Source organism: Streptosporangium sp. LJ11 (assembly GCF_051918945.1).
Lineage (GTDB): Bacteria > Actinomycetota > Actinomycetes > Streptosporangiales > Streptosporangiaceae > Streptosporangium.
This window is the reverse complement of record NZ_JBPXMB010000018.1, coordinates 1-115,343: the sequence shown is the minus strand read 5'-3', so window position 1 is coordinate 115,343 and position 115,343 is coordinate 1. Positions and strand designations below refer to the sequence as shown.

At 68.2% G+C, this 115,343-nt stretch carries 100 protein-coding genes and 7 pseudogenes; 50 read left to right on the top strand and 57 right to left on the bottom strand.

The annotated features are described in order from the left end of the window. Positions 1–296: 296 nt before the first annotated feature. Positions 297–671 carry an integrase core domain-containing protein gene (locus tag ACTOQ3_RS25875; protein ID WP_440085943.1) on the top strand — a complete coding sequence of 125 codons (375 nt, stop codon included), beginning with the start codon at positions 297–299 and terminating at the stop codon, positions 669–671. A 369-nt stretch (positions 672–1,040) separates the two neighbouring features. On the opposite strand, the gene ACTOQ3_RS25870 is transcribed toward ACTOQ3_RS25875, so the two are convergent. Further along, on the bottom strand, positions 1,041–3,695 hold the full coding sequence (locus ACTOQ3_RS25870) for an RICIN domain-containing protein (RefSeq protein ID WP_440085942.1): 2,655 nt from the start codon (positions 3,693–3,695) through the stop codon (positions 1,041–1,043). Positions 3,696–5,107: 1,412 nt separating this feature from the next. Further along, the gene (locus ACTOQ3_RS25865; RefSeq protein WP_440085941.1) at positions 5,108–7,291 is read right to left on the bottom strand and encodes an MMPL family transporter; all 2,184 of its coding nucleotides are present in this window, start codon (positions 7,289–7,291) and stop codon (positions 5,108–5,110) included. Positions 7,292–7,366: 75 nt separating this feature from the next. On the opposite strand from ACTOQ3_RS25865, the gene ACTOQ3_RS25860 reads away from it, so the two are divergent. Beyond that, a complete protein-coding gene (locus tag ACTOQ3_RS25860) occupies positions 7,367–8,035 on the top strand; it encodes a response regulator transcription factor (RefSeq protein WP_440085940.1) in 669 nt (222 codons plus the stop codon). Further along, positions 8,032–9,435 (top strand): sensor histidine kinase, encoded by a 1,404-nt coding sequence (locus ACTOQ3_RS25855; protein ID WP_440085939.1) that lies wholly within the window; start codon positions 8,032–8,034, stop codon positions 9,433–9,435. Before ACTOQ3_RS25860 ends, ACTOQ3_RS25855 begins: the two co-directional genes overlap by 4 nt. Positions 9,436–9,748: 313 nt before the next feature. On the opposite strand, the gene ACTOQ3_RS25850 is transcribed toward ACTOQ3_RS25855, so the two are convergent. Beyond that, complete coding sequence (locus tag ACTOQ3_RS25850; RefSeq protein ID WP_440085938.1) at positions 9,749–10,117, bottom strand: winged helix-turn-helix transcriptional regulator; 369 nt, start codon at positions 10,115–10,117, stop codon at positions 9,749–9,751. Here ACTOQ3_RS25850 and ACTOQ3_RS25845 point away from each other — a divergent pair. Continuing rightward, a complete protein-coding gene (locus tag ACTOQ3_RS25845; protein WP_440085936.1) occupies positions 10,005–11,045 on the top strand; it encodes an NmrA family NAD(P)-binding protein in 1,041 nt (346 codons plus the stop codon). The two genes, ACTOQ3_RS25850 and ACTOQ3_RS25845, sit on opposite strands and share 113 nt — an antisense overlap. Positions 11,046–11,307: 262 nt before the next feature. Here the strand turns inward: ACTOQ3_RS25845 and ACTOQ3_RS25840 are convergent, their stop codons facing one another. Both ACTOQ3_RS25840 and ACTOQ3_RS25835 read right to left on the bottom strand, forming a co-directional pair. After that, positions 11,308–13,020 (bottom strand): alpha/beta fold hydrolase, encoded by a 1,713-nt coding sequence (locus tag ACTOQ3_RS25840; RefSeq protein ID WP_440085935.1) that lies wholly within the window; start codon positions 13,018–13,020, stop codon positions 11,308–11,310. 136 nt (positions 13,021–13,156) lie between these two features. Beyond that, positions 13,157–13,330 (bottom strand): cellulose binding domain-containing protein, encoded by a 174-nt coding sequence (locus ACTOQ3_RS25835; RefSeq protein WP_440085934.1) that lies wholly within the window; start codon positions 13,328–13,330, stop codon positions 13,157–13,159. Between the two features lie 500 nt (positions 13,331–13,830). Between ACTOQ3_RS25835 and ACTOQ3_RS25830 the strand changes: the two genes are divergently transcribed. The 4 genes from ACTOQ3_RS25830 to ACTOQ3_RS25815 all read left to right on the top strand — a co-directional run bounded on the left by ACTOQ3_RS25830 (position 13,831) and on the right by ACTOQ3_RS25815 (position 16,790). After that, positions 13,831–14,307 (top strand): transposase family protein, encoded by a 477-nt coding sequence (locus ACTOQ3_RS25830; RefSeq protein WP_440086065.1) that lies wholly within the window; start codon positions 13,831–13,833, stop codon positions 14,305–14,307. A 39-nt stretch (positions 14,308–14,346) separates the two neighbouring features. Further along, positions 14,347–14,739 carry a hypothetical protein gene (locus ACTOQ3_RS25825; RefSeq protein ID WP_440085933.1) on the top strand — a complete coding sequence of 131 codons (393 nt, stop codon included), beginning with the start codon at positions 14,347–14,349 and terminating at the stop codon, positions 14,737–14,739. A gap of 628 nt (positions 14,740–15,367) precedes the next feature. Continuing rightward, on the top strand, positions 15,368–16,201 hold the full coding sequence (locus tag ACTOQ3_RS25820; protein ID WP_440085932.1) for an alpha/beta fold hydrolase: 834 nt from the start codon (positions 15,368–15,370) through the stop codon (positions 16,199–16,201). After that, the gene (locus ACTOQ3_RS25815; RefSeq protein ID WP_440085931.1) at positions 16,194–16,790 is read left to right on the top strand and encodes a TetR/AcrR family transcriptional regulator; all 597 of its coding nucleotides are present in this window, start codon (positions 16,194–16,196) and stop codon (positions 16,788–16,790) included. The genes ACTOQ3_RS25820 and ACTOQ3_RS25815 overlap by 8 nt, the downstream gene beginning before the upstream one ends. A 263-nt stretch (positions 16,791–17,053) precedes the next feature. On the opposite strand, the gene ACTOQ3_RS25810 is transcribed toward ACTOQ3_RS25815, so the two are convergent. The 7 genes and pseudogenes from ACTOQ3_RS25810 to ACTOQ3_RS25780 form a co-directional block, all read right to left on the bottom strand. Beyond that, positions 17,054–17,773 carry a hypothetical protein gene (locus ACTOQ3_RS25810; RefSeq protein ID WP_440085930.1) on the bottom strand — a complete coding sequence of 240 codons (720 nt, stop codon included), beginning with the start codon at positions 17,771–17,773 and terminating at the stop codon, positions 17,054–17,056. Positions 17,774–17,875: 102 nt separating this feature from the next. Next, on the bottom strand, positions 17,876–18,181 hold the full coding sequence (locus ACTOQ3_RS25805; protein ID WP_440085929.1) for a hypothetical protein: 306 nt from the start codon (positions 18,179–18,181) through the stop codon (positions 17,876–17,878). Continuing rightward, complete coding sequence (locus tag ACTOQ3_RS25800; RefSeq protein WP_440085928.1) at positions 18,178–18,759, bottom strand: dihydrofolate reductase family protein; 582 nt, start codon at positions 18,757–18,759, stop codon at positions 18,178–18,180. The genes ACTOQ3_RS25805 and ACTOQ3_RS25800 overlap by 4 nt, the downstream gene beginning before the upstream one ends. 65 nt (positions 18,760–18,824) lie before the next feature. After that, on the bottom strand, positions 18,825–19,655 hold the full coding sequence (locus tag ACTOQ3_RS25795; protein ID WP_440086064.1) for a helix-turn-helix domain-containing protein: 831 nt from the start codon (positions 19,653–19,655) through the stop codon (positions 18,825–18,827). A 93-nt stretch (positions 19,656–19,748) separates the two neighbouring features. Further along, the gene (locus ACTOQ3_RS25790) at positions 19,749–19,871 is read right to left on the bottom strand and encodes a hypothetical protein (RefSeq protein ID WP_440086075.1); all 123 of its coding nucleotides are present in this window, start codon (positions 19,869–19,871) and stop codon (positions 19,749–19,751) included. Positions 19,872–19,885: 14 nt separating this feature from the next. After that, on the bottom strand, positions 19,886–20,227 hold the full coding sequence (locus ACTOQ3_RS25785) for a WecB/TagA/CpsF family glycosyltransferase (protein WP_440086063.1): 342 nt from the start codon (positions 20,225–20,227) through the stop codon (positions 19,886–19,888). Between the two features lie 169 nt (positions 20,228–20,396). Beyond that, positions 20,397–21,293 (bottom strand): annotated as a pseudogene (locus ACTOQ3_RS25780) (transposase). On the opposite strand from ACTOQ3_RS25780, the gene ACTOQ3_RS25775 reads away from it, so the two are divergent. Both ACTOQ3_RS25775 and ACTOQ3_RS25770 read left to right on the top strand, forming a co-directional pair. Further along, positions 21,186–21,617, top strand: a complete 432-nt coding sequence (locus ACTOQ3_RS25775; protein WP_440086074.1) for a hypothetical protein — start codon at positions 21,186–21,188, stop codon at positions 21,615–21,617. The pseudogene ACTOQ3_RS25780 and the gene ACTOQ3_RS25775 overlap by 108 nt on opposite strands. Positions 21,618–21,934: 317 nt before the next feature. Then, entirely contained in the window at positions 21,935–22,867 is a 933-nt protein-coding gene (locus tag ACTOQ3_RS25770; protein ID WP_440085927.1) for a PLP-dependent cysteine synthase family protein, read from the top strand. 775 nt (positions 22,868–23,642) lie between these two features. Here the strand turns inward: ACTOQ3_RS25770 and ACTOQ3_RS25765 are convergent. Beyond that, entirely contained in the window at positions 23,643–24,071 is a 429-nt protein-coding gene (locus ACTOQ3_RS25765; protein ID WP_440085926.1) for a hypothetical protein, read from the bottom strand. A 360-nt stretch (positions 24,072–24,431) separates the two neighbouring features. On the opposite strand from ACTOQ3_RS25765, the gene ACTOQ3_RS25760 reads away from it, so the two are divergent. Continuing rightward, positions 24,432–24,908 (top strand): winged helix-turn-helix transcriptional regulator, encoded by a 477-nt coding sequence (locus tag ACTOQ3_RS25760; protein ID WP_440085925.1) that lies wholly within the window; start codon positions 24,432–24,434, stop codon positions 24,906–24,908. Between the two features lie 131 nt (positions 24,909–25,039). Here the strand turns inward: ACTOQ3_RS25760 and ACTOQ3_RS25755 are convergent. Both ACTOQ3_RS25755 and ACTOQ3_RS25750 read right to left on the bottom strand, forming a co-directional pair. Next, positions 25,040–25,298 (bottom strand): annotated as a pseudogene (locus ACTOQ3_RS25755) (transposase); the annotation flags it as partial. A gap of 91 nt (positions 25,299–25,389) precedes the next feature. Beyond that, positions 25,390–26,172 carry an SDR family NAD(P)-dependent oxidoreductase gene (locus tag ACTOQ3_RS25750; RefSeq protein ID WP_440085924.1) on the bottom strand — a complete coding sequence of 261 codons (783 nt, stop codon included), beginning with the start codon at positions 26,170–26,172 and terminating at the stop codon, positions 25,390–25,392. 86 nt (positions 26,173–26,258) lie between these two features. Between ACTOQ3_RS25750 and ACTOQ3_RS25745 the strand changes: the two genes are divergently transcribed. Next, positions 26,259–27,116 (top strand): helix-turn-helix transcriptional regulator, encoded by an 858-nt coding sequence (locus ACTOQ3_RS25745; RefSeq protein ID WP_440085923.1) that lies wholly within the window; start codon positions 26,259–26,261, stop codon positions 27,114–27,116. Between the two features lie 62 nt (positions 27,117–27,178). On the opposite strand, the pseudogene ACTOQ3_RS25740 reads toward ACTOQ3_RS25745, so the two are convergent. Further along, positions 27,179–27,499, bottom strand: a pseudogene (locus ACTOQ3_RS25740) (helix-turn-helix transcriptional regulator); the annotation flags it as partial. Positions 27,500–27,527: 28 nt separating this feature from the next. Between ACTOQ3_RS25740 and ACTOQ3_RS25735 the strand changes: the two are divergent. Next, positions 27,528–27,812, top strand: a complete 285-nt coding sequence (locus tag ACTOQ3_RS25735; RefSeq protein ID WP_440085922.1) for a zinc-binding dehydrogenase — start codon at positions 27,528–27,530, stop codon at positions 27,810–27,812. A gap of 268 nt (positions 27,813–28,080) precedes the next feature. Next, positions 28,081–28,836 carry a DinB family protein gene (locus tag ACTOQ3_RS25730; RefSeq protein ID WP_440085921.1) on the top strand — a complete coding sequence of 252 codons (756 nt, stop codon included), beginning with the start codon at positions 28,081–28,083 and terminating at the stop codon, positions 28,834–28,836. Positions 28,837–29,620: 784 nt separating this feature from the next. On the opposite strand, the gene ACTOQ3_RS25725 is transcribed toward ACTOQ3_RS25730, so the two are convergent. Continuing rightward, complete coding sequence (locus ACTOQ3_RS25725; RefSeq protein ID WP_440085919.1) at positions 29,621–30,817, bottom strand: ROK family transcriptional regulator; 1,197 nt, start codon at positions 30,815–30,817, stop codon at positions 29,621–29,623. Between the two features lie 206 nt (positions 30,818–31,023). Here ACTOQ3_RS25725 and ACTOQ3_RS25720 point away from each other — a divergent pair, with 206 nt between their 5' ends. The 3 genes from ACTOQ3_RS25720 (at position 31,024) to ACTOQ3_RS25710 (ending at position 33,678) form a co-directional block, all read left to right on the top strand. Next, positions 31,024–31,248 carry a hypothetical protein gene (locus ACTOQ3_RS25720; RefSeq protein ID WP_440085918.1) on the top strand — a complete coding sequence of 75 codons (225 nt, stop codon included), beginning with the start codon at positions 31,024–31,026 and terminating at the stop codon, positions 31,246–31,248. Between the two features lie 107 nt (positions 31,249–31,355). After that, positions 31,356–32,516, top strand: a complete 1,161-nt coding sequence (locus ACTOQ3_RS25715; RefSeq protein ID WP_440085917.1) for an epoxide hydrolase family protein — start codon at positions 31,356–31,358, stop codon at positions 32,514–32,516. 115 nt (positions 32,517–32,631) lie between these two features. Further along, entirely contained in the window at positions 32,632–33,678 is a 1,047-nt protein-coding gene (locus ACTOQ3_RS25710) for a zinc-dependent alcohol dehydrogenase family protein (protein ID WP_440085916.1), read from the top strand. A gap of 5 nt (positions 33,679–33,683) precedes the next feature. On the opposite strand, the gene ACTOQ3_RS25705 is transcribed toward ACTOQ3_RS25710, so the two are convergent. Further along, positions 33,684–33,860 (bottom strand): hypothetical protein, encoded by a 177-nt coding sequence (locus tag ACTOQ3_RS25705; protein ID WP_440085915.1) that lies wholly within the window; start codon positions 33,858–33,860, stop codon positions 33,684–33,686. 124 nt (positions 33,861–33,984) lie between these two features. Between ACTOQ3_RS25705 and ACTOQ3_RS25700 the strand changes: the two genes are divergently transcribed. Both ACTOQ3_RS25700 and ACTOQ3_RS25695 read left to right on the top strand, forming a co-directional pair. Next, positions 33,985–34,476 (top strand): MarR family winged helix-turn-helix transcriptional regulator, encoded by a 492-nt coding sequence (locus tag ACTOQ3_RS25700; protein WP_440085914.1) that lies wholly within the window; start codon positions 33,985–33,987, stop codon positions 34,474–34,476. Beyond that, positions 34,473–35,513 (top strand): alpha/beta fold hydrolase, encoded by a 1,041-nt coding sequence (locus tag ACTOQ3_RS25695; RefSeq protein WP_440085913.1) that lies wholly within the window; start codon positions 34,473–34,475, stop codon positions 35,511–35,513. Before ACTOQ3_RS25700 ends, ACTOQ3_RS25695 begins: the two co-directional genes overlap by 4 nt. Positions 35,514–35,561: 48 nt before the next feature. Here the strand turns inward: ACTOQ3_RS25695 and ACTOQ3_RS25690 are convergent, their stop codons facing one another. The 6 genes from ACTOQ3_RS25690 to ACTOQ3_RS25665 all read right to left on the bottom strand — a co-directional run bounded on the left by ACTOQ3_RS25690 (position 35,562) and on the right by ACTOQ3_RS25665 (position 41,697). Next, positions 35,562–36,554 carry an Acg family FMN-binding oxidoreductase gene (locus tag ACTOQ3_RS25690; RefSeq protein WP_440085912.1) on the bottom strand — a complete coding sequence of 331 codons (993 nt, stop codon included), beginning with the start codon at positions 36,552–36,554 and terminating at the stop codon, positions 35,562–35,564. Positions 36,555–36,567: 13 nt separating this feature from the next. Then, positions 36,568–37,230, bottom strand: a complete 663-nt coding sequence (locus ACTOQ3_RS25685; protein WP_440085911.1) for a CBS domain-containing protein — start codon at positions 37,228–37,230, stop codon at positions 36,568–36,570. Positions 37,231–37,384: 154 nt separating this feature from the next. After that, positions 37,385–37,867 carry a CBS domain-containing protein gene (locus tag ACTOQ3_RS25680; protein WP_440085910.1) on the bottom strand — a complete coding sequence of 161 codons (483 nt, stop codon included), beginning with the start codon at positions 37,865–37,867 and terminating at the stop codon, positions 37,385–37,387. Then, the gene (locus ACTOQ3_RS25675) at positions 37,867–38,733 is read right to left on the bottom strand and encodes a universal stress protein (RefSeq protein WP_440085909.1); all 867 of its coding nucleotides are present in this window, start codon (positions 38,731–38,733) and stop codon (positions 37,867–37,869) included. Before ACTOQ3_RS25675 ends, ACTOQ3_RS25680 begins: the two co-directional genes overlap by 1 nt. A gap of 184 nt (positions 38,734–38,917) precedes the next feature. Further along, positions 38,918–39,814, bottom strand: a complete 897-nt coding sequence (locus ACTOQ3_RS25670) for a universal stress protein (protein ID WP_440085908.1) — start codon at positions 39,812–39,814, stop codon at positions 38,918–38,920. A 560-nt stretch (positions 39,815–40,374) separates the two neighbouring features. Further along, positions 40,375–41,697: a phosphoribosyltransferase family protein gene (locus ACTOQ3_RS25665; RefSeq protein ID WP_440085907.1), complete on the bottom strand. Its 1,323-nt coding sequence runs from the start codon at positions 41,695–41,697 to the stop codon at positions 40,375–40,377. Here ACTOQ3_RS25665 and ACTOQ3_RS25660 point away from each other — a divergent pair. From ACTOQ3_RS25660 to ACTOQ3_RS25650, 3 genes are all read left to right on the top strand, one after another. Continuing rightward, a complete protein-coding gene (locus ACTOQ3_RS25660) occupies positions 41,680–42,060 on the top strand; it encodes a hypothetical protein (protein ID WP_440085906.1) in 381 nt (126 codons plus the stop codon). The two genes, ACTOQ3_RS25665 and ACTOQ3_RS25660, sit on opposite strands and share 18 nt — an antisense overlap. A gap of 246 nt (positions 42,061–42,306) precedes the next feature. Further along, positions 42,307–42,981: a pyridoxamine 5'-phosphate oxidase family protein gene (locus ACTOQ3_RS25655; RefSeq protein ID WP_440085905.1), complete on the top strand. Its 675-nt coding sequence runs from the start codon at positions 42,307–42,309 to the stop codon at positions 42,979–42,981. A gap of 224 nt (positions 42,982–43,205) precedes the next feature. Next, positions 43,206–43,928, top strand: coding sequence for a CBS domain-containing protein (locus tag ACTOQ3_RS25650; protein WP_440085904.1), 723 nt, complete (start codon positions 43,206–43,208; stop codon positions 43,926–43,928). 200 nt (positions 43,929–44,128) lie between these two features. Here the strand turns inward: ACTOQ3_RS25650 and ACTOQ3_RS25645 are convergent, their stop codons facing one another. Then, entirely contained in the window at positions 44,129–44,797 is a 669-nt protein-coding gene (locus ACTOQ3_RS25645; RefSeq protein ID WP_440085902.1) for a CBS domain-containing protein, read from the bottom strand. 38 nt (positions 44,798–44,835) lie between these two features. Beyond that, positions 44,836–45,738, bottom strand: coding sequence for a universal stress protein (locus ACTOQ3_RS25640; RefSeq protein ID WP_440085901.1), 903 nt, complete (start codon positions 45,736–45,738; stop codon positions 44,836–44,838). Between the two features lie 339 nt (positions 45,739–46,077). Between ACTOQ3_RS25640 and ACTOQ3_RS25635 the strand changes: the two genes are divergently transcribed. Further along, entirely contained in the window at positions 46,078–46,947 is an 870-nt protein-coding gene (locus ACTOQ3_RS25635) for a universal stress protein (RefSeq protein ID WP_440085900.1), read from the top strand. 671 nt (positions 46,948–47,618) lie between these two features. Here the strand turns inward: ACTOQ3_RS25635 and ACTOQ3_RS25630 are convergent. From ACTOQ3_RS25630 to ACTOQ3_RS25595, 8 genes and pseudogenes are all read right to left on the bottom strand, one after another. Continuing rightward, positions 47,619–50,516 (bottom strand): phospholipase D-like domain-containing protein, encoded by a 2,898-nt coding sequence (locus tag ACTOQ3_RS25630; RefSeq protein ID WP_440085899.1) that lies wholly within the window; start codon positions 50,514–50,516, stop codon positions 47,619–47,621. A 65-nt stretch (positions 50,517–50,581) separates the two neighbouring features. Further along, positions 50,582–51,625 carry a hypothetical protein gene (locus ACTOQ3_RS25625; RefSeq protein WP_440085898.1) on the bottom strand — a complete coding sequence of 348 codons (1,044 nt, stop codon included), beginning with the start codon at positions 51,623–51,625 and terminating at the stop codon, positions 50,582–50,584. Positions 51,626–53,031: 1,406 nt separating this feature from the next. Next, positions 53,032–53,601, bottom strand: a complete 570-nt coding sequence (locus ACTOQ3_RS25620; protein ID WP_440086062.1) for a transposase — start codon at positions 53,599–53,601, stop codon at positions 53,032–53,034. Beyond that, a pseudogene (locus ACTOQ3_RS25615) lies at positions 53,510–54,436 on the bottom strand (transposase); the annotation flags it as partial. The gene ACTOQ3_RS25620 and the pseudogene ACTOQ3_RS25615, both read right to left, overlap by 92 nt. A gap of 413 nt (positions 54,437–54,849) precedes the next feature. Beyond that, complete coding sequence (locus ACTOQ3_RS25610; RefSeq protein ID WP_440085897.1) at positions 54,850–56,082, bottom strand: serine hydrolase domain-containing protein; 1,233 nt, start codon at positions 56,080–56,082, stop codon at positions 54,850–54,852. 145 nt (positions 56,083–56,227) lie between these two features. Next, the gene (locus ACTOQ3_RS25605; protein WP_440085896.1) at positions 56,228–57,766 is read right to left on the bottom strand and encodes a serine hydrolase domain-containing protein; all 1,539 of its coding nucleotides are present in this window, start codon (positions 57,764–57,766) and stop codon (positions 56,228–56,230) included. A 76-nt stretch (positions 57,767–57,842) separates the two neighbouring features. Continuing rightward, positions 57,843–58,037: a hypothetical protein gene (locus tag ACTOQ3_RS25600; protein WP_440085895.1), complete on the bottom strand. Its 195-nt coding sequence runs from the start codon at positions 58,035–58,037 to the stop codon at positions 57,843–57,845. Between the two features lie 2 nt (positions 58,038–58,039). Further along, positions 58,040–59,179 (bottom strand): FAD-dependent monooxygenase, encoded by a 1,140-nt coding sequence (locus ACTOQ3_RS25595; protein WP_440085894.1) that lies wholly within the window; start codon positions 59,177–59,179, stop codon positions 58,040–58,042. Positions 59,180–59,298: 119 nt separating this feature from the next. On the opposite strand from ACTOQ3_RS25595, the gene ACTOQ3_RS25590 reads away from it, so the two are divergent. From ACTOQ3_RS25590 to ACTOQ3_RS25555, 8 genes and pseudogenes are all read left to right on the top strand, one after another. Then, positions 59,299–60,192: a LysR family transcriptional regulator gene (locus ACTOQ3_RS25590; RefSeq protein ID WP_440085893.1), complete on the top strand. Its 894-nt coding sequence runs from the start codon at positions 59,299–59,301 to the stop codon at positions 60,190–60,192. A 944-nt stretch (positions 60,193–61,136) separates the two neighbouring features. After that, positions 61,137–61,715: a helix-turn-helix domain-containing protein gene (locus ACTOQ3_RS25585; RefSeq protein ID WP_440085892.1), complete on the top strand. Its 579-nt coding sequence runs from the start codon at positions 61,137–61,139 to the stop codon at positions 61,713–61,715. Between the two features lie 2 nt (positions 61,716–61,717). After that, positions 61,718–61,918, top strand: a complete 201-nt coding sequence (locus ACTOQ3_RS25580; protein ID WP_440085891.1) for a hypothetical protein — start codon at positions 61,718–61,720, stop codon at positions 61,916–61,918. Between the two features lie 130 nt (positions 61,919–62,048). Then, entirely contained in the window at positions 62,049–62,273 is a 225-nt protein-coding gene (locus ACTOQ3_RS25575; protein WP_440086073.1) for a hypothetical protein, read from the top strand. Between the two features lie 13 nt (positions 62,274–62,286). After that, positions 62,287–62,872: pseudogene (locus tag ACTOQ3_RS25570) on the top strand (transposase family protein); the annotation flags it as partial. A 396-nt stretch (positions 62,873–63,268) separates the two neighbouring features. Continuing rightward, on the top strand, positions 63,269–63,727 hold the full coding sequence (locus ACTOQ3_RS25565) for a nuclear transport factor 2 family protein (protein ID WP_440085890.1): 459 nt from the start codon (positions 63,269–63,271) through the stop codon (positions 63,725–63,727). Between the two features lie 136 nt (positions 63,728–63,863). Further along, on the top strand, positions 63,864–65,096 hold the full coding sequence (locus ACTOQ3_RS25560) for an epoxide hydrolase family protein (protein WP_440085888.1): 1,233 nt from the start codon (positions 63,864–63,866) through the stop codon (positions 65,094–65,096). A gap of 177 nt (positions 65,097–65,273) precedes the next feature. After that, positions 65,274–66,806 (top strand): ISL3 family transposase, encoded by a 1,533-nt coding sequence (locus ACTOQ3_RS25555; protein ID WP_440085887.1) that lies wholly within the window; start codon positions 65,274–65,276, stop codon positions 66,804–66,806. A 348-nt stretch (positions 66,807–67,154) separates the two neighbouring features. Here the strand turns inward: ACTOQ3_RS25555 and ACTOQ3_RS25550 are convergent, their stop codons facing one another. Then, entirely contained in the window at positions 67,155–67,529 is a 375-nt protein-coding gene (locus tag ACTOQ3_RS25550) for a cupin domain-containing protein (protein ID WP_440085886.1), read from the bottom strand. Continuing rightward, positions 67,451–69,220: a DUF4158 domain-containing protein gene (locus tag ACTOQ3_RS25545; protein WP_440085885.1), complete on the bottom strand. Its 1,770-nt coding sequence runs from the start codon at positions 69,218–69,220 to the stop codon at positions 67,451–67,453. The genes ACTOQ3_RS25550 and ACTOQ3_RS25545 overlap by 79 nt, the downstream gene beginning before the upstream one ends. A gap of 121 nt (positions 69,221–69,341) precedes the next feature. On the opposite strand from ACTOQ3_RS25545, the gene ACTOQ3_RS25540 reads away from it, so the two are divergent. Both ACTOQ3_RS25540 and istB read left to right on the top strand, forming a co-directional pair. Further along, entirely contained in the window at positions 69,342–70,421 is a 1,080-nt protein-coding gene (locus ACTOQ3_RS25540) for a Mu transposase domain-containing protein (RefSeq protein ID WP_440085884.1), read from the top strand. Next, complete coding sequence (gene istB / locus ACTOQ3_RS25535; RefSeq protein WP_440085883.1) at positions 70,418–71,419, top strand: IS21-like element helper ATPase IstB; 1,002 nt, start codon at positions 70,418–70,420, stop codon at positions 71,417–71,419. The genes ACTOQ3_RS25540 and istB overlap by 4 nt, the downstream gene beginning before the upstream one ends. Here the strand turns inward: istB and ACTOQ3_RS25530 are convergent. Both ACTOQ3_RS25530 and ACTOQ3_RS25525 read right to left on the bottom strand, forming a co-directional pair. Further along, positions 71,304–71,726, bottom strand: a complete 423-nt coding sequence (locus tag ACTOQ3_RS25530) for a DUF6924 domain-containing protein (protein WP_440085882.1) — start codon at positions 71,724–71,726, stop codon at positions 71,304–71,306. The genes istB and ACTOQ3_RS25530 overlap by 116 nt on opposite strands. Positions 71,727–71,840: 114 nt before the next feature. Next, on the bottom strand, positions 71,841–72,581 hold the full coding sequence (locus ACTOQ3_RS25525; RefSeq protein WP_440085881.1) for a DUF6461 domain-containing protein: 741 nt from the start codon (positions 72,579–72,581) through the stop codon (positions 71,841–71,843). Positions 72,582–73,025: 444 nt separating this feature from the next. Between ACTOQ3_RS25525 and ACTOQ3_RS25520 the strand changes: the two genes are divergently transcribed. Beyond that, on the top strand, positions 73,026–73,565 hold the full coding sequence (locus ACTOQ3_RS25520; RefSeq protein ID WP_440085880.1) for a type VII secretion system-associated protein: 540 nt from the start codon (positions 73,026–73,028) through the stop codon (positions 73,563–73,565). Positions 73,566–73,571: 6 nt separating this feature from the next. After that, the gene (locus tag ACTOQ3_RS25515) at positions 73,572–74,639 is read left to right on the top strand and encodes a scabin-related ADP-ribosyltransferase (RefSeq protein WP_440085878.1); all 1,068 of its coding nucleotides are present in this window, start codon (positions 73,572–73,574) and stop codon (positions 74,637–74,639) included. Here the strand turns inward: ACTOQ3_RS25515 and ACTOQ3_RS25510 are convergent. The 4 genes and pseudogenes from ACTOQ3_RS25510 to ACTOQ3_RS25495 form a co-directional block, all read right to left on the bottom strand. Beyond that, positions 74,551–74,922: a hypothetical protein gene (locus tag ACTOQ3_RS25510; protein WP_440085877.1), complete on the bottom strand. Its 372-nt coding sequence runs from the start codon at positions 74,920–74,922 to the stop codon at positions 74,551–74,553. The genes ACTOQ3_RS25515 and ACTOQ3_RS25510 overlap by 89 nt on opposite strands. Then, a complete protein-coding gene (locus tag ACTOQ3_RS25505) occupies positions 74,919–75,326 on the bottom strand; it encodes a YbaB/EbfC family nucleoid-associated protein (protein WP_440085876.1) in 408 nt (135 codons plus the stop codon). Before ACTOQ3_RS25505 ends, ACTOQ3_RS25510 begins: the two co-directional genes overlap by 4 nt. A 96-nt stretch (positions 75,327–75,422) precedes the next feature. Beyond that, a pseudogene (locus tag ACTOQ3_RS25500) lies at positions 75,423–75,885 on the bottom strand (IS5 family transposase); the annotation flags it as partial. A gap of 106 nt (positions 75,886–75,991) precedes the next feature. Further along, entirely contained in the window at positions 75,992–76,117 is a 126-nt protein-coding gene (locus tag ACTOQ3_RS25495; RefSeq protein ID WP_440085875.1) for a hypothetical protein, read from the bottom strand. 197 nt (positions 76,118–76,314) lie between these two features. On the opposite strand from ACTOQ3_RS25495, the gene ACTOQ3_RS25490 reads away from it, so the two are divergent. Beyond that, positions 76,315–79,149: a tetratricopeptide repeat protein gene (locus ACTOQ3_RS25490; protein WP_440085874.1), complete on the top strand. Its 2,835-nt coding sequence runs from the start codon at positions 76,315–76,317 to the stop codon at positions 79,147–79,149. Positions 79,150–79,570: 421 nt separating this feature from the next. On the opposite strand, the pseudogene ACTOQ3_RS25485 reads toward ACTOQ3_RS25490, so the two are convergent. Then, positions 79,571–79,732, bottom strand: a pseudogene (locus tag ACTOQ3_RS25485) (IS701 family transposase); the annotation flags it as partial. Between the two features lie 487 nt (positions 79,733–80,219). Here ACTOQ3_RS25485 and ACTOQ3_RS25480 point away from each other — a divergent pair. The 5 genes from ACTOQ3_RS25480 (at position 80,220) to ACTOQ3_RS25460 (ending at position 90,709) form a co-directional block, all read left to right on the top strand. Further along, positions 80,220–81,239, top strand: a complete 1,020-nt coding sequence (locus tag ACTOQ3_RS25480) for a methyltransferase (protein ID WP_440085873.1) — start codon at positions 80,220–80,222, stop codon at positions 81,237–81,239. A 1,272-nt stretch (positions 81,240–82,511) separates the two neighbouring features. Further along, a complete protein-coding gene (locus tag ACTOQ3_RS25475) occupies positions 82,512–83,000 on the top strand; it encodes a hypothetical protein (RefSeq protein WP_440085872.1) in 489 nt (162 codons plus the stop codon). Positions 83,001–83,073: 73 nt separating this feature from the next. Continuing rightward, positions 83,074–85,443 carry a LamG-like jellyroll fold domain-containing protein gene (locus ACTOQ3_RS25470; RefSeq protein WP_440085871.1) on the top strand — a complete coding sequence of 790 codons (2,370 nt, stop codon included), beginning with the start codon at positions 83,074–83,076 and terminating at the stop codon, positions 85,441–85,443. Continuing rightward, entirely contained in the window at positions 85,440–90,401 is a 4,962-nt protein-coding gene (locus tag ACTOQ3_RS25465) for a TreTu family toxin (RefSeq protein ID WP_440085870.1), read from the top strand. Before ACTOQ3_RS25470 ends, ACTOQ3_RS25465 begins: the two co-directional genes overlap by 4 nt. After that, a complete protein-coding gene (locus ACTOQ3_RS25460) occupies positions 90,395–90,709 on the top strand; it encodes an immunity protein TriTu family protein (protein WP_440085869.1) in 315 nt (104 codons plus the stop codon). The genes ACTOQ3_RS25465 and ACTOQ3_RS25460 overlap by 7 nt, the downstream gene beginning before the upstream one ends. Positions 90,710–90,973: 264 nt before the next feature. Here ACTOQ3_RS25460 and ACTOQ3_RS25455 read toward each other — a convergent pair whose 3' ends face one another. From ACTOQ3_RS25455 to ACTOQ3_RS25435, 5 genes are all read right to left on the bottom strand, one after another. Next, a complete protein-coding gene (locus tag ACTOQ3_RS25455; protein WP_440085868.1) occupies positions 90,974–91,180 on the bottom strand; it encodes a hypothetical protein in 207 nt (68 codons plus the stop codon). 104 nt (positions 91,181–91,284) lie between these two features. Next, complete coding sequence (locus ACTOQ3_RS25450) at positions 91,285–91,725, bottom strand: DUF1772 domain-containing protein (RefSeq protein WP_279784616.1); 441 nt, start codon at positions 91,723–91,725, stop codon at positions 91,285–91,287. Then, entirely contained in the window at positions 91,722–92,360 is a 639-nt protein-coding gene (locus tag ACTOQ3_RS25445; RefSeq protein ID WP_440085867.1) for a TetR/AcrR family transcriptional regulator, read from the bottom strand. The genes ACTOQ3_RS25450 and ACTOQ3_RS25445 overlap by 4 nt, the downstream gene beginning before the upstream one ends. Then, positions 92,357–92,806, bottom strand: coding sequence for a nitroreductase/quinone reductase family protein (locus ACTOQ3_RS25440; RefSeq protein WP_440085866.1), 450 nt, complete (start codon positions 92,804–92,806; stop codon positions 92,357–92,359). The genes ACTOQ3_RS25445 and ACTOQ3_RS25440 overlap by 4 nt, the downstream gene beginning before the upstream one ends. Then, entirely contained in the window at positions 92,806–93,204 is a 399-nt protein-coding gene (locus tag ACTOQ3_RS25435; RefSeq protein WP_440085865.1) for a hypothetical protein, read from the bottom strand. Before ACTOQ3_RS25435 ends, ACTOQ3_RS25440 begins: the two co-directional genes overlap by 1 nt. Positions 93,205–93,893: 689 nt before the next feature. Between ACTOQ3_RS25435 and ACTOQ3_RS25430 the strand changes: the two genes are divergently transcribed. From ACTOQ3_RS25430 to ACTOQ3_RS25420, 3 genes are read left to right on the top strand one after another with little or no spacing between them, the layout of a single operon-like run. Continuing rightward, complete coding sequence (locus tag ACTOQ3_RS25430; RefSeq protein ID WP_440085864.1) at positions 93,894–94,154, top strand: hypothetical protein; 261 nt, start codon at positions 93,894–93,896, stop codon at positions 94,152–94,154. A 14-nt stretch (positions 94,155–94,168) separates the two neighbouring features. Continuing rightward, positions 94,169–94,675: a hypothetical protein gene (locus ACTOQ3_RS25425; protein WP_440085863.1), complete on the top strand. Its 507-nt coding sequence runs from the start codon at positions 94,169–94,171 to the stop codon at positions 94,673–94,675. Then, positions 94,630–95,091, top strand: a complete 462-nt coding sequence (locus ACTOQ3_RS25420) for a helix-turn-helix domain-containing protein (protein WP_440085862.1) — start codon at positions 94,630–94,632, stop codon at positions 95,089–95,091. The genes ACTOQ3_RS25425 and ACTOQ3_RS25420 overlap by 46 nt, the downstream gene beginning before the upstream one ends. Before the next feature lie 815 nt (positions 95,092–95,906). Here the strand turns inward: ACTOQ3_RS25420 and ACTOQ3_RS25415 are convergent. Next, positions 95,907–96,518, bottom strand: a complete 612-nt coding sequence (locus tag ACTOQ3_RS25415) for a tyrosine-type recombinase/integrase (RefSeq protein WP_440086061.1) — start codon at positions 96,516–96,518, stop codon at positions 95,907–95,909. Positions 96,519–97,089: 571 nt separating this feature from the next. Here ACTOQ3_RS25415 and ACTOQ3_RS25410 point away from each other — a divergent pair. Beyond that, positions 97,090–98,154 (top strand): glycine-rich domain-containing protein, encoded by a 1,065-nt coding sequence (locus tag ACTOQ3_RS25410; protein WP_440085861.1) that lies wholly within the window; start codon positions 97,090–97,092, stop codon positions 98,152–98,154. Positions 98,155–98,502: 348 nt separating this feature from the next. Here ACTOQ3_RS25410 and ACTOQ3_RS25405 read toward each other — a convergent pair whose 3' ends face one another. Further along, a complete protein-coding gene (locus tag ACTOQ3_RS25405; protein ID WP_440085860.1) occupies positions 98,503–98,664 on the bottom strand; it encodes a hypothetical protein in 162 nt (53 codons plus the stop codon). A gap of 1,436 nt (positions 98,665–100,100) precedes the next feature. On the opposite strand from ACTOQ3_RS25405, the gene ACTOQ3_RS25400 reads away from it, so the two are divergent. Then, positions 100,101–100,631, top strand: coding sequence for a hypothetical protein (locus tag ACTOQ3_RS25400; RefSeq protein WP_440085858.1), 531 nt, complete (start codon positions 100,101–100,103; stop codon positions 100,629–100,631). A 45-nt stretch (positions 100,632–100,676) separates the two neighbouring features. On the opposite strand, the gene ACTOQ3_RS25395 is transcribed toward ACTOQ3_RS25400, so the two are convergent. Next, complete coding sequence (locus ACTOQ3_RS25395; RefSeq protein ID WP_440085857.1) at positions 100,677–104,711, bottom strand: DNRLRE domain-containing protein; 4,035 nt, start codon at positions 104,709–104,711, stop codon at positions 100,677–100,679. Positions 104,712–105,496: 785 nt separating this feature from the next. Here ACTOQ3_RS25395 and ACTOQ3_RS25390 point away from each other — a divergent pair. Beyond that, complete coding sequence (locus tag ACTOQ3_RS25390) at positions 105,497–106,456, top strand: alpha/beta hydrolase (RefSeq protein ID WP_440085856.1); 960 nt, start codon at positions 105,497–105,499, stop codon at positions 106,454–106,456. 321 nt (positions 106,457–106,777) lie between these two features. Here ACTOQ3_RS25390 and ACTOQ3_RS25385 read toward each other — a convergent pair whose 3' ends face one another. The 5 genes from ACTOQ3_RS25385 to ACTOQ3_RS25365 all read right to left on the bottom strand — a co-directional run bounded on the left by ACTOQ3_RS25385 (position 106,778) and on the right by ACTOQ3_RS25365 (position 110,671). After that, the gene (locus ACTOQ3_RS25385; RefSeq protein ID WP_440085855.1) at positions 106,778–106,966 is read right to left on the bottom strand and encodes a hypothetical protein; all 189 of its coding nucleotides are present in this window, start codon (positions 106,964–106,966) and stop codon (positions 106,778–106,780) included. Positions 106,967–107,009: 43 nt separating this feature from the next. Next, complete coding sequence (locus ACTOQ3_RS25380; RefSeq protein WP_440085854.1) at positions 107,010–107,378, bottom strand: hypothetical protein; 369 nt, start codon at positions 107,376–107,378, stop codon at positions 107,010–107,012. Between the two features lie 67 nt (positions 107,379–107,445). Beyond that, positions 107,446–108,273, bottom strand: coding sequence for an IS5 family transposase (locus ACTOQ3_RS25375; protein WP_440085853.1), 828 nt, complete (start codon positions 108,271–108,273; stop codon positions 107,446–107,448). A gap of 43 nt (positions 108,274–108,316) precedes the next feature. After that, positions 108,317–109,573, bottom strand: a complete 1,257-nt coding sequence (locus tag ACTOQ3_RS25370; protein WP_440085852.1) for a DNRLRE domain-containing protein — start codon at positions 109,571–109,573, stop codon at positions 108,317–108,319. Positions 109,574–110,335: 762 nt separating this feature from the next. Continuing rightward, positions 110,336–110,671 (bottom strand): hypothetical protein, encoded by a 336-nt coding sequence (locus ACTOQ3_RS25365; RefSeq protein ID WP_440085851.1) that lies wholly within the window; start codon positions 110,669–110,671, stop codon positions 110,336–110,338. A 234-nt stretch (positions 110,672–110,905) separates the two neighbouring features. Here ACTOQ3_RS25365 and ACTOQ3_RS25360 point away from each other — a divergent pair, with 234 nt between their 5' ends. Beyond that, positions 110,906–111,706 (top strand): hypothetical protein, encoded by an 801-nt coding sequence (locus tag ACTOQ3_RS25360; protein WP_440085850.1) that lies wholly within the window; start codon positions 110,906–110,908, stop codon positions 111,704–111,706. A 217-nt stretch (positions 111,707–111,923) separates the two neighbouring features. Here ACTOQ3_RS25360 and ACTOQ3_RS25355 read toward each other — a convergent pair whose 3' ends face one another. Further along, positions 111,924–112,496: a TetR family transcriptional regulator gene (locus tag ACTOQ3_RS25355; protein WP_440085849.1), complete on the bottom strand. Its 573-nt coding sequence runs from the start codon at positions 112,494–112,496 to the stop codon at positions 111,924–111,926. Positions 112,497–112,673: 177 nt separating this feature from the next. On the opposite strand from ACTOQ3_RS25355, the gene ACTOQ3_RS25350 reads away from it, so the two are divergent. Beyond that, on the top strand, positions 112,674–113,036 hold the full coding sequence (locus ACTOQ3_RS25350) for an ester cyclase (RefSeq protein WP_440085848.1): 363 nt from the start codon (positions 112,674–112,676) through the stop codon (positions 113,034–113,036). Between the two features lie 490 nt (positions 113,037–113,526). Continuing rightward, on the top strand, positions 113,527–115,071 hold the full coding sequence (rox, locus tag ACTOQ3_RS25345; protein WP_440085847.1) for a rifampin monooxygenase: 1,545 nt from the start codon (positions 113,527–113,529) through the stop codon (positions 115,069–115,071). Positions 115,072–115,343: the final 272 nt, after the last annotated feature.

Genomic DNA, 115,343 nt, shown 5'->3' with positions numbered 1-115,343 from the left:
TACAGCAACCTGGGGAGCCTACCGGGCACAGCAGCGCCCGGCCGGTCTGTTCGACGAGCCCACCGGGCAGGGGTTACCACCCCTGGGACGGGAGTGTGGCGCAGTCGGCCGCGACTGGACCGGCTGGGAGAGGTGAGTGGACATCTCCCGGCCCGGTTGGCGGCCCAGTCCCCGACCGGGCCGACGAGCGCGTCATGGGCGTCGCTGGGGAGCCTCCCGCCGCAGCGCGGCACCGCGAAAGGGGCACGGCCGGAATACGACGGAAACACACCGCGGTCTGACGACTGATCGTTAGGGTGGACTTCGTCTTGTTGATGATGGTCTGGAGGTTGCTGGTGACCTCGATCGACCGGACCGCCTATCCACGCTTCGCCCGAGTGGTCTCGGGCCGGGAGCTGGTGGAGAGCTTCTCGCCGACCGACGCCGAGGTGAGCTGGGCGCGAGTCGGCTCCGCTCTCGACAACGCCGCCGCCGAGGCCTTCAACTCCACCATCAAGGTCGAGTACATCCACCGGCACCGCTTCGCCACCCGCCACGAAGCCCGACTGAAGATCTCCACCTGGATCGTCGACTTCTACAACCTGCGTCGCAGGCACAGCGCCTGCGACGGCATGTCACCCATCGACTACGAACGCTTCATGGCCGAAGCCAGGATGACTCAAGCCGCATAACGGAGCCCTCCACGATTTCGGGGGATTGACAGGCCCCTGAGCTGTGCGAACAAGCTCCTCATGGTTGTAGGAGCTGGCCGATGGTTGCGGAACCTCCATCAGCGTGGGGGTCCATTGAGCCGTCATTGATCGAACCCCCCATGGGGGTTCGATCAATGACGAGTGCCTACCACTCGCGAGCAAGGCGGTTCGATGCGTTCACTGCGGTGGTCTGCCGGCCCGTACCGATGGGAGCGGAGACAAGGTGCTCGGTGGTGGTCGCTTGCCGACGTTCGGAGTTGACATCTCGCCGCCGCCCCTGGCCGCAGGGCCGAGCGGCCAGGGGTAGCGGTCAACGCCGCGGCAGCAGGCGAGAACCGGGTTGTCCGGTCAGGCCGGGTTCAGTTGCCATTGCTGGTTGGCCCCGCCGTTGGCGGCCCACTGCACGACCTGCGCCCCGTCGTTCGTCGCCGCACCGGAGACGTCCGCCACCAGTCCGCTGCTGTGGCTGACGATGGTGTAGTAGCCGTTGCCGGTGGATCGCAGATACCACCTCTGGTTGGCGCCGCCGTTGGCCGTCCACTGCTGCAGTTGCAGCCCGGCCGTGCTGCTGCCGGCGTTGACGTCGAGCATCTTTCCACTCGGGACGTACTTGAGGGTGTAGGAGCCGTCGGAGGCCGTGGCGATGGTCCAGGTGGCGGTGCCGCTCTGCTGGATCACCTTGGCACCGTCCGCGGTGGAGTTGCCCGCGACAGCGAGCGGCTTGCCGCTGTTGCGGTTGACGATGCGGTAGTTGCCCGGTGCGGGTCCGCTTGCGCCGAGGTTGAAGTACTCCACCGCGTCGCTGAACGTCGTGGCGCCCGACTTGGTGGTCGTCAGTACCAGGTACACCCGTGAGCCGCTCGCCGGTGCGGTGAAGGTGACCGGCTGGGTGACCCGCGAGCCGAGCGGGACGGTCAGGGTCGTGCTTCCGGACGCGACGACCGCGCCGTCCGGCGCGTCGAGCCGCGCCGTCCAGGTGAAGCCCACCGAAGTGTCGGCGAAGTCGTCGTTGAAGACGGTGATGTTGCGGGTGACCGTGGCGTTCCGGGCGTAGGTGGGCACGGCCTGCGGCAGCGGGAAGGTGCCGTTCGCGTCCGAGACGCCGGAGGCCGACCAGTACGGCAGGTCGACCGCTGCCACCGGGTTGAACGCCGCCTGCACGCGCTGGAACTGCGGGTTGCTCCAGGGGTTCGGGAGGTTGTCCGCGCCGTAGACAGGGCGACCGCCCTCCTCCGGGACGAAGTCGGTGGTCCGCACTCCGGGCACGACGCTGGCCCAGGCGGACAGCAGCGTGTACGGACGCAGGTCGGAGGCGTCCTTGCCGCGCTTGGCCAAGGTTGCCGTGGCGAACCACTCGAAGCCCTGCTTGGTGTTGCATGCCGGCCAGATGTACTCGCCCTCGCCGTCGGGCCGCCCGTTCACGGTGATCAGGCGCTCCCCGTACCTGGCGAAGCCGTCGACGTAGTGCGGGATCACCGCGAAGTTGGCGTACGTCATCCCGGGATAGCCGTTGACATTCCCGTTGACGCCCACCTCGGTGATGATCGGCCGGGTGCCGTCGGCGCCGTTCATCGCCGTGTACAGGTCCTTCTCGAACTGTTCGGAATCCTGGCCGCTCTGGTTCGGCTCGTTGGACTGACTCCAGCGGATGATCGCGGGGTGGTTGCGGTCGCGCAGGACCAGCGCACGGGCGTGGTTGACCATGTTGTCGTGCCCGGCGATCCAATCCTGCTTGCCGGAGGAGCCGCGAATCGCGGTCTCACCGATGATCATCAGGCCCATCTCGTCGGCGACATCCAACATGTACGGGCTGGCGGGCTCCTGGTGGATGCGCACCACGTTGAAGTTCAGCCGCTGGTAGTTGTCCACCGCCTGCGGCCAGCCGCCGTTGCCCGACGAAGGCGGAAGGAATCCGGGCAGCGTGTCGTAGGCGTCGCCCTTGCCGCCGTTGTTGACCCGGTCGTAGTCGGCACCCTGGAGGTTGTCGCCGCGGAAGTTCACGCGCACGCCGTTGAGGTAGTAGTACTCACCGTTCTGGGTGGCCTCCCGGAACCCGAACCGGTACGTGGCGTCGCTGGTGTGCCCGTCATCGGTGGCGGCATTCACCGCCAGCCGGTGCAGCTGCGCCCGGTACCCCGACCGGTACGGCACGTTGGGCCACCAGTACGAGGTGCTGTCGAGGTTCCACGCGACCGGCCCGACGGTCACGGTCGCGGTCGAGCGGGCCGCCACGGTGACCGTTCGGCTGGGCAGTTGCGGGTAGCTGAAAGCCGTTCCGTTGTCGGACGACAGCGACCCGGTCAACGTCACCGACCGGGAACTGCCCGACGTGTTACGCACCGACACGTCGTAGCTCAACGTCTTGTTCGCCACCGACGTCCGCACGAATGTGTCGCTGACGTACACCTCCGGGTACACCCGCAAGAACGCCGACCGGAAGATCCCCTGGGGGACCGCCTCGGACCAGTCGGCGGCGTCGGGCACCAGGTACCGGCCGTTGGACGCCTTCAACGCGTCGCGGCCCTTCACATCGACGCTGATCGTATGAGTGGTGCCCGGGGCGGCGTAGGCGCTGATGTCGAACTTCGAGGGAGTGAAGGCCGTGGTCTGCGTCGCGACCACCCGGCCGTCCACCGACAAGGTCGCCTGGTGGTTCACGGCGCCGAACTCGATCCACGCCGACTGCGGCTGCCCTGAGTCCGGCACCGTCACCGTACGCGAGTACACCGCTTGGGACACATCGGTGAAACCCTGCTTGTACCAGCCACCTCCGGGCACCTTGATCGACGTCGTCGACCGGCCCGCCGGAGTGAAGCTCCACGTCCCGGCCAGATCGACCGAGGCGACCGCGGCATTGCCCGCGGTGAAGCCGTCGAGGTCTCCAGCGGCGGCGGCGACCGACGCGGTGGACTCCGACGCGGTGGACTCCGACGACGCGGACCGCTGTGCCGCCACAGCCGGCTGAGGCCCGATCAACGGGACCAGCAGCAAGGCCGCCACCACAGCCGGCCACCTCCTCGCCCTACGTCGAGGACGAAAGGAGGGATCGCTCCGCTTCATCGGTAATCCTTTCGGGTGAATCCCGTTCGTGAGGCACTTCCCGGGGCCGGCCGCCCCTCCGCGGGCGCCACCGCCCGGCCGTTCAGGCCGTCGCCGTTCGCCGGCGAAAGCCGACGGCTTGAGGGGGGCATCCTGTCTCCTCGCAATGGGAGCGTCGTATCGGTTCGACGGCATGGCCGAACATCACAGATAAGGCCCAAACCCCTACCTGTCAATGATCAGGGTTCCACAGAGATCGGACACTTCGGCCGTCTGGTTCCCATCAGGCCCGATGAGATCACGCGGTCCCAGACGTCGTGTAATTTTCATGCTGCGTTGGACCTCGAACATGGTTCCAAGATCGAATCGGCATGCTCAGGACCATCCAGACCGGTGTCGAACTTTCACAGTTAAACGAATCGATTCGATGCCGTCGGGCGCCTGGTAGGGGAATGGGCCCACCTACGGCCCTACGCCGGCAATGACGAACGCACCGATGTCCTCGGAGACTTCCTGCACCGCTACAACAGCGGCGACAGCGGTTGCGTCTTCACCGCCGAACTCGGGCGACCGTTGCGTCCACAACACGTCGGCGACCAGTTTTCCTGCTCGCCTGCCAGGCAGGGCTCCCGCCTACGGCATGCGGAGTTCGACCGCACGCCGGGCTATGCCGGTGAGGGACCGCCGAAGACGAGTTCGCCACCAAACTGGCTGTACAGCTCCAGCTGGTCGTAGTAGATCCGATGAGTGATGATCTTGTCGTTGCCGACGGAGCAGATGCTGGGACGCGGGTGCCATCGTCGGCGACGGCCCTACCTTCTCCCCCGCTAGCCTTGCCGCCCCCGGCCGTCACGGTGACGGTGACCATGGCCCACCGAATGACATCCACTGACATCCGATGACGAACTGCTGCGATAAAGCAGACATCCACAGGCCTTGACCAGCAGGTTCGTCACTTCATGTCAACAGAAATCGTCACTGTATGTCAGGAAGAGCTCGACGAAGCTTTTGATCATCGTCCGAAACGATCTTCATTAAGGATCGAAATAGCCTCTGAGCTGGGCATTGACACGAAGTGACGATTTTACACTGACACTTTTGTGACGACTCCCACTCACTTCCTTGCCGCTTTTGCCTAGGGCGGCCTCGTGCAGCTGGAGGCGGATCAGCTCGGTGGCGCGGGTCTCAGCGTGCTGCCGGGCGGCCTCCAGATCGGCGCGCAGACGCTGGGTCTGCTCGTCGTGGCGCTGGCGCACTCTTTCCAGGTCGGCGTGGGTGGCCAGGGTCTCGCGCGCTGTAGCGGCCTCAGCTGGATCTTGCTGACACCAGGTCCTGCCGTACGGACCGCAGGCGACGCCCGGCACCGCGCCGCCGGCCTACTCGTGGATCCGTCGACCTTGCCCCGCGGGATCGGACTCAGGCCGCGGTCCAGGCATACGAACCGGGACCGGAATGTCCGGCCGCCGACCGGCGAGCACCCGTACGAGCAGGGCCGGGCGGCCGGGCAGCCACCAGTTCCATCGGCCCATCACCGCGACGAACGCCGGCAACAGCAGCGCCCTGATCACGGTCGCGTCCAGCAGCACGCCCAGCCCGAGCCCCGTCGCGAACATCTTGATCTCCGGCTGCGGGGCCGCCGCCAGTGACCCGAACGCCAGGAACAGAATCAGCGCCGCGCTGGTGACCAGCCGTCCGGTCCGCCCCAGGCCCTCGACGACCGCCTCGTCGGTGGAGCCGGTCCGGTCATACGCCTCCCGCATCCTGGCCAGGATGAACACCTCGTAGTCCATCGACAGCCCGTACAGGAACGCGAAGATCATGACCGGGATGAACTCGGCGATGGAGCCCGTGCCGGCCAGCCCCCAGATCGGCTCGGAGCCGTAGCCGTACTGCCAGACGAGCACCACCGCGCCCATGGTGGCGCCGAGGGAGAGCACGTTGAGCACGATCGCCTTGACCGCCAGCAGCAGCGAGCGGAAAGCCCGCACGAGCAGCAGGAACGTCAGGACGGAGATGAGTGCGAGCACAGCGGGGAAGCCGCCGTAGACCGCGGCCACGAAGTCGAGGCTCTGCGGCCCCTCGCCCGAGACCTGGGCGCCCGCGGGCACGGCCGCGCGGACCCGGGCGATCGTGGCCCGGCCCGCCTCCGTGCCCGTCTCGTCCGAGGGGATGACCGTGATCAGCGACGTTCCGCCACTCCGCCAGCCGTGCGGGGCCACCGCCGTGCGCACGCCGGGCAGCTCCGCCAGGCGCGCCGCCCGCACGGCGGGATCGTCGCCGGGGGGAAGGATCACGTCGAGCGGGGTGAGCACCCCGGAGGGAATGCCCGCCCGCCGCAGCTCGGACAGCCCCTCGTAGGCGGGGCCGGTGCGGGGCAGGGAGTCGCTTACCGGCTGACCGAGCTGAAGCGAGAACGCCGCGCAGCCGAGCGCCGCGAGCAGCGCGCCGGAGGCGGCCAGCCCGGCCCAGCGGAACCGGACCACGCCCCGTGCCCAGGCCTGCCACCGGCCGGTTTCGGCGGGGAGCCGACGGCGGGGCCAGTCGAGTCGCGCCCCGCCCTTGGCCAGCAGGACGGGCAGCAGGGTCAGTACGGCCGGCACGCTGACGAGCGGCACCAGGATGCCGCCGTACCCGACGCTGCGCAGGAACGGCACCGGGATGACCACCATGGCCAGCAGGCCGATGCCCACGGTGACCCCGCTGACCACCACGGAGCGGCCCGCCGTCGTCATGGCGCGCTCGACGGCCGCCTCGCCCTCGTACCCGAGCGCGCGCTCCTCCCGCCAGCGGGTGATGAGCAGCAGCGAGTAGTCGATGGCCACGCCCAGCCCCACGAGGGAGACGATGAATTGCACGATCGTGTGCACGTCCGTCACGCCGGTCAGGCCGTACACCGCCAGGAAGGTGACGGGGATCGACACGGCCGCCACCAGGAGGGGCACCAGCGCGAGCACCGAGCCGAACACGAATGCGAGCACGACCAGCGCCCCCAGCCCGCCGATGAGCGTCTCGGCGAGCACGTCGATGCCCTTCGCCTCGGCTTCGGCCAAGGCCTCCATACCGGTGACGCGCAGCGTCGCGCCCGGCATCAACGCCGGCTGTAACGCCTTCTCGAGCGGCTCGCTCAGGTCGGCGTTCATGCCGCGCGTGGGTTCGGTGAACACCAGCCCGTACGTGGTCCGCCCGTCGTCGCCGACGAATCGCGGGTCGGCCGTGTCGGCGTACGACACGACGCGCACGCCCATGGCCGAGACGGCGGCCGAGAACAGTCTGCCGATCTCCGCGCGCTGCCGTGCCGCCGTGCCGCCCTCCGGCAACGTGACGACGACGACGAGGGGCGGGTCGTCGCCGCCGGTTCCGTAGAGCCGGTGCATGGCCTGGTTGGCCTCGTACCCGGGTCGTCCGGGCTGGGCGAAGTCCTCCGTCAGCCGGTCGCCCACGGCGACGGTCGCGAACACTCCCGCTACCGTGACCGTCAGCCAGGCCAGCACCACCACCAGTTTGTGCCGCAGCACGAACCGTCCGAGCCGCGCGGTGAACCGGTCGTCTAGATGATTCATGCGCCCAGTGCAGCAGCGCACTCTTCAGTTCCGCTGTGACAGAGTTCCTTGAGAACTCCACGGCAGACTGGCCGGATGAGCGCTCGCATCCTTGTCGTGGACGACGACCCCCATCTCGCCGACCTCGTGGTCATGGCCATGCGTCACGAGGGCTTCGAGGCGGAGGCCGCGGGATCGGGGGGCGAGGCGGTCTCCCGGGTGGCCGGAAACGCGCCGGACCTGCTCGTCCTGGACATCGGACTGCCCGACGGCTCCGGGCTGGACACCTGCCGGCGGCTGCGGCGGCTGGGACACCGGTTCCCGATCATCTTCCTGACCGCGATGGGCCGCACCGAGGACAGGATCGCCGGTCTCAGGTCGGGTGGGGACGACTACCTGACCAAGCCGTTCAGTCTGGAGGAGCTGATCGTGCGGACCCATGTCGTCCTGCGCCGCACGATGTCCGCCGACCGGCTCTCCTACGCGGGCCTGGAGATCGACGACGGCCCCCGTGAGGTACGCCGCGAGGGCCGCCTGATCGGGCTGAGTCCGAAGGAGTACACGCTGCTGCGCTACCTGCTGGTCAACGCCGGGCGGGTGCTCACCAAACAGCAGATACTCGACCACGTCTGGGAGTCCGAGAGCGGCGGCAGCGAGGGCCTCGTCCACACATACGTGAGCTACCTGCGCAGGAAGATCGGCGACCCGCCGCTCATTCACAACGTCCCGCGCGTCGGCTACATGCTGCGCCTGCCGCGGTCGTGATCCGCACGCGGTCGCTACGGGCGCGCCTGACCCTCACCGTGCTCGCCCTGCTGACGACGGGGCTCGTCGGCGTGCCTCTGGTGACGTGGGGCATCACCAGGGACGCCGGCGCGGAACGCGCCCGCGACCGGCTCGACCGCTTCGCCGCGGCCGTCACTCCGTTCCTCGCCGAGGGCCGCTCGCCGGACGAGGAGACGGCCCGGTTGTTCTCCGCCGCGGCGACCCCGGTTCTTCTCCAGGTGCGGGACACCCGCGGCAACGTGATCAGGACTGTTCTCTCCGCCGACGTGCACATCGGCGCCACCTCGCCCCGCCGCCCGACCACCGCCGACCCGGACGGGGCCGTCTACGTACGCGAGGACGCCGCCCCCGACCTGGGCGGCCCTTTCGCGAGCGAGGACCAGTGGTGGCTTCGCCACTCCTGGCTGCCGGACGGCCGGATCCTGGTCAGCGGGATCCGCACGGCCGAGTACGACACCGTCACGAAGCGGCTGACCGGCGTCTTCGCGGCCATCACGCTGCTCGTGCTCTGCGTGCTCGCCCTTGTCGCCTTTCGAGCGATCCGCCACGCGCTGCGCCCCCTGGACGACATCTCCGAGACCGCCCAGGCCATCGGCGGCGGCGATCTCACGCGGCGGGTCGAGCCGGCCGAGCCGCATACCGAGGCGGGCAGGCTCGGGCTGGCACTGAACGCGATGCTCGGCCAGATCGAGGCCGCCTTCCGCGAGCGCACCGCCTCGGAGGAACGGCTGCGCCGCTTCATCGCCGACGCCTCGCATGAGCTGCGCACGCCCGTGGCCTCCGTACGGGGGTACGCGGAGCTGTTCCGGCGGGGCGCCGCGAACCGCCCCGGTGACCTGGCCAAGACCATGGCCAGGATCGAGGCCGAGGCCGAGCACATGGGCGTCCTCGTGCACGAGCTCCTCCTGCTGGCCGAGCTCGACGAGCGGCGCCCGCTGGAACGCGAGCCGGTCGACCTCGCGGATCTCGCCGCCGAGGCCGTCGCCGCCTCCGCGGCCGTGGACCTCGGCCGTCCTCTCGCCCTCCGGGCGACCGGACCCGTCCTCATCCGCGGCGACCGCACGCGCCTGCGCCAGGCCCTGGACAACCTGCTGGTCAATGTACGTACGCACACCCCGGCGGGCACGGCGGCGACGGTGACCGTCCGGGCGGAGGGCGACGACGCGGTCGTCGAGGTGCGCGACGAAGGTCCGGGGCTGAGCGCCGTGCAGGCGGTGCGCGCCTTCGAGCGTTTCTACCGCGCCGACCCCACCCGCCGCTCCGGCACCGGCCTGGGGCTCGCCATCGTCGCGGCTGTCGCCGCCGCGCACCATGGGCACGCCCGAGCCCTGCCGTCCGACTCGGGCGCCGCGTTCGAACTCCGGCTCCCGCGCGGGTGACCACCAAACCGGGTCGACTCCGCTGCCCCTGTCCCGTGGCCGCCCGTGGGAGCACCGGAACCAGGTCACGTCCAGCGAGAAGCAGCGCGAAGCGAGCTGTCGCCGGGCGGTGGGACGCGGGGGCGCGTCCCGTCGCCCTGCCGAAGATCGTGAAGGTCGTCAGGGAGGAGTCTCACATCCGTTGACGGGATCGCCGCGAGCAGGGGTGTCACCGGGCACGACAGCCGTGTTTCCGGAAGCTCTGCGCGGGTTCTGCGCCATGCCTTCGAGCGCTTTCCAGAAGCCGTTGGCTGATCTGCTTCCGGAACCGGGATCACGGTCGTTGCGGCTCCCCGGCGAGCGGGTGCTCTTCGCCCCACGCGAGCATGGCGTACAGGATGCCGCTGAGGCTCCGGCCCTGCTCGGTGAGCTCGTAGACGACCCGCGGCGGCACCTCCGCGTGCACCGTGCGGGTGAGGATCTCCTGGTTCTCCAGGGTGCGGAGCCGGTCGGTGAGCGTCTTGGCGCTGGGGTCACCCAAAGCGGTACGCAGCTTCCCGAACCGCTTTGGGCCGCTGAGCAGCTCCCGGATGATCAGCGTCGACCACTTGCCGTCGAGGACCCTGAGCGTCCGCTCCACGCCGCAGCCGCGCGGCGACGCCGTCGCCAGGCGGGAGGCCACGTCCCCGCCGTTGGTTTCCATGCGGACACTATATTTCCTTCTAGGTACTACTTCACAATGGAAACTAATGTGCCGTTCCATGAACAGATCAACTGTTGTCGTTCATGGAGCGACCGGCGCCCAAGGGCGCCCCGTGGTCCGGCGCCTGCTCGCTGCGGGTCACCGCGTGCGCGCCGCCGTGCGCGACACCGCCGCGCCCGGCCTGCCCGCAGGTGCCGAGCCGGTCTTGGCGAACCTGTCCCTTCCCGCGTCCCTGGCCGACGCCTACGCCGGGGCCGACGCGGTCGTCGTGCAGCTGCCGCTGGTCTTCGCCGCCGAGGCGGCGGTGCCGCAGGCCGAGGCGGTGCTTGGCGCGCTCAAGGGCGCGGGGGTGCCGCGGGTGGTGTTCAACACCGGCGGCCCGCCCGTCGCCGAGCCCGTCGGGGTGCCGTTCGTGGACGCGCGGGCGCTGCTGGCCGCCGAGCTGCCGGGCGTCGTCGGCGCCGCCACCGTCGTCGGTCCGGCGTTCACGTACATGGAGAACCTGACCGCCCCCTGGTCACTGGCGCGCGTGGCCGCAGGGGAGGTGGCCTACCCGCTGCCCGCGGAGCTGCCGGTGCCCTGGCTCGCGCTCGACGACCTGGCCGCCGCCATCGCCGCGCTGGTCACCGAGCCGCAACCGCCGTCCCTGCAGATCATGGCCGGTCCCCAGGCGATGACGGGCGACCAGGTCGCCGCCGAGCTCGCCGCCGCGCTGGGGCGCGAGGTGCGGTGGCGAAGCGTCGAGCCGGGTGAGTACGAGCGGATGCTGGCCCCGTACGTCGGAGCCGAGGCCGCCGCGGGCGTCGCCGCCGCCTACACCCCACCCCCGCCGGGAACGCCACCCCCTCCGGCCCCGGACCCCACGGTGATCAGGACCGGACCGACGGGCTTGCACGCCTGGGCCATGCGCCAGGACTGGCGGACCTGAAGATGGCGGCGTGCTCGGCGGCCCGGGTGCCGGTTTCCCGCCGCCGGGCCGTCGCGTGCTTCCGTCCCTCCGGCCCGCGTCCGGGTGGCGGGCGGTGGCGACGGGACGGTAGCCCCTGACGTGGTCGACCGTGAACCGCTTGGGATAGGCGTGCCCGGGCCTCGGCGACCCGTCCGGCTCGGGGAACTCGATCGCCTTGGCCCGCATCTCGATCAGCCCGTACCTCGGGGTGTGGAGCCGGACGTTGCGCTGGGCGGCGGGGTCAGCAGGCGGTGTCGGTGGCCGGCAGTTCACCGGTGGTGAGGTAGTGGGTGACCGTGGCGTTGAGGCAAGCGTTCCCGTAGTGCGGGAACGGGGCGTGGGTGTGGGCGTCGATCGTGACCAGGCGTGACCCGCGGATGCGCGCGGCCACGGCTCTGCTCACAGAAGGCGGCACCGCCACGTCCCGCAGGGCCGCGACGACCAGGGCGGCCGGCGCGCGGTTGCCGTCGAGCCGCACCGGTTCGTCCTTGGCGGGCGGCCAGAACGCGCAGGGGTTGATGTTGGCGTTGACCGGGCCGAACAGCGGGTGGCGGTCCCGCTGGGAGGCGATGTCGCGCAGGTAGACGCGTGGGTCGCGCGGCCAGGGGGCATCGGCGCAGCGGTAGGCGATGTTGGTGGCGGTGTGGTGGTCGCCGGGCACGCCGGGCACGCCCTCGGGCCGCGGAGGGCGGATGGGGAATGGCAGGGACGGCTCACGTCCGGCCGCGACGGCGGCGAAGGCCGCGGCGACGACGCCGAAGGCGCGCTCGTCGTAGATCCCGGCCACCAGCAGGGCACCCAGCTCGCCGACGGTCCAGGCGTGACCGCCGATGACGATGGGCGCTCGGGTGGCCCGGTCGAGGATCCCGGTGAGCGTGGCGTGCACCTGTGCGGAGGTCTCCCCCAGACCGTATTCGGAGTGCCGCCCGGCGACCCAGGCGGCGAGGGCCACTGTTCCCTCCTCGAACGCAGGGGTGCGGCCCATCTCGTAGGGCCGCCAGATCGTATCGGCGTTCACCGGGCTGTCCAGTACGAACCGGTCCACGCGGTGCGGGAACAGCGTGCCGTAGACGGTGCCGAGCAGTCCCGCGTACGAGCCGCCCAGGTAGGAGATCTTCTCCTCGCCGAGGGCCGCGCGGATGAGGTCCATGTCGCGGGCGGCGTTCGCGGTGGTGGCGTGCGGCAGGGCCCAGCCGGAGGCCCGTACGCAGTCTTCGGCGTACCGCCGGGCCTCGGCGGCTTCGGCGGGGAAGCGTCCGGGGGTCGCGGGGCGTACCCAGAACCCGCCGGGCTCCTCCTCGGGCTGCCCGCAGCCGATGGGCGTGCTGCGCTCGACGAATCTCATGTCGAACCCGACCAGGTCATACCGGGCGCGGACCTCGGCGGACAGCGCCGGGGCGAGGCTCACGGGCAGCGGGACGCCCGGCCCACCGGGTCCGCCGCCGGTGGTGAGCAAAACACCCCGGCGCCGCGCCGGGTCGGTGGCGGGCAGCCGGGAGATGACGACGGAGATGGTGCGGCCGCGCGGGCGGCGGTGGTCGAGGGGGACGGTGACCCGTGCGCATCGCAGGTCCGGCGTGCTCACCCCGGCGCACGCCTCCCACCGCAGTCCCTTGCCCCCGGTGGCGGTACCGGGTGCGGCGACCGCGGGGGCGGCCAGGGCCAAGGCGGCGACCGGTGCGAGCGCGGTGGCCGTCACGGCACGGACGAGGCGTCCGGACCGGCCCCGCCCGCGTGCCGGGGCGGCCGGGACCGCGCTCGTGCCGTTCCCTCCCGCGTCGCGCGGCACGTCCGGAGCACGGCCCGCGCTCCCCTGCCCGCGGCGGTGTGCCACCGAAGCCGCGGCCGCGGCGCCCCGTTCCCGGGAGGCGGGGGCCTGGGCCGCGTGGTCCGAGAGCCGTGTCACCCGGGGCAGGCGAGTGCCGTCTGGGGAGCCGCCCGTGGTGTCCGTCATGTCGTCACTCTCCGTCCTTCGTGCGTGCACGTCCGCCGGTCGGCCCCTCCCACGGCGGCGCCCGCGACGCGGGCATCGCCGTCCCGTTGCCCTGCTCCGGCCCGGCGCCGGGGCGCCGGACGACGGACCGGGGGTGCTATTGGGTGGTGCAGATGGTGCCGTTGATCCGGAAGACCGCGGGCGAGGGGTAGGCGCCCTCGTCGACACCGACGAAGCCGGCCGTGACCGAGCCGCCCGCCGGGATGGTCGCGTTCTCCGCGGCCGGAATGACTCCACGTCCTGGGAGCCGGTCGTCCAGGTGCCGCCCCACCCGCTGCCGGCCCGATCGCCACGGCGACGGCGAGCGCCGCCGGCAAGGCGAGGGGGGCTTTCCGTACGGGCATGGGTCTCCCTGCCGTGGAGGGCGGTTCGCGAGTGACCCGGGAAGGCCGGGCCCTGACGATCACCTGGCGCGCGGGCCGTGTCAAGCCGGCAGCGCCGGTCCGATCATGTCGGCCTGGTCAGGCGGATCGCCGCCCATGATCGTTTTCATGGTGTTTTCATGGCGCCCCCCGGTGGGCGGCCCGGCAGTGTCGGCGACGCCGTGCACGCCGGTCGTGTGCTTGTGACCGGCTGCACCATGCGTAGGCGGCGGGTCGTCCGCAGAGCATCCAAGGGATATCTGATCATGGAGCTCTTTTCAGCCTGACGGCCCTGGCCACGACGAACTGCGCAGAGCAGTGGCGGGCGAGAGGAGGCTCCCGGTAAGACAGCAGTCGACCAAGATCCGATGCCCCAGCCGGGAGCCTCGTTGCTGTCTTACCCGCCGCGATTCCGCTGTCCAACCGCACCCTGGTCCGCCTGGCCGAACTGACCCGCGCGCAGCGGACCGAACGCCGCTGCCGGTGGCGGCGGTTGGACCCGGCTCGGCAGGCGCCGCTGGTCCTGGCCGCTCCTGACGGCATCCTCCTGTGGACCTCCGGCTCCTTGCCCGGCTCGGTGCACGACCTCAAAGCCGCCCGGATCTGGGGCATCCTGCGCCGCCTGCAGACCGCCGACCTGGTCACCCTGCCTGATAGGAGGTACGTCGACGCCGGTGAGCACGTGCACGTGCCCTACAAGGGCCGCAACAAGCCCGCCTCGCAGAAGGCCGCCAACGCCGCCCACGCCAAGCTCCGCGGACCCGGCGAGCGCGCCAACGCACAACTGAAAACCTGGCGCATCCTGCGCAAACTCCGATGCTGCCCACTTCTCGCAGGTCAGCTCGTCAAAGCGATCCTCGTTCTTCAGGTCCGCGAAGCGGGATGAAAACATTCGGCGGCGTCATCCAACCTTTATGATCTCGCGGTGGAGATCTGGACGGAGCGCCCGACCAAGACCGACGTCGAAGCGGTCGTTCGCCGCTACTTCAGCCTGCTCCGAGCAGGGAAGATCCCTGAGGCCGAACAGCTCGTCGATCACTCATCGGTCCGGCATGTGCTCAAGTCGCTATGGGCCGGCTCGGTTGGAGCGAGCGCCGATGCGGACGAGGCGAGCTGCAACCTTGCTACCGACGGGTGGGAGCAGGATCTGTCTTGGCTCTGCGAACTCGATCTCGGGGGCTTCGACTGGGGCCACACTGGCAGCCATTTCTACGTCGAGGTCACCTACCGCGCGCAGATGATCGAGGTGTCATTGGGCTTTTGGGTCAAGCCTACCGACGCCGGCTGGGTCGTCGCGGGACCGTCCACCCTCTGGTAGGACACACGAAAGAGCAGCACGATCCGAGTGTCGGCTGGATCTCCCGCTGCGACGGCCCTACCTGCTCCCCCGCTAGCCTTGCCGCCCCCGGCCGTCACGGTGGCGGTGACCATGGCCCGCCGAATGACATCCACCGACATCCGATGACGAACTGCTGCGATAAAGCAGACATCCATAGGCTTTGACCAGCAGGTTCGCCACTTCATGTCAGCAGAAACCGTCACTGTACGTCAGGAAGAGCTCGACGAAGCTTTTCGTCATTCGAAACGATCTTCATTAAGGGTCGAAATAGCCTCTGAGCTGGACATTGACACGAAGCGACGATTTTGCAATGACACTTTTGTGACGACTCCCACGTATCGCGGCCTGCTCGAACCCGGCCCGATGTCCAACGATCTGATCGACCGCCTACTTGACACCGCGGGCACGTGGACCAGACGACCCCATCCACCTTCGAGAGAAGGACGCCCAACCAGATCTTTGTGGGACCGGGTGCGTCCAGGGCTTGGAGGCATCCCCCACCTCTGCCGTCAACGGCGCGTGCTCCAGGGGTTGACTCGCCAGCTAAAGCAGATAGCTTTTAGCTAATGTGATTAGCTAGGCGTTGACGAACCACCTGGAGGTAGTCATGACCGAGTTCCTGAACGTCGACGGCGGGACCATCGCTTACGAGGTGACCGGCACCGCCGGCCCGCTGGTGGTGCTCGCCCACGGCATGGGCGACAGCCGCGAGGCCTACCGGTTCCTCACCCCCGCCCTTGTGGAGGCCGGGTACCGGGTCGCCGCGGTGGACCTGCGCGGCCACGGTGAGTCCAGCGTCGGGTGGGCCTCCTGCACCCGCACCGCCCTCGCCGGTGACCTGATCGCCCTGATGCGCCACCTCGGCGGGCCGGCGGTGCTCGTCGGGCACTCCATCGCCGGCGGTGCGGCCACGATCGCCGCGGCCAAGGCCCCAGAACTGGTCACCGCGCTGGTCGAGCTCGCACCCTTCACCCGCAAGCAGCAGGTCCGGCTCGGTGACCTGCGGGTGTCCGCCTACCGCCGGGGTGCGACCCATCTGATGGGCACCACCATCTTGGGCAGCACCCGGCAGTGGGCCAAGTACCTGGACCTCGCCTACCCCGGCGTCAAGCCGGCCGACTGGGACGTGCGCATGAAACAGATCACCGCGATGCTGCAGGAGCCGGGCCGGATGAAGGTCCTGCAGGCGATGGGCAAGACCTCACCCGCCGACGCCGGTGAACAGCTGGGCAACGTCACCTGCCCGACGCTCATCGTCCAGGGCAGCCTCGACCCCGACTGGGCCTCACCTCGCGCCGAGGGCGAGGCGATCGTCGCCGGCCTGCCGACCGGACTGGGCCGGCTGGAGATGATCGACGGCGCCGGCCACTACCCGCACGTCCAACACCCCCGGCAGACCCTCGCCGCGATCCTGCGCTTTTTGGGCGGCGTCCGTGCCTAGGGCAGGCCTGAACGCGGCCACGATCGCCGCGGCCGGCGCCGCGCTCGCCGACGAGATCGGCTTCACCGAGCTGACCATGGGCCGGCTGGCCGAGCGGGTCGGAGTACGCACCCCGTCGCTGTACAAGCACATCGCCAGCCAGGCCGAGCTCAACCGGCAGATCGCGGCGCTCACCCTCGCCGAGGCCGCTGATGCGATCGGCACGGCCACCCAGGGCCGCGCCGGGCGTGACGCCCTGACCGCCGCGGCCCGCGCGCTGCGTGACTTCGTCCTCGCCCACCCCGGCCGTTACGCGGCCACCATCGGCATCACCTCGACCGGCCCAGACGACCCGATCACGGTCGCCGAGAGGCGAGGACTCGGCCCCTTCGAGGCGGTACTGCGGGGATACGACATCGCCCCGCAGGAGATACCCCACGCGCTACGCGCGCTACGCAGCGCCTTCCACGGCTTCGCCACCCTGCAGGCCGCCAACGGATTCCAATGGTCGGCCGACATCGACGAAAGCTTCGAATGGCTCATCGACTTCGTCGACCGCGGCCTGCGCGCCACCCCAGAGCCCGACCCCGGCCCTGCCGATCACCCATAGGCCACCCGCGCGGCCGACCCCTCACCCCCTCTCCTTCGCGTGAGCCAGAAGTGGAAACCACCATGAAACCCACCCTCACCTCCCTCATCGACATCAACCGCGCTCGCCCGACAGCGGCCGCCGCCCCAGGCCGTGGCCGAACTTCGGCTCGTCATCGCTCATAGCCTCACGGCAAGCGGCCGCCGGCCGCGGTCCGGGGCTGGTGAGGTCGCCGTGCGCCACGTGAATCCACTCCGCCCAAGTCGCACATCACAGCCCCCAGCTCACCGCAAGGCGAACGCGTCGCGGGTCACCAGGCGGGTCACCAACCCTTTGTTGTTCACCCAGAGCCGCCAGGTGATTTTTCCCTGCTTGTCCTTGCCGCCCCGTCCGAAGGAGGTCATCTCGCGGTAGGAGCGGGAGGCCGTGCGGAGTTGCGCCGGAGTGATCGTGCCCCGGTACTGGGTGCCGCCCTGATCAGGCAGGCGGTGGGTCGAGGCGCGCAGCAGAAGCGCCAAGGTGGCCGGCTCGAACACGTTGATGGATTGATCGCCGAAGACGGTGCCCCATTTCTGTGAGGGCCTGTCGACGCCGGCGCGTTCCCATGTCTTGCCGGCGGGAAGGTAGGTGCTGGCCGGAGCGACGTCGCAGTGGTAGTGCTTCCCATCGACGTCGATCATGTGCTGTACGTAGACGGCAGTGTCCGCACCATCAGGCCGGTTGGAGGTGGCGCGCCGCACGACGTCCGCGGCGACGACACCGGAGGGGCCGAACTGCAGCGTGCCCTTGCGGCGCACGGTCGTTGCGTTTTTCTTCCAGTCGAGACGGACGGTCTCGATGAGCCGCACGCCGTACCCGGTGCGGAACTGCTGTTTGAGCGCGTTCACCGGATTGACCACGGCGAAGGAGACGGTGGCCGCCTGGGCGGGTGCGGTCGTGGGGGAAGCGGGCAGGGCCACGACGGCGGTCGCGACGCCGGTGAGCCCGGCGATGAAGCGCTTCACGTGAATGCTTACGAGGATGCCCTCACCCCGTGTGAGAGGAATGAAGGCATTCTCGCAGAGCAAGATCGCGAAGGGTGTCGGTGTTGGTGAAGATATGTCGCATTAATTGGGGATGTTGCGTGCAGAAACCGTATGACGGCTGGCGGTGCGATGAGCGACACTTCTCGAACCGTTGGCCGCCTCCCACCGCCCGCCGCGGCGGTTGAGGAACGACGCCGGGGTGTCGGCGCCGGGCCAGGAGGCGCGGTCGGTGCGCCACTCGGTGATGGAGGTCCGCGCGGTGCCGTCCGGGAGCGGGATCTCGCGGGAGGTATCGCCCTTGCCGGAGCGGACGATGACCTTGCCCTTGCGCGCCGAGAGCGGGACGTCGTCGTCCAGGGCGACGAGCTCGGCGATCCGGTCGGTCAACGGCGCACCCGATAGCGCAGGTGAAGCACCCGGTTGCCCTGAATCACCACGTCAGGATCCTCCAACAGGTGCTGCGCGTCGACCGACCCGAAGTAGCGCTTGCCGGACCCGAACACCACGGGTACGACGTCCATGCGCACCTCGTCGACCAGACCCGCGGCAAGCAGCTGGCCACCGACGTCGCCGGCGGCGACCTCGACCAAGCGGTCACCCGCGAGCTCCTGCGCCTTGGCCACGGCTGCCTCGACGCCGTCGACGAAGTGAAACGGCGCCTCGGGGTCCCAGCCCTCGGGCATCGGCCGGTGCGACACGACGACCACGTGGTCGATCCCGCCCGGCGGCTTGCCGCCCCAGCCGTCCGTCATGTCGAAGACGTGGCGGCCGACGATCGTGACTCCGATCTGGTCCCAGTACGCCCGGGTGTAGTCGTGGGACGTCTGCGACACCTTCAGCTCACCGCTCTCGTCCAACGGGACGTCACCGCTGGACAACCAGTCGAACAGCGGTCCGGGCTGGTCATTCTCGTCCGCGACGAAGCCGTCCACCGACACCGAGCTGTACATGACCACCTTGCCCACGGGGCTCTCCTCTACTTTGGGGTGCCCCAAATTAGCGTGTCGTGAGCTGTCGCTCTTGTAAGAAATCAATCGGCCGGCAGCGGCCAGCCGTTCATCACGTGGCCGGGATGTTCGCGCAGGAACCGCCGCCGGACTTCGACGTACCGGGTCGGTGTGAGCCCGGTGAACGCCCGGAACTCGTGGCCGAAGTGGGCTTGGTCGAAGTAGCCTGCGCCACCGGCGAGGTCGCCCCAGTCGATCGGTCCGGCGGGGTTGATCGCGAACACGGTGGCGGCGAAGCGGTAGGTGCGGGCCAGCCGCTTCGGCGTGACACCGATGAGCTCCTTGAACCGCTGTGCCAGATGAGTGCTGCTGACACCGGCCGCCACGCTCAGGTCGCCGATCGCCACCGCCCCGCTGGCCGCCGCGATGACGCTGCTCGTATGGCGGACCAGCCCCAGGCCGGCGGTCTCGCACAGCCGTCGCATCAGCTCCTCCTCGAGCAGCGTCAGCATCTCGTGCGGTCCGTCCGCCGTGGCCAGCCGGTCTCGCAGCTCAGCAACGGCGGGCCGGCCCCAAACCTGCTCCACCGTCACCGGCCGGTCACACAGCTCGGCCGCGGGCATCGGCAGGAACGGCGCCAGCCCCCACGGCTTGACGTGCACGCCGACGGACCGGGTCCCCGGCGGATAGCCGAACTCGAAGGCGCGGGTGGGCATGGTGACCACGCAGCCGTCGGCGTACTCGGCCGTCTCGATGTCGGTGCCGGCGCGGATGCGGAACGGCGCCCCGAGGTTGACGATGAGCAACGCCGACGGACTCGGCGGCAGCGTCAGCCGGGCGTACGGCGGCGCACCCTCCAGGTAGTAAAGGTCGTCGATCAGCCCGTCCAGCGGCGGTCGCGGCACTCTGGACATGTACTCCACGCCCACAGTATCGCCGACGCCCCGCCGGCATCGAGCGCCGGGATGTCCAGCCGCGCTGCCGCCGGAACGGGCGAGCGTCCGGCGTTACGCAGTCGGCAGGTCGGTGAGGTCCAGGCGCCGGTCGGTGCGCAGCCGGATCTCACCGTAGGGGGTCATGTTGGTGTGGAACGGTGAACCCGGGTTGGTGTCACATCTGTTGACGCTCAAAGCATGATCGCCGGTCACGAAGGTGTCGTCAGCACGTCAGGTGCTACTTCCGGAATCACTCGATTCCGGAAGTGGATCAGCCACCGGCTTCTGGAAACGCGCCTGAAGGCATGGCGCAGAACCCGCGGAGAGCTTCCGGCCTGGGTGCCGACGACGCTGACCTGCCATTCGTCCTTCAGCCGCTGCTCCACGACGGCGACCACCTCCGGGCAGGCGCCGAGCGGGAACACCGGCACCTGGTCGCGGCCGGCGTGCCGCATCAGGGCGTGCCACAGGTCGATGCCGGCGATGCGCTCCAGCCGGGCGCCGTACTTGCGGCGGATCGACCACACCACGCTGATGCCGTCGGCGTAGATGTGGCGGGGGTGCGGGCGGCGGCCGCGGCCGCGCTGCTGGCCCGCCTCGACACGGCGTGATGGTGCTGGCAGCGGGCGCGGGCGGTGATCAGAAGTCGTCGTCGAGCTGGCGGCGTGGTTGGCCTCCTGCTCCCGAACGTGTCCCTAGACATCCGAGCACGTTGTGGTGTCAAGCGATGGCTGATAGGCGAGGTGAAAACGCGACGGACTCGTCGTAGGTTCGGCGCTTTTGGAGGCAGTGATAAAGGCAGCCGATCAGGCGGTTGAACAGGTGCCGTAGAGCTGCGGTATGGGCGTCGTTGGCTGCTTTGCGATGGTCGTAGTGCGCCCGCGCCCCTGGTGAGGGCCGTAGTGCGGCGAACGCCCAGATGTAGCCAGTGGCGGCCAGGCGGTCGTTCTTCACCTTGCGGGTCATGATGTGCCGCGACGTGCCGCTGGCTCGGGTGACCGGCGCCGAGCCGGCATACGCCTTCAAGCCGCGAGCATCGGCGAAGCGGGTCCGGTCGTCACCGATCTCGGCCAGGATGCGGGCACCGATCAGCGGGCCGGCCCCCGGGAAACAGTGATGATTTCGGCGTCGGGGTGCCGGGTGGAGGCCTCCTCCACGAGGGTGGCCAGGTTCTGCTCGGCTGTGCAGGCCGCTTCGAGCTGGTTGAGCAGCGCGGTGAGCTGGTGACCCATGGCCTGCTTGACCAGATCAGGTAGACGCATGTGTTCGGCGCGGAAGATCGCGTGAAGTCGTTCGACGCCTTGGTCGACGTGGCGAACTCGCCCGGCCCGTTCGAGCGCGGCCCGCAGTTGCCCGCGGGTGAGGACGGCGGCGCGGGCGGGAGTGGGTGCCGGCGCGAGGATGACCCGGGCCTCGGCCCTGGTGACGCCGCCGTTGCGCAGGTGCGCAAACGCCTCCAGGGCGGCGGAGAAGTAGTCGTGCAACAGCGACCGGATCCGCTGGCCGAGAATGGTCGCCGACGCCGGCCAGCAGCTCCAGCAGCGCGCGCAGGCCTGCGGCGTCGTTGCTGATGCGGGTCTCGGCGACCCTGCCGCCGGTGCCATCGACGAGGGCGATGTCGTGGTGGTGTTCGGCCCAGTCGATCCCGCAAAACAGCTTCGCCAGTGCTCCTCCAAAGACAAGCAGCCGATCATCGGTGCAGCTCAAAACCGCAGCGAAGACGCGCGGCCCGCTAATCGAAGGACTCGCCGGTCCGACATCCGATCAGCCGTTCGCGACCCCAGCGATCCACGGGGCCTCCTGTTGCAAGAGCTCACCAGCTCGGCCGCGTTTAGGAGGTCGACCCCGCAGACGGGCTCGAACCACGAACACCACGCTCGTCGAAAAGCCGTAGTCGTGGCGGGCGAACGCCAGGAGGGCCGGTCTGGGGTCAGGTCTTGAAGACCCTCCCAAAGTCAGGCTCATCAGCCCGGCATCCATCGATCACAACGGCGGCGGATCACCCGATGAGCAGACACCGGCCCCGGCCGGTCTGGGGATAGGCATCCAATCCCCAGACCCCTGCCCGTGACGGCCAGGAGCAGGCAGCCCGTCACAGTGGGAGACCTGGGGCGATAGGGCTTAGCGTTACTTTTCGTACCGATGTTCCTCAACCCCCGATGCGACGTTCGCAGCGGTTCAAAATTTGAACTGGATGCGGCGTGCGATCGGCCAGACGATCGAAGCGCAGCACGGACATCGAAAGGAAATAATGGATCATGGACAGTGACAACAGCGTACTGACGGCGATTGGAAACACGCCGCTGGTGAGACTGCGCAGGGTCGTACCGGCCGGATGCGCGGAGATCTTCGTCAAGGTGGAGGGCCAGAACCCGACTGGGAGCATGAAGGACCGAATGGCCCAGTCAATGATCACGAGAGCCGAGGGCGATGGGCGGTTAAGGCCCGGTGACACCGTCGTCGAGTACACGGGGGGCAGTACCGGTGCCTCCCTCGCTCTGGTGTGCGCGGCCAAGGGCTACCGTCTGCGGATTGTCAGCTCGGATGCCTTCAGTGAGGACAAGCTGATCCAAATGGCGGCGCTCGGCGCGGAGCTCACCCTCGTGCCCAGCGAGAACGGGCTGATCACCAAGGCCCTCATCCAGAGCATGATCGAAACCGCCCGGGAGTTCAGCCGGCAACCGCGCACGTACTGGACCGATCAGCTGAACAATGCTGACAGCATCGTCGGCTACCACCCCATGGGCGAGGAGATTTGGCAGCAGACAGGGGGACGAGTCGATGCATTCGTCCACTCGATCGGGACGACGGCCTCACTTCGCGGAGCGATGACTCCCCTCAAGCGTCACAATCCAGCGCTTCGAGTCGTCGCGGTAGAACCAGCGGAGTCCGCCGTGCTCTCCGGCGGCCAGCCCGGCGCACACCGCATCGAAGGCATTGGCATCGGCTACCTTCCGCCGATGTGGGATCCCACCCTTCCGGATGACATCGTTCCCATCTCCACCGCCGACGCCGAGGAGATGGCCAGGCGTCTGGCTCGGGAAGAGGGATTATTCGCCGGGACGTCGTCCGGAGCAAATGTCCTCGCCGCCATCCAGCTCGGGCAGCGGCTGGGGCCGCAGGCCAGGGTCGCGACCCTGCTGGTCGACTCGGGGCTGAAGTACCTCAGCACCAAGGTGTACCAACGCTGATCGAGGCTCTTCCTGCGGTTGCCTCCACGGAGGTGGTGTACGAGTTTCCCAGGTAGAGGGCGTGGTGCCGTGAAATGAGGACGGCCATCGCGTGATCCTTCAGGTTGCGGGGGTTGAGGAACATCGGAACGAAAAGTAACGCTAAGCCCCATTATCCCAGGTCAGGTCCCCCGCTGCGGGCTGCCTGCCCCTGGCCGTCACAGGCAGAGGTCTCGGGCTTGAACGTCACGAGATCAGGTCCGGCATCTCGCGCCGCGGTAACGACCGGGGTCCTGTTCCTGCAGGTCGTGATGCTCCCTACGTACCTTTTTGCCACCCTGTCCAGCTGGGAGCCCAGCACAGCGGAACGGCCGGTCACGATAAGAACCATGATCACGTTCCCTTGGCGCCACTTTTCGTTCCGATGTTCCTCAACCCCCAAACACGGCTGTCGTGCCTGGTGACACACCGGCTCGCGGCGATCCTGTCAACGGATGTGACACCAGCCCGGGTTCACCGTTCGCTCCTACCGGACCCCCAGATGAATCCTGATCATCCGACCGCGGCGGGTCTGTCCCTCTGGCGGCTGTCCTTGGTCCTCCTGGTTGTACGAAGGAGTGTCGCAGCGGCGGAACACCGAACTCTTCGACGCCTTTGACCAGCGTCCCGATTCACCCACGGGAGGAGCGACCCGGGGGGCGGGCGACGGGTGGCCCGCCCCCCCACTCTCCGGCCGCTGTCATTCGGCGCGCGACATGACCGTCGGGCTCGCGTCCGATGACTCCTTCGGGCTTGCCTAGAAGGACTTCGGCTCAAGGAACGAGCCCCATGTGTATTGGCCAGAGCTGTTGATTTGCCACGTGACCTGGCCGACCACCGTCTCCCAGCTGGGGTTGTCGGGGTCCAGCGAAGTGGTGTGGTCGTAGTAGTTGTTCCTGGGATCCAAACAGTCGATCCAGGTGTACCAGCCGGCGCCCAGGTAGAAATTCGTCCGCAGCGGCGTCACAGCGTGGCTCCAGGACTGCTCCCAGTCATAGTTGCCGGCGGCCAGGTAGATCCGACGGTCCACGCACGAGGTGTCCCAGTTGTCTATCGGCCATTGGGAAAGGTACTGGGTCTTGGAGTTGTACGCGGTCGTTCCCGCATCAGCGGCGACAGGTGCCGAAACGGACGCGGTCAGGACGAGGAATCCGCCTACGAGAAGGAGAAGTTTCTTTCGGTTCATCGTTGTCCTTCGATGCTCGGGTGTGGCCGATTCGAGCCAGGCACGCAGGCCGCCGAGGCCTCACTACGGAGAAGAGCGTCGCGCCGGGCGAACGCCCCGCGTCTACGTGCGCCTCGTCCAATGACCCCAGAAACAATGCGCTTCCGGCCATTACGGACTCCTTGTCGCTCGACGCTGGTGAAAGGTGGAACGGGGGACTCTTTGGGCGGCTTGCCACGTCAGCGGCGCGTTGTCCCGATCGGTATGGGATTCGCATGCGTCGGCGTACACCCGCTGGAGAGGCCGGGAGCAACTTGCGTGATGAAAGTCATGCTAACCAAGCAACTTTCATGACGCAAGCATGTGGGTAGACTGTGACGCATGCTGGGGAAGACCTACGACTCAGAGGTGTGTTCGATCGCACGCGCCCTCGAGTTGATCGGCGAACGCTGGAGCCTGCTGATCATCCGCGACGCCCTGTTCGCGGGAGCGACCCGCTACAGCGACTTCCACCGCCGCCTGGGCATCGCGACCAACATCCTCAAGACCCGCCTCGACGGCTTCGTCGAGACCGGGATCATGCGGCGCCACCGGTATTCCGAGCAGCCCGAACTTTACGAGTACCTGCTGACCGAAAAAGGGCGTGCGCTCGCACCCGCACTGGTCGCCCTCACCGAATGGGGCGACCAGTGGTCAACCGACGGCGAGCCGCCGATCCTCTACACCCACGCGGAGTGCGGCGCCGGAATCACCCAGCAAACGGTATGCGCCCACTGCGGCCGCGTGGACGACCCAACCGAGATCCACGCCACGATCGGCCCCGGAATGCCCCCCGACCGAATACCCCGAAACGCCTGATCTTCGCCGGGCCCGCACAAAACACCAGCGGCTCGCCACCGCTGAGTGGTCGGCGCCGTTGAGACAGCTGCTCACGTGTACTGCGCCGACGCTCAGGCTCGCATCCCTCGGCAATGAACTCGCCGACCTCCGTCTTCGAAGCCGTTCAGGCCGTCGGTGTCGGCGCAGGCGATGAGGATGTCGCGCACGCCGCGGTTTTTCAGATCGGTCATTACCGAGGTCCAGAAGCGGGCGGATTCGCCGGCGGTGGCGTGGTCGAGCGGGGTCTTGGCCGGCCAAATCCCGAGGACGTGCTTCTCGCCGTCGGCGTCGATGTCCGACCGCGAGGTAGGCAGGCCTGGCCTGGACGCTGTGGTCGTCTCTGGCTTTGACCACAATGGCGTCCAGGAATTCCTTCAACATGGCCGGAACCGGGCAACCCCATGTGGGGTGGCGATGGCCGCGATCCATCCCTTCAGCGCGCGGACATCGACGGCACGATTCAGGCGCCGGCGCCGCCGTCCACCGGCACGATCGCGCCGGTCACCATCGAGGCCCGGTCGCTGAGCAGCCACGCGGCCACCTCGGCGACCTCACGAGGCTCGGCCATCCGGCCGAGCGGGATGCCCGCGTTGATGCGCTCGACGGTACCCGGGGACGCCGCCTCCCACGTGTCGATCATCTCCGTCGCGGTGCCGCCGGGGGTGATGCCGTTCACGCGGATCCCCTGCCGTCCCCAGGTCACGGCGGCAGTCTCGGTGATGCTGTTGAGCGCGCGCTTCATCGCGCCGTACGCGGGAAGCTCCGGGTTCGCGCGGCGGCTGCCGATGCTCGAGGTGTTGACGATCGCCCCGCCACCGCCCCGGCGCATGAGCGCGGCCTCGGCCGTCATCGCGGTCCAGTGCGCGCGGAAGTTCACCGCGAACTGCTCCTCGACGTCCTCGTCGCTCGTCGTGTCCAGCGGCCCGGGCCGCTGGATCGCCGCGCCGTTGTTGAACGCGCCGTCGAGCCGTCCGTGCAGCTCCTCGACGTGATCGACCGCCGCGCGGACACTCGCCCGGTCAGCAAGGTCCACTGTCACGGCATCCGCGACGCCGCCGCCGGCGCGGACCTCGGTGACGATCCGCTGGAGGGCGTCGGTGCTGCGGGCTGCGAGCACCACGGCGGCACCTTCGGAGGCGAAAAGCCGGGCCGCGGCCGCCCCGATGCCGCGGCTGGCACCGGTGATGAACACGACCTTGCCGGTGAGCAGGCCGATGGGTGCGATTTCGATGGTCTTCGTCATGACGACAGCGTCAGGCCGGCCTCCCGGCCGGATACAGGCACAGGCGGTACCAGGATCCGTCGCCGCCCGGCGTGCACACTGGGGGTATGGACAAGCAGGAGCTCGGAGCCTTCCTCCGGAGCCGCCGCGAGCGGCTCCGGCCGCGTGACGTCGGCCTGCCCTCGGGTTCGCGACGCCGGACACCGGGTCTTCGCCGCGAGGAGGTGGCGGTCCTCGCCCACATCTCCACGGAGTATTATGTCCGGCTCGAGCAGGGCAGGGCACCGCGCCCGTCGGGCGAGGTCCTCTCCGGGATCGCGGGCGCGCTGCGGCTGACCGACGCCGAGTCCGATCATCTCCACGTCCTGGCGGGCACCGCGCCCAGCCGTAGCGGACTGCACCGGCGCGACGTCCGGCCGAGCATCCTCACGCTCCTCGAACGGCTGCCGCAGACGGCCGCTTTCGTGACATCCGCCGCGTTCGAGGTGCTCGCGTGGAACGATCTCGCGGCCGCGCTCATGGAGGACTTCTCCGCCCTCGCCCCCAAGGACCGCAACCTCGCGCGCCGGGCGTTCCTCGGCTCGGCGCGCACCGACGCGGCGCTGTACGGGATCTCCGACGCCGCGGAGTTCCGGCACCACGCCGTCATGGGGCTTCGATCCGCCCTCGCCCGGTACCCGTCCGACCCCGCGGTGATCAACCTCGTCGACGAACTCCGCGACGGCAGCCCCGAGTTCGCCCGGCTCTGGGAACGACACGACGTGCAGGCCGCACCGATGCTCACGAAGACCTTCCGTCACCCGGTCGTCGGGGAGATCACCGTCGACTGCGACTCACTCACGCTCACCGACCGTGACCAAAACCTCGTGCTCTACAGTGCGCCGTCAGGATCCCGTGACGCCGAGGTTCTGGCTCTTCTGAACGTATTGGGAGCCGAGAGCGTCAACGCGAGCAGATCGCTTTGACGGAGGGGGACCTGCTGTGCGTCCAGGAGGTCGACCGCCTCGGCCGCAACCGTCCACCCCCGTCACGACCACGGCCGGGTGCGCCGGTACTGTCCGGGCGGCATGCCGAACTCCCGTTTGAACGCTTTGGCGAAAGCGAACTCCGAGGAGTACCCGCCGCTCTGCGCGACCACGCGTAGCGGCGCCTCGCTCGTGGCGAGAAGCCGGCCGGCCACGGTCATCCGCCACCACGTCAGGTACGCCATCGGTGGCTGCCCCACGACGGCCGCGAACCGCCTGGCGAAGGCCGCCCGCGACAACCCGGCGCGGGCGGCGAGCGCCTGCACGGTCCACGCGTGGGCGGGGTTGCGGTGCAGGGCGTGCAGCGCGCCGGCGATCGCCGGTCCGGGGCTGAGCGAGACCGCGCTCGCGGTGGCACCGGGCGGGCTGTTGATCGTGTACGGCTGGCTGGACCCGCGACCGGCCCCCCTGCCGCTGAACTGGCCGCTGACCGTGCACGGCTTCAACGTGGATCTCATCACCGCCGACCCGGAGCGCCTGGCGCGCGCCGGGGCCTTCATCGGGGCGGGCCTGCGCACCGGGACACTCACCCCCGTCATCGACCGCACGTTCGACCTGGCCGATGTCGCCGAGGCCCACCACCACCTGGAATCGAACACTCAGTTCGGCAAGATCGTCGTCACCGTCCAGCACTGAACCGGTCCCGGACGCACCCCGAGGTCCAGGCGAACCCACCGGGCCAGAACCCCTGGCGAGCGTCCAGGGCGCGGGGCGCGAGCTTGGGGGCGTCGTCGCGGCGGACGACGGCGGGGCCGAGTCCGAGCTGGGTGAAGAAGCGGGCGATCGGCGCCCCGCGGCCGGCCTATGTCGCCCAAGCGAAACGGAACGCGGGCGTGAGCACGTTGGCCCCGAAACTTGGTTGCCGAAGGTGGCGCGGGCGGGACGGGTGCGGAAGACTGCCTCGATGGCTGCTGAGTACGCCCAGAGTGACCGGTTCCGTGGTGCCCGCATCCACCTGTGCGACCTTTCCGGTCTCGAGATCCGCGATTGCGAGGTCAGCGGCCTGAAGATCGTCGACTGCTATGGGAGCGACGTCTACCTCGGTGGCGACTTCGAGCGTCTCGTCGTCAACGACATCGACGTGACCGCCTACGTCGAGGCCGAGCTCGACCGGCGGCACCCCACGCGGGTGCTGGCGCGTGAGGCCGCGTCCCCCGACGACTACCGGGCTACTTGGGATGCCATCGAGGCGCTGTGGGCGGCGACACTCGACCGCGCCAGGCTGTTGCCCGAGGCCAAGCTGCACGAGCAGGTCAACGGCGAGTGGTCGTTGGTCGAGACCCAACGGCACCTGCTGTTCGCCGGCGATGCCTGGCTCGGCAATGCCGTGCTGGAGGAGGAAGCGCCGTACCATCCGTTGGGCTTCCCTTACGGCGGGATGCCGTCCGACGCGACGGCGAAGCTCGGTCTCACCCTCGACGCCACCCCGACACTCGACGAGGTGCTCGCGCCGCGGCTCGCCCGCATGGCCACGATGCGGCGTGTCGTCGACGGGCTCACCGAGGCCGAGCTCGATCGGGTATGCGGTCGCAGGCCGGCGGACCCGTATCCCGACCAGGAGTACGTCGTGCGCCGCTGCCTCAAGGTGGTGCTGAAGGAAGAGGCCGAGCATCACCGCTATGCGGTGCGCGACCTCGCCGTGCTCGAGGCCGGTGCCTGAACCGGCGCCGACCCGGCCGGAAATGACCTCCAGCCGCATTGCGTGCTGCTAGGACGGTCATCTAGCGGTTACGTCGACCAAAGACCACACTAAAGCGCCCAATTCAGCATCTACCACCCAAAAGGCTCTACTGTCCTTCGTGAGCACCCCACTTCGAGTGGCTCGATTACCTGCGCACGGGCCGGCTCAATGAAGTCCTTGACCGGCGTCCAGTTCCCAACGAGCTCGTTCTCGTCCGGCACACGCGCCACGCGGCATCCGGCTCTCTCGCGAAGCGGTCAGTCGAGCCGCCGCATACCTCACGAATCCGGATCAATACTGGCCACACACGATCGCCGACGTCGGACAATCCGAGAAAGATCCCTTAGTGGTCCGTCAGCGGTGTCGCTGACCTGGGTGAACTCAATCGCGTGTACCTGGCTGCACGACTCTTACCGACAACCCGGCTTCACCGCGGAGGAGCCGAACGGCCGCTACGTGGGCGACATCACCTGTCTGCCCGTCGGTGGCGGCGCGTTCCTCGTTCGGCGGGCGGGCCAGGGAAACGGAGTGGCCGCAAGGTCAGCACCGCGCCCCGGTCCGACCCGACAACGTGGATGATCATGTTGATTGAAGCCGGGTGATGTCCGACGGGCGCGAACTGATGTGAGGACATGGGCAAGCCGCCGTCGGACGTCGATGTTCTGGTCGAGCGCTGGACCCTGCCGCGAGATGAGTGGAACCTTCTCACCGGGTGCGACGGCGGGGGCCGCGTCGGCCGGATGCGCTGTGAGCCGCCCGCCGCTCAGCCGGAGCGCTCAGCCGCCCACGCGCCGAGGCTTTCTTCGGTGAGGACCTGGTCCAGCGCGGTGGCCGCTGCCCCGTGCAAGGCTCCGTCCTCGCCGAGGACGGCAGCCACCACCGGTGGCGGGTCCAGGCGGCGAAAGCTCATCAGCCCGTCGGCCAGGGCCGAGTCGAACTCCGTGGCGGCTGCGGAGCGCAGCGGTTCGGCGAAGCCGCCGAGCGTGACGATACCGGGATCCAGGGCGTTGATCAGTCCGGCGAGGCCGCGGCCGAACCCGCTCGCGGCCCGTCCCACCGCGGACCGGACCGCCGCGTCCCCCTTCGCTCTGGCCAGGGCCGTCTGCGCGTAGCTGCGCGGGTCGCGAGGCGGCGGCTCTCCGAGGTGACGGGCGATGGCCCGGCCGTCGACTGCGAGGTCCCAGCAGCCCAGCGCGCCACACGGGCAGCGCAGCGCGGGATCGCCGAGCGGGAGATGGCCGAGCTCGCCGCCGGTGCCGGTCGCGCCCGTGACAGGGCGGCCGTCCACGACCAAAGTGCCGCCCACGCCCACCTCGATCGTGACGTGCAACGCCGTGCCGACCTCGGACCCGGCGCCGTAGCGGGCCTCGGCGGCGCCGGCCAGCGTCGCGTCGTTGCCGACGAACAGCGGCAGGCGCGGCTCGGGTGCCAGTGCGGCGAGGTCCACCGCGTCCCAGCCCAGTGCCGCGGACTGCACGACCCGGCCGTGCCGCACGGTCGCGGCGACCGCCACCGACACGGCCCGGACGCGGCCCCCGTGACGTTCGTGCACCCGCCGTACCGCCTCCGCGATCGTGCGGATCACCTGGCCGGGGTCGCGGCCGGCGTGCGTGGCCGCCTCGGCGAGGCGCGGCCTGCCGTCGAGCTCCGCGACCGCGATCCGCCAGTCCTCCTGCCGTACGTCGACGGCGACGACGACCGGGCCGTCCGGATGCGGGCGCAGGACGGTCGTCGGGCGGCCCCGGCCGGAGACGGCGGCCGGGCTCTCGACGAGCAGCGCCAGCTCGCGCAGCCGCGCGGTGATCTCGGTGGTCGACCCCGTGGTGAGGCCGAGCCGCTGCGCCACGCCCGCCCGGGTCACGCCCGGCTCGCGGCGCATCTCCTCAAGCACGGCCAGCGCGCCGCGCCAGCGGGCGTCCCGCGCGCGGACGGACCGCGCGCGGCCTGCGGGGCTTGTCATGGGTGCCGACGCCTCCTATATCCTCGTGTAACGAGTTTATCCGAGGGGGCCCCTGTGCGGCGACAACGGCTGGATCTCGAAGCGCTCGAAGCGGTGCTCCTGGACATGGACGGCACCCTCGTCGACTCCGACGCATCAGTCGAACGTGCCTGAACGCCCTGCGCCACCTCCTGACGGTCCGGCGCCGGCTGGCCGGGCTCCTCGCCGTGACCGACGCGGTGACCAGGCAGGAGGCCGGCGCACCGGTGACCGCCTACCGCCGGGGCGATCCGCGGGCGGTGGCGAACCTGCGCGACACGCCGTCGGCCGAGGTGGAGCCGCCGGTGCCCGCAGTGTTCGACAGCGACGATCCGGCGGTCACCGCCGACCGCCCCAAGTGCGGCCGGGTCCGCCTCGCGCCGCAGCAGGCGCTCCTGCCAGCGGCTCGATGACCGGCGGACGGCATTCCTCGTCACGGCACTGCCGCCGGCGCTCGCCCATGACGAGGTCGAGCCCGTAACGGACCCCGCAAAGGCCGATCGATCGAAAGGACGACACGATGTCTCATCCGGTGACCCCGTTCCGCCTGCACGTCCCCGAGGCCGATCTGCGCGATCTGCGCGACCGCCTGGCCCGTACCAGGTGGCCGGAGAAGGAGACCGTGGATGACTGGTCCCAGGGCGTCCCGCTCGCCTACCTGCGGGAACTGTGCCGCTACTGGGCCGAGAAGTACGACTGGCGGGCCACGGAGCGGCGGCTGAACGCGCTGCCGCAGTTCCGCACGACCATCGACGGGCTCGGCATCCACTTCGTGCACGTGCGCTCACCGTACGAGGACGCGCTGCCGCTCGTTCTCACGCACGGCTGGCCGGGCTCGATAGTGGAGTTCTTGAAGGTGATCGGCCCGCTGACCGACCCGTCGGCCCACGGCGGCGACGCGGCCGACGCGTTCCACGTCGTGTGCCCGTCGCTACCGGGCTACGGGTTCAGCGACAAGCCGGTCGGCACCGGCTGGGGCGTCGAGCGGATCGCCGCCGCGTGGGTCCGGCTCATGGCCCGGCTGGGCTACGACCGGTACGGCGCCCAGGGCAGCGACTGGGGCACCAGCATCACGACGAGCATCGGCCGGCAGGACCCCGGGCACGTGGCGGGCATCCACCTCATGCCGCCCCTCGCCGCCCCCGACCCGGCCACGATGGACGACCTCACCGACGCCGAACGCGCCGCGCTGGCCGCGCTGGAGCAGGCACAGGAGTGGGAGGACGGTTACTCGCTGGAGCAGTCCACCCGGCCGCAGACCATCGGCTACGGCCTCGTGGACTCCCCGGCGCTGCTGTGCGCGTGGATCGTGGAGAAGTTCCGCTCCTGGACAGACTGCGACGGGCATCCGGAGAACGCCCTCGGCCGCGACGAACTGCTGGACAACCTCATGCTCTACTGGCTGCCGGGCACCGGCGCGTCGGCCGCCCAGCTGTACTGGGAGAGCTTCAAGCAGGTCCAGCGGCGCTTCGCGGACGCGACGACCGACGTGGTGACGGTGCCGGCGGGATGCTCGATCTTCCCCAAGGAGAACCCGCGCCCCTCCCGCCGATGGGCCGCCAAGCGCTTCACCGACATCCGGCACTGGAACGAGCTGGACCGGGGCGGCCACTTCGCCGCCTTCGAACAACCCGAGGCGTTCGTGGACGAGGTACGGACGTTCTTTCGCCTGGTCCGCTGAGTCCCGGTGGCCCCCGAACAGCGCCCGCGGCGCGCTACGGCGCCTGTTCGCCGGGCCACCCTGGCCGAACGCGCCTAGGAGCGGCAGAGACGGCGGTGCGTGTGACGATGGGAGGGTGACGCAGACGATGACCGCCTGGGTGGTCCGCCGCCCCGGCCCCATGGCCACCCACCCGCTGGAGCGGGTACGGCTGCCCGTGCCCGAGCCCGCCCCCGGTGAGGTGCTCGTCCGGGTCGAGGTGTGCGCCGTCTGCCGCACCGATCTGCATCTGGCCGAGGGCGACCTGGCCCCCCGGCGGCCCGGCACGGTGCCCGGGCACGAGGTGGTCGGGCGCGTCGCGGCCTGCGGCCCCGGAGCCGAGCGGCTCTCCGTCGGCACCCGGATCGGCGTGGCCTGGCTTCGCTCCGCCTGCGGTGAGTGCCGTTACTGCACCCGGGGCCGCGAGAACCTCTGCCCGTACTCGCGCTACACCGGCTGGGACGCCGACGGCGGCTACGCCGAGTACCTGACCGTGCCGCAGGACTTCGCCTATCCTCTGCCCGAGGACCAGCCCGCCGAGAAGCTGGCCCCGCTGCTGTGCGCGGGCATCATCGGCTACCGGGCACTGCTCCGCGCAGAGTTGCCGCCAGGCGGGCGGCTGGGCGTGTACGGGTTCGGCGCCTCGGCCCACCTCACCGCCCAGGTCGCCCTCGCCCAGGACGCCACGGTGCACGTGCTGACCCGCTCCGCCTCCGCCCGCGGGCTCGCCCTGGAGCTGGGCGCCGCCTCGGCGGGCGGCGCCTACGACGTTCCTCCCGAACCGCTGGACGCCGCCGTCCTGTTCGCCCCGGTCGGCGACCTCGTCCCGGTGGCGCTGGCCGCCCTGGACCGCGGCGGCACCCTGGCCGTCGCCGGAATCCATCTCACCGACATCCCGCCGCTGGACTACTCCGACCACCTGTTCCAGGAGCGCACGCTGCGCAGCGTCACCGCCAACACCCGCGCCGACGGCCGGGCCCTGCTGGAGCACGCCACCCGCCATCCACTGCGCGTCACCACCACCGCCTACGACTTCGAGCAGGCCGACCAGGCGTTGGCGGACCTGGCCGCCGACCGTGTCACCGGCGCCGCCGTCCTCCGTGTCGGCGATCGATCACCTGCCGCAGATCGCGGTGTCGGGTAGGCGGGTCAGCCGGTGGAGGGGACACGTGCCGGGAACGGGGTGAGCTCGGCGACGTTGTCGGTCAGGTGGCAGGTGAGGAAGCGGCGGACGTCGGCGTAGCTGGCCCGGCCCAGCTCGACCGCGCCGACGATGGTGGCGAAGTGGTCGTCCAGCAGGCTCCGTCGTACGGGAAAGCCCGGCACCCGGCGGCACCGCGGCCCGCCCCCTGCGGAGATCGTCTACGCCCCCCGTGGAGCAGGAAGGGCCTCGAGATCACGGATCGGGCAAGGACACCCGATGGTCAACGCGATGTAGACTATTCACATCATGGCAAGTACATCGGGTGGAGGTCGCGACGTCGAGCACCTGGCGTCCCGGCTGCGGATGCTGACCCTGCAGCGTTCGGACGCATGGCTGGACCTCGACCTCACGCTGCCGCAGCTGCGCGTGTTGTTCGCCGTCCGTCGCCGAAACGGCTGCACGGTCTCAGAGCTGGCCGAAACCCTCGGACGGCGACTCGCGGCCACGTCCGCTCTGGTGAACCGGATGGTCCGCGCCGGGCTTCTGTACCGGGTGAGCGATCCCGACGATCACCGGCGGATACGGCTGAAGCTCACCGACGAGGCGGAACGGATGCTGACGACGACGGACCAGCGGTCGGCGGAGAGGTTCGCGGCCATCTTGGGACGCATGAGCGCGCAGGGCCGGACGGCGCTGGCCGGCGCCCTGAACGAGCTCATCGAGCTCGTGTCGTCGGACCTCTCCGAAGACCGCGCACCGGGCCCCGACCCCTACCGCACGGAAGAAGGACCCTCATGAGCACGTATCCGTACCGCAACCCCTATGAGGGCCTATCCGAAACGATCGACATCAAGGCCGTCCGCGACGCCGGTTTCCGGCAACACCGGTTCGATACCGGGGTCGTGCGGCTCAATTACGTGGTGGGCCCGGACAACGGACCTCCGCTGGTCCTGCTGCCGGCGCAGATGGGGACCTGGGAGAGCTACCAGCGGGTACTGGTGCCGCTGTCACGGCGGCTGCGGGTCTACGCGGTCGACGTGCGCGGGCACGGCACGTCGAGCTGGACCCCGGGCGAGTACTCCTGGAAACACCTCGGCGCGGACATGACGGCCTTCCTCTGTGAGGTCGTGCGATCCCCTGCCGTCATCGCCGGCAATTCCTCCGGCGGGCTCCTCGCCCTGTGGTGCGCGGCCAACCTCCCCGACCAGGTCGCCGCGGCGATCCTGGAGGACGCCCCGGTCTTCTCCGCGGAGATGCCCCGCTTCCGTGACCGCGACCGCTTCGTGTACGGCGGGCTGAAACACCTCGTCGACACCCTCGGTGACCCCCGCCACCGCGATCTCGCCGACTACTTCCGCGGCCTGACGCTCCCGGTCTCCGAAACCCGGGAGAAGCGCGTCCCGGACTGGTTCGTCTCCTTTCTGTCCCGCCGCGTCCAGGCATTCCAGACTCGCCATCCCGGCCGGCCGGTGGACATCCCTTACTTTCCTCTCAAGCTCCGTCTGCTGCTCAAGTGCCTGTCCATGTACGACGTGGACTTCGCGCGGGCCTTCGTCGACGGCCGGTTCTACAAGGGACTCGACCACGCCGACGCGCTCACTCACGTGTCGTGCCCGCTGCTGGTGCTGCACGGTGACTGGCGGCGCGTGCCGGGCCGCGGCCTGATCGGCGCGATGGACGACGAGGACGCGGCCCGGATCAGGCGGCTCGTACCGCACAGTCGATACAGGAAGATCAAAGCCAATCACGTGATCCATATGTCGAGACCCCGCCGGTACGTGGAAGCGGTGAACACCTTCCTCGGGGAGGAGGTCCTGGGCGAGGGCGCCCCGTAGCCGACCTCCGCACCGCATCCCCGCCCCTGGGGCTGCCGGCCGGTTCGGTCAGCGTTCCTCCAGCACCTCGGTGACCGGACGGCGGACGCCCTGGCTGTCGTCGAAGGTGATGCCCAACCGCATGATCATCTGGGGGTACTCCTGCGAGCACAGCTCCTGGCGCAGGAACTCCCGCAGGTGGAACATCTCCAGCGCCTGGGTGTGGAAGGCCGCGCTGAGACCGTAGGCGGAGGCGTGCAGCAGGATCCGTTGCAGTGCCTGGCCGGCCGCGATCCAGTCCTGGCGGGTGTCGCCCCTGGTGGTCAGGACCGCCACGACGCCGGTGGAGGCGGAGAAGGACTGGTCGGCGTCGCTGCCCCAGGGGCGGCCGTGGGCGTAGTCGCGCTGGGCGAAGTGCGGGTGGGTCTGCCGGGGGGCGCGCGGATAACTCTCGGCCGGCACGCCGTCCTTGCGAGGGCTGCCCGGCGGCCGCGCCCAGCCGATCACCTCCAGCGACAGCGGCCGGTCCTGGGACTGCACGTCCTGGGCGGCGCAGGTGATCGCGGAAAGCACCCGGATCGCCGGCTCGGAGCGGACCGGCGTCAGCCGCACCCCCTCCCCGCCCGCCTCGGCCACCAGCGCCTCGAGCAGACGTTCCGGGACGGGCAGCTCCGTGAAGCCGGCCCGGTGGGTGCGGCGACGCTCGATCTCGGCGTGCAGCAGCCGGGTGTCCTCATCGGCGGCCACGGCCGCTCCCGGCCGCACCGTGGCCAGCAGGGCCGGCCGGTCGGGATCGGGCAGCACGCGCACCTGCGGCTCGTGACCGAGCACGCGCAACGCCAGACGCACGTTCGTCAGGGCCGCGCCGCAGCTGATCAGCAGCTCCCGGCCGCCGGGATCGCCGGCGCGCAGCTTCCTGTCGCTGTCGGCACGCAGTGCGATCTCGTCGCCGTCGACGCCGAAGGACCAGGGCTGGGTGTTGTGCACCGACGGCGCCCACGTGGCGGCCCGGACCGCCGTACGGAGCAACGAGGTGATCTCCTCGGTTGTATGGGCGTTCATGATGTCACCTCTGTCACAGGAACGGCGGAACGGGGGCCAGGTCATCGGATCGGCAGGTGAGGGCGTTCTCGACGTCGAGGACGCCGTCGATCTCGCGCGCCGCCGCGACCAGGGGTGCGATCTGTGACCGGAAGGCGATCCGGCCTCTCAGCGTGAGCACCCCCGCCTCGACGCCGACGGTCATCGTCTCGGGGTTGACGGCGAGCCGCTCACAGATCTCGGTGACCTCGCGTTCGATCTCCTCGGCCGGACGGACGAAGATCTTGAGCAGATCGCTCTGGTGGACGGTGCCGGTGAAGCGCCCGGTGACCGCGTCGATCACCGGCAGCTGCTTGATCCGATGCCGGTGCATCAGCCGCGCCGCGTCCCGGACGGTGGCGTCCTTCGTGATGGTGATCGCAGGGGTGGTCATGATCTGCCTGGCCGTACCACCCGCGGCCTTGCGATGCTCCTGACGTCTTTTGCGACTGTCGAAGACGCTGCCGGTGCGCGCACCGGAATCGGTCTCCTTGAGCAGGAGATCATCGTCGGCGACCACCCCGATCGGGTGATCGTCGGCGTCGATGACGGTGAGCGCGCCGACCTTGAAGCGCCGCATGGCGTCGACCATCTCGGTGAACGTCGCCTCCGGCCGCACCGCGATCGCCACGGCGCCCATGATTTCCCTGACCTTCATGACGCACCTCCTCACTGCAACCATCGCAAAGCGGTCCGGAAAGCGTCAGCGGCGAAAGTCCCCCGATCAGAGGGACTTATGGTCTGTTTCGTTCCGGGCGGGCCGGCCTACTCGCTTGGCGCGGGCCTTGGCTCACCGAGCCCGAAGTCCGGTCTCATCCTGCGGGGACATGGGAGGGCAGGACCGGGACCAGGCGGAACATTCCCGTCATCAGCTCGGGCGGCTCCTGGCGCTCGATGACGCGGCCGGCCACGGCCCGTAGCACGTCGGTGGAGGTCATCATCCCGGCCAGCCGGTGATCCTTTCCGATGACCCCGATCGCGTCGACGCCGGCGTCGAGCATCGCGGCCACCGCGTCGGCCAGGGGCGTGCCGGGCGTGGTGTGCGGGCGGCGGCGATCGGCCAGCAGCGCGCGAACCCGCACCTGTGACTGCTCGACCGGGCCACCGGACCAGTGGGCGGTGAGATCCTCGCGGGTCAAGATCCCGCGCAGGCAGCCGTGCCCGTCGAGGACCGGCAGGTGATGAACCCCCGCACGACGCATGATCTCCCACGCCAGCAGCGGAGACTCCTCAAGATCGACGGCGACCAGGGTCCGGCTCATCACCTGCGCCACCGTGAGGGCACCGATGTCCATCACGCCTCCCCCCGGGCCCGTACCACCGCGACAGGACAGCGGGCGTGATGCAGGACGCCGTGACCGACCGAGCCCAGCACCGCCGAGCCGAACCTGCCCAGCCCCCGCGAGCCGACGACGACCAGGTCCGCGGCGGCCGAGGCCTCACAAAGGACACCGACCGGATGCCCGCAGACCAGCGTCTGCTCCACCTCGACCCGCGGGTACTTCTCCCGCCACGGGGTGAGCGTGCCGGCACACACCTGCCGCTCAGCGGCGAGGATGTCCTCGACCAACGGCGTGTAGACCAGGGCGCCCGGTCCCACCGCGGGCATCTGCCAGGTGTGGACCGCCTGCAGCCTGGCACCGCGCCGGGCGGCCTCCTCGAAGGCGTACTCCAGCGCCACCGCCGAATGATCGGAGCCGTCGAAGCCCACCACGACCCGGTCGTAGGTCCGCTCCGGTAAGCCCCTGACGACCACCACCGGGGTGGCCACGTGCCCGGCCAAAGCCAGGGAGACCGATCCGAGCAGCAACCCGGTGAACCCGCCCAGCCCGCGGCTGCCCAGCACGACCTGCTCGGCGTCCTCGGCCTCGCGCCGCAGGACCTCACTCACCCGGCCCGCCTCCAGCAGGGTCTCCACCTCCAGATGTGGCGCACGCCCCCGCGCCAGCGCGGCCGCGCCCTCCAGCACCCCCTGGCCGTGCTCGGCGACGGAATCACGAAAACCCGGCGGGGTCTGGAGCGGGATGTCGCCGGGCCACGGCTCACACACATGAACGATCTTCAAGGCGCACCCACGCCGCACCGCGTCATCAACGGCCCATTCGACCGCACCGTCCGCGGGAGACGACCCATCCACACCCACCACCACATGCGCTGCCATACCGACCTCCTTGGCTTCTCCCCTCCATTCCACCGGCCGGCGGCGCTTTCCACAGCGGCCCAAAGACCCGTCCGTCAGGGACTTCCGACCTCCGTCACCAGCCCGCCACCAGCCCGTTCTCCCGAGGGGCCGACCGCCGGGCGGGCCTCGCGGTGCCCTCCCGGGGCCCTCCCGGGGCCCTCGCCTACCCGGTGGGCGGCGTGGGCGAGGAGCCGTGCTCCTCGGAGGACGGCACGACGGCCACGGGGCAGGACGCGTGCCTGACCAGGGATCCGGGGATCGCTCCGAGGTGGCCGGTGCGAGACGCCGTCCGGCCCCTGCCGACCACGACGAGGCCGGCCTCGGCCGACGAGACCAGCAGAGCCTCCCTGGGCGCGGTCGTGGCCGAACGCACCTCGAGGCGGACGTCCGCGTACTTCCGCCGCCACGGTGTGAGACGCTCCTCCACCCGCTCGCGGCAGACCCGGGCCGAGTCTTCGAGATCGGGAACGTGGGCCATGGCGATGCCCCATGCCAGCGAGCGCGGATGACCGGCGTGCACCACCCACAGGGGCAGATGCCGCAGGGCCGCCTCCTGGAACGCGAAATCCAGCACCGCGTCGGCCGTGGTGTCCCTGACCCCCACGACGACGGGCCTCGGCTGCGGGAGTACGGGCACCTGGCCCGCCTCACGCACGACGATCACCGGAGATCGGGCGCGGGCCGCCACGAACGCCGCGACAGAGCCGATCATGAACCGGGCGGTCACCCCCTGGGCGTGGGCGCCGACCACGAGCAGTTCCGCGTCGGCGGACAGCTCGACGAGCCGCCGCGCGGCCGAGCCCTCGTGAAGGTCGGTCACCACCTCGACGATCGCGGAGTGCGCGTGGGCGCATTTGGCGCCGTGGAGCAGCACGTGCTCGGCCGCCTTGCTCAGATGGAGCCTGGCCTCGCCGTCGGCCTCGCCGTACGGCCACCGCCACGCGTAGGCGACGGTGAGCGGGAGCCTGCGGCACTCCGCCTCCTCCGTCGCCCGTTCCAGGGCCCGCAGGGAGAAGTCCGAACCGTCATAGCCGATGACGATCCCGCGTTGTTTCGTCATGGTCCTCACCTCTGTTCCATCGTTCGGCGATGCCGAGCTTCATCAGCAGGGCGGAAGATCCCGTCCTCGGAGAACCTTCCGCCTTTCGGCACGGGACCGCACCCGCCGGCCGGCCCGGGACGGGCCCGCGGATGATCCGGGCGGCGCGCGAAGGTCATTCACCCCGTCGCGCCGCGGCGGCGGACCCGGGGACCAGCCGCACCGCGGTCACCTTGTACTCCGGGCATGACGTCACGGTGTCCGCGTGATCGGAGGTCAGGGTGTTGACCCCGCCGGAGGGGAAGTGAAAGGCGCAGAAGACCTGTCCGGGCACCGGGACGTCCACGCCGGTTGGCCGGCGCGCGGAAGGCGTCGAAATGGCCGGCCGGACCCATACCTTCATCATGGACCCGCTCCCTCCACCCCATCGGGTTCCATGGATCCACCCGGGAGGGACTTTTAGTCCTTGACTACCCTTTCTCGACCTTTGGTGAGGTGTTTCGCCTCTCGGCCTGCCCGGGCGGCCGTCGAGGCGCTGTGACCATCCCAGCGCGATGAGATCCACACGCTCCGCCGCCACGTCAGCTCAGCGGTGGCTCGAAGTGGCGGGCGAACCAGTCCCGGGTGAGAGCCGCGACGCGCTCAAGCGCTCCAGGCTCCTCGAACAGGTGTGTGGCGCCAGGGACGATCTGGAGCATGTTCTCGCAACGCAACCGCCTCTGTGCCGCCCTGTTGAGGCCGATCACCGCCTCGTCGCGGCCTCCCACGATCAGGAGGGTCGCCGCCCGCACCGCGGGAAGTCGCGGCCCGGCCAGATCGGGCCGCCCACCCCGGGAGACGAGGGCGGCGATCTCGACGCCCGGCTCCGCCGCCGCCCACAGCGCGGCCGCGGCTCCGGTGCTCGCCCCGAAATAACCGGCCGGAAGACCCGCCACCTCAGGATGACCATCCAGCCGGCCCGTTATCCGGACAAGCCTGCCGGCCAGCAACCCGATGTCGAACACGTTGCCCCGGTCGAACTCCTCCTCCGGAGTGAGCAGGTCGAACAACAGCGTCGCCAGACCCGCGCGGTTGAGCATCGAGGCCACACGCCGGTTGCGCGGGCTGTGCCGGCTGCTGCCGCTGCCGTGCACGAACACCACCACCCCCGCGGCGTTCCGCGGAACGACGAGCCGGCCGGGCAGCCGGACCCCTCCGGCATCCATCCAAACCTCCCCGGCGGGGCCGGGCGGATCGGATTCCCGCGCATTTCCCTCGCGCTCGCCCTCCGAGGCTGCGGCCCGGCTCAGCAGCTCGACCACCTGATCATCGGTGGCCTGGGAGAAATCGCGGTACCAGGCACCGATCGCGTAGAAGAACTCCGGCGCCCGCAGGCAGACCACCTCATCGGCGACCTCACGCAGGCTCTCGATCGTCTCCGGCGCTCCCACCGGAACCGCCAGCACCACTCGTGAGGCACCACGCGCGCGAGCCACCCGGCAGGCGGCGCGAGCCGTCCCGCCGGTGGCGATGCCGTCATCCACCACGATCACCGTACGGCCCGCCAGATCCACCGGGGCACGCTCACCACGCAGGCGGCGCCCGCGGCGCAGGAGTTCGGCCCGCTCCCGCTCCTCCACCACGGTCATCTCTTCCCGGGTGAGATTCGCGCGCCGCACGATGTCGCGATCGACCACGCGCACCCCACCCTCCCCCAGGGCGCCGAACCCGACCTCCGGCTGGAACGGCACCCCGAGTTTGCGGACGACGATCACATCCAGCGGAGCACCAAGGGCCCTGGCCACCTCGAACGCCACCGGCACGCCACCTCTGGGCAGCCCCACGACGACCACGTTCCCAGCACCGGCGAACCCGCGCAGCCGCTCGGCCAGCCGCGTCCCCGCGTCATGGCGATCAACGAACATCTCGCCCACCTCGCAACCTGCGACAACGAGACCTCACTCACCACCATCGACGGGAAACCCACGCCGGCGATAGGGCTGAAGGTCCTGACTAGCGGCCCCGTGTGGTGGCGTCCAGGTCCAGATGCGTCGCCCGCGCGTTTCTCGGCCTCTCTCGGCCTCGCGGATCAGGCGGGCGACCTCTTCGTCGATGATCTGCTGTGCCCGTTCGGAGTACGGCTTGGGCTGGAGGTCCTCGTCCTCCTCACCAAGATACCGAGGGCCGGCGAGACAGTGGCCGGCCGGGCCAAGCACACCCGGCAGTTCGCCGAGCTCAGGCGAACGCGCCCGTCGCGGGGACGAGCACCCGGCGGCCACGATGGATGAGCGGTGCGATGAGCCGGCCACGGTGCCGGCCCAGGTCAGGTGCCTGAACCGACAAGGGCACCCGGCCGCGATGAACAGGACTTTCGGCCCTGTTGCCTCCCGTTCCCCTGGCCATAGCGTTCCCAGTGAGAAGACGTCGCCGGAGGCCGCCCACCAGAGCCCGGCGCCGTGTCCGATGCGGCCCCGCCGCACGCCGCACGAAGTCGGCCTCCGCCGACGATGTCCGCCTTTTGAGGGGAGAATCCCATGGCTGAACGCCTCGCCGCCGCCGGCGACCTCGGCCGCCGGATCGCCAGCCGACGCGAAAGCCTCGGCCTGGACCGGGAAGAGCTGGCGAACCGGGCGGGAATCACCCCCTCCTACCTCGCCTACGTGGAGCAGAGGGCGGCCGCACCCGCCGTCGAGACCATAGAGCGCCTGGCCGCCGCTCTGGACACCAGCACCGCCGAACTCCTCGGAGCGACCATCGACCAGCCGCCCGGGCAGGGACGAGCCGCCCTTCATCCCGAGCTGGAGAGCCTGGACACGCAGGAGTGTCTGCGGCTCATCTCACCCGGCGGGGTCGGACGGCTGGCCTTCGACGACCTCGGCGGCCCGACGATCCTGCCGGTCAACTACGTCCTCCACGAGGGCTGCGTGATCTTCCGCACCGCCTTCGGCGGCCCGCTTGACACCAACCTCAGCACCGGGGTGGAGGGGGTCGAGTTCAAAATCGCCTTCGAGGTCGATCGCATCGACGACGCCAACCGCGAGGGCTGGAGCGTGCTCATCCGCGGCGGCGTCCACCACGTCTCCACCGCCGAGGAGCAGACGGCCGTGACGGCCCTGAGCGTCCAGCCCTGGGCCGGCGGCGACCGCGAGCTCTACGTCAAGATCACCCCCGCCGAGATCACCGGCCGCCGCATCCGGCACGGCCGGTGAGCCACGCCGGGGCGGCCACTCGAATGACCACCCGCCTTCGGCCGTTCCCTTCCGATCCGGCCGAACCACGGCTGAAGGGAAGAAGTGCAGCCGCTGATCGGTTCGACCGCACCTCTTAGAGCCGACAGTCCCCGCCCGGAGAGCACTTGGACCCTACAGAATGCCGTGAGCATGACCGATCCTGCCCCTATGGACCAATTTTCACCACGTGTCCGGAGGCAGAGATGCACCATGTCACCGTCAAGGACGTGATGACCTGTCAGGTGATCTCAACGGGTGAGAACACCTGTTTCAAGGACATCACCGAGATGCTTCTCACCCACGCGCTGAGCGCCCTGCCGGTGGTGGACGACGAGGGCCACGTGGCGGGTGTCGTCTCCGAAGCCGACCTGCTGCGCGGACGGCAGCTCTGGGAGCAGTTTCCCGGCGAGCACCACCCATCGCCCACCACACCACCACAAAAGCCGCGCGCGGGGAGGACCGGGGGCGAGGTGGCCCGAGACCTGATGAGCACCCCCGCGGTCACGATCTCAAAGGACGCCTCGGTGGTGGCCGCCGGCCGCCTGATGCACGAGAAAGCCGTCAAACGGCTCCCGGTGATCGACGAACACGGCCGCCTGGCGGGCATCATCAGCCGCTGCGACCTGCTGAAGATGTTCATCCGCTCCGACCGCGAGATCGAACACGAGGTCCGCGTGGAGGTCTTGACGCGATCGTTGTGGATGGACACCTCCCGTGTCCAGGTCACGGTCAAGGACGGCGTGGTGACCCTGAGCGGGCGGATGACCCTGCGCGCGGACACGCGGACCACACTGTGGATGACCCGGCAGATCAACGGAGTCGTCGACGTGATCGACGAACTCACCTGGGACCGGGACAACACCCCCCACCGGGAAACGAGGGATGCCGAGCATACGAACGGAGAATCGCGTCAGCGGACCGGGTGAACACGACTCGCCGCTCGCCACCCCCAAGAACGACCCCACCAGCGGACGCCCCAGAGGAAAACAATCGAAAAACAGACGAGCCGCCACATCCTCGACGCGACCCGATCCACACAAGAACGAATACGTGGACGCACCCCACCCCCGCGGACCCACAGCCCGAAGAAGGTCGGCGACGCACGCGAAGGCAAAGGACGTCATGACTACGAAAGTGACGTCGATCCCCCTCGCACATCGTCCTCGTCATAGGTGGCATCGACGTCCAGATCGACGACCCCGTCCACTCGGCGCCCAGCCTCGACGATCTCAGCGACCTGCGAACGCCTGGCGAGCTCTCCCGCGACACGAACCACCCCCGCCTCAACCGTGATCGTCAGCGCTCTCGGATCCAGACTCAGACGTGCGACGGCCACCGCCACATCCGCCAGAACATCACAGGCCCGCCGGGAAAAGACCTTCAGCAGGTCGGCCTGGTGCACAGTGCCGACGATCTTCCCACTGGCGACGTCGACCACCGGTAGCTGCTTGACCCGGTTGGCGTGCATCAGACGGGCCGCCTCCCGCACCGCGGTCTGCCCGATGACCGTCAACGCAGGACTGGTCATGACGTCCCGCGCGGTCATCCCAGCGGCCTTCTCATGCTCCCGGCATCGCCGATGACCCGCCAGGACCGCCTCGCCACCCGAGACATCGACCTCCTTCAACAACAGGTCATCCTCCAACACCACCCCGATAGGACGTCCCTCACCGTCGACCACGGCGACCGCGCCCACCTTGAAACGACGCATGGTCTCCACCAGCTCCGAGAACGCCGCCTCCGCACGAACCGCGATGGCCACCGCACCCATGACATCCTTCACCTGAAGCGCCATGATTCATCTCCCTTCAGCCCCACCCCGGTCAGCCTCGATCAGCCTTTGAAGACCCGCGCGTCACCGGAGGCATCGCTGTCCGACGACATGGGCTCGCCACGCAGCGGACTCTCCCAGCCGGCCGGAACGACCGCGACGGGACACAGACCGTGCTGAAGAACCGACCTGCAGGTCGAGCCAAGCCTGCCGTGCTCACGTGCTCCACCGACCACCACCAAACTCGCCTCCCTGGACGCGTCCACCAACAGATCCTTCGCGGACGCGGCGGCGAAACACGCACGAACAGCCACCCCGGGATAGGCGACCCGCCACGGCCCCAGACGCTCGAGCATGCCGTCCTCCACCGCGTTCATCGCGACCCGCACCTCGTGCGCCAACGGCTGCAAACGCCCGGCATGCACCGCCGTCAGCTTCAACCGCCTGATACGGGCCTCACGGAAAGCGAACTCGATCACCCCGTCAGAGGTGTTACCACTCATCCCCAGAACCACCGCACCGCGCTCCCTCGGCACGGGAATCGGACCGGGCCCACGCACCACGATCACCGGACAGCGCGCGTGCGCCGCCACATACCCGGCGACCGACCCCAAAACAGCCCTGGCCAAGGTACCCATGCCACGAGAACCCACCACGATCAACAACGCACGCTCCGACAGCGCCACCAACCGCTCAGCAGCCGCCCCCTCATACAGATCCGTGGTGACATCAGCCAGGGTGCTGCACGCGCGAGCACAGTCGGCCCCGTGGTACAGCACATGCTCGGCGGCCTTACGCAGATGAAGTTTGGCCTCCTCACCGGCCTCCCCGTACGGCCACCGCCACGCGTGAGCCACCCTCAGCGGCAACCTCCCAAGCTCAGCCTCGTCCATCGCCCACTCCAGGGCCTGCATGGAGAAGTCAGAACCGTCATAACCAACGACGACCTCACGGATACCGGTCATCACTCTCACCTCCCTCTCCATGCTCGCCAGGACAGACCACGAAGAGCAGGGCGGAAAGTCCCAACAGCATGGGACCTTCCGCCCCCCTCATCACAGCACTGACCTGCGCAAACAGGGAACACATCATGATTTTCCACCAACCGCCCCGTCCGGCCGGACAACGAAACGACACCCGACGACACCCTCGGGACCTTCGCCCCTACCCGGCAGACGACAGAGCTACGAAAGATGAGAGAAACCAGGGCCGCGGAAGACACGAGCAGATGACCTCATCCAGTCGCAAGTCCACCCACCGACCCCAGAACACCGGCCCCGGGCAACGAACCGAAGGTGATGACCATGACAGAACCCATCGTCGTCGGCGTCGACGGCTCGACATCCTCACTACAGGCCGTAACCTGGGCGGCGCAGGAGGCCACACTGAGAAAGGCGCCCCTGCACGTCGTACACGCCGCCCTCCGCTGGGCCTACGACGTCCCCCTCGTCCCCCAGCCCGCCCACTGGGGACCCACCGAGGAAGCCGCCTGCAAGGAACTCCTTCACCAGGCCGTCGAACAGGCCCACTCCGACGCCCCCACCCTGAAGATCACCACCGAGATCCTCGACGGAAGCGCCGCCGAGGCGATCGCCGCCGCGGCCGAGACCGCACAGCTGATCGTCGTCGGCCGCCGAGGCCTGGGCGGATTCACCGGCCTCCTCCTGGGCTCGGTCAGCCACGACCTGGCCACCCGATCCCCATGCCCAGTAGTGATCGTCAATCGACTGCCCACCACCCAAGACACCGAAATCGCCGTCGGCGTCACCGGACGTACCGACCAGGACCCCCTCCTGGAATTCGCCTTCAACGAGGCAGCCCTACGCCGGCGCCCGCTACGAGCCGTGCACGCCTGGACCCACCCGACCACCAGAGCACCCGGCGACATGCAACCACTCGTCTACGACGTCGAAGACGTCGGCAACGAAGAGGCCCGGCTGCTGGCCGAGTCACTCGGCGGCCGGCGAGAGAGATTCCCCGACGTGACCCTCATCGAGCACGTCGTACACGAACATCCGGCCAAAGCGCTCATCGACGCCTCCGAGACCGCCGAACTGGTCATCGTGGGCACCCCCGCCCGGAAACTGTTCCTCACCTCGACCGTACGCGCCCTCCTCCACCACGCCCAGGCGCCCGTCGCCGTCCACCGCGCCCCGCACCCCCGCGGCAACTGAGTCTTCCGGCACGACACCGCCGTGACATCGATTGCCGTGCCGCAGGAAAGGCACGCCACGGCAATCGGCTGGCGATCGGGGTTTTCGCATTGCGCATGCCGGACAGCACAGGCCCGCTCCTGTTTTTGATGTCTGCCTTTAGTCCTTTTGTACTGTTTGTCCGTTTTTGATCAATCCGTCGCCTTTACGTTGTAGATTAATAATGTCCAATATTTCCCGGACATGCCCTGCGCCGTGGCTGACCGAGCCCAGCACGGCCGAGCCGAACCCGCCCAGCCCCTGTCCTGGCGCACGGCTACGCGGACCGGCCGGTCCGCGCGGATTCCCCGGCGCCCGGACGGCAGACCCCTCCCGCGGGCATGACGCCGGGCCGGCTCCTACGTGATCCGGTGAGCGCCGGCCCGTCGTGCCGAGGCCGGCGCCATCCCCCACTGGCGGGCTCGCCCGGTCTCCCCCTCCAGGAGCGGACCGGGGGTACCGGAGACGTGGAAGCTCCGTGAGCCGGCCAGGATGGGGTCCCGGTAGCAATCGCGGAGAATCCAACGGATATGGGTCTGACCTGCATGGATGGAGCGCGGCCCGTCGTCTCGTGGTCGTGTTTCCCAAGAAGTCTCCGCAGGTCAGCAGCAACATCGTTGGATTCACAGCCATTGCTACCGGGACCCTTAGAGTTAAAGCGACTGGAGCAGTTGGAGCAGTGCGGCATAGTCGAGCGCCGGGTCGTCGGGGTGACGGCCGTCCGGATCGACCCAGTGGGTGCGGACCACCTCGTGGGTAGCGTTCAGCGGGTCGTACTTCGGCGGCGCACCCGGTTCGTCCAGGTCGTCGCCGTAGTACTCCGGGTCGTACGGCTGGACATGATGCGGCCGGGGCCAGTCGGCTTCGGTCGCGCGCCGCAGCAGCTCGAACCCGGCGCGTGCGTCGAGGACCAAGTGGCGCTCGTTCAGTGCTAGCTGCAGGTGCTCACTCCAGAGCCGTACGCGCAGGTCGGTCGTGTACAGGCGTCGTCCGCGATGCATTGCGCCGTCGACCACGTCGCAGTTGATCTCGCTGTCGTAGGTCTGACTGCGGTGACCGATGTTGCTGGAGCCGATGCTCGCCCACAGGTCGTCGACCATCATTGTCTTGGCGTGCATGTAGGTGGACACGCCCGAGGCGTTGCGCAGGTGGAATACGAGCAACCGGTCGCGTTTCTCCTCGTCGGTCAGCCCATGGGTGAGGAAGGTGATGAAACGCCGTCGCAGCTCGTACAAGACCATGTTGGCAAAGTCCGGCGTCTCGATCAGCTTCTTCGGGATCAGGATGCTGACTCTGACCGGGTCAGGGCCGACCAGCTTGGCGCGTAGGACCGCAGCCAGCGTGTCGGGGTCCGACGGGGTGAAGGTGAGGGGGTTTGGGCTGGCGAGCAGAGCCACGTAGTCGTCCAGGTTCAACATCGCCAGGTACTGGTCCTCGATGTGGATATGCCGCCGGGCTCGGCGGACCGCATTCAGCCTGGCCGCGAGCGCGCCGCTCTCACCAACGCTCGGGGGGACGAACATCCAGATGGGCACTCCGGCTGGAAAGGTCCGGTTGATCTGCACAAAGTGGCCTGCGCCCGGGATGGGGTCGAGCGGCGTCGAGCGACCGGGGACAAGCGTGTGGCCGCCGGTCTGGGCCGCCGGGTGCGTGTTCCAGCGCTGACGGAAATTGGTCTCGACATCATCGACGGCTGGCCCGGTGATGTGACAGTGAACGTCGTGCCAGCCGAGGTAGGGGTGGTCCTCGGTCGCCGCTCGGCCGCCTTGGGCACGGGGGTCGTTGGGGCGGTGCTCGCCGGAGTCCCAGCGGTCGAGGGCCATGTCGATGCCCCCGAGGAAGGCAGCGCGACCGTCGATGTTCTCGACCACGACCGCCTTCTGGTGGTGGGCACTCAAGGTGCGCCCGACCGCGTCGAGGATCGCCTGGGGGCTGCCGGGCGTCGCCGGGTCGAGTACGTGCACTGCGGCGGTGTTGTCGCTATGGAAGTCCGGCTCGGGCTGGAGCTGCCGCCACAGCATGGCACGTACGTCCACGCCCGCGGCGGCGGCGGCGGCGAGCAACACACCCATGATGTGGCCGCGCGGGTTGTAGCCGGGCGTGCCAACCGGACTGCCGGGGACCGGTGAGACCCCGTTCTCGTTGAAGTCGATCTCGACGTAATCCTGCGGCAGGTCACGCATGAACTGGTGAGGGCTGAGCTTCCAGCCCGCGATCCACAGCTTGTGCCCAGCGCGGTCGGCCTCAGCCAGTAGAGGGCCCTCCGGCGGTAGGTCATTGTCGGGCCCGAGATCGGTGTAGTCCTCGTCGCGGAAGGTGCGGCGCATCGCCTTGTATAGCTCCCAGAATGTGTCGCGCGCGTCGAGCAGCGCAGTCACCCTGTTGCCCTGCGTGTAGCGGCGCAGCGGCTCGACCGGCGGTGTGGCCGCCGGGCACTCAGGGAACCACTCCGCCAGGTCGACCTCGGACAGGACCAGATAGTCGTCGGCGAGTAGGTGGCGAGCCAGGCGGAACTCGGAGCGCTCGGCGTTGGGCAGGGTGCCCAGAACGACGTGGTCGGCGGTCGCTCCGACGACCACGGTCAAGACCGCCAGCGGGTCGGCGCCCACCGCCAGGTCCGGGCCGACCCACAGCCCCCAAGCGCTGGTCGTCCTCCGCGTCGCAATATTCGGGTCGGTGCCCTCGCCCGCCAGGAAGAACTCCCGGCCCGCGCGCGGCCGCAGCCCGGCGTCGCGCCAGTCGACGATCTGCCTGGCCGGGGTGAGCCCTGGCAGGGGATGGCCACCGATCGAATCCCGCGACGGGATCAGGGTCTTGTCCACGATCACCGGGATCTCGGCTACCTGGGACAGCTCGCGCACGCGCCGCAGCCACCAGCCGGGGTTGAACAGCTGTCCGAGCCGGTCCACCATGCGCAGCGTGAGCCGCTTCCAGGAGGCGCCACTCCCTGCGAGCGGGGCGACTCCGGCGGGGGCGCCGGCTTTCGCCTGGCCGATCACCCGGCCGGCGCGGGCGAGGATCTGCAGCGAGCCAGCGAGGAACGCCTCCGCCATCGCGACGCGCTCGGCGTCGCTGGCGGGCGGCGTAGGTCGCGCCTCCGCGATCAGGGCGTCGACGTGCGGACGCAGGGTGACGGTGTCGACGTTTTCGTAGATGAAGTACTCTGGCGCCGGCCGTCCGCCCCTGCCGGCAGGCACGTCGGGCACGAGCACGCTGCCAAGCGTGACCATCTGCTCGAGGTTGTCGTGCAGGGTCGGCCACACTTTGAGGACGAGCGCGTCCGCGGCGACCTGGAGCGGCGCGTTGGTGCGGTCGGTGAGCCCTGGGACCTGCTGGCCGGATGGGACGAAGCGCAGCCACCCGTGCGTGCAGGCGAGCAGGGTGGCGACCGGCAGCATCACCGCGTCGCCGTCCGGGGGGTCGTAGCTCGTGGTCGCGTTGTCGTCCACCCACACGTCCAGCCCGTCGGTGCCCGTCGCCGGGTCGCCGAACGCCCTTCCGATCGCGAACACGGTCGTGCCCACCGCCGGTGTCGGGAATGGCAGCGTCAAGTTGAGGCTATGGACGTTGCCGGTGAACTCGGGTACGGCCGCTCCTCCCGTGGGTTGGGCGCCCGTCAGGGCGGCAAGATGATCGTCTGGACCGGCCCGGAGACCACGTGACCGACGCGGTCGCGGACGCGCACCAGGTACTCGTAAGTAGTCCCCGCCTCCGCCTCGACGTCGAGGAACGTGCTGGTGCCGCGCGGCAACCACGGGCCGAGTGGCTGCCAGAGCAGGTCGTCGGGGCGGCGGCGGAGCACCAGCGGCTCGAGGTCGTCCTCCACCGCCGACCAGGTTAGCTCGACCCCGCCTGTCCCCGGCGCGGCGGACGACCACGCTGGCGCCGCAGGTGGCTGGCGCTTCGGGAAGCGCGTCGGGAGCACCTCGGACGGCAGCGAACGGTTCCCGTGGACGTCTTCCGCGACGAGGCGGTACCACGCGCCGCGGCCACCCTCGACGGTCGTGTCCACGTAGCGGATCAGCCGGTCCGGAGAGGTGTCGCCGACCGGGAGCTGCTCGACCTCGATGGTCGGGGACGGGCTGGTGCCGCGGGTGACCCTGACCGCGACCAGGCCGCCCTCCCCCTCCCCCGTGGCACCAGCCAGCAGCGGCGTCATGCCGCGCGGGTCGCCAGCCGCCTCGAGGTCGCCGGCGCGGTACAGGCGGTAGCCGGCGAGGTCGGCCTCCGGGCTCGGCACCCAGTGGAGGGCGAGCCCATCGCTGGTCGGCTCCCAGCTGGCCCAGCGCGGCGGCGAGGGCGGGGTCGACGGCGGCACGGCCACGACCACCGCGACCTCGCCGGCCTTGGCGGCGGTAGGGTTGGGCGGCCACGGTGCGAGATTGCCCGCCCGGTCGATCGAGCGCAGCCGGTACACGAAGCGGTTGCGCAGGGTGCCGTCGAGCTGGTCGAGCCAGCTCGCCGGACCGTCGGACGCCGCCCACACCGGCTCCGGGTTGACGGGCGAGAATGCGTCGGCGTTGGCCTGCTGGCTGCCCAGCTCGCGCAGTTGCTGGCGCTGCTGGCCTGGCGGGAGCGCGCGGTGCGCGGCCATGCTTACATTCGCGGCCTGGAGTAGCTCGGCGTCGGACGCACGGTAGATCAGGTAGCCGAACCCCACGCCGTGCGGTCCAGGTGAGCGTGTACCAGGAGTGGCCGTGCCAGTCGGCCGGGCTGGCGAAGATCTCCTCCGGAAGCGTCAGGGTGGGGATCTCGGGCGGGGAGCGGTGCACGGCGAAGATGCCGACAGGTGCCGACACCCGGCTCTCGTTGGCGGGGTTGGCGTCGTCGGCGGCGCTGATGCCGAACGAGCCCTGCGCCCGCGGCCGTTCGGCGGTCGGGGCCAGCTCGAGCCCGCGCAGCTTCAGCTCGTAGTGCAGATGCGTGCCACCCGCGGCGGGGTCGGACTCGCTGCGGCGGCTGATCTCGATGTCCCCGCTTCCGAGCCCGGCTGGCAGCAGGCCGCGAATGACCGCGTCGAGGCCGATGCGTAGCGGCGTCTGGGGACCCGGGCCGAGCACGAGGCCGCCCCAGTCGGCGGCCTCGCGGAATGAGCGCCATGCCGGGTGTGGGGGCAGCGGCGGTCGTCCCGTACCGTAGCGCAGCGCGCAGTGCCCCGGCAGCGGCGGCGAGGCAGGCGGCCCTATGACCGTGAGCGACAGCCCGCTGGTCGCGAGCTGTATGGTCAAGACTGGGTACTCCTCGCCCTCGTTGCGCAGCACGCCGAGGTCCACCGGGGCCGGCGCCGTGGGGTAGTCCGGCCCGATCGCCGGCAGGTCGGTGTCGACGCGAAAGCGGTCGCCGCCGAGCGGGGTGACGGTGTGGACGGAGCCGGTGACCGCGTTGAGTGGACCGTGCCGGAAGTACAGGCGGAACTCGTCGGTGTCGGGCGCCTGCCGTTGGCGGCCGACCGGCCAGGTCCAGCGGACGAGGGTGGCGGCGCGCTGAGTCGCGCTGGGCGGGGTGTCCCGGTTGGCCCAGGCGAGCGCGGCGCTGCCGGTGCGCTCGGGGTCCTTGGGCTCGATATGGTCTGCGGCCAGGTTGAGAGGGGCGCTCGGGGGGACTAGGTCACGCACGTCGACTGCGGCTGGTGCCGAGGGCCCACTGGTCCGTCCGAACAGATCCCGGGCACGCACCCGATAGTGGAAGGTGCCGTACCCGGGTCGGCGGTCGACATACATGCCGAGTCGGAACGGTGCGAGCGGGGTGTGGGACTCGGTGAGCACCATCGGTGTCGGCTCAGGCTTCGCGCCCTTGTCGAACTCGCGCTGGCTGAGCAGCTCGTAGGGGCCGCCTGCGGCGGTGCGCTCGATCAGCCACGCCGCCGCGGCCAGCTCCGGCTGGGTCAGGTCGCAGGCGCTCGGACGTTTCCAGCGCACGCCGACGTCCATCTGGTGCGGGTCGACCGTGCCGTCAGGCTCGATGTGTGCGGCGCCCTCGAAGGCGGTCGCGGTGACCCCGATCGGCGCGGCCAGCGGCGGCCTAGAAGACCGATGAAGATCTTGGTTTGTCGGGCGATGCCGCCTTTCAGGGCATGGCCGTGATTCGCCAGGTGACGCTGTCGTGGTGGAGTCCAAGGCTGACGAGGGTGCGTAGGTTGAGCGCGGCGGCGCGGGTGTGAAGCCAGGCGTTGTTCTTTGTGGCCCCGATATACCGGAGTCGCCGGTTGCCCCGATGGACGAGCCAGGCGACGGCGCGTTCGACGGGGGGTCGCCAGCGGCGGTAGGCGACCTGCCAGTCGGGGTCGGTGGTGGCTTGCCGGCGGGCGGCGGCCAGGTCGTCGTGATGGGGCCGGATGGTCAAGATCCGCCCGGATGTGGCCGTGGTGCACCTGGGACAGAGCGGGCAGCCGGTGCACTGGCCGGCGAAGAACGCTTTGCGCTGCTGGTAGCGGCCCTTGGGCGCTGCCAGCGGGACCTGGTGCCCGGCGGGGCAGATCACCGTGTCGGCGGTGGTGTCGATGACGAAGTCGTCGAGGCTGAACCCGCCAGGAACGGCCCTCTTCAACCGGTGGCGGTTTGACGAACAGCCGGTGACCGGCCTGCTGCAGATCCTTGCGGGTTGCTCCGGCGGAGTAGGCACTGTCGGCGAAGACATCCACCGAAACCTCCTCATCAGCCAGCAGGGGCAGGGCGAGGCTGGACTCGTGGTGAGCGGCCCCGGCACCGGGGGTCAGCGCCACGGCGGTGAACAACCCGGTTGAGGGCTCGACCGCCAGGTGGGCCTTGTATCCCTCTTGGTGGTGGCTGCGGGTCTTGTGGACGTGGCGGGACTGGGGGTCGACGGTGGAGACCACCCGGTCGGCGGCGGTGCCGCGGGCGATGCGCCAGCGACCGTCGCGACCGTCGCCGTCGGGCTCGACGTCTTGCCCGGCGATCAGGGCCAGCAGCCCGACCGCGTGGGCGGCCTTGTCGTCCAGGTCGTGTGCGGGCAGGTGCTCCAGCAGATACAGCGCGTCTTTGACCAGGGCGTCGACGAGGTCGGCGCGGGCGTGTTCGTCGTTCCAGGCGATCGGCGGTTTACCTGTGGTGGTGTAGTCGGTGGCGGTGCAGGACGCGGCGAGCTGGACGGCGCCGGGAACGTGGCGGATCACCGTACGGACAACGGCGATCAGTTGGGTGATGGTGTCCTGGGTGGCGACCGCGTCGTCCAGCACGGCCGAGTCCAGCGCCCGGCGGTGGCGTCCGGTGAGCACCCCGGTGGCCTTGACCACCTCACGCACCGCGTCGAAGGTCCGCGCCGGGCGCGTGGTGCGGGCCAGCCGGCGGCGGAAATAGGCCAGGAGCGAGGGATCGAAGGCGGTATCGTGCAGCCCGAGCCCGCAGGCGGCCTTCCATCGCAGGTCACAGCGCAGTTCCTGGACGGTCTCGAAGTCCGATAAGCCATGCAGGGCCTGTAACGTGATCGCGGCCGCCAGGACCTGCGGCGGCATGCTGGGACGACCGTTGGCCGAGGGGTACATGTCGGCGAACATCGACGCGGGAAACAGCCGGTCACGATGCTCGGCCAGGAACGCGAACACGCTCCCGGGCGGGATCAGCTCCCGGCAGGTCTGCCACACATCCGGCCCAATTGTCTCCCCGGCCCATTGCCCCATCACCACGAGATATGAGTCTGGCCCCGCCGATCACGCGGCGGGGCCAGAACCCAAGATCTTCATCGGCCTTCTAGTTGGTCGATGGGGCCGCCGAAGGCGTCCAGGGCGCCCCAGTTGCGAGTCCGGTGGGCGCGGCGGAGCAGGCCCCGGTGCGGGGCGCAGGAAAGAAAGGTTGACAGCGCCCTGGCGCTGTTGATCGCCCAGTGTGGGGCCGTCAGGCCACGCACACTGTCGGTGCTCGGCCGCGTCTACTGAGGCGGCCCGCCCTGCCCGTCGCAGAAGACCTCCTCGACGAGCGTGTCCACCAGCTTCTGAAAATCCTTCGCTGGGCCCCTGGTGGCCTCGTCCACCCAGGTCACCGAGCCGGTCACGGTCGTCCTGCCGTCGGGGGAGCTGTACATCAGCGCGCCGTAGCCGTGCGGGGGGCTGCCTTTGTGCTGGTAGACGTTGCCGCAGCCCGGGCCCAGGTCCTGCACGAACACTCCGAGGCCATAGCCCATCTTCGAGTGCGGCGCGCGCATCTCGGCCAGCAGCCTGGCCGGCAGGAGCTTGCCGCCGTTCAGCGCGGAGAAGAACGTGTGCAGGTCCTGGGTGGTGGAGATCAGGTCACCGGCGCCGGCCAGCAGGGAGAGGTTCTGGCGCGAGATGTCGACCACCTGCTCCCGGCCGGCGGCGTCCTCATACCGGTAGTAGCCATGGGCGTGCGGCCCGGGCAGCCGCGTCCGGTCGCCCGGCACGGATGTGCCCTCCAGCCTGAGCGGGCGCAGGATACGCCGCTGCAGCTCCTCGGCGTATGAGCGGCCGGTGACCTTCTCGATCAGCAGCAGGGCCAGGGTGTAGTTGGTGTTGGTGTACTGCTGGTCGCTGCCCGGCTCGAACCGTAGCGGCTTGGACAGTGCCAGCCGGATCAGCTCTTCGGGCCGGTAGGAGCGGAAGCGGGCGGGCAGCCAGGCGTCGCCGTTGGCGGAGATGCCCGGCACCCACGTGCCGTCGGGGTCGAAGTCGCCGGTGTAGTTGAACAGGCCGCTGGTGTGCTGCAGCAGCATCCGCGCCGTGATCCGCCGGTCCAGGCCGAACTCGGGCAGATAGTCGTCCACCGGCGTGTCCAGGGCGATCCTGCCCTCGGCCACCAGTTGCAGCACCAGGGTCGCGGTGAAGGGCTTGATGATGCTGCCCGTCCAGAACCGCCCGTTCGTGGGCGGCTTCGCGGTCGCACCTAGTTTGCGCACTCCGGCGCTGCCGGCCCACTCGCCCCGCTCGTCGTGCACGCGCAGCTGCACTCCGGTGAAACCGGCATCGACGAACGCCTGCATGGCCTTCTGCAGCTCCGGGCGGTCCTGCCCGGCCGCCGCCGGCACGGTCACGCTGCTGTCCGCGGTGGCCGACCCCAGGGGGGCCGTCCCGGCCAGCAGCGTGGCCGCCAGCGCTGTGACCGCCATGCGCCGCAGGGCTTTGGTCGCGGGTAGGGGTTGGGTTCTCATGGTTCCTCGTCTTCAACGTCGTGCTCAGGGCGAACCGTTCGCCGGGCAATGCGGGGGTGGGGAGGCTGGGTTCCGGTAGGCGGCCGCGTGCCCGTCAGCTCGCCTACCGAGATGTCCCAGGCGTGTTTCTGGTGTTCAGGGCCGGCTATTGAGCCGGTCCGGCCTGCCCGCTGCCGAACACCTCGGCGACGAGGCGCTGGGTCGCCTGCTGGAAGGCCGCTCCCATGGACAGGGCGGCGTCGTCGACGTAGTTGAGCGTGGCGGTCAGGGTCTTGCTGCCGTCGGGGGTGCTGTACATGAGCGCGGCGTGGCCGGCCATGCCGCCGTTGTGGGTGATGACGGTGCCGCCGCCGGGCGCCTGCTGGATGAACACGCCCAGCCCGTAGCCGGCCTTGGCTTCGGGGGTGCACATCTCGGCCAGCAGCTCGGCCGGCAGCAGTTTGCCGCTGGTCAGGGCGGCGATGAAGGTGTGCAGGTCGCGGGTGGTGGAGATCATGTCGCCGCCGCTGGAGATCCAGGACGGGTTGTGCCGGGTGGTGTCGACAGTCTTCTGCTCGCCGTCTTCTTCGTAGCGGTAGTAGGCGTGGGCGTGCGGGGCGGGGATGTCGGTCTCGGTGGTTGGCTGGATGGTGCCGGTCAGGCCGAGGGGGCCGAGAATGAGCCGGTGCATGTCCTCGGCCACTGGGCGGCCGGTGACCTTCTCGATCAGCAGCCGGGCCAACACGTAGTTGGTGTTGGAGTAGCTCCAGTCGGTGCCCGGCTCGAAGCGGGCCGGCTTGGACAGCGCCAGGCGGGCCAGCTCTTCCGGCCGGTAGGTGTGGAAGCGGTGGTCCACCCACTCCTGGCCCGCCATGGTGGCCGGGATGCCGGGTGCGAACGTGCCGTCCTCGTAGTACTCGCCGGTGAAGTTGAACACCCCGCTGGTGTGCTGCAGCAGCATCCGCACCGTGATCCGCCGGTCCAGCCCGAACTCCGGCAGGTAGTCATCCACCGGCGTGTCCAGACCGATCCTGCCCTCGGCCACCAGCTGCAGCACCACCGTGGCGATGAAGGTCTTGGTGTTGCTGCCGATCCGCACGTGCCCGTCCACCGGCACCGCCTCGGTGCCGCCGAGCTCGGCCGTTCCGGCGCTGCCCGTCCACTCACCACACTCATCGTGCACCCGCAGCGACACTCCGACGAAACCGGCATCGACCATCTCCTGGAGGACCTTGTCCAGCTCCAGGCGGTCCTGGCCGGCCTCCGGCACGGCCGGGACGCTGTCCGCGGCAACCGTGCCGGGTGAGACGGAGGCGGCGTCGAGGGCCGCGGTGATCTTGCGGGCCATCTCCGCCATGGCGGGGCCGGCCTCACCCCGGGTGGACGCTTCGACGGCGACCAGGACGGTGCGGCGGAAGTCGGCGGCCTCGTCCGGGTCCCGCTGCTGGAGCAGGCTGACGGACTGCGTCAGGGCGGGCAGCACCTGGTCGGCGAGTTCGGCCACGGTCTTGCCGTACTTCACGCCCTTGGGGGCCTTGGCGAGCACGTGCCCGACCAGGCCGGTCGCGGAGGTCAGGGCGATGGAGCCCTCGGTGGCGGCCTTGTGCGCCGAGCCGGCGGCACCGGCGGCGGACATCAGTGACACGGCGCCCCACGCGGCGGTCCGCAAGGTGAGCTGGTCCTGTTCGGGGAGGGTGATGGACATGGCTATGTGCTCCTTCACATTCGTTACGAAAAATCACGTGAACGGGCGGACGCTGGAGTGTGGGTATCTGAGCGGCTCAGGCCGAGTCGCCCGAGAAAATCGCCTCCACCATCGAGGCCGTCCTCGCCGAATCGTTCATGGCATCCACGATCGCCGGCCGCTCTGACGCCAGGCCGTCGCCGTCCTGACGCGGCCGCTGACACGACACCGCCTGGTGGCGGTGAGCGTGAAGGCCGGTGGAGATCGAGCCTTCATGGTTTGCATCGGACACGGTCACGTTGCTGCGAAGCTGGGCGCGTAGTCCTTCAGCCTGACGATCTGCCCGCAGGCCACCCCAGGCGCGTCGGCGTCGGCCATGCCAAGCCCTTCCTGGATGGGCGTGCCCATGAAGAACCGGTCGGCCCCTTCTCGCCCCGTCTGCTGATGCTCGGCGACGAAGCCGCGCATCTCCCGCTCGTAGGCGGCGAACGCCGACGTGTGCTCGCCGCTGGCCACGGCCAGCTCGCCGGCCAGGATGTAGGCGCCGATCAGCGCCTGGGAGGCGCCACGGCCCGAGGTCGGCGCCGCGCAGTAGCCGGCGTCCCCGAGCAGCACCACCCGGCCCGAGGACCAGCGGTCCATCTCCACCTGGTCGTTGGCGTCGAAGAAGAAGCCCTCCGCCCTGCTCATCTCCTCCAGCAGGCGCGCGACCTGCCCGCCTTCGCCGGCGAACCGCTCGGCCACGATGCGCTTGTGCTGTTCGGTGTCGTCGCGGTCGTAGGCCAGCGGCCCGCAGGCGAAGTGCAGCGCAGCGTACGCCCCGGTGTTGTCGCGGACGCTGAAGATGTCGGCCGCCTTGCCCGGCATGCTGTGGAGCTGGCCGGTGTCGGGCAGGCAGAGGTGGTTGGGCAGACTGAAGGTCGCCGTGTAGATGCCCAGGTGCCGTACGAACCGCTGGTGCGGCCCGAAGACCAGCGAGCGGGTGCAGGAGTGCAGCCCGTCAGCACCGACCGCCAGGGCGAAGCGGCGCGGCCGGCCGCGTTCGAAGGTGACCCGCACACCGCTGGCGCCCTGCTCCAGGGCGGTGATCGAGTCGCCGAAGACGTACTCCGCCTCCTGGCGGGTGACCTCGTAGAGCAGGGCGATCAGGTCGCCCCTGAGGATCTGCAGGTCGGCCGCGAGGACCACCGCGGGCAGGGTGCCGTCATCGTCCGCCCTCGCCGCTTGGCCGATGTGCGGGTTCAGCGCGTGAACCCGCTCCAGCAGGGCCATACGGTCCAGCACGTCCAGCGCCTCGCCGCGCAAGTCCACCGGGCCTCCGCCTGTCCGCAGCTGCGGGGCCCGCTCGACCACGGTGGGGGTGAAACCGTGGTGGCGCAGCCAGTACGCCAGAGCGGGCCCGGCGATGCCGGCGCCGGAAATGAGGACGTCCATCAACATGCTCCATCGAACGAACGGTTCGTGCGATTCGAGGATCAAGTACGGTGAACACCCGGAACAACGACGAACCTCGAAAGATCACGTTCAGTGGGAGTGAACGGAGCAGGTCAGGCGTGGAACTGCGCGACATCGAGATCTTCCTGCCCCTGGCCGAGGAGCTGCACTTCGGTCGCACCGCCGCCCGGCTGTACCTGTCACCCGCCCGCGTCACCCAGGCCATCCAGAAGCAGGAACGGCAGATCGGCGCCCCGCTGTTCGAGCGCACCAACCGCACGGTACGGCTGACGCCGGTCGGCCGGCAGCTCCGCGACGACCTGCGGCCTCTCTACGCCGGGCTGAAGGACAGCATGGAGCGCGCCCAGCTCGCCGGCCAGGGCATCACCGCCACCCTGCGCGTCGGCATGCTCCCCGCCAACGCCTACGACCTGCGCCCCTACTGGGACGTCTTTCGCCTACGGCACCCGCAGTGGAAACTGCGCGTCCAGAGCACCCAGTTCAGCGACGCCTTCGCCACGCTGCGCCGCGGGGACATCGACGTCCTGATCGCCTGGCTGCCCATCGACGAGCCCGACCTCACCGTGGGACCGGTCCTGTTCGCCGAACCCCGGGTGCTGGCCGTCTCCACCGGCCACGAGCTCACCCGCCGCACGTCGGTCTCCCTGGAGATCGCCGCCGACTTCCAGCACCCGCAGTCCGACACCCGGCCCGGCTACTGGTACGACGCCTATATTCCACGCGAGACCCGCCGCGGCCGCACGATCGAGCGCGGCCCCGTGGTGCAAACCACCGAAGAGGCCATCACCTTCGCCAGCATGGCCGAGATCGTCGTGCTCTTCCCCGCCCACATGACCCGCTACTGGGTACGGCCGGACATCGCCTACCTGCCGGTCACCGACATGGGGCCGCTGCCGTACGCGATGGTGTGGCGCAACGAGACGGACAACGAGCTCATCCGCGCCCTGACCGAGGTCGTCCGCGACCTCGGCCCCCTTACGCCCCAGAGCTGATCGCCGAACCCACGGTGAACCCGGAAACGCCTCGCCGGAGCGGACGTCATCAGACTCAGCGTCGCCTTGAAGAGCTGCAGCCCATTGCAGCAGATCGACGGCAGGGATGCCCGGCGGGGCGGCGTCGTCCGAGCGAACGTGATCGCGGGGTACCCCACCGGTGGCGTAGCTGACTACGGGCCGCTCGCACATGTCACTCGCATTGCGGGCGGACCACCCGGGGAGGGCTCCGCCCCATGTCCGGACTGTCGGCGCTGACATCGCTGGCATGGACCGCGAAGATGTACGCGATAACAGCCTATTATCGCGTACATAAGCGATCACGGCCGCCCGCCGATCAGGCGATCCGTCTCCGGGGACGGTGCGCGACTCGGGCACGTTATCCGGTACATCACGCCGAGCCTCATGCCCGTCCGGCGGCGGGCATGAGCGCCGCCGGGCGGAAGATCGCGCCGCGCCTACGGACGGGCCGGCCGGGAGAACCCTGAGATGACGGTGGTGGATCTGCGTCATCGGTACGTGCCGATCGACCGGAAGCAGGACGACGAGGCTCTGGGGCGCCGATACCGGCACCGGTGGGTCGTGTCGGGGCACTGGAGGAATCAGGCACACGGACCGGACCAGTCACTGCGCCGGCAGACTTGGGCCCCCTCGTACGTGAAAGGTCCGGACGGGGCACTGCTGTTGGTGACCGAGAAGGTCAACGTGTGGCGGCGATAGCCGTCCCCGGCTGGGTGAAGTGCTCGCCAGAAACGACAAGCCGTGTCTGCCTGCGGTCGATCAGCAGGCCGGGTGAGCATGGACCTATGACCTCACCCGAGCTTCCCGGCCCGCCCACTGACGATCCCGTGCCCGACTGGGTGCACTAGTGCTCCGTTCCTTTTTGAGCGACAAGATTAGACGTACGATCAGGGCCCAGCGGGTCGTTGATGGGCGGTGAGGCAGTGCCGAAGCTCCTGTTCGCGCGGGCGCCGAAGGACATGGTGGAGGAACGGAAGGTCCGCAAGCTGGCCGGTGCACGACATGCCCCGGCCGACTGGATCCGCAGAGCGCAGATCATCTCTTTGAGCTGGGAGCGGCTGCGGGTGCCGCAGATCGCCCGCAGCATCGGTTGCAGTGAGAAGACGGTGCGCTACCGACTGGCACGTTTCAACGCCGAAGGTCTCGATGGGCTGGGAGATCGGTCTGGTGTCGGCCGTAAACGGCGGATCAGCGAAGCCGAGCGCTCACAGATCATCGCGCTGGCCCGCAGCCGGCCTCCGGGCCGGCCGCTGCGCGATCAGGCAACCGGTGAGCTGGCCGCGGACCAGGAGGACGGACCGGGCAACTGGACACTGGACACGCTGACCGAAGCCGCCCAAGGGCTGGGCATCAAAGTGGCGCGCTCGCAGGTGCGGCGAATTTTGTTGGCCGATGGGGTGCGCTGGCGCCGCACCCGCTCCTGGGCCACCAGCCACGACCCGGACTTCGCCCCAAAAGAACCCGCATCGTTGCCCTCTACACCGGCCCGCCACCGGGAGTGACCGTGGTGGCCGCCGACGAACTCGGCCTCATCCTTTCCCGCACTTTCGAGGCCGCGCCCGGCTGGAGCGCCGACGGCCGGAGAATCAAAGCCGCTGTGGAATACAGCCGGGGACCGGAGAAGATCTGGGTCTACGGCGGCCTTCGCATCGCTGACGGCCAAGCGGTCACCATGTGCGCCGCCTCGCGCAACAGCGCCGGCTGACAGCGCTTTCTGACGCTGCTGGAGCAGGCCAACCCGACCGGAACGATCGCGGTGATCACCGACAACCTCCTCCAGCCATAACAGCGTCTCCACCCGAGAATGACTCATTGACCATCCGCGCATCCAGCAGGTGTTCATCCCCAAGGGCGCCTGCTGGCTCAACCTGCAAGAAGCCTGGTGGCGCATCTTCCGCCGTCAGGCCCTGGCTGGGCAGACCTTCGCCGACCCCGGCGAGATCACCTACGCCACCACCGTTGCAACCGCCCAGTTCAACACCCGCGCTCGCCCCTGGATCTGGGGCCGTCCGGCTCCTGAACCTCGCCGCCGTTGGCGTCGGTTTATCTACCTGCTTTGAGGAACGAAGCATTAGTACGGCCTGGCGCTACATCCGCGAAAGCGTCGATCTCCTGGCCGCTTTGGCCGATGACGTGCACGCCGCCGTCGAGTGTGCAGCCCGATTGGCCTACGCCATCGTGGACGGCACGCTCATTCCCATCGACCGCGTCGCCGATGAGCGGCCGCATTACAGCGGGAAACATAAGCACGCGGGATGAACGTGCAGATACTGGCCGATCCCATGGGCCGGCTGGTGTGAGCCTCGCCTGCTCTGCCGGGCACCGTCCACGATGTGACCACGGACCGGACGGTGGGCCTGATCGACGCCTTGGTCGGCGCCGGTGTGAAGACTTTGGCCAAAATAAGGGCTATCAGGGGGCGGGCGGCACGATACGGACGCCGTTCAAGCGGCATCGCCATCGCCCCTGGCTGTCTCGAGCGCAGAGGGACGTCAACCGCTCCCACGCCCGCATCCGGGCCATCGGTGAGCGTGCTGTCGCGATGTTGAAAGCCTGGAAGGTACTGACCAAGCTGCGCTGCTGTCCACATCGCGCGACCGCGCTCGTGCAGGCGATCCTCGTGCTGCAACTCGTCGAAGAGCGCCGTTACTCAGGATGAAAAGGGCTCAATGACTCACCCTGGTCCTTCCCATGCCCGGCCCGGCGAGGATGGTCGATGTCGGCTTGAGTGAACGACGTCACAATTTTTTGGACTTGCTAGTCCACTCTGTGATGCCGCATGATAAATGGACCGTGAAGTCCAGAACCGAAGTTCGCAAGCCTTTCCGGTGATGCCCACATCACCGAGCAGGTTTGATCGCCAATCCTCACCGGGACGCGTGTCGACTTGGAGGCGGACTGACGGTGCAGGAGATCTGCGTAGGCCCGTTGCCGTGTGGCGGGAGCGCGTACGTCGTCTGTGAGACAGAGAGCAGCCCGCTTGACGGGGCCCGGGTGGCCGAAGCGAGCACCGGCGGGATGTCCGTCCACATCACTGGTATAGGGGTGATCGATTATGGATGCCATTGAGCGTCTGAGCATTACTGAAGATCTTCGTCGCCTGATGGCTCGCTACGTCCGCTACGCGGATCATCAACGCTGGCAGGACCTGGCGAATCTGTTCACGCCAGACGGCACGTTCACCCCGCACAAGCCGGACGGATCGGTTTGGTTGCACATGGAGGGCCGGGAAGGGATCGCCGCCACGGTCGGCGCCAGCGGCGGCCCCGGCGTCACCTTGGTCCACCACCTGTTCTCCGACGAGATCGACGTCGACTCGGCGACCGCCGCCCACGGCGTATGGGCAATGGAGGACATCATCACCCGTCCCAAGGACGCCGACGTGTCCGAGGACATCCCTTTCAGGGGCATGCACGGCTTCGGCCACTACCACGCACACTTCGTCAAGACGAACGGTTCATGGTACATCGCCGAGCTCAAGCAGACCCGGGTCCGCCTGGACTTCACCAACTGACGCTACCTGCAGCCTCCTCACCTCGCCCGGCGGCCGGTCACACCCGACCACGGTGCGATCAGAACATCGGCAGGCGGCGGCGCCCGCCTGCCAGACAGCAACTTCTCTTCCACCACTACGCGAAAGCAGCCTTGCCGTGAGCAACAACAAGCCCAGCGCGCTGGAACCGTACAAGATCGATGTCCCCCAGGAGGCTCTGGACGACCTCAAGGACCGTCTGAAGAAGACCCGCTTCTTCGACGACCTGGACAATGAGGAGGAGTACTACGGGATCAGCACCGCCTACCTCAAGCCGCTCGTGGAGTACTGGGCGGACGGCTTCGACTGGCGTGCGCAGGAGAAGCGGCTGAACACCTACGACCAGTACAAGGTCGAGATCGACGGTACGCCCGTGCACTTCTACTACGTGCGCGGCAAGGGCCCGAACCCGATCCCGCTCGCCATTCATTCCGGCTGGCCGTGGTCCAGCGGGTTCAGCCTCCCACTCATCGGCCCGCTGACGGACCCCGCCGCCTACGGCGGTGACCCGGCCGACTCCTTCGACGTCATCATCCCCGACCTGCCCGGATTCGCCTGGTCCACCCCCGTCGGCAGGGGCGACCTGAACTACTGGAAGATCGCCGACATCATTCACAAGCTCATGACCGAGGTACTGGGCTACGAGAAGTACGCCGCGGCGGGCTCCGACTACGGCGCCCTTGTCACCAGCGCGCTCGGCCACAAGTACGCCGACAGCATCATCGGCCTGCACTACGGTCACGACATGCCTCCGGGCCAGTTCACGAACGAGCGGTTCTGGGACCTGACCGACGGCGCCAAGATTCCCGAGGACGCCACGCCGGAGCTGCGGGCGGGCCTGGAAAACCTCGTCAGCACCTACGTCTCCCACGTCGCGGTCCACATGCTCGACGCATCGACCCTCACCCACGGTCTGAACGACTCCCCCATCGGCATGCTCGCCTGGCTCCTGCGGCGGTGGAAGAAGTGGAGCGATAAGAGGGGTGACTTCGACAAGAACTTCCCCCGCGACTTCATCCTCACCGAGGCCACCACCTTCTGGGTGAACCAAGCCATCGGCTCCTCCATCCGCATGTACCGCAACGCGGCGCGCTACCCGTGGGTGCCCTCCCACAGCCGCCAGCCCGTCGTCGAGCCGCCGGCCGGCTTCACCTTCCTCCTCGGCGACGCCTACCCGCCCGGCGTCAACACCGTCGAAGGGCGTATCGCCGCCTTTGAGAACGGCCCCACGCGCAGCTCCTTCAACGTGATCAACGTCAACGCCCACATGAAGGGCGGCCACTTCGTCCACTACGAGAACCCCGAAGCCTTCACCAACGACGTCCGGGAGACCTTCCGAAAGCTGCGCTGACCATGTAGCCGGTGGGCCTCCTGCTCCGATCCCGGAGCAGGAGGCCCACTGCCATCCACCGGCGGCTCTCCTCCCGACGCCGCTCAACCCCACACGCGATGCCGTCGGGACTGTACGGTTTTCGGCTCCGTCTCTCTTTCGGTGGTGACGGAGCGCCCTGACGCGTCACAGTGAGTCATGCGTGATGTCGATGAGCTGGTGAGTGTGGTGTTCGCGGGGTTATCGCCGCTGGTCGTGGAGAACGTGGCGGACGAGCGCGAACGGATTCGGGTACGGGCGCGAACCCCGGACGGCCCTGTCGCCTGCCCTGGCTGCGGTGCCGAGACCACACGCGTGCACGGCTATCACGAGCGGAACGTGGCTGATGTCCCGGTCGACGCACGCCGCGTATTCGTGGCGGTGCGGATCCGCCGCCTGATATGCCCGACGCGAGGCTGCCGTCAAACCTTCCGCGAACAACTCCCCGGCGTGCTGGAACGCTACCAGCGGCGCACTCCCCGCCTGAGCGGCCACATCGGCGCTGTGGTTCGCGAATTGGCCGGACGTGCCGGCACACGAGTCTTATCCGCCCTGGCCATGCCCCTGTCGCGGCATACCGCCTTGCGCATCCTGCTGCGGCTGCCCCTGCCGCAGCTTCAAGTGCCCCGCGTCTTGGGAGTGGACGACTTCGCCCTGCGCCGACGCCATCGCTACGCCACCGTGCTCATCAACGCCGAGACCCGCCAGCGCATCGACGTCTTGCCCGACCGCACCGCCAACACCCTCGAGGCTTGGCTGCGCACCCATCCCGGAGTGCAGGTCGTGTGCCGAGACGGCTCCGGCACCTACGCCGAGGCAATCCGCCGCGCCCTCCCGCAAGCGATCCAGGCCGGTGATCGGTGGCACTTGTGGCACGGCCTCGGCCAGGTCGTCATGAAAGAGGTCGCCGCGCACAGCGCCTGCTGGGCCAAGGCCGGCCCGCCCCCGCAGGACGGCCCCCGAGCACAAAGCACCCTGCAGCGCTGGCATCAGGTCCACGACCTGCTCGGCAAGAACGTCGGTCTGCTGGAGTGCGCGCGCCGCTTGAACCTGTCGCTCAACACCGTCAAGCGCTACGCGCGCGTGCCCGAGCCCGGACGGCTGCGACGCGCCCCGCAGTACCGGCCCACCCTGGTCGACCCCTACCGTGACCACCTGCGGCGCCGCCACGCCGACGACCCCGCCGTCCCCGTCCTGCACCTGTTCAACGAGATCAAGACCCTCGGCTACCCGGGCAGCTTCAACCTCCTGTATCGCTACATCACCCAGGGCCGCGTCGAAGGCGACCGCCCGCCCATCTCACCGCGCCACCTGGCCCGGCTCCTGCTCACCCGGCCCGGTAACCCCACCGTCAAGCGGCAGAACCTGCGTGACGAGCTCACCGCCACCTGCCCCGAAATGACCGACTTGGCCGGGCTGGTGCGCGCCTTCGCCGACCTGCTCCGACCGCGCAAGGACAATGCCGACCGCCTCAACGAGTGGATCACCACCGTCCGCGCCACCGACCTACCCCACCTGCACTCCTTCACCCGCGGCCTCGACCAAGACCGCGACGCCGTCCATACGGCCGTCACCATGCCCCACCACAACGGCGGCACCGAAGGCGTGAACACCAAGACCAAGCGCATCATGCGCCAGATGCACGGCAGAGCCGGCTTCGCACTACTCCGCCACCGCATCCTCTTGGCCTAACGCTCCGTCACCACCGAAAGAGAGACAGAGCCGATTATGGGACAGAGCCGAAAACCGTACAGTCCCGCAGGGAGCGGGGCGCAGGCGGCATGATCGTCTTGACCTTCGCCCTGGTCGGCGACATCGTCGTGCCCAGTGATCGCGGCCGCTGCCAGGGCATGTTCGAGTCCGTGTACGGCGTGGCCGGCACCGTCGGCCCCTGCTCGAAGGCGTCTTCACCGACCAGCCGCGCTGGCGGTGGGCGTTCCTGGTCAACCTCCCCACCGGTGCGCTCACCCTGGTCATCGCCGCGCGGGTGCTGCCTGCCGGTATCAGGGGCGCTGGGAGGGCGGCGCCGAACCACACGTGCTACTGCGGGGCGGGGCGCTCAAGGTCGGCCGGAGTGGCACCGGGCGGGCCGAGGACGATGTCGCCGAACTCCTCGGTGACCGCCTGGAACAGGCCCATGTCCCAGTCGGTCTCAGGCGTGGCCAGATGCGCGGGCGTGCCCGTCCGGCGAATGAGCTCGGCGAACTTGCCGGGCGAGGTGATGTTGAGCGTGCGCGCGCCGTCGGCGCCGGCCTTGAGCGTGTGCGGGGTGTTCATCGGGATGGCGTAGAAGTCACCCGAACGTAGCGTGAAGGTCTCCGGGCCCGCCCACACCGTCAGGGAGCCGTCGATGACCCAGATCCGCTCCTCATAGCCGGTGTGCAGGTGCAGCGGCGTTCCGGCCCCGCCGGGCAAAGTGATCTCGGACAGGTCATGACGCCCGTCCGTCTCCTCTGCGGATGTGAGGATGGATAGGCGCAGGTGCTGTCCAAGAACGAACTGGCGGTCCTGCGGGACCGGCGGCGGCGAGGGAAATCAGAGGCGGCGGCGGGCTTGCGGACCAGCTGGCAGAACTCCGCCCGCTTGCCCTCCCACTGCTCCGGGGTGAACAGGTAGGTGCCCGGGTCGGCGTACCGGCGCGAGCCGGGCACGAACACGTCTCCGGAGCGGAGCCCGTCCCGCAGGGCCAGCACCACGCACAGCTCCCAGTAGTGGCGGAACGCAGTGTCATCACCGGCCTTGCGGGCCTTGGCCAGATAGTCGGCGTACCGGGCCGACACGAACGACGTTGGTGCCTCAGCCGGGACCTTGCGCCCGTGGGTGCGGTTCAGGTCCTTCAGCATCTGCAACGCGGTCATCAGATCCTGGGCGCCGGGCCCGCCCTGGAAGTCGATCACCGACAGCACTCTGGGGGTGAAGCGGCGCAGGTAGGTATAGGAGGCCTCCAGCGCCGCCAGCCGTCCGTGGTCGCGGGGCAACGGTTTCCACGACAACGAGGCGACCTCGCGGAGCTTGTCGAGTCCGATCTGGCCCCGCAGCAGCCCGCCGACCTCCTCGTCCGGGATGCCCGGGTCGTTCAGCACCGGCAGGATCACATCCATCAGCAACTGGCGGGCCTCTCCCTTCTTGGCCCGCTCCGCCAGGGCCTCGTCGGTCTTGGCCTTCGCGTGGGACTCGCGCGCCGACACCGCCTGGTCGAACAAGGCGATGACCTCGTCCAGCTGATCGACCGCGGATTGGGCGACCAGCGAAAGCAGGATCGGGTAGCGGCGCTCCTCCCGGCGCTCCAGGCCCTGCACCGTGGATCGGCGAGCCACCGTGGCCAGGAACCGGCGCCGCTCCCGGGGCAGCATTGACAGGTCCAGCTGGTGGGCGTTCATCGCCCGCAGGTACAGCAGCTTGTCGAGCGACACCCCGATCACCGGGACACTCGCCTCGACCGCGGGCGTCGTCAGCCACCGCAACCGGGACGTCCCGATCTCCGAATCCTCCACCAGCAGCCGGTCCAGGCCGGCCCGCATCGACCCGGTGAGCAGATGCCCGACCTTCTGGGTGGTCAGCTTCCCCGCCGCCGCGCGGGCCGTGGTCACCAGCTCCATCAGCGTGACCGCTCCGGGCCGCACGACCTGGGCGGACTGCAGGTGCTCCACCGCCTGCTGGAACAGCAGGCTCGGGGTGTCGTGCTCCATCGCCCGATCCAGAAGGAACTGCTCCAGCTCCTTCCACTGGATGCTGCCCGGCTTCGGGTTCTTCCACGTCAGGTATTTCAGAACCGCCTTCAGATGATCGCTGCGGGTCTGGGGCCGCTTCCGCGTCACCCGGTCGTACTGCTCAAGCATCCCGGGAAACACCGCCATCTGGCCCGCCAGCCGCAGCAGCGCCGCCTGCGGGATCCCCAGGAGGTCGTCGGGGATGTAACCGAGCCACGGCAGCGTGCACAGCTGAACGGCCAGCCCCAGCCGAGCCTCCGGACCCCGGCCTGGCGCGTCCAGGAACCCATGCTCGCGCGGCGTCAACGTGAAGTACTTGTTCAGCTCCTCGCGTCCGATGTCCGGGAACGACCGCAGACGCTCCAACTGCTCATCCGACAGGAACCGCGTCGACATCAACCACCCCGTACGTCACGGAACACACGAACCATGACGAACCGTAGTTGAGGAGATCAACAACCGTCCCGGAAACCCGAGTAACCGCAGGTCAGACTCATATCCGTTGGATTTCCGCTGTTTGCTACGGGGACCCCATATTAGAGGAGTCCCGACGGGCAAGGTCCGCTACGACAACCTCAAGGCTGCGGTCTCCGCGGTGCTGGGGTTCACCCGGGCCCGGACGGAGTCCGCCCGCTGGACGGCGTTTCGAGAGCACTACGGGGTCGAGGCGTTCTACTGCCAGCCGGGGATCAAGGGCGCCCACGAGAAGGGCGGGGTCGAGGGCGACATCGGCTGGTTCCGCCGCAACCACCTGGTCCCGATTCCAGAGGTCGGCTCGCTGGATGAGCTGAACGAGATGATCGACTGTTGGGACGAGGCCGACGAGGGACGGCGGATCGGGGCGCGGGCCAGGACGGTTGGCGAGTACTTCGCGATCGAGCGGCCGCTGCTGCGGATGGTCTCGCAGGAGCCGTTCGAGACTGGGCTGCTGCTCCCGGTCCGGGTCGATCGCTACAGCCAGATCACCGTCCGGACGAACCGGTACTCGGTCCCAGCCCGGTTCATTGGCCGCCAGCTGCGGGTGATGCTGCGCGCCTCCCGCCTGATCGTCTATGACGGACAGCAGGTCGTCGCCGAGCACGATCGGTTGTTCGCCAAGGGCGGCCGGCGCCTGGAACTGGACCACTATCTGGAGGTCCTGATCCGCAAGCCCGGCGCGCTGCCGGGCGCGACCGCTCTGGAACAGGCGCGGGCCGCGGGCAGGTTCACCCCGGTTCACGACACTTGGTGGGCGGCGGCCTGCAAAGCCCACGGCGACCGCGACGGCACCCGCGCGCTGATCGAAGTGCTGCTCCTGGCCCGTCACATTCCTACCGAGCATCTGGTTACCGGCCTGGCCGCCGCGCTGCGGGTCGGCGCCCTCACCGCGGATGCGGTCGCTCTGGAGGCCCGCAAAGCCGCTGAGGAAGACGAACAAGCTGCTCCTGAACCTGCCCAGCACGACAACCACGAGGCAACGGTGACGTTCCTGACTGAACGGCGCCTGGCCCAGCTTCCCCGCGACACCCGGCCGCTGCCCTCGGTGACGGCCTATGACCAGCTCCTCAAACGCGCCCGGCCACCCGGCGAGCGCCCAGCCCAAGGAGAAACACCATGAGCGTCCCCCACCGCGGCATGACCGAACAGGCCGCCCAGGCCTCCATCGACCAGGCCTGCCGGATGCTCCGCCTGCCCAGCATCCGCACCGCTTTCCCCGAACTGGCCGAGCAGGCGACCCGCGAGCAGATGTCCTACCTGGGATTCCTCGCCGAGCTCTTGCTAACCGAATGTGATGACCGTGCTCGTCGCCGCTCCGAACGTCGTATCAAGGCGGCCCAGTTCCCCCGCGACAAGTCTCTGCGCGCCTTCGACTTCGACGCCAACCCCAACATTGACCCCGCTACCATCCACACGCTCGCCACTTGCGAATGGGTGAAAAAGGGCCAGCCCCTCTGCCTGATCGGCGACTCCGGCACCGGCAAGTCCCACCTGCTCATCGCCCTCGGGACCGAGGCGGCGATGAAGGGCTACCGGGTCCGCTACACCCTCGCCACCAAGCTCGTGAACGAACTCGTCGAGGCCGCCGACGAGAAGGTCCTCGCCAAGACCGTCGCCCGCTACGGACGCGTCGACCTGCTCTGTATTGACGAACTCGGCTACATGGAACTCGACCGGCACGGCGCCGAGCTCCTCTTCCAGGTCCTCACCGAACGCGAAGAGAAGAACAGCGTCGCCATCGCCAGCAACGAGTCCTTCTCCGGCTGGACCCGCACCTTCACCGACCCGCGCCTCTGCGCTGCGATCGTCGACCGGCTTCCTTCGCCGGCAACATCCTCGAGACCGGCACCGACTCCTACCGCCTTGCCCAGACCCGAGCCAGAGCCGAACAAGCCAGCTGACCCGTGCTCGGTACTGGTGGGGTCGCGTATTCAACTGTCGCGAGTTGTCGTTCCCCTGGGCCCTACTGGTGACGTTCCGTGCTCGCCGGAGGCGTGGCGGTTCAGTCGTGGAACCCGCGGAAGACGCCGTCTGCGTCGGCGCTCTCGGCGAACTCGCCGAAGTCCATGTTGCCGATGGAGAGGTTGGCGTGAATCCCGGGGATCTCGGAGGGGATGACGCGCATCTCCCATGTGAATTCCAGCTCGATGACCAGGAACGGCATCTCCTGCGAATCGACGGTGACCTTGTCGGCGATGACGAGGATCGGGTCCTGGTAGCCGTCCGGAAGCAGGGCGAGGATCTGCTGCGCAGTGAAGCCTTGATAGGCGGGGTCCTCGACGACCTTCACCTGGCCCGAGAACTCCTTTGCCCAGCCGTCCTTGTCGATGTCGCCGAGCGTGTTTCGTACGGCCTGCCATCGTTCCTGGTCAGAGAAGTCGGTACACACCACGAGCAGGGCGTCGACTTTGGGCAACATGTCCATCTGACGATCTTCGAGGCGATGCCAGTGGCTCCGCAAGCTCACCGACGACCCTAGTGTCCGTAGTGGCGGTTGGAATAGGCGAGCACACCAATCAGTACCGCAGGCCCATGGGGGTTAAGCAGCGCCATGATCAGACTCAGGGCCGCCTGCCGCTTTCAGTTGCTCGAGTATAGCGCCGAGGCTCTTCCCGGGCTGAGGCTCTTGTGACGGTGGCAGGTCGGCGATCGCGCCCACCAAAAACGGTCCGTCCAGCAGATCGGCGGTGAACGTCACGCCGGTGAGGCGGGCCGCCATCGCAAACATCCGCGCGCCATGTCCGGACAGGTCGTCGTAGCGTTGATCCCAGTCCTCATCTGAGCCCTCCGCGAGAGGCAAACCGAACTCGCGCATGAGGCCGGCCAGCCGGTCGGTGTCGGCACCGGAGCGACGCTCGGGAAAAGTCGGGTCGAAAGCCGTGAGCACCATGCCGTCCGCGGCGTAATGAAAGTAGTCGCAGGCATAGTCATGCCGCAGGACGGACACCACGTCGGTGTCGGCCGACAGACGCTCCAGCGTCGGGTTGTCCGTCCCCGACCAGCCGCACGGCTCCACCGCCGCGCACCCATCGCCGGTTGCGACCACTCCGACATAACCACCTCCCTCACCACCCTTGGTCATCATCGTGAAGTCGGAGACTGCCAGCTTCAGCTCGGCGAAGTTCATCTGCGTGCTCGTGCGAGCGCCGAACCGGCGCAGCACCTCGGCCGGGTCGAGCCCACGCACCAAGGTCACGCAATAGATCTCGCCGAGCAGGTCGCCCCGATCGCCGTACGGCGGTTGCAGCCAGCGGAACGGCGTCAGCGCATCGATTGTCATGTCGCGATCTTGGCAGGCCCTACCGACATAGTCAGGCCCACTTTGCCCTTCCGCGCGCACCTGCTGCCCGAGAGCTCGGTTGTTGCCGCCGACATCACGGAAAGTCACTACCACGGCCCTCGGCATCGAGAACTCGCGATAGTCGAATAGGTGACTCCACCAGTACCGAGCCCATGACCACACTCACACAGCGTCACAAGAGCCATGTCCCGGACCCACGGCATGGCTCTCTTTTTCACTAACACTCCAAGGCAGTTGATCAGCAAATGGCTCTCAAACCGACCGACACGTGGCTCTCGGATCCACCTTCATAGCCAGTCGTCCTTGCGCCGGCCACCCACGGGGAGACGTCAAGGTGAGCGGTGAGTGACCTGCAGCCGAACGGCTGGTGGCGGGCCGAACATCCGCCGCAGCGGGAAGTAACGATCAAGTAGGCTGCCGATCGTGTCCGCGCCTCCCCCGCTCACCGGCCCCATGCGTGCCCAGGCGCGTTCGACGCCCGGTCGGTGGCTGTACGCCGTCGACCCGTTCTTCGACCCGGACGGCGCTGTCCCCCCGTACGGGGTGATCGGCGCGTGGCGAATCGACGAGCGCGGCGAGGTGAGCGAGGAGTTCACCCCCAACCCCGGCTACCGGCCCTCGCCGGTGTCGCTGGGCTTCGGGGAGCCGTCCGACCCGCTCGACGCCGCCGTCCAGCTGGCGGTGACCGGCTATTCGGACGGCGAAGACCTCATGGCGCTCCTGCTGGAGTCGGAGGTCTTCGTGGACACGGGCCCCGACGGGAGGATCCCGGTGTACGACACGAAAGTCGTCATGGCCTACACCTCTTGGGCCCATCTGCCGAAGGACCTTCCCGCCGGGGTGTCGGGCCGGCGGGTGCTGCGCGGCGTCGACCTGGTGGGCTTCATGCCCGAGGGCGTCGATCTCGCGCTCAACGCACAGGGGCGCGCGGGCATCCGTGTCCCCCGACCGCGCGGCCGCTGACCGGCCATGTCCCTTCAGCTGCCGCAGGAGCTGGCCGTCCCGCTCGCCTGGACCGGCTTGGTCGTCTGGCCGGACTCCGACGAAGACGCGATCCGTGCGCAGGGTACACGCTATGTGATGCTCTCGGTGCGGCTGAGGCGCTCCGCGCAGGACACCGAGGCTCATCACAGCCAGGTGTGGGAGCGCAACTCCGGCGACGGCGTGGACGCCTACCGCTCGTGGGCGCGGCGAAGCGCGCCGGCCGACCGGCTGAACCGGCTGGCCGACGCCCTGGAGCTGGTCGGCCTGGCCCTGCTGAGCGCGGCCTCGATCGTGCTGCTGTGGAAGCTCGGGGTGATCGCCCAGCTCGTCGCGCTGCTGATCGCCGTCACCCGCGCCATGGCCACGGCGGTGATGTCCCCGGCGGCCTCGCTGGTGGCCGTCGCCGCGCGTACGGCCGCGACCCGCGCCGCCCTGCGCCGGCTGCTGGAGGAGGTCGCCCGCTTTTTCTCGCGCGGCGTGGTCGACCCGCTCAAGCGGGCGGTCATGCTCCTGCGCGGCGGCGTCGGCCGCCTGCGTGGCCGCCCGGCGGACTGGGACCCCCTCAAGGTCGCCGCCAACCGCCACGTCGACGTCTCCGCGATCCGGCCCCGGCCGCGCTTTCGCGACTCCCTCCTCCCCGGTACGCGGCCGGTCTGGCGCACAGACGACCGTCCCCTCTACCGGTCCGACACCCGTCACCCCGACGAGATCTTCTCCCAGGGGCTGCAGCCGAGGAATCCCGCCAACACCGACCTGAACGGCTACGTCGCCTTCTTGGACGAGCGGGCCAGGAGTTCCGCCTTCGTCGGCACCAGCTACAACCGCGACATCCACCGGTGGTGGCACGAGTACGGGTCACAGGGCTGGGTGTACGAGGTCAGCACGCCCGGCGGCACCGGCATCCGGCTGCCGAACTCCAGTTACGACGAGGTCGTCTTTCCCGGTGGCGTCGCCCCCGATCACATCACGCGGGCCCGGCCGTACCAGATGTCCCGCCAGGGGGAGATGACGGTGGGCGAGTGGCTGGACAATCCTCGCGCACGGCCTGGCTGACGGCCTCCTCGCCGAGCTGCTCGGCCCGGCGGTACCCGACGTCCATCCGGCCCAGCGCCTGCTCGGCGTCCCCCAGGTCGGCCACGACCGACTCCAGCGACTCCAGCATCGCCTCGACCGTCTGCCCGAAGAGCCCGCCGACCAGACCGCCGATGGGCCCGGTGCCGAACATGGCCGGCGAGCCGCCGACGTCGTGAGCGCGTGCGGCGAGATCGTCTCGCACCTCCCCCAGCCCGCCGGAGGCCGTCCGAAGGCTGGAGGGGTGGACGTCCAGGGGTTTCATCCGCGGTTCTCGATCCGGCGGGCGAGATCGCCGATCTCGTGTGTGAGGGCGTTCATCTTCCTCATGGACGCGTCCTGGACGCCCTCCAGCGCTCGGGCCAGTGCCGCCACGTCGACGTGTTCGTGTCCGGCCTCGATGTTCGCGCGCAGGTCGTCCAGCGCGGCGTTGACGGCGACCATGATCAGGTCGCACAGCTCGCGTGAGCCCATCCGCATAATGCGCGGATCGACCTTCAGCGACGTGAGCCGGCACTGCGGGGAGACCGTCGCCGACACCCGCCCGTCCGCGGCCCGCCCCTCGCCGCCGCGCGGTTCCTCCTTCGGCGGCGGCTCCTTTCCCAACGCGTCGAGCCCGCGCCTGGCCTCGTCCAGGAACCGATCGAAATCCTCGAAATTCACGGCCACGGGTCGAGGGTAGGGACGGCGGCCTACGGCGAAGTGTCATCGGGGTGAACGGTTCGTGAGGGCCTGTGAGGAGGATTGGTACGGGAGTTAGAGCTGCTAACACAATGAGCTGAGGCGGCGCCAGCAGATCAGTGCGCAGCCGAGGCTGAGGAAGGCTTCGTGGATGTCGTCGCGGACTTCCCAGCGGATGCGCAACCGGCGGAAGTGGTGCAGCAAGGCGAAGGCCTGTTCCACGACCCAGCGCTGTTTCCCCAGGCCAGAGCCGTGCTCGGTACCGCGTCGGGCGATCAGCGGGCGGATGCCCAGGGCGCATACCTGCTTGCGGTACTTGTCGTGGTCGTAACCGCGGTCGGCCAGGACGACATCGGGCCGTCGGCGAGGCCGACCACGCTTGCCACGCACCAGCGGGATGGCCTGCAGCAGCGGGATCAACTGAGTGACATCGCCCGCGATTGCCGCCGGTCAAGATGACGGCGAGCGGGATGCCGGTGGCGTCGGTGATCAGGTGGTGCTTGCTGCCGGCCCGTCCTCCTCGACCTGAACCAGCAGACACTAACCGTCGAGTAACTCGCCCCCAACGACGCCAGACAGCTACCCGAAGTGTGTCCTGGCCTCCGCTTTAGGGCGGAGGCCAGGACCGGGGCGGACGGGATGCGGCGGTCGGGTTAGCGGTGGGTGATCCACCAGATGGTCAGCGCGATGGGGGCCGAGGCGACGGCTGCGGCGGCGCTGCGTACCGCGGCGGCCAGGGCGGCGCGGGTCAGGCGGCGCAGGAACGGGCGGTCGATCATGGGCGGTTCTCCTTACCGCGTGCCCCAGGCGCTGCTCGCCCGGGACGGTGCCCTCATCAAGCCTCTTCGGAGGGTTTTCCGGATCCGCTCGCATCGGCGCGGTGGGGCGGGCAGGGTGGGAGACCTCGGGGAATGGGGTGATGGGTGGCTTTTCCGGATGGTTTCGATCCGGATCCGGATGTACGAGAGGTAGCAGGGTGAGCGGCTCCAGCGATTCAACGGACGCGACAGGGGCAGCCGGTGCGGTGGATGCGACCGGCCGGTACGCCGCCGCGCTCCGGGCGTTGCACCAAGCCGCCGGCGCACCGGACGGCGCGATGATCCAGCGGCAGGCGGCCGCGCAGCGGCCGCCGTTGAAGGTGACGTCCACGTCGTGGAGTGATTGGCGCAACGGCCGCAACGTCCCATCTGACCGGAAGGTCGCCGACTGGCTGATCGTCTTCCTGCGCGGCCGCGCCCGGCAGAAATCCCCCACTTATGGTGCGCCGCCTGACGCGTGGTGGGAGGAGCTTCGACAGCGGGCGCGGGCCGAGCGCCGCCAGGGCCGTGGGCGTGGTGGGCGTCCCCCCACTCCTCACCCGCCGGCCCCCACCGTGCAGAAGGTGGAGAGCGAGCCGGTGCGGTGCTGGGTGGGGGTGGTGCCCCGGGCCGCGGACTGCTTCCAGACCCGCGAGATCGCCGACCGGCTCACCGAGGCCGCCGCCGGCGGTGGGACGGTGGTGGTCTCGCAGGTGCTGGCCGGGATGGGCGGGATCGGCAAGACCCAGCTCGCCGCCGCCTACGCCCGCCGGACGTGGCAGCGACAGGAGGTGGAGGTGTTGGTATGGGTGAGCGCGACCTCCCATTTGCAGATCCTGGCCGGCTACGCCCAGGCCGCCACTGAGCTCGGTCTGCCCACTGACCCCGGTGACGTCGAACGGGCCGCCAGGCGGTTTCTCACCTGGGCCCAGACCACGCCGGCGGCGTGGCTGGTGGTGCTCGACGATGTGCAGGACCCCGCCGACGTGCGGGAGCTGTGGCCCTCGGGCGCAGCTGGGCGCGTGGTGGTCACCACCCGACGCCGGGACGCGGCCCTGACCGCCCAAGGCCGCCGGGAGGTGGAGGTGGGGGTGTTCGCCAAGGCTGAGGCACGCGCCTACCTGAGCGCCAAGCTCGCCGTTCACGACCGCATCGACAGCGACACCGAGATCGACGCGCTCGCCGCCGACCTGGGATATCTGCCGCTGGCGCTGGCGCAGGCGGCCGCCTACCTGGTCGACGCGGGCCTGGATTGCGCCGGCTATCGGGAGCGGCTGGCCGATCGGCGCCGCACCCTGGCCGAGGTGGTCCCCGAGCAGGGCGCTCTGCCCGATGACCACCCCGCGATCGTGGCCGCGGCCTGGTCGTTATCGATCGACCGCGCCGACCGTGCCCGGCCCGCCGGACTGGCCCGGCCCCTGCTGCAGGTAGCAGCTCTGCTGGATCCGAACGGCATCCCGCAGGCCGCACTGACCAGCACCCCGGTGCTGGCCTACCTGGCAACCCAACGACGTCCACGGGCCACGAGGGAGGTGTTGGCTGCCGACGCCCGCGACGGGCTGCGGGTGTTGCACCGCTTCAGCCTTATCGACCACGACCCCACCGCATCTTTTCAGGAGGTGCGGGTCCACCAGCTCATCCAGCGCGCCACCCGCGATACCTTCTCCAGTGCCCAGGTGGCCGCCGTCGCGCGTATCGCCGCCGATGCCTTGCTGGAGGTCTGGCCGGATGTCGAACGTGATCAGGCCGGGCCTGTCTTGTGCGTCAACACCACCACTTTGGGCACCCTCACCGGCACCGCCCTATGGGAATGGAACGATGAGGCACACCCGATCCTGTTTCGCGCCGCGAGCAGCGTCGGCGACAGTGGACAGGTTCACGCAGCCGTCGCCGAATACACCCGGCTGCATGCCACCGCCATCCAGCTTTTCGGCCCCGACCACCCCGACACCCTGAACACCCGCAACAACCTGGCGTACTGGCGGGGGCAGGCCGGGGATGCGGCAGGCGCAGCCACCGCGTTCAAAGACCTCCTCACCGACCACCTGCGGGTATTGGGCCCCGACCACCCCAACACCCTGAACACCCGCAACAACCTGGCGTACTGGCGGGGGCAGGCTGGGGATGTGGCAGGCGCGGCCGCCGCAACCGAAGACCTCCTCACCGACCACCTGCGGGTATTGGGCCCCGACCACCCCAACACCCTGACCATCCGCAACAACCTGGCGCGCTGGCGGGGAGATGCCGGGGATGTGGCAGGCGCGGCCGCCGCAACCGAAGACCTCCTCACCGACCACCTGCGGGTATTGGGCCCCGACCACCCCAACACCCTGACCATCCGCAACAACCTGGCGCGCTGGCGGGGAGATGCCGGGGATGTGGCAGGCGCGGCCGCCGCAACCGAAGACCTCCTCACCGACCACCTGCGGGTTCTAGGCCCCGACCACCCCAACACCCTGACCACCCGAGGCAATCTGGCGTACTGGCGGGGGCAGGCTGGGGATGCGGCAGGCGCGGCCGCCGCAACCGAAGACCTCCTCACCGACCACCTGCGGGTATTGGGCCCCGACCACCCCGACACCCTGGCCACCCGAGGCAATCTGGCGCGCTGGCGGGGGCAGGCTGGGGATGCGGCAGGCGCGGCCGCCGCATTCGAAGACCTCCTCACCGACCGCCTGCGGGTACTGGGCCCCGACCACCCCAACACCCTGACCACCCGAGGTAATCTGGCGTACTGGCGGGGGCAGGCTGGGGATGCGGCAGGCGCGGCCGCCGCATTCGAAGACCTCCTCACCGACCGCCTGCGGGTACTGGGCCCCGACCACCCCAACACCCTGACCACCCGAGGCCACCTGGCGCGCTGGCGGGGGCAGGCTGGGGATGCGGCAGGCGCGGCCGCCGCATTCGAAGACCTCCTCACCGACCACCTGCGGGTACTGGGCCCCGACCACCCCAACACCCTGACCACCCGAGGCCACCTGGCGTACTGGCAGGAGCAGGCGGGACTCGTATAGACGGCCAGGCAGCGGAGGCGATCACACGGTGTTCTTGAGCTCCGTATCGATCGCCGGCTCAACGCAACCGTTCCCATCGTCTCGTCGTCAGTAGTCCAGGGCACGGTCGACCAGGTCGGCAACCTCGGTAGGTGAGGGGGTCCCAGTAGCAATCGCGGAAAATCCAACGGATATGGGTCTGACCTGCGTGGATGGAAGCTGGACCCGCCGTCCCGTGATCGTGTTTCTCAAGGAGTTCCCGCAGGTCAGCAGCAACACCGTTGGATTCTGCTCCATTGCTACTGAGCCCCCATACGGGACGGTTCCGGGACCACTGCGGACGTGACAGGCACCCCCGAACAGCATCACGCCTTCTTATCCACTGAGTTCCGTCCCGGGTTCTCCGCGCTTCGGGACGTCGTTATCCACTGAGCTGGTAGCAGGAGTTCTTGTGTGGCACGTCGGCCAGCAGGGCGCACACCAGGTCGGCGAAGGCCTCGCGTGGTTCAGGCCGGGTGAACAGGGGGCCGGCGATGCGCGTGGTCAGCGCGGTCAGTTCCGTATCCCAGGACACGACGCGATCGTAGGTCAGAGCACACGTCACACACCGACGATGGACCAACTACGTACCGTAGCGAGCCAAACGAATCAAGATCTACGAATGTAGTACCCGTCACTGGCAGATTTTCCATACTCATAGGCAACAAACAAGTCTAATCGCATCATGTACAACAAACAAACGATGTAAAATTTAATAAAGCGACGCACGCTATAAGTCTTTGCGTCTTTCATGGGGACCGTCTATGGGGTCAGGCGGACCGCTCGCGCTCGGCGCATTGTGGTGTTCCCGCGACTTCGTCCGAATGCCTATCGTCGGAAAGCCGACGAGAAGAGCCCCGAGACAGCGGGGTCGTAGCCACGCGTGGCTTACCCCCCGCAGCGGCTTGAGCTAAGGCCGACTGTAGTGCTCGATCCCGGCAGCCATCCGTCGATCACGACCCGCGCGAATCGATGCCGGCCGCGTCGATCAGAGCGCGGTGATCGACGGTACCCCCGGCAGTCCCGCTGAACTCCTCACGATAGGTGGAGCAATGGAGCAGCAAGCCGCCCAGGTCATGGACATCCTTTTAGGATTTGTCAGGGCGCAGAGCATGAACACCGCCATCAAACTCGGCATCCCCGAACGGTTCGCCGACGGGGCGGTGAGCGCCGAGACGATCGCTAGCCAATGCGGGCTCGACGTCTGCGCGACAGTGCGACTGCTCCGCTGTCTATCGTCGGCGGGAATCCTTCAGGAGCAGCCGGGAAACGTCTTCGCGGCCACCGCGCTCACTCCGGCTCTTCGCGAATCAGTCCCGGGCAACATCGCCCCCTACATCCGTTTCGTCTGCGACTACGCTTTCACCCCCGCCCAGCACATCGACGACGTCGTGACATCGGGGGCATCAGGGGCGGCGTTCAGCGCCGCACACGGGCGGACGTTCTTCGAACTCCTGGCTCAAGATCGCGAAGCCGGGCGGATGTTCGACGCGGCGATGGCTTCCACCAGCAGTGGGTTCGTTGACGGCGTGCTCCGGCGCGACTGGTCGGGAGCCGCGAGCGTCGTGGATGTGGGCGGTGGCAACGGCTCGCTGCTGGCCGCTCTCCTCACCGATAGCCCGCATTTGAAAGCGACCTTGTGCGAGCAGCCTCACGTCCTCGCCGAGGCCGGGCCCGTCCTCGCCGAGGCGGAGATCGCCGATCGCTGCGACCTCCAGGAGTGCGACTTCTTCCAGGAGGTGCCCGCCGGAGGTGACGTCTACATCATGGCCCGGGTCCTGCACAACTGGGACGACGCGCACGCCGTCCGCATCCTGCAGCGGGTACGGCAAGCCCTACCTCCCACGGGCAGGCTCCTGATTGCGGAGCAGGTCCTCGCCGCGGCGGGTGCCACGCACTGGACCAAGACCTATGACCTGTTCATCAGCCTGTTGCTGACCGGCAACGAACGCACTGAAGACGAATGGGTCATCCTGCTGGCTCGCGCCGGTTTCACGATCGAAACCATCACCGCCGCCGGATGGCGGTGCCAGCTCATCGAATGTGTTCCCGACCCTGACTGGAGGATCTGAAACGGTGGTAGACACCATGCGGCAATGGAGCGGGCGTCGAGTCCTGGGCGCCCAAGTTTGGACGGCCGCCCAGCGAGTGATCTGCGGATCTGGCTGTGTGCACCACAGGTGTTGCGTCCGCTAGAGTCATCCTGACCGCTTCTGAGCTGCGGACTCGCACCTGCAACGCTCGTGGCACCCTGGAGAAACGTCGGCGATCACGACCCGGGGTTGTCTTGGGCGACACGCTCCAGGGCATATAGCCCGCCTAGCCGGACCGCAGCCTTGTCGCTACCGAGCTGCTCGACAGCTTTGGTGTACAGCTCGGTTACCTGGCGTTCGGTTGCGTCGTGTGCGGTGATGAGGGTGGCCAATTCTTGGTGGCGCTGACGGCGAAAAGCCAGCATCAGCGTGATCGCGGCGCCAATCCCGGCGCCGAGGGCCAGCCCAGTCTGGATCGCGCCCTGTCGCGCGGCGGCCCACGAAGGACGCGCACCGGGGTCACAGGCCGATTCCTCGCATGGGGTTGTCGCGCCATTTGTCGGCGGTGCGGATGTAGGAGTACTCCGCGGTCGGCTCGCCGACATCGACGAGGTCGCCGAGGAGATCGACGGTCTCGGGAGCGCCAGGTACGGGTGGGCGCGCGGCGGCCGACAGTCCTGCGCGAGGGTGCGGGATCGTCGGCGCTCACGGTCACCCACCAGACCCCTCTCCTTATTATCCGGGGAGTTTTTCCGGCGTTAGCCCGGCCCCTGCCCGGTGGTTATCCGGGGAGATCATACCGAGACTCCCCGGATAAGACGACTTATCCGGGGAGCATTGGCTCACGCGAGACCCTCACCCGCGTCCACATCCGGACATGCCGCGACCCGTACGAAATGAGCGACGGCGAAGGCGGCCCGGGAGCAGCCTCGCCCGGGCGGGCCGCAGACCTGACCGTTTGAGCGGAACGTCACCGCACACTTCCTCTGTGTCGCATTGAGGTGTTTAGGTTCGGTCACCCAAAGAGGCCGGACGTGTACGTATACAGGATGACTTCATGTTAAACGTGGCTTTACAGCCTTTATTTCCTCCTTATGGAGATCTTGCGCGCTTAAGTGATCTATGGGTAATTTCTGATCGTTTGCTTGTTGCGCGCTCCGAACCGTCGACCCCGGCCCCGCTGCGGGCCTGGTGGCGGGCTGGGGTAACGCGGGAGCGGTTGGCTCTCGCGCTGACTTGTTCGGAGGGTGACGGCGTATGCGCCGCAGTCTGTCGCGACCGCGTCCAGTCGGCTGTAGAGCCTGGCAGGTGGTGGCGGTTATCGCCGCGGCGATGCCGGGTCTGCTGCTGTTTCAAGCAGTTCCTGCTTCAGCTTCGACTGTGATGCGGCCGGTCGTGCTCGTTGGTGGCCAACCGGTCACTCCTGAGCAGTTGACGGGTTCAGCGGCAAGCTTTCCATCACTGGTCGATTCGGCGGCCACGGTGACGACGGCGAAAGTGGCCGAGACTTCCCCGCCCGATGACACCGCCAAGAGCGGGAAGAGGCCTGCGGGGGCGTTGTCGGTTGACGCCAAAGATGTTGTGCCCGATAAGAAGTTCACCCGCTCCTCTCCGGGCAAGCCCGGCTCGGGGGTGTTGTTGCCGCAGGCTCGTGACAGCGCGTCGTTGATGGGCATGACGATCGCGAGCTACTACCCCGATGATCGATCCATGGTGGACACCCTCACTCCGGAGTTGCGTGCCTACGGCTACAACGGCGGCCTGGGAGGGCCGTATTACGAGTACCGGTACAAGGTCTGACGGCAACGCCACCACCTGCACGCTGTCGGAATGGCGATACTGGGTCGACGCCGGGTGGAAAGTACCGGCGGGGGTGCTGAAGTGGGGCAAGACGTACGTGTGGGAGGTGACGATCCGCGACACCACCACCCAGGAGACCGGCACCCTGTCGAATCTGAGCTTCCTGACCGCGGTGCGCCAGCCCGTGGTGAGCTCCCAGCTGGCCACCCGCGGCGCCAACGGCCAGGAGTTCCACCAGCTCGCGGGGAACTACACCACCACCTTCACCGACGCCTCCATTGCTACCGCGGGCCCGCCGTTGTCGGTGGTGCGCTCCTACAACAGTCTTGATGCGCGTACCGACGGGATGTTCGGGGCCGGCTGGTCGACCCGGTTCGACATGAAGATCCAGCCCGAGGCAGGCACCCCGCAGTCGCTGCTGGTGACCTACCCTGACGGCCGCAGGCTGCGCTTCGCGCACAAACTCACCGCCGGGGGGATCACCTCCTTTCAGCCTCCGCCGGGCGTCAACGCCACGCTGGCCACCGTCTCCGGCGGCGGCTGGCGGCTGAAGGATTCCGCGTCGACCTCCTACATCTTTGACGCTCAGGGGCGTTTGAGCACGCTGACCGACAGCCGGGGCCGCGCGCAGAGCCTGGTTTATGACGCGGGGGGCAAGCTGGCTACGGTCACCGCCCCCGGCGGGCGTTCCCTGGCCTTCACCTGGAGCGGGGATCGCGTCACGGCCGTGTCCACCGCCCCGGTCGATGGCCAGCCGCTACGGTGGACCTACACCTACGACGCGCAGCGCTTGAGCCAGGTCTGTGCTCCGGTGGCGGCGCCCAACTGCACCGCCGACGGCTACACCACCGGGTCGCGCTATCGGGGGGTTGTGCTCGATGACCGCCCGCTGGGGTACTGGCGGATGGGCGAGGCCCGCACCTTCAGCCATCCCGAAGTAGGTACCTACACCTGTTTTCCCGACGAGAGCGGCCAAAACGGCTGCAATCCCCTGCCTTCGGGGGTACAGACCGGCAAGCCCGGCGCGCTGAGCGGGACCACGAACGCCTCTGCCAACTTTCAAGGCAGCGGCACCAACTCGGGCATCGAGCACTGGGGAGTGTTTCCCAAGCTGGGCAAGAGCATGTCGGTGGAGTCGTGGTTCAAGACCACCGACTCGGGCTTCATCTTCTGGGCCGGCAACAGCTGGAACCCTGCCTTGCTGTGGCATGGGGTTCCCGGCCTGTATGTGGGCACTGACGGCAAACTGCGCGGGCAACTGCAATCGACGATGGACAGCACCCCTGCCCCCGTCACCTCAGCGCAGGTGGTCAACGACGGTCAATGGCACCACGCGGTGATCACCGCCGGTGCCGGGGTGACGAAGCTGTATGTCGACGGCGCCCCCGCCGGCTCGATCAACATGGGGGTGGAGTCGATGAGCTGGATGGGCAGCACCGTCATCGGCAGCGGCGCCGCCACCTCATCACTGCCCGGCTCCCCGCCGGGCCGCTCTGATCCCACGGAATTCGGCTTCAAGGGAACCATCGACGAGGTCGCCGTCTACGACCAGGTGCTCAGCCCCGCCCAGGTCAGCGCCCACTACGCCGCCCGAGCCGAAGCACCGTTCAAGCTGAGTACGATCACGCTGCCCTCGGGGCGCCAGTGGATGACCACCACCTACGACCCGGCCAACGACCGGGTCGCCACCCATGTTGACCAGCACGGCGGCACCTGGAAACTCGGCGATCCCATCTACTCCTTCGACTCCGTCAACCTCACCGAGCTGATGACGGTCTCGGTGACCGACCCCAACAACAACACCCTCAAATACGTTCACGACGCCTGGCGCGACCACCGCCCGGTCAGCCGAACGGACCAGCTGCAGAAGGTCACCAAGCTCGTCTACGACACCGGCGGCTTCACCACAAAGATCACCGACCCCAACGGCGTCATCACCGAGCAACTCAACGACGAACACGGCAACCCCATCCAGGTCAAAACCTGCCGGGCAGCGGGAAGCTGTCAGAACACCTACCGGGAGTTCTACCGCAACACCAGCGATGAGTTCGACCCGCGCAATGACCAGGTAACCGTCAGCCGCGACGCCCGCTCCGCCCACTCCTTCGACGCCACCTACGCCACCAAGTGGGAGTACACCCCTCAAGGGGAGGTGGCCAAGAAGACCACCCCCGCCACCCCGGACTTCCCGACCGGTCGCTCGACCAGTACCACCTATACCGACGGCACCGAGCCCGCGATCGGTGGTGGTCTCACCCCGGCGGGGTTGATGGAGTCGGTGAAGGACGCCAGGGACAAGGAGATCACCTACCGCTACAGCGCCGCCGGAGACCTGGCCGAGCAGACCAGCCCATCAGGACTGGTCGTGAAGTTCGGCTATGACGCGCTGGGCCGGGTGACCTCGCGTACCGAGGTGTCGGCGGCCCACCCTGCCGGGGGGTGACCTCGACGTTCACCTACGGCGGGGCCGGGCGGTTGCTGACGCAGACCGCGCCGGGGGTGAAGAACGAGGTCACCAACGTCACCCACACCGCCAAGGCCACCTACACCTACAACGCCGACGGCGACCCGCTCACCGAAACGGTGGCCGATCTGACCGGCGGCGATGCGGCGCGGACGACCAGCTACACCTATGACGCCCAGGGCCGGGTGGAGACGGTCACCGACCCCGAGGGCGGGATGACGCGCTCCACGTGGGACAACACGGGGGCGCGGGTGTCGTTGACCGATCAGCTGGGCACCGTCTTCACCTACGGCTATACCAAGCGCGGTGAGCTGGCCTCGACGACGATCAAGAACTGGACCGGTAGCCCGCTGGCCCCGAAACCGGCCCAGGACGTGGTGCTGGAAGCGCGCTCTTACGACGACGGGGGACGGTTGGGCGGGCGAGCCGATGCGATGGGCCGTAAAACCCGCTACACCTACTTCGCCGACAACCGCCTGTCGGAGGTCATCGGCGATGATGTGCGGCTTAATGAGTCGACGACTGCGACGGATGTGGTGTTGCAGGCCAACACCTACGACGCGGCCGGCAACATCACCAAGGAGACCTTCACCGGTGCGGGCAGTGCCCGCACCGAGTCCACCACCTACACCTACAACGCATTGGGCCTGGTGGACCGGCAAACCGTGGAGAACGGCGCCGATGACCTGGTCACCACCCGCACCTACGACGACCGGGGCTTGCTGACCGCGACGACCGACCCGCGCGGTAACGCCTCCGGTGCCACGGCGGCGGACTTCACCACCACGATGCGCTATGACCTGGCCGGGCGACTGGTGGAGGCCAAGGCGCCGCAGGTGACGATCGAGAAGAACGCGACAGCGTCCGCCGGGCGGCCCGCGGTGCGCTACGGCTACAACAGCGCCGGCCTGGCCACCCACGCCGTCGACGGGGAGGGCCGCACCCTCACTTCCGCCTTCGACAAGGCCGGCCGGCTGACCTCGACCACGTCGCCCTCCTACACCCCGCCGGGCGGGGCCGCGCTGATCCCGAAGATCAGCTATGAGTATGACGCGGCCGGTCAGCTGACCAGCGTCACCGACGAGCGCACCTACGTCACCTCCACCACCTACGACGCGTTGGGCCGTGCGGTCAAGGTGACCGACCCGGGCCCGTCGGGGCCCGGCGGCGCCTGGACGGCGGAATACGACCTGCGGGGCGAGCAGCTGGCCGCGGTCGATCCCACCGGCGCCCGCACGGAGGCGACCTATGACGATCTGGGCCGTCAGATCACCGCGACGCAGATCGAACGCACACCCACCACCGCGGCGTACACCACCAAGCTGACCTACGACACCGCCGACAACCTCACCAAGACCGTCGCCCCTGGCCCTGGCTCCACTACCAAGACCACCAATTACGTGGTCAACGCCGCCGGGCAGCCCACCTCGATCACCGACCCGCTGACACACGCCTCCACCTTCAGCTACGACATCCTGGGCCGCACGGTGAGGGTCACCGACCCGCTGAAAAATGCCACCGAGGCCGAATACGACCTGGCCGGCCGTCAGATCGCCGCCAAAGACCTCACCAAAATCAACACGGTCGACACGGTGGTGCGCACCTTCGGGTTCGGCTACGACCTGGCCGGTAACGCGACCAGCACCACCTCCGGTGAGGGGCGCATCACCCGCCGCACCTTCGATGCCGCCCACCGGATGACCTCCCTGGTCGAGCCGGTCGCGGCCGGCACCTCGATCACCTCGACGTTCGGCTACGACGCCACCGGAGCGCGCACCCGCACCACCGACGGGCGCGGCAACGCCACCTGGACCACCTACAACAGTCTCGGCCTGGTCGAATCCGTCATCGAACCCGCCACCAGCGCCCACCCGAACGCGGCCGATCGGACCTGGACCAGCCTTTACGACGCCGCCGGCAACACCACCGCGACCCTGCAGCCGGGCGGGGTGCGCATCGACCGCACCTTCGACCACCTGGGCCGGCTCACCACACAGACCGGCAGCGGCGCCTCGGTTGCCACGCCTGAGCGCAACTTCACCTACGACAGCGCTGACCGGGTCACCGCGGTCGGCGACTACAGCCTGGAGTACAACGACCGTAGCCTGCTGACCAAGGTGTCCAAGGCCACCAACCAGGTCGCCACCTACGCCTACGACGCCTCGGGCAACCCCACCCAGCGCGTCGACCCGACCGGCACCGCGGCCTACACCTGGGATGTCGCCGACCGGCTCAAAACCGCCACCGACCCGGTGACCGGGCGCACCTGGACCTACGGCTACGACGACGCCGACCGGCTCACCAGCAAAACCTCCGCCAGCCCGGTCAACACGCAGACCTACGGCTATGACGCTCTTAACCGGCCTGCCTCCCAGACGGTGAAGAACAGCTCCGGTGTCGAACTGGCGAAAATCGTCTACGGGTGGGACAAGGACGACAACCTCACCAGCAAGACCACTACCGGCACCGCCGGCGCCGGAGCCAATACCTACGGCTACGACCATGCCGGGCGGCTGACCTCCTGGACCGCGCCCGGCGGCGCGACCACCGCCTACACCTGGGACGACTCAGGTAACCGCACCGGCGCCGGCAGCGACACCTTCGTCTACGACCAGCGCAACCGGCTGATCTCCGGCGCCGGAACCGACTACACCTACACCCCCCGCGGCACCACCGCCACCGAAACCAAAGCCGGCACCACCCGCGCCCTGGCCTTCGACGCCTTCGACCGGCTCATCTCCGACGGCGAAGCCAGCTACGGATATGACGCGCTGGGCCGGGTGACCTCCCGTACCAAGGGCGCCGATCAGCGGCGGTTCGTCTACTCAGGGCTGAGCAACGACATCGCCACCATCGCCGACGGCGCCAACACCACCCTGGCTCGCTATGGCCGCGCCCCCTCCGGCGGCCTGCTCAGCCTCCAAGAGGGCGCCGGGCCGGCGCTGGCCACCATGAGCGACCAGCACGGCGACCTGGTCGCCACCTTCTCCGCCACCGCGCCGGTTGACTCGGTCGCCTACGACCCCTTCGGCAAGCCCACCCACCACGCCGGCACCCAACGCACTCTCGGCTACCAGGGTGAATACACCGACCCTGACACCGGCAAGGTCAACATGCACGCCCGCTGGTACCAGCCCGGCACCGGCGCTTTTGTCTCCCGCGACACCCCCACCCTGCACCCTGATCCCTCCATCAAGGCCAACCGCTACACCTACGCCAATGCCAGCCCCCTGGTCTATGACGACCCCAGCGGCCAAGACCCGCCAGACATCCACTGCGACGACGACTGGGACGCCCAAGACGCCGCTAACGCCGCGAAATCGCTGGCTCGTGTACCTGGCCCTGTCGGCACAGCAACTGGCTGCTGGGAAAGCGGCGGATCAGGCAACTCGGGCGGCTCGGGCGGAAACAACGGAAAAAACAACGGGAAGAACGGCGGGAAACCCGACTCTCCAAATTCTGGAAAAAACAAACCCCCGAACAACAACAATGGGAACAACAACCCGCCGCCAAACCCTCCCCAGCCCCCGAACAACGATAAGGACAAAAATCAGAAAGGCACTAAGCCGCCCCCAAAGAGGGCCCCCGAACCGAAGCCGCAGCTGCCTAAGAAGGACATATACGAAAAGCTCGGCTTTCCGAAAGACCGTGGCCCCACAACCATCGTTATCAATACGGTCGACAGCGGCGGTGGAGGAGGAGGCGGAACCGACTGGAACAACCCTCCAGACTCCGGGCCAGGCCGCAACACCGAACCGGTCGACTACACCCCACCGATCTCCACCACTCCCCCGCCTCCCGTAGAACCCCCGCTACCCCCCAGCATTCCCGACGGAGATTTTTGGGACTGGCTTGACGGGCTTATCTCTGGGATTAACGATGCGACAACCCTCTATGACCCCTGCTGGGACCATCCACCATGTAATCGTCCTCATTTCGGGGATACGGGCACCGAAGCATTCCAAGACGGCTATGGAGACGGCCAAGAATTCATAACCAAAGAACCATGCTCCGGCCTTGAAGGGATGGCCTTCGACGTTTGCTGGTTCACAAATCAATTAGCGTCTGGAGCCGTAAAAGGCGGAGGGCCGCGTGTTCCCCGAGTTGGAAAGGCAGGAAAGGGTCTGCCCTCTAACCCCTGTAAGGGGGGCAGCAGTTTCATAGCAGGCACCCTCGTCATGATGGCCGACGGCACTCAAAAGCCAATTGAAGACGTCGAGGTCGGCGAATACGTGCTTGCCACCGACCCCGAGACCGGGCGCACTGAGGCCAGGGCCGTCACCATCCTAATTTCAAGCGAAGGCACCAAGGACCTCGTCAAGCTCACTGTGGACATCGACCGCGGCCGAGGTGACGCCACCGCCGCGATCACCGCGACAGACAAGCACCCCTTCTGGGTTCCCTCTCTGCGCGAATGGATTGACGCTGGCGAACTTCAGCCTGGCATGTGGTTGCAAACCTCAGCGGGTACGCATGTTCAGATCGCCGCGATCAAGAAGTGGACCACCGCACGGCACGTACACAACCTGACCGTCGACGACATTCACACCTACTACGTGGTCGCAGGCGACCAAGCTATTCTCGTACATAACACAAGAGGTGGCGATCCCGATGACGACATGGCAAGGGTCGGACGTTGGATGTCGCCAGCGGAATATGAGGCCATGATGAAAACTGGAATGGTACAGTCTGGCGCTGGCGACAGATCTTATGTTGTTCACCCCCCGAGCAAGGATGCGTATAAACCCACCTGGCCAGGCTCTGTATACGTAGAGTTCGACGTGCCACGCTCGACTCTTGTCCCAGGCGGTAGACCAGGTGACTACAAGATGGCCGGACCTAATTCGTTCGATGCACGGGTCGCCGCAAGGAAAGGCCTACCGATTCCTAATCTTCCTCCAGCTAAGAACATCACTCTCGGTGGTTCGCCATGCTGAGAGGGATAGAATTGCTAGATTCCGTAAAGGCTTGGGCTTCCGAGAAAGGCGAGATTCTCCGCAGCAACGCAATCGACCTTGAGATTAATGAATCGCCCGAAAATCGGGATCCACAATCGATTCAACTGATCTTCGATGCCGCAAAGAAACTAAGTGAGATTATCGTCTGGACTGACGGTAATGCCGAGCTCAGCTTTGCCGATATCGATTCGGGGCAAATTACCCCCGAGTATCGGAATATTCAATCCACACAAGATCTAGAGGCTGCACTAAATGTTACTATGGGATGGGTTAGAGGCGCTTCGTAGATAGTAAATTCAGAATTAAATTATCTCATAGTCATTAGCTGATGCCCGCCGTTCATGTCGGCGGGGTATCGACCCCTGCGTCAGCAGCAGTTCCTCGACCTCTTCCAGGACAAGGAGAAGGTCACGATCCTGGTCGGCCACGAGCACGCGTCGGGTGGCCGTCAGGGGAGCCCTGGGTGCCCTCAGCGGCCGCGACAATCGCGGCGGGTTCGGTCTCGGTCCGGGCGGTTGTGAGGGTTTTGCGGACGACGCCAATGGAGACCTTCACCTCGGCGGCGATGGTAGCCAGGCGGCGGGAGTGAGGGCGGACGCGATGGTGACGACCTCGCCCTCGGTGCCGAAGAACGCGTTGACCTCGCCGATCTCGGCACCGGTGAGCGGCAGACCGGCGGGCACCATGATCGCGTTAGCGAGGACGATCGTGATGGCGAAGCCGAGGGCGGCGATGCCGGTGATTCGAGAGAAGTCCATGACTGACTCCGTATTCACGTTTGACGTGGTAGGGACGAGCGCATGCCCTGAATTGCCACATGTCGGGACAACGGGCTGTGGTGCTGGCAGCCGCCGCGCGCTGATCAGGCGGTGCCCGCCGCGCAGACCAGGACGAAACCGATCAGCAGCAGCCAGGAGCGCACGCCCTGGAAGAACTCCCAACGGCGACGGGTCCGTTCCCATCCGGCGGGCGGGTTCGCCGGATCCCAGCGTCCGGTGGCGATGTTGATCGGGACGTTGACGGCGACGGTGAACCCCACCGCGACGGCGAACGCGACCACCGCGGACCAGGCGAGCCACCCGGGCCCGCTGCCCTCGATCGCGACGGCCACCGCGAGCACCACGCACAGCGTCATCCCGACCGGCATGACCCGCCCGAACGTCTTGAGCAGGCCCTTCTCGACGGCGATGCGTTCGGTGCCGGGCAAGTTGCGCAACACCGGATGGACGAAGGCATAGGAGCCGAACTCGGAACAGGCGACGAAACCGGTGACGGCCAGCGTGACGAAGACGAGCAGGTTCACGGCGACTCCGCGGGTAGTGGCCCGGGCGACGACGCGGTCCGCACAGCGGTCAACGCCGTCTCGATCAGCGCATCGGGCTCGGGCCATGGCATGTCGGGTTTGGTGATGCGCAGGTCGATGGCGCCGTGCAGGGAAGCCCACAACTCTGTGGCCAGCACGAACGCCGCACCGCGGCGGGCGGGCGACAGGCACGCGCTGACCGCGTCGACCAGCACCTTGTAGGAGGCCGCGCCGGGATGCGCAGCGCCGGGTTCGAGCCCCAGCCCGGCCGGGCCCGCGTTCATGGCGCTGAACAGCACCCGGTAATGCCCCGGCTGCTCCAAGCCGCTCCGGACGTACGCCCTGGCGATCGCCTCGAGCCGCGCGACGGGGTCGCCGGCGGCGGACACGGCGGCGCTTTCGAGCTGCTCGGTGAACTCGGCGAACCGCTCGGCGATGACAACACGCAGCAACGCCTCCTTGTCCGGAAAGTGCCGGTAGACCGAAGGTGCGGTGACGCCTGCGGCGGCGGCGACGGCCCGCATGGTGAGCGCGTCGGCGTCGCCGAGTTGCGCCAGCAGGTCGGCGGCCACCCGGACGACCACTTCACGCAGCTCGTGCCCGGTGCCACGGCGCCTGCGGTGCGTTGCGGTCATGGGGTGATGGTCTCGCCGTCCAGTAGCACGCGGACCAGAACCCGGCCGCTCGCGATAGCCGCGTGTACGTCTGCGGTGTCCGGGGTGCCGTCCGCGCCGACCCGGACCTGCGCCCAGCGCCCGTACGCGCGGTGGTCACGCACGAGTGCGGTGAGCGCCTCGGCCACAACAGCGGGCTCGCGCACCGCCTCGGCCACCGCCGCGACCCGGCGGCCCCGCAGCCGCAGCTCCACCGGCACCCCACCGTCGAAGTTGCGCCACCACCCCCCCTTCGTGGTGATCAGCAGCTCGCGGTCACGCTGGAGGTAGTTGACGGGGGTGACGTAGCGGACGCCGCTGCGGCGCCCGGTGAAGCTCAGCAGGAGACTCCTCCGGCTCATCACCGGGTGCAGCGGCGAGGACAGGATCGCGGCCGGGATCCAGTTGCGCAGCGATGGGGTGGCCATCAGACGACACCGCCGGGGCGCGGCACACCCAGCCGCCGCCCCATCTCGTCGGCCAGCGCTTGCAACGCCGCGAGCGGCCGGACGAACACCGTGAGATCCGAGATCCGCTCGTCCCGGTCCTGGCGGGCGACGAGTAGCCCGTCGGCCCGGCCGGGGTGGCCCGCGACCTGGGCGCTGAACATCAGAACCGAGGTGTCGCCGACGCCGCCAATGGTCGCCGACACCTCGATGTCGTGCAGCACCCCGTCGAGCACAGCCCCGATGACGTGAGAGGCGGCACCGACCCCCTCGATCGGCTCGTCGTGCACCGCGACCCGCAGAGTGACGTCCTCGGCCAGCACCACGGACACGGCAGTGGCGTCCTCCGCGGCGAGCGCCCGTCCCAGCTGATCCAGCACTGCTCCCCCTCCAAGTAGGTTAACGATCGTTATAGTAACGCACGTTAGCATACTTCTGCAGCGCGGGCCCGTGGCCGAGTCGGCCATGGCCCGCAACCAGGGCAAGTGCCTGCCGTCACCGAATCATCATCAAGATCGCGTTCCTAGCGCCAAAACCCGGTCCGCTCCTCCCCGGAGGCCTTTCTCCCCGTTGTGAAGCGCAGGGGACTGTGCCATCCTCCTGCCTTTGCGACGTAGATTCATTTCCTCGTTTCGGGCCGCGTGGTCGTCGGGGTGGCCCGTAAGGCGGTCGGCGATTGCGGCGGTCAAGGCCGCGGGGCGAGCGCAGCGAGGCTCCGTGGCCTTGAGGGCCGCGGAGCCGACCGCCATACTTCGGGCCGCGACGACCACCGTCCTGCTCCCGGGGAAGCCGGCCGACAGCCTTCGTCGGGCCCAGCGCAGCGCCCCGCCCACAACGGGCAGGCTCCAGACCGGTTACCTCATCCGATCCGGCCCTCCCAACATCCTGACTGACCTGGGACGACGCGAAATCAAGGGGGGCGCGCCGCGCGCCCCCCTGCGCGCCCCCCTTGGGCCGCGACGACCGTGCCCTGACGGGCGCGCCCGCGGCAGGCTCCGAACGCTCCGTCCCGCCGCGCTCGCGCTTACCTGCCGAACCCCTGGCTGGGGCCCTTGGGGGTGGGTGGCCGGTGAGAAGGTGTCCGGCTGGCGGCCCGGGCAGCGGCCTGGCGCTGTTGTGCTTCGGTGCGTTCGCGGGCTTGTGCGGTTCGGGTGCGGACCCGCTGGGCTGCGGCCGGGGTGCGGCGGCCCGGGTCATCGCCTGGGAGACCTCCTGCAGCTGCTCTTGGAGCCGGGTGCGCTGGCTGCTGGGCAACAGGGCGCGTAGCCCGCTGTTCTTCTCGGCCAGCGCCGCCTGCAGCTGGGCCACGCGCTGCTGGGCGCGCTGGTAGGCCTCCTGGGCGTCGTGGCGCCGGTCGCCGGCGACCTGCGCTTGGTCCAGGGCGAGGGCCAGCCGGTCGCGCTCGCCCGTGAGTTCGGTTTTCACCTGGGCGCGGATGGCGGCGATCTGGTCGGCCTCCTCGCGCTCGTGGCGTCGTTGCTGGGCGACCTGCTCGGCCAGGGTCGTCGCTTCGGCGGCGGTCGCGGTGATGCGGGCGTGCAGGGCGTCGTCGCTGAGCAGGCCGTGCGGGCGATCGGGGCGGGTGACCTCCTCCAGCGCCACGCGGGCCCGCGCCACGAACTGGGCGGCCTCGGCCTTGATAGCGACCAGTTCGCGGGCCTTCGCCACGACCTGGGTGGTCTCGGCTTCGATGGTGGCCAGTTCGCGGGCCCGTACGGCGGCGATCGGTTCGGGCTCGGGGGTGAGGAGGGTGTCGGCGCGGTCGCCCTGCAGGGTGGCGGCGTAGGCGTCCAGCGCGCCGGCACATGCACGAGTTCAGCCCGGCCGACGTTGCCCGGCTGTCCACATTGACACTTGACGTGCTGACCTCGGCGCTGGCCGGCGCGCTGGACGCCCACAGCGCAGTGCCGCCGCACACCAGGCAGCGCGCACTGATGGCCGAAATCCACGCCTTCATCCTGCGGAACCTCGGTGATACGCACCTGACCCCGGACGCGATCGCTGCGGCCCACCACATATCCCTGCGCTACCTGCACAAACTGTTCCATCAGGAAGGGCACACCGTCGTCGGCTGGATCCGGCGGCGCCGTCTGCTGCAGTGCCGAAGTGACCTGGCCGACCCCCGGCTGGCTGCCCGCCCGATCAGCGCGATCGCGGCCCGGTGGGGGTTCACCAGCCCTGCGCATTTCAGCCAGGCATTCCGCAGCGCGTACGGTCTGTCGCCGCGCCAGTTCCGCCAGCAGTGCGCGATCGTGCGCACAGGCTAAAGACGTGTGCGCTCACGCGTAACGACAGGCCTCGGCCGCGGCGTGCATCATCTCGGTTGAAGGATGAGCCTCAGCCTCCGCTGAGGCCGACCACACGATCGGAAGAACCGCTTGTCGAGGCGGTTTCCTCCGTCGAAGGGAGAACGATGTTTCGATCTCGCTTAGCCGCGATGGTGCTGGCCGTGCCCTTGCTTCTGCTGGGTAGCGCGCCGGCCGTGTCAGCAGAGTCGGCGTCCCGTTCTGCCGGCTGGACCTGCAGTGGTGAGGTTTGCCTGAGGCATGTTGAGCAGGGCGTTGCCGCGCTGTTCGACAACTGCAGCCTCGATACCTGCATCGAGGTGTTCGGCAGTGCCGTTCGCTGGTCCGCAACCGCTTATGGCGAAGGCGGTTGGTACGGTCACGTCGATCTCTGGGGACCCGGGCACCCCAGGCATAGCGGCCCAAATGGCCGCAACCCGACGGTGACCGGTACTGGCAAGGGGGTAGGCAGTGTGTGCGCCCAGGGCTGGGAATCCCTGGGCGGAGGCCGCTACGCGTCGAAGGGCCTTCCCTGCGTCTGGGTTGACTGAACGTCTCACGCGGGGGCGTCCGGGACCGACGAACCGGCCCCGGACGCCTCCCCCACGCATCCACCACCAAGCTCCCCACACAGCCGCTTCACATACCGCGAGATCATCGATTTCGGTCGTGCTCAGTTCTCCTGTGGCGGCCGTCTCACACGGAGCGGGCACGGGCCTTGAGCGACAACGGAACGGCCAGTGGCGTTAGCGAGTGGACTCGGGCGGAGTTGCCGCCATCCACCGTTCCGATGCGGGTCAGCGGAGTTTGCGGCGTGCGGCGGGGTCGGTGTCGGCGGTGACCTGGGCGGAGATCTGTTCACCGAGGTGGACGTAACGGCCGAGGCTGGCGAGGTGCTGATGGCGGGATTTGGCTTGGAGCTCGGGAGCGGTGCGGCCGTCGGCGGCCAGATGCTGGAGTGCGCTGTGTCGTAGTTGGTGGAGCGTCCAGCCGTTCTTGTGCGGATCGAGGGCGGCGGTCGCCGTCTTGAAGAGGTGCTCGGCGCGCGGGTAGGACAGCCGGCCGTGTCCGGTCTCGGGGCAGATGTCGGCGGCTGCCGGGGTGCGTGGCCCGGAGGTAGGGGCGCGTCGGTCGGCGAGGAAGACCGGGCCGCGGGTGCGGCCGCGCAGCAGCCGGGGCAGGAGACGGGCGATGCCGGTGGCCCAGTGGACGTACTCGATCGCGCCGCCCTTGGAACGGACGCGGCCGCGCCGGAACTCCAGGTCCAGGTCCTCGATGTTGAGGGACAGGAGTTCTTCGGTGCGGGCGGCGGTCTCATACAGCATCCGCCACAGCACTCGCTCGCGCAGACGGTGCCGGTCGTCGGTGAACAGATTGTCCAGGCGGCGAGCGGGATTGGTGGTGAGGATCTCCTGGCGTCCGGCCCAGGTCGTGAAGGAGGTGAGCGCGGACAGGTGCCGGTTCCAAGTCGCGGCCGCGGCGTCGGCTCACCGCTCCATCACTGCGGCGTAGTCGTCGGGCGCGAGCGCGCCGGCGGGTCGATCCCCGGTGGCTATGTCGGTGACAATGAGAGCCAAGTGTCGGTCTCTTCGAGAGCCGTGCTACGTCCCTCGGGCCGGACATCTGTCGGTGAGTTCGAGAGCCACTCCGATCTTCCTCATTGCCAAGTATGGCCGTCGCTCGCCCCACCTCCAGGTAGTCGTCCCTCGCTCCGTTCGAGCCGCTCCACCTGGGGCTCCCGGTAGTAATGAGCAAAATCCAATGAACTCGCCTTTGACCTGCGGTGACGTGGTGTCGCACCGAGGTGGGGTGCCACCGGGATATGGCACAAGTGGCGAAAAGTACATATATGCGGGCCGGTGGGAGCAGATGTGGTGTCTGGCGCGAGAGGGGACGAGGTGGCGGGATGATCCTAATCTTCGGGAGGGCAGGGCGCCCACTGCCCAAACGGTGCGAGACAGCTAAGAACGGAACGCCGCGATGAAACTGCAGGAGTTCAAGACCCCAGGCACGTACAAGGTCACCGTGGCGCCAGGGTCGAGTGTGCTCGTGGAGGCCTGGGGTGGAGGCGGCGGAGGCGGCGGAGGGTGCATCCCTGTGGCCTTCGGCGGCGCGGGCGGCGGCGGCGGTTCGGGCGCATATGTGCGCGCCGTCGTGATCGCCTCGCCCGCCGACGGCACCCTCACGATCACCGTCGGGGCAGGCGGCGCAGCCGGGGCCTCAGCTCCGCCCCCCTCGCACGCCGCCGGACAGGATGGGCAGCCCGGCACCAACGGCGGGGACACCACCGTCAGCACTGGTGGTGCAATCGTTGTGACCGCGCGCGGCGGAGGTGGCGGAAAACCCGGGAGAGGTGGAGGCTCCAACGGATCGAACGGCACCAGCGGCGAGGGCGGCGCCGGCGGCGCCGGCATTTTCCCGGCCGACAGCGGGCTGACCCGCAACGGTGCCAACGGGGCGAATGGATACAACGACATCCACCACGTTCCCAAGGGGGGAGCGGGGGGAAGCAGCTATATCGCCAGCGGCCCACTGCCCTCCACTCCCCCCACCGGTGGCTCCGGCGGCAATCCCATCCAGGCCTCCGACACCGTCGTGATCACCACAGCCGGCAACCCCGGCTGCGCCGTCCTCACCCTGCTCGACAGCCCCACCGCCGCCGGTGCCGGAGTCCCCTCCTACACCGGCCAGCAGCTCATCCCCCTGGCCGGGCAAGTGTCGGGCCACACCATCAACAGTCAAAACAGCTACGTCACCGTCGCCTGCGCCGGCGGCACTATGACCCTCCAGGTCGTCCTCCGCCAGACCAACCAGCCCGGTAAGACCTTCCATCTGGTCTACACACTGGACGGCGGGGACTTTTTCTGGACGGGGGTCAACCTGACCACAGATGCCAACGGCAATGGCACCGCCGCCCTCACCGTCCCCGGCCTCACCCCTGGAACCCACCGCCTGACCCTGTGGATCAACAACACCCCTCAACCCGGAAACACCTACTACGTCAACTCCGGCTACCAGGACAAACCGATCACCTTCACCTGCTGACCATGCCACCTACTGCGGTGGCATGACGTCCTCGGACCCCACTCGTATCCGTGCGATGAGCCCCAAGTAGAGCGTTGCGCAGGCCTGGAGGCCTCGTAGTTCCGGCCATGAATCCAACGAATCAGTTTGAACCGCCTGGCCTGCCGTGAAGACATGGCAGGCCAAAGGCGGCTTCATTGGATTTCCGCGATTGCTACCGGGCCGCTTCACCTGGACCTGGGCTTTGTCGACGGCGGGGTCGACAGCTATGAAGGAAAGCCGGGGACTGCCATCGAGCCGGCCGGGCTGTCGAGGTGGCTCCCGAACTCACCGACACGGCTCTACGGACGGGCCGATCAAGAGAGCCAGTCAGCAACATTCGGCTCTGCTTCTCACCGACATAGCCACCCCGGCGAGTGCGGTGAGCCGGGCGAGGGTTTCGGCGTAGCTGGCCCGGGTCGTGGCGGTCTGGACGGAGTCGAGGTAGCGGTCGACGGCGGCCGCGACGCTTTCGCCGCCGTCGCCTCCCACGCCACGTCGCTCCAGGAGGCGTTCTCGGCGATGTCGACGGCCGCGCGGAAGGCCGCGGCACCGTGCTCACCGGGCCGGTCTCCCCACAGGTGAACCGGCCCCTCAGGCTCTAGGCCACCCCCTAGGTCTAGAGGGGTCAACCTCTAGACCTAGGGGGCCGTTGGATCTACCTAGGGCGGCTTGTCACGGTGATTAGAGGCGGCCGAAGAGCGGCAGGTTCGTCGCGTCGACACCGGACATGATGAGGATGATCACCAGGATCGCGATCGGCCTTCGGGGAGGATCGGACCGGATTTTGGCGCTACGTCAGAAGGGCTTGCATTCGGTACCTAGCTACGTCGAGGTGCTGGACGCGCTGAGCGAGCGCGCCGACGCGGCGGCGCGGCGGCGCCCGCGTGAGGCGGTCGGGTGGGCCGCCGGGGAGCCCGGCGGCCCGCCTGCCGGCCTGCTGAGCCGTCGGCCGCTTCATAAGCCAGGGATTGGATGTACGTGATAAGGGGCCGTTATCGCGTACATCGCCGACGTCATGATGCCGTTGACCAGCGGCGGCGTGAAGACGGCAGCCACGCGACTCAGGCACGTTACCCGGTACATGCTCAGACAAGCCCGGCCGGACATGGTGGCGATAGCCTGCGGGGATGAGATGGCGCGGTGCGTTTCTGGCGCACTCCGGCCATCCCTCACGATGGGCCGTCAGCGGACATCCGGATCGGCTAGGGGGTCCGGTAGGAACGGAACGGCCAACCCGGGTTGGTGTCACATCCGTTGACAAGATCACCGCGAGCTGTTGTGTCACTAGGCACAACAGCCGTGTTTCCGGAAGCTTTTCGCGAGTCCTGCGCTACGTCCTCGGGCGCGTTTCTGGAAGCCGGTGGCTGATCTACTTCCGGAATTGAGCAATTCCGGAAGTAGGACCTGACGTGCTGACGACGCCTTCATAACCGGCGATCATGCTTTGAGTGTCAACGGATGTGACATCAACCCGGGCTCACCGTTCCGTTCCTACCGGATCCCCAGAGATCGCCGTCGAGGTCGAGGGGACGCCTGCCGTGGCCACGGCCTCGGCCGACGACTCGCGCGAGCAGGACAACACCTTCTCGGCGCCGGGCAAGCGGTGTGGGCGCAGATAGCGCCGGGCAACGCCGCCAGCGTGCGGGTTTCCTGCCGGTCGGCGCTGAGGCTCTGCTCACTCATCAGACAACAGCGAGCCCTCCAGTCAAGTGACGGTGCCGGGTCGGTGAAGGCAGCAGTGTAGTAAGCGTCCAGGCGAGTGAGTCCAGTCGGCCGTGGCCACGCCAGCGGTCGGACCATCAGGGTCGTCGAGTGGAGTGGGTTCCCTACCAACGTCCCGTATCACGGGTTTGGGCAGGTTCCCGTCCCTTGTTGTAGATCTCTCGGATAACCTCTTCCTCGGTGATCTACTAGCTTGTCATGTCATGGAGGACTGGATGGCACATTTAGTCGAACGCATCTCAGACACGTTTTGGATCGACTATGGGTCATTTTCGATCTTGGATGTAGATGGATTGTCACGATCACCTGACGCGCTCGATCCAGAGAAGCTGTTCTCTCTCACCGACGAGGAAGAGGTCTGGTTCGCCGCCACTACGAACATGGCGATCGCACGAAGCCGGGTAGGCCACCATAACGCCCGCGTCACCCTGGAACTATGGGATGCGGAGCCTCCTGCCGAGGAGATGGAGGGGGTGGACCGGCGGACCATTGAACTCTTCAGTAGTTCGGGCACACTGAGAGCGACGAATTCCACAGGAGAAGCGGGGCCGCTGCTCGACCTGAGAGCGCCAGGAGCTTCATGGCTGGTGTGTGGGCATCGCATCGCGAAAGCGGATCCCTTTGCCGGTGTAGGGGACTTCGACGATGACGACGATGATGATCTCGGCCTGACGCTAGAGGGACTAGAGGAGTTCTTATTCCAATTCTGGCCGACAAACACGTGTGAGACGTAAGCGTGACGAGCCCCCGGACGTTGCTTCCGTCCGGGGGCTCTCTTGCTAATTAATACGCTCGCCGTTGGCGTTGTAGAGATGGAGAATGAAGTCTTCACCATGCAGGATTCTGTCGTTCATATAGAATCGGCCGAGCCCTGCGATGTTATACATTGCCCCCCAGTCCGTGTTTTCCTGTTTGGGAATCAGGGAAACTGAGACGGTGACTTCGGACATGTAAGGTTTACCCTTGTCGTTCGGCTTGTTCTCTTGCCAACTGACCCAGGAACCTTGATAGGTGCTCTGGAAGGGAAATTCGTCGCATTCCTTCTGACCGGTATTCCAGGGAGCACTGCCGCCATTCCAGGTGATACTGGGATTGTTGTTGTCAAAATCTGCAGCGCAGATTCTGAAGGAGCGATAGTAATTTCTACCTCGCCGTTTCCCGTCTTTCAGGCGGGTTAATGGAGTGACCGTGCTGAAGCCGGGAAATTTTTTGGCCTCTCCAAAATTCATGTGCTTCGGCCACATTCTCCTATCCGTGGTGCTAGTGGACGGCGTCGTGATGTTAGGGGTCAGATAAGCCTTCGAGATGTGAGCGTAAGCATTAGGGAAGGTTACTTCCTTGAGTTCCAGAGCCCGCATCTTATGGTCGAAGATGCATCCGCGCGGGAAGTAGCGATTCTCCTTCGCAGAATCGCATCGGATGAGCCCTTTCGCCGTACGGTTCTTGTACATCAGACCCGGCATATGGGGAGCCGTGAGGGACAATTGGACGTTGCACTCTGAAAGCAGTGCGTCACCGCCTCCTTGCCACCCTGTCTCCGGCGATTCGATCTTGAACGTTACTCTTCTACTACTGTTCCAGTAATGCCTGTTTCCGGCGAAACCTTGGGGATAATTGGCGTCGACCACTTGTCGACAGGAACCGCTCGGAGACGGTTGGACGATAAGGCCGAGCGAGAACACCTGATCTTTAAAAGCGGCACCCTTGACCTGATCATTCATGGAGAGAGCAATGACGTCGAGTTCGGCCGTGCGAGAGTCATTGAAGGTACGTCCGATGGTCATCAGGACAAAGTCCGCCTCATCGGTGACTTGCCATCCGAGCCTTGTCCTGATCTCCACAGTGAATTTCGGCTTCTGGCTGACACACCAGTCGTGAGGGCCTTGCGTCCATCCCTTCTCGTTTCTTGCAGGTACCCGGCTAGTCGGGGGGTAGTAAAAGCTAGAGTTCTCCCGGATGCAGTCCTCAGGCTCAATCCGGTGATAAACAGGATCGACAACCGCAGCGGTCGCGCGCTTGGCCTCGGTTGCAGAGGGCTTGGTCGCAGAAGGTACGGCGGGCACCGTGGTCGCGCCGGCGATGACGGCGGCTTCTTGCGCGGTGAGAGCCTTGTCGTAGACGTGGATATCGTCTAGGGCGCCGCTCATCTGGGTGCCGAGGGTGGTGAGGCCGGTGGCACGCCATGCAGGGAAGCCGATCGTCTCCGATTTGATCTCAGCGCCGTTGAGGTACAGCGTCGCCTTCTTCAAGGTGGCGTCGTAGACGCCTGTGAGGTGGAACCACTCGTTGACGGGGGGCTCGACCTGCGACCGCACACCTTCGGTCGTGGCTTCAGAGGAGTCGGCACTGGTGAAGGTGAATACCAGTCCATGCCCTGGCGTGTTACCAAGATGGAAGGGGGCCTGGTGAAGTCCCTTCTGCTCAACGATGGTGTAAGCGCCGTCCTTATTTTCCCAGCGTAGCCATGCAGCGACGGCGAAGCTCGCGTCGGTGGGAATCACAGCTCTGGCCGTATGGGCCAGCGCATCACCAACTAGTTCGACGGCTATCTGAAACCCCTGCCACGCCGACCATTCGGAGCCGACACCAGTGGTGGTATTGAGCGCGCGGGCGCGCCAGCGCACCTTCCAGCCGTCCTGGAGGCTTCCTTCTGGGACCGTGACTTTGGCTTGGGAGCCGGAGGCGGCGTTGTCCAGCGCGCCAGCCCAGATCTGGCCGGTGCCCTGCCCGGTCGCGGCCGGGTCGTGCTCGACCGCATACTCCACACGCAGCGGCTGACCAGTTGGATCGGTGACCTGGGCCAGTAGCGCCGGTGTGAGACTCCCAGTCATGGTTTGACCGTTCACCTGCTGGGACGGGTCGACCTGAAGAGTGGATACCGTCGGTTGCCCGTTCGGGTCGGGCATATCCACCGTAACGGCCAGCCAGTTCGACCATGTCGAACTCGTGGCCGCGGCGGCGTTGACGGCACGAGCACGCCAGCGGATTTTCCATCCATCAGTGAGCTTCCCGGCTGGGACGCTGACAGTTGCCTGGCTGCTGGAGGTGACCGCGGGTGAGGCACCGACCCAGATCTGGCCGGTGCCCTGGCTGGTCGCGGCGGGGTCGTGCTCGATTTCGAATTCGCCGGTCAGGTTGCCGCCGATGACATCGGCGACGGTGGCGGCCAGTTGCGGCGTGAGGGAGCTGGTCACCATGGTGCCGCCCACGGTCTGAGCCGGGGTGATGGTTAAGCCGCTGATCGTTGGCGCCGAGGAGGAGCCGCTGGTAGTGATGGTCAGCTTCGGCGGGATGTTGAAGTCGGTGTCCTCCGAAGCGGTGAACGTCCGGTAGTTGTCGACGTTGGCCTCGCCGGGTGACTTCAACACCAGGCCATGGTCGGCGGCGCCAGCGGCCCAATCCTGGGCAATGCCAGTGACGTTCCACTCCATGCTGTCGGGCCAGACATCACAGTCGGAAGTGACACCCTTGGTGTTGGACGACGCGTCCTCGGTGGTGAAGGCGGGCTTGTTGGCCCAGTAAAGATTGTCCGGGTTCCAGGCACCGGTCAAGCGGGCGACCTGGACGCCGTTGCCGACCGTAGGGCCGCAATTTTGGGCGTCGATGGTGTTCATCGACAATCTGGCGTCAGTCACCGTACTGCCCTGCAGGTTTGCGGTGTCGAACCGCAGGTGCACCCGCGACTTGAACCCGCCCGTCATGGTGCCAGCCATCAGGTACGTGTTGTCTGGGTAGGCAGGTAAGTCCACCGTGTCGTACGTGGTGACCTCAACATCGGAGTCCAGAGGCAGCGTGACCGTCGGATCCACCCGTACCGGATAAGTGGTGCTCGGGTCAGTCAGGAACGCGTGGTCTGGTTTCAAGACCAGTTCGCTACGTCCTCCATTAGTCACCACGTCAGCGGCGACCTTCGCGCGTTTGGCCAGCGGGAGCCGCCCCTTGGCGCTGCCATCCCACATGATCGGCTGCGGCACCATGGAGACGATCTTGTTGCCCTTGTCCTTCAGCAGCAGCTGACCACCCTTACCTTCGGCCAGGGTCAACCCACCATCTTCCACACCAATCCGCAGCTCCAGCGGTTTGGCGGGCCGCCGACGCAGCACCACGTCGTGCCGAAACCCGGTCGGCAACGCTGTCACCACTAGGTCAGCCCCGATGCCGCCGGCGTCGGTGTAAGTGGCGACACTTCCCTTCACCGTTGGTTTGGGCAAGGGTGTGGGCCAACGCAACGCGTAGGACCGCCCATCGGCAGATATCTTCACGAAGGCGTCACTACCGCCCGAGGAAACTTCTAGGGTGACACCACCTGAGACGGCCTTGGGCTTTAGTCTCCCGCCCTGTGCGATCAGCGTGGTGTCGATCGGTACCCACGCGTCATTTTGACGGGTTCGGACCGGCCCTGTGGCAATCTCGGTCTTGTAAGAGCCATTGGGAAGCGCGTAAGTAATGCGCGTCTCGGAGGTTTCGCCAGCGACCTCCACTGGCTTTTCCTGCCTTTTAGCCTCCTGCGAGGCAGTAGTACGGGAGGCACCCGCGGGCGTCGACGCAGAGGGCGCGCTGGAAGTGCGGGTGATCGCGCTTCCAGACTTGCCTTGAGTCCACGTCGTGGCACTATTCAAGGTCGCGTTGTTTTCAAAATCGGAAGAATCCTTAGCAACTTGACCTGTGCCTTCATCGAAGGACCAATGGCCAATGACCGTCTCTTCGGCCGGTACATCCGTGCCCTCATCGGCATCGGGATTCAACTCGGAGACGATCTGCTCGGGCGGTATGTTGTCCGGCGGGGTAAAGAAAGAGTCCGGGTTACGCCCCATCGACTCGTTGCTAGCTCGATGCTCCTCTTGAGTCTCAGAGTGCGTTTCGCGAGCTAATGTCCCTTTTTGCCGGTGGGGTTGGGGTAGATCGGCCGGTCGAAGGCTCGCTGCTCGGGCTATGGGCGAGGCTGGGTGAACAATCCCGGCTCGGTCTCGACGAGGATGCCGCGGCCGGCCAGGCGTTTGAGCTTGGCGCAGATGTTCCGCCCAGGGCCGCCCTGCACCCGCCGGCCGCTCAAGGCACGCCTTGGATCCTCCTGCGGCCCCAGGTCGGGTTCTCCCGCTCCATCCGCCGAAACCAGCCGTCGCAGGCACGATCAGCGAGTACCACCACGCCGCGTAACAGCAGCTCAGACCACGAAACTCAATATTCGAGCGGCACACCGAGTGACCTGCGGGTCACCATATGGCGAACGTGCGGGACACTCCGCTGCCCGTGTGCGACTCGCACCGGAATCGCCCGCGTGATTGTGCGGGTCCGGCGCCATATCACAATTCACCGTCGAGCGCGGCGAAAGTGCGGTCTCGTTCTCCGACTATCGGCCAGTACCGCTGTGGGCCCATGGTCGGATGTGCGGGGGGATCCCGTTCGCGATCATCGAGCTGTGCAGCGATCGTCCAGACCTGCTCCCCGCTCACGCGAAACCCGCGATCACTGGAGACGCCCTCGAGATCAGGGAGAGGCGTGAAACCGTTTCACGGCGAGCTTGACGTGGCGATCGGCTTCAGCAGGAGACAGAACAAGCCGGCTTCCGCCTTGATCAGCAATCGAAGGAGACACCCCCATGAACCCCCCCTCTCATCCCCCGCTGCCGATCCCCGCACACCTCAGCAAGGCAGCCCGCGAATTCCTGACGCAGCCGCCTCCGACGCAGGCGCCCTCTCTTCCCGAACGGGAAGACACCGACGGCTGGCTGCGCCTGGTCGAGCGAACCGACGGCTACATCCGCGCCTGGCTCGCAGACCGAGCCCTTCCGTCGCCGGTCGCCGCCCAGGACACACAGGTCGCCGGCGTCCACACCTACGTCCTGCGTGCCGAGGGCGACACGGCCACCGACAAAGGGCCGATCTACCTTGACATCCACGGCGGCGCCCTCCTCTACGGCGGCGGCGATCTGTGCGCTCACAGCTGCGCCGAAACCGCGCTGAACACCGGGATGACCACCTGGAGCATCGACTACCGGATGCCGCCACTGCATCTCTATCCCGCTGCGCTCGATGACTGCCTCGCCGTCTACCAGGCCTTGCTGAAGGTCCGCGATCCCGCCGACGTCTTTGTCGGCGGCGCCTCAGCCGGCGGCAACCTCGCCGCCGCACTACTGGTGCGGGCCAAGGACGAAGGGCTTCCGATGCCAGCGGCGCTGGTACTACGGACACCGGAGGTCGACCTCACCGAGTCCGGCGACAGCTTCCACACCAACGCCGGCATCGACAACGTCCTGTCAAGCCTGCGGGAGGTGAACGAGCTCTACGCGAACGGGTACGACCTTTCCCACCCCTACCTGTCCCCATTGTTCGCCGACCTGTCCGGCTTCCCGCCCACCTTCCTGCAATCCGGCACCCGGGACCTGTTCCTGTCCAACACTGTCCGCATGCACCGCAAGCTGCTGTGGGCCGGCGTCGAAGCCGAACTGCACGTCTTCGAGGCCATGCCACACGGCGGCTTCGGCGGCACCAGCCCCGAGGACGCCGAGCTCGCCGCCGCGGTCCGTGACTTCCTGGACCGGCACCGCCGACGACTCTGAGCCTGGCGGCGGGCGGCGGTCCCCTTTGCCTGCCAAAACGCCGGCGGGTGCCGTGGGGACGATCTGGGCACAACTGCCCATTGCGCCAGTACTGAGCTTCTGGTGCGCGCCGACCTGCGTGGGAGAGCAGGAAATCGCGCTCGCGCGGCGGCCGTGCCCGGACCTGCAACCGACTCGGCGCCGCCGCGGCGCCGAGTCTGTAGCCTTGCATGCGTTGGCACGGCTCCAGGGGCCCTATCAACTGACCTGTGGTTTTGCCGCCGCCTGCACGAGTCGGCGCTTCCAGCGTGGCCCGCAGCCCGCACTTCGGAAGCCGTTCGACTATTCGTTGCGGCGCAAGTCCATGCTGTCGGATCCGTCCCACCGGTTGTTCGCGGCTGCTTGGCGGGCTCGCTCTGCGAGTTCGCCGGTCAGGCCGGTGCATTCGATGCACCATTCGACCCACTGGGGTAGCAGATCGAGGATGGCCTCGGCGTACTTCTTGATGTACCCGTCTGCGATGAGGATCACGTGTGGTGGATGAGATCTGCTGGTCGGCGAGTCACCGTTCGGTCTACGGGCGCGGGTGGGTGAACAAGCCGGGCTCGGTTTCGATCAGGATGTCGCGGCTGGTCAGGCGTTTGAGCTTGGCACGGACGTTTTGGATGCCGTTGGGCGTCAGCGGCAGATCCATCGCCAGAGCCAGGTCACGGGCGCGCAGAGAGCCGCCGGTCTCGCTGAAGACGGTGAGGATCTGCTGGTAGTCGGGATGATCGAAGCCGACCAGTGGCGCATCCGGTTCAACCAGGGCGGGGTCGGCTTCGGCGAGGGACAGGAGGGTCTTGCGGCTGATCCGCAGGTCCTCGACCGCCTGGCTGAGTTCGCCCAACCGCCCGGTCAGGGAGTCGATTTCGGCCTGGGCCTGCTCGATCTGGCCGGTCAAGGCCTGTTCGCGGGCATCCAGCCGGTCCAGGAGCCAGGTTCCGGGATCGGGCGGGCATCGGGCCTGGTCATGTCCACCGCCAGGAGGGAGCCGCGGGGGTCAGACGCCGGGACATCACGTCCGTCATCGCCCAGTACACCCGTGATTCGGAACTCGACGGGAGATGTTCATAGTCGCGGACCAGCCGCCGGTGGAACATCAAGATCCCGTACGTTTGCTCGACGACCCATCGTTTCGGCTGGGGCACGAAGCCTTTGTCGGCGGGGTTGCGTCCGACGATGTCCACGGCGATCCCCAGGCCGGCGCCATGAGCGACGACCACGTTCTTGAATCCCTGGTCGGCCAGCGCCTTGGTCACGGTTCCCTCGGTGACGGCGGCGACCCGGTCCAGCAGGGCGATCCCGGCCGTGTTCTCGTGAGCTGAGGCCGCGAGCACGACGACCGCGATGACCAGCCCCAGCACGTCTACGGCCAGGCCCCGCTTTCTGCCCGGCACCCGTTTCGCGGCATCCCTTCCGGTCGTTTCCGCGGGGACCCCGGCCGCGACGTGGACGCTTTGGGTGTCCAGCACGACCAGGCTCGGGTCGACTAATCGCTTCTTCTGCTCACGCAGATGCCAGCGCAGCAGGTCGTGGATCGTCTTGTCGGTGCCGTCATCGCGCCATTTGGCGAAGTAGTACGTCGCGCCCTTGGGCGGCAGGTCATGGGGAAGATAGTCCCATTGGACGCCGGTTCGCCCCTGGTAGCGGATCGCGTTGACGATCTCCCGCAGCGCATAGTTGCCTTCGTGGCCGCTGACCGACGGGTGCGCGGCCTTCCATGCCGTGAGGACCGGCTCGATCAACGCCCACTGCGCGTCGGTCAAGTCGCTCGGGTACGGCTTGCGCTCAGTCACCGCGCCATCCCAGCACAACTGGACCCGCCGACTGGCAGTAACGCTACAAATCCACGCGATCACATAGTGACATCATGGACAAGGGCTCGCGTAACGCACTCTCAGACCAGCTGCGAGCAGGTGCCGCCTGCGGTGTGCTAGTGAGATCTCCTGTGTACTGTTCCAGCACCTCCGAGGTGACAATGTCCTCTTCAACACTGGGGTGCATAGTGATCCGCTTTGGCGCGGGTGTGTATTCGATCATGAGGGTGGGGGCGTGGCGGTAGCCCGGGTAGGGGTCGCCGCTGTGTTCGCTGGAGTAGTACTGGCGCCAATTGATCGTGGCGCTCTCGCTGACGGCTCGTAGCATCACCCCGTGGTTAGCCATGCCCTGCTCGATCCAGGCACGGGCCATGCCGGTGACCCGGTGCACCAGCTGCTCCTCTTTTGCGCACCAGCTGGCAGGGTCGGCCTCATAGTTGTAGCCGGCCGCGTTCGCGCCTTGCAGGGTGCTGGAGAACGAGGGCTGCCTGGACCAGCTCAAGTTGTTCGTGGCGCCGTCGAGGGTCCAGGCGGAGGTGACCTGGGCCGCCGCGATCGACCCGAGGTTGTTGCCGCACAGCTGGCCGCCGGGGCCGCCGGACTTGTAGTTCCACACCCACAGGTCCGCATCCACCACGGTGGCGCCTTCGAGCGCGGGGTCGTCGGTGTCGAACTTCAGATACACCCGGGCGATGTCGGCGCTGGTGGACGTGGTGCCCACACGCAGCCAGCCGGCCGCGGCGTTGTTAGTACTGGGGCTGTTCTTACTGACCCAGGCATCATCGGGTTCTCCGCCGCCGAACCATTCGGAAGCCGCGGCGATCGTCACCGGGTAGGTCACCGCGGTATCGGCCAGGAACTTCTCGTCCGGGGTGAACACCAGCTCCGACGTCGTGCCGGAGGTCTCCACGCGCGCGTCGACCGGCGAGGTCCTGCCCTCGTCAGGGGAGGCCTCCACCTTGGCGTCCATGGCGGTCAGCACGATCGGCGCCGCCGCCGCCTTGCCCTTGGCGTCCTTGAGTTGCGGCAGCCCGTCGGAGGTCGTGCCGAACGTGGTGCCCTTGGGCAGAGTGAGGGGTAGCCGCACGGTCACCGGGCCGGTCGGGCGCTGGCGGAAGACCACCTGGGAGATGAACCCGTCGGCTTGGGCCTGCACGACCAGGTCCGCTCCCGGCGCGACGGCATCGGGGTAGGTGACCGTGCTGCCGGAGATCTTCGGCTCCGGCAGCGCCCGGGCGGCCTTCAGGCCGATCTTGCCCTGCTCGCCGTCCGCCGACACCAGGTGTTTGCTACCGCGTCCGCCGAAGGTCAGCGGGCTTTTGACGCGCGCGGCCTGGAGCTTGCCGTCGCGGGTGTCGATGCGGGTATCGATGGGCTCCCAGGTGCCGCTGGCCGGGTTCTTCAGCTGGACGGGGCGTGTACAGCTCGGCCCGCAGGTTCTTACCGTTCGGAGTCGCCCAGACCCTCATGGTCTCAGTGAACCGCGAGGGCACCTCAACAGGCTTGCCGGACGTGGCCGCCTTCTCCCAGGCGGTTTTAAGCCCAGGGTCGGTCAGTTGAGTCGTCGTCGATGACGTGGAGGTGGGGGATGGTGTGGGGTCCTGGGCGGCCGCAGGTGCACTTAGGAGCGAAAGCGGCAGCGTCAGGGCCACGATCAGGGCAGCACAGCGGCGCGTCCGGACGGCTAAGCCGGACGCTGATCGACGTCTGTTCACTCACAACCTTTCGAACATGCGTATGAAAACAAATTGATCATCACACGATGCAAGCGCAAAAGCAAAGATCATTTCCAGTAACGGGTAAGGGGCGCTCCGTGAAGAAATGCGCTTGATATGTCGGCGCGGTCGGCGCGGTCGGGGGTCCCGGTAGTAATCGCGGAAAATCCAACGGATATCGCTGACCATCGTCGGTGTGAAGCGTTCAGGCCAGGTCGGCGGCATCCTCAGACCGGCCCGCCGTATCCACCGACCAGCACACCAGCCCTGCGGCGCCATCACATCAGAGCAAGCCAGAGGTAGGTTCGTTGGATTTTCCGCGATTACTACCGGGACCCCAGGATCGCGAAGCCGTGCCCGCGCAGGCTCTTCTCGAAGCCGCGCCGGGCCGATCCGGGAATCCAGGGGTTCTTGATCCGCGTGTCGAACGCCGCGGCCGACAGGGCCCGGGAGTGGTCGCCGAGGTCGGCAAGCCATTCGCGCAGCCCTTGCCCCTTGGACACCAGCTCGGTGGCGGCCTGCTCCGCCTGACCCGGCGGCTCGGCGCCGCCCACACCGTCAACGCCGCCACCACCGACCCGTTCGCCGCGATCAAGACACTGGGCGGGGCCGACGTGGCGATCGTGCCGGCAGCCGGCCCTCGCGTTCTGGAGCAGGCCCATGCCTCACTCCGGGTACCGTCCGGTGCCGCCGCCCCGACGTGCTCTTGCGATATCAGAAGTGAATTCGCCGGGCTAAGCGTGGTCCAGGACCGCGATATCAAAAGTAAAACCTGTGCTTGGATTCTGATATCTGGCGATGTCAGATGAATTCGAGCGCACGTTGTACGCCGAGCGGTGGCGGACCGCGTGCGGTCACTACGGGTTATGTCGGCCCGCTATGCAACACTATGCGCCATGTCTCTTGCTGACCTCAGCCTCGACCATTGGCGGACCGTCGACGAGGCCACGGTACGAAGGATCGCGCAGGAAGCAGCCGGCCTGGTGGCAGGACGGGTGTCCCGCGTCGAAACGGTCGAGCACCTCGGGGGCGAGTTCCACCGTGTCCTTGTTGAAAGGGATGGCCAGGAGTTCGCTCTGATCCCGGGCGGCACGGTCAGGCTCGGATTCGACCCGAACGCCTGGCAGCCGACGCCCGAGCAGGAAGCGGACTACGCAGAGAGCCTGTCCGACGGGTTCGGCCATGGAGAGAATCTCCGCGCTTACCTCACCCACATGCTGAGCCCTCGCCGGACAGCGATCGTGCCCACCGTCCTCATGGCCGTCGAAGACGAACCCCTGGAGGAGTTCCCCGCCGACATGCCCGCCATCCTTGCCGAGCGCGGCCTGCGGATGCCGAGCCCGGACGAGTGGGAGCATGCCTGCGGCGCGGGTACGGACACCCTGTTCCGCTGGGGCGACGAATGCCCCCTCGACCGAATCCCCTATGGCCCCCACGACGGACCGCACCAACAGCTCAACGCCTTCGGCCTGCGCATCGCCTACGACACCTACCGCGCCGAGCTGAGCACCGACCCCTCCGCCGTTCACGGCGGAGACGGCGGAGAATCGGTCTGCGGCGGCTACGGCTACCTGCTCGGCTGGCTGCCCCTCGCCACCGCGAACCGCAACCCGAACATGGCGGAGCTCGTCTACGGCCCGGAGGGCGAAGACAGCATCGACACCTGCTCCATCCGGCCGATCCTGACGCTCTCATGACATGAACTCGCACCCCGGCCCTCCAAGCGCGCCGCACCTAGGCCGGCAACCGCCCGATGGCCGATAGAGCTCAGTTCGCAGCGCCGGGAGGTCGCGCCAGCGTTCGGCCGACGCCAGAGCGTCCAGGCTGATCCGCTCCAGGAACGCACCGCCCCTGGCCAGGCGGCGTCCCACTGGCGTGTCGAGCCCGAGCGCTTGATGCCTGGGGGCCCTCCTGTTATCGGCGCTGGGGCCGTAGTCCGTCGAGGATGATCTGGGCGATGTGCGCGGAGCGTTCACGGCTGGTGTCCGCGTCGGCGTGCCGGATCGCGGCGAAGGCGCCGGCGACGATTGCCATCACCTCGTCGACTGTCACATCGTGGCGTACGACCCCTGCGCGATGGGCGCGATCGAGCAAGCGTGCGACCTGGTGCGTGAGGTCGGCAGCGGCGTCCGGAGCGGCGTTGCGAAGGTCGAACTCGGCGGCCGTGAGCGCGCTCTTCACCGCTGCGTTCTCGGCGCCCGAGGCCATCATCCGGGACAGCAGCGTGAACAGGGCGGCCGGATCGTCGGTGCCGGTGAGCGTTTCTCCCTCGATGACCAACTGCCTGATCTGGTCGATCGCGACGGCGAGATAGAGCGCTTCCTTGGTGGGGAAGTGTCGGTGGACGGTGCCTGGACCGACACCCGCGCGGCGGGCGATCTCGTCGAGCGAGATGCCGAGGCCTTGCGAGGCGAACGACTGCTGCGCGGTCCGCAGTACCCGCTCACGATTGCGGCGCGCGTCAGCCCGTAGCTCCCGGTCGTTCACGGGAGCCGTCGGTGGCTCGGCTGGAGTTCGTTCAGGCGTTCGGCTGGACATCTCACCCCTAGCTTAACCGGGGCGTCGCCCCGTATGCTGCCTCATGTAAACGGGGCAAAGCCCCGTTTATGAGTCCGCGTCATTTCACCATGAGCAGGCCCCGCCGAACACGAGGAGGCCCCTTCAATGACCACACGCGAGGAAGCCGGCGCCCTGGTGCTGCGGATGCAGGAATGCTTCAACACCCGGCAGTTCGACCAGGCCGCCGACCTGTTCACCCCCGACTTCCTCAACCACCCGCTTGGCGCCATCGGGTTCGAAGCGGGCAGGGACGCCTGGGGCCAGGTCGTTGCCCGGTTCCCGGCCATGCGCGTTGTCGCCGACGACATCCTGATCGACGGCGACAAGGTTGCCGTCCGCTCATCCGTTGAGGGGATGGCGACCCCGGGTAGCGACGTCCGGCCCGTGCTCATCGAAATCTTCCGCATCGACAACGGCCGGCTCGCGGAGACCTGGGGCATCACCGAGGGCCCGGATCCACGACGCTGAGGCCCCCGTGGTCTCGCCAGGTCCTCCGGCGGACCAGCCCCACCGCGCCGACGCCACCGCCTCAGAACGGTCAGCGGTGACGAGACGGGCTTACCGCCGAGGAGATCGCCGCGGCGGAGGCCGAAGGCCGCTGTCGCGGCCGGCCGCCGGCCACGAGCGCACCTCATCAGGGCAGCGCCTGCCGAGATCCGGTCCGTCTCGGGGGGCGGCCGGGATCAGACCGTCGACCGGGACCAGCCGGGCCACCACGCCGGATTCGCTCGGCAACCGCACGGGCCCGTTCGGAGTCGTGATCACATGGCTGGAAAAGGATTGGACGGGGTGATGCTCGGGCTTGTAACTTGCAGCTGGCCGTGACACCGCCCGAGGAGGTGAGACCCATGAACGCTGTATCGATGTGGGTGCTCCCCCTTTCCTTCACGGTCGGGCGATCGACGTAGGTGTCGCCGGGAGCGCCTCGCCAACAAGGCACTCCCGAAAGGCAACACCTATGGACTCTCAGCAGTTCACCACCGAGCCGTCGTCGAACGGTACGGTCGAGCGCGGCTTCACCGTGGGCGACGTCCCCGGACTCCGGTCGCCGGCCTCCGGCGCCGATCGCGCGCCCCTCACGTTCGACGTGATCATTGCCGGGTGCGGGCCGACCGGTGCGATACTGGCCGCCGAACTGCGGCTGCACGACGTGCGGGTACTCGTTCTGGAAAAGGAGACCGAGCCCAAGTCGTTCGTCCGCATAGTCGGTCTGCATGTCCGCAGTCTCGAGCTGATGGCGATGCGCGGACTGCTGGATCGCATTCTCGAACACGGAAGACGGCGTCCGGCCGGCGGTTTCTTCGCCGCCATCCCCAAACCCGCGCCCAAGGGCCTGGATTCCGCGCACGCCTATCTGCTGGGCATCCCGCAGCCGGTCATCGAACGTCTACTCGAGGAGCATGTGATCGAACTGGGTGCGCAGGTCCGGCGCGGTTGTGCGGTGGTCGATTTCGAGCAGGACGACGAGGGCGTGACCGTCGAACTGGCCGACGGGGAGCGGCTGCGTTCGCGCTATCTCATCGGCTGTGACGGCGGGCGCAGTACGGTGCGCAAACTGCTCGGCGTCGGCTTCCCCGGCGAGCCCTCGCGGACCGAGACGCTGATGGGCGAGATGGAGGTGGGTGTACCGCGGGAGGAGATCGCCGCCAAGGTGGCCGAGATCAGCGAGACCCGTCAGCCATTCTGGCTCCGGCCCTTCGGCGAAGCCGTCTACAGCGTCGTGGTCCCCGCCGCGGGAGTCGGCGACCGCGCGGAACCGCCCACCCTCGAGGATTTCAAACACCAGCTGCGCACCATCGCCGGAACCGATTTCGGCGTGCACTCCCCGCGCTGGTTGTCCCGCTTCGGGGATGCCACCCGGCTGGCCGAACGTTATCGGGTCGGACGGGTGCTGCTGGCCGGCGATGCGGCGCACATCCATCCACCCATCGGCGGTCAGGGCCTCAACCTGGGCATTCAGGACGCATTCAACCTCGGCTGGAAACTGGCCGCGCAGATTTGCGGCTGGGCCCCGGAAACACTGCTGGACACCTACCAGGCCGAACGTCATCCGGTCGCCGAGGACGTGCTGGACAACACCCGCGCCCAGGGGGAACTGCTGTCCGCCGGACCGGGCCCGCAGGCCGTGCGCAGGCTGCTCACCGAACTGATGGACTTCGACGAGGTGAACCGCCATCTGATCGAGAAGATCACCGCGATCGGCATCCGCTACGACTTCGGCGAAGGCCCCGACCTGCTCGGCCGCCGCCTGCGCGACATCGACGTGAAACAGGGCCACCTCTACGGGCTGCTGCATCGCGGCCGCGGCCTGCTGCTGGACCGCACCGAACGCCTGACCGCCGGCGGCTGGTCCGACCGGGTCGATTACCTCGCGGATCCCACCGCGGTACTGGATGTTCCGTGCGTCCTGCTCCGCCCCGACGGCCACGTCGCCTGGATCGGCGACGATCAGCAGGACCTGGACCGCCACCTCTCCCACTGGTTCGGCAAGCCCGCCGACTGATTTCGCCTGAGCGACCCGAGCGGGAACCGGAGCCGGGAAGTGACCCGCGTCCTCCTCGTAAGCGACCGCGAAGCGGTGCGGTGTCGGGTGAGACGCCGGGAGATTCCGTGTTCGGGACGTGGAAAGGCCCACTCCCCGTGCGGAGGGAGCGGGCCTTTCGCCTGTGGGTGGGGGTGGTCAGCGGAGGACGGGGTAGCGGCGCACCAGGGAGGTGGTGGCCCACCAGGCGCCGATGCCCCAGGTGGTACCGGCGCCGCCCAGGGCCAGGCCGG

Bases quoted from the DNA above. Each gene is read 5' to 3' on its own strand.
- ACTOQ3_RS25865 (WP_440085941.1), bottom strand. From the start codon at position 7,291: ATGAATCATCTAGACGACCGGTTCACCGCGCGGCTCGGACGGTTCGTG.
- ACTOQ3_RS25530 (WP_440085882.1), bottom strand. From the start codon at position 71,726: ATGGACATGTTGCCCAAAGTCGACGCCCTGCTCGTGGTGTGTACCGAC.
- ACTOQ3_RS25525 (WP_440085881.1), bottom strand. From the start codon at position 72,581: ATGACAATCGATGCGCTGACGCCGTTCCGCTGGCTGCAACCGCCGTAC.
- istB (WP_440085883.1), top strand. From the start codon at position 70,418: ATGAGCGTCCCCCACCGCGGCATGACCGAACAGGCCGCCCAGGCCTCC.
- ACTOQ3_RS25515 (WP_440085878.1), top strand. From the start codon at position 73,572: ATGTCCCTTCAGCTGCCGCAGGAGCTGGCCGTCCCGCTCGCCTGGACC.
- ACTOQ3_RS25455 (WP_440085868.1), bottom strand. From the start codon at position 91,180: ATGGACTTCTCTCGAATCACCGGCATCGCCGCCCTCGGCTTCGCCATC.
- ACTOQ3_RS25840 (WP_440085935.1), bottom strand. From the start codon at position 13,020: ATGACGGACACCACGGGCGGCTCCCCAGACGGCACTCGCCTGCCCCGG.
- ACTOQ3_RS25680 (WP_440085910.1), bottom strand. From the start codon at position 37,867: ATGGACATCGGTGCCCTCACGGTGGCGCAGGTGATGAGCCGGACCCTG.
- ACTOQ3_RS25635 (WP_440085900.1), top strand. From the start codon at position 46,078: ATGACAGAACCCATCGTCGTCGGCGTCGACGGCTCGACATCCTCACTA.
- ACTOQ3_RS25730 (WP_440085921.1), top strand. From the start codon at position 28,081: ATGGCTGCTGAGTACGCCCAGAGTGACCGGTTCCGTGGTGCCCGCATC.
- ACTOQ3_RS25565 (WP_440085890.1), top strand. From the start codon at position 63,269: ATGGATGCCATTGAGCGTCTGAGCATTACTGAAGATCTTCGTCGCCTG.
- ACTOQ3_RS25555 (WP_440085887.1), top strand. From the start codon at position 65,274: ATGCGTGATGTCGATGAGCTGGTGAGTGTGGTGTTCGCGGGGTTATCG.
- ACTOQ3_RS25770 (WP_440085927.1), top strand. From the start codon at position 21,935: ATGGACAGTGACAACAGCGTACTGACGGCGATTGGAAACACGCCGCTG.
- ACTOQ3_RS25445 (WP_440085867.1), bottom strand. From the start codon at position 92,360: ATGACCGCAACGCACCGCAGGCGCCGTGGCACCGGGCACGAGCTGCGT.
- ACTOQ3_RS25395 (WP_440085857.1), bottom strand. From the start codon at position 104,711: ATGGGGCGTAACCCGGACTCTTTCTTTACCCCGCCGGACAACATACCG.
- ACTOQ3_RS25365 (WP_440085851.1), bottom strand. From the start codon at position 110,671: ATGGGCCTGCTCCAGAACGCGAGGGCCGGCTGCCGGCACGATCGCCAC.
- ACTOQ3_RS25400 (WP_440085858.1), top strand. From the start codon at position 100,101: ATGGAGGACTGGATGGCACATTTAGTCGAACGCATCTCAGACACGTTT.
- ACTOQ3_RS25675 (WP_440085909.1), bottom strand. From the start codon at position 38,733: ATGGCAGCGCATGTGGTGGTGGGTGTGGATGGGTCGTCTCCCGCGGAC.
- ACTOQ3_RS25850 (WP_440085938.1), bottom strand. From the start codon at position 10,117: ATGGAAACCAACGGCGGGGACGTGGCCTCCCGCCTGGCGACGGCGTCG.
- ACTOQ3_RS25725 (WP_440085919.1), bottom strand. From the start codon at position 30,817: ATGACAAGCCCCGCAGGCCGCGCGCGGTCCGTCCGCGCGCGGGACGCC.
- ACTOQ3_RS25760 (WP_440085925.1), top strand. From the start codon at position 24,432: ATGCTGGGGAAGACCTACGACTCAGAGGTGTGTTCGATCGCACGCGCC.
- ACTOQ3_RS25765 (WP_440085926.1), bottom strand. From the start codon at position 24,071: ATGAACCGAAAGAAACTTCTCCTTCTCGTAGGCGGATTCCTCGTCCTG.
- ACTOQ3_RS25845 (WP_440085936.1), top strand. From the start codon at position 10,005: ATGATCAGCGTCGACCACTTGCCGTCGAGGACCCTGAGCGTCCGCTCC.
- ACTOQ3_RS25620 (WP_440086062.1), bottom strand. From the start codon at position 53,601: ATGTCTTCGCCGACAGTGCCTACTCCGCCGGAGCAACCCGCAAGGATC.
- ACTOQ3_RS25820 (WP_440085932.1), top strand. From the start codon at position 15,368: ATGACCGAGTTCCTGAACGTCGACGGCGGGACCATCGCTTACGAGGTG.
- ACTOQ3_RS25640 (WP_440085901.1), bottom strand. From the start codon at position 45,738: ATGACCGGTATCCGTGAGGTCGTCGTTGGTTATGACGGTTCTGACTTC.
- ACTOQ3_RS25495 (WP_440085875.1), bottom strand. From the start codon at position 76,117: ATGATCGACCGCCCGTTCCTGCGCCGCCTGACCCGCGCCGCCCTGGCC.
- ACTOQ3_RS25440 (WP_440085866.1), bottom strand. From the start codon at position 92,806: ATGGCCACCCCATCGCTGCGCAACTGGATCCCGGCCGCGATCCTGTCC.
- rox (WP_440085847.1), top strand. From the start codon at position 113,527: ATGGACTCTCAGCAGTTCACCACCGAGCCGTCGTCGAACGGTACGGTC.
- ACTOQ3_RS25685 (WP_440085911.1), bottom strand. From the start codon at position 37,230: ATGAAGGTCAGGGAAATCATGGGCGCCGTGGCGATCGCGGTGCGGCCG.
- ACTOQ3_RS25595 (WP_440085894.1), bottom strand. From the start codon at position 59,179: ATGGACGTCCTCATTTCCGGCGCCGGCATCGCCGGGCCCGCTCTGGCG.
- ACTOQ3_RS25665 (WP_440085907.1), bottom strand. From the start codon at position 41,697: ATGTTCGTTGATCGCCATGACGCGGGGACGCGGCTGGCCGAGCGGCTG.
- ACTOQ3_RS25650 (WP_440085904.1), top strand. From the start codon at position 43,206: ATGCACCATGTCACCGTCAAGGACGTGATGACCTGTCAGGTGATCTCA.
- ACTOQ3_RS25510 (WP_440085877.1), bottom strand. From the start codon at position 74,922: ATGAAACCCCTGGACGTCCACCCCTCCAGCCTTCGGACGGCCTCCGGC.
- ACTOQ3_RS25795 (WP_440086064.1), bottom strand. From the start codon at position 19,655: ATGTCCAGAGTGCCGCGACCGCCGCTGGACGGGCTGATCGACGACCTT.
- ACTOQ3_RS25480 (WP_440085873.1), top strand. From the start codon at position 80,220: ATGGAGCAGCAAGCCGCCCAGGTCATGGACATCCTTTTAGGATTTGTC.
- ACTOQ3_RS25860 (WP_440085940.1), top strand. From the start codon at position 7,367: ATGAGCGCTCGCATCCTTGTCGTGGACGACGACCCCCATCTCGCCGAC.
- ACTOQ3_RS25350 (WP_440085848.1), top strand. From the start codon at position 112,674: ATGACCACACGCGAGGAAGCCGGCGCCCTGGTGCTGCGGATGCAGGAA.
- ACTOQ3_RS25695 (WP_440085913.1), top strand. From the start codon at position 34,473: ATGAGCACGTATCCGTACCGCAACCCCTATGAGGGCCTATCCGAAACG.
- ACTOQ3_RS25775 (WP_440086074.1), top strand. From the start codon at position 21,186: ATGGTCGCCGACGCCGGCCAGCAGCTCCAGCAGCGCGCGCAGGCCTGC.
- ACTOQ3_RS25645 (WP_440085902.1), bottom strand. From the start codon at position 44,797: ATGGCGCTTCAGGTGAAGGATGTCATGGGTGCGGTGGCCATCGCGGTT.
- ACTOQ3_RS25360 (WP_440085850.1), top strand. From the start codon at position 110,906: ATGTCTCTTGCTGACCTCAGCCTCGACCATTGGCGGACCGTCGACGAG.
- ACTOQ3_RS25655 (WP_440085905.1), top strand. From the start codon at position 42,307: ATGGCTGAACGCCTCGCCGCCGCCGGCGACCTCGGCCGCCGGATCGCC.
- ACTOQ3_RS25605 (WP_440085896.1), bottom strand. From the start codon at position 57,766: ATGTCCATCACCCTCCCCGAACAGGACCAGCTCACCTTGCGGACCGCC.
- ACTOQ3_RS25750 (WP_440085924.1), bottom strand. From the start codon at position 26,172: ATGACGAAGACCATCGAAATCGCACCCATCGGCCTGCTCACCGGCAAG.
- ACTOQ3_RS25745 (WP_440085923.1), top strand. From the start codon at position 26,259: ATGGACAAGCAGGAGCTCGGAGCCTTCCTCCGGAGCCGCCGCGAGCGG.
- ACTOQ3_RS25390 (WP_440085856.1), top strand. From the start codon at position 105,497: ATGAACCCCCCCTCTCATCCCCCGCTGCCGATCCCCGCACACCTCAGC.
- ACTOQ3_RS25660 (WP_440085906.1), top strand. From the start codon at position 41,680: ATGGCGATCAACGAACATCTCGCCCACCTCGCAACCTGCGACAACGAG.
- ACTOQ3_RS25545 (WP_440085885.1), bottom strand. From the start codon at position 69,220: ATGTCGACGCGGTTCCTGTCGGATGAGCAGTTGGAGCGTCTGCGGTCG.
- ACTOQ3_RS25610 (WP_440085897.1), bottom strand. From the start codon at position 56,082: ATGAGAACCCAACCCCTACCCGCGACCAAAGCCCTGCGGCGCATGGCG.
- ACTOQ3_RS25420 (WP_440085862.1), top strand. From the start codon at position 94,630: ATGCACGAGTTCAGCCCGGCCGACGTTGCCCGGCTGTCCACATTGACA.
- ACTOQ3_RS25715 (WP_440085917.1), top strand. From the start codon at position 31,356: ATGTCTCATCCGGTGACCCCGTTCCGCCTGCACGTCCCCGAGGCCGAT.
- ACTOQ3_RS25700 (WP_440085914.1), top strand. From the start codon at position 33,985: ATGGCAAGTACATCGGGTGGAGGTCGCGACGTCGAGCACCTGGCGTCC.
- ACTOQ3_RS25410 (WP_440085861.1), top strand. From the start codon at position 97,090: ATGAAACTGCAGGAGTTCAAGACCCCAGGCACGTACAAGGTCACCGTG.
- ACTOQ3_RS25690 (WP_440085912.1), bottom strand. From the start codon at position 36,554: ATGAACGCCCATACAACCGAGGAGATCACCTCGTTGCTCCGTACGGCG.
- ACTOQ3_RS25670 (WP_440085908.1), bottom strand. From the start codon at position 39,814: ATGACGAAACAACGCGGGATCGTCATCGGCTATGACGGTTCGGACTTC.
- ACTOQ3_RS25460 (WP_440085869.1), top strand. From the start codon at position 90,395: ATGCTGAGAGGGATAGAATTGCTAGATTCCGTAAAGGCTTGGGCTTCC.